Genomic DNA, 82662 nt, shown 5'->3' on the forward strand with positions numbered 1-82662 from the left:
AAACATTCCACCCATATCCGTCACATTATGCGTTTTGAAAGCAGAGAGATCAAGCGAAGTGAGAGCGGTGCAAACATTAAACATTCCTCTCATATTTGTCACATTTCTCGTGTCGAAGTTAGAAAGATCAAGTGAAGTGAGTTTTTGACATTGTGCAAACATAAAACTCATGTCTGTCACATTTCTGGTATCAAACTTAGAGACATCGAGTGAGGTGAGGTTGCTACAACCATAAAACATATAAAGCATATAAGTCACATTCCTGGTATCAAGCTTAGAGACATCGAGTGAGGTGAGGTTGTTACAACCATAAAACATATTAGCCATATTAGTCACATTCCTGGTATCAAAATTAGAGACATTAAGGGAAGTGAGCTTATTACAGGCAATAAACATGTTCGTCATGTCCGTCACATTTTTGTTTTAAAATTAGAAAGATCGAGTGAGGTTAGGCTCAGACAATTACTGAACATGGAGTTCATGTTCGTCACTTTCTCGGTGTTAAGATATTCGAGTCCCTCGATAGTTGTTAAATCTTTGCATGCAAAGAACCATGCATAACAATTCGTTGGACGAGCATTGGCGAAAGAGGGATCGAAGACAACTTTCGTAATGTTGTTTTTATTATACTCGGTACCGTCTCCATCATACCAAGCGGGAAAAGTTTTGTCCTCATTCATTGAGAACGCTCCTGCGGGTTTATTTGCATCGTGTTTGAAGGTCAGCGTTCCTGCTGCATTATCTAACACGGCATACGACTCTGTCGTTTGAGCGAACATGTTGCTACTCCATACGGGTAGACAGACAACAATCGCAAGCAGAAGGCGAGCAATTGGGAGAAGTAAAAGTTTCGTTTTCATAATCGTTTAGTTTTTTAATTAATAGTTTTGTGTTATGCGAAGCTTTTTATACTTGCACCTCACTTGTGTAATAACGTATAGGTTAACATCGCAAAGATAACGTTTTTTTAGGATAATTCAACCTAAAAGTTGCCGGATTTAGAAAGTTTTAGGTTAAATCAACCTAAAACTTGTTAGATTGGATGTGTTTTAGGTTGATTTAACCTAAAACTTTTTCCTTGCCGAAGCATCACTGTGCCAACAAAAGCCGCATAACTCGGATTGACTGACAGTCCGAAGTTATGCGGCAACATTATATTATTCTCATTTTCTCTTCAATTGTCTCAGCATTCCCTTCAATGGCTCGATGAATCTTGCTATTGTGCATATTGCAAGGTACAGTAACAGTATGTAGCTTATACCTTGATGAAAGTACCAACATGTAGCGAGACCCAGAACAGCTATTGCTACGTCAATCATGTATTCGTTATTGCTGTTGCATATCGCATTGCCAAGGACTCTGATGCCATTCTCCTTATATAACCTTCTGGATCGCTTAAATGCTTTAATCGCCCAAACTATCGTGATTATGAGATCGATAAGGCATACTATGAAGAGTTCGAACTCAAGCTCTTCTGGCCAACCGTAAATAATGGGATCAAGAGCCGTGTCTAATGCTATAAATACCAAGAATCCCTTTATGATGATTCTATCTTTAAGACTTAATTCCATGTTCATTTTATTTGCTTTTTTGTTGGTTTTAGGCTGAGTGGTACGGCTTCAAACCGTACCTCCTACGTTAGCCAATACTGTTGATTATCTCTCACGCGTAGCCGATTATATATGCGGCTCCACTGTCTTGCTGAATCTTGTCATGTCGCCGACCTGCTCAGTATGTCTTGTATGCTGCTGCTCCTCCCATACGTCTTCGTAGTCGTCCTTTGAGCAAGAGGTTGTCACGAGTGCTATAGCTGCGAAAATGCAGAATGACAATACATTTAATACTCTGTTCTTTCTCATAATGATCGGTATTTAATTGTTAGTTATTTGTTTTCTCTGCCGCAAAATTAGTTCATCTGCAATGCGCAGCAAAACTTTTGTTGTTTCATGTTGTTTCAAGGATGAAAGATTTATTTTACAAGTGGATAAAACGTTGATAATAAAGCGGATAACACTTGTGGTAGATATGAATGAAAAACAAGCTTTTTGGTGGTGTGTGAAACAAATGTAACAATAGAATGCCGATTAGCTTACGTTTTCACAGCAGCCAAGGTAAACCGTAGGAGGCTATGGCGTCCCGCCGTAGCCCCGCAGCCTTCCATAGCATAATGCTATCTTATACTCGAGTACTGCAAGATTGGTGGTATATAGTATATGTTGCTTTGGTCAGCGCCGTGTCCCGAGGGGACACGTATCCATCAGAAACCCACTGCAAGCTCCGAAGGAGCGCAGCTGTGGGATAATCGTCCGCTCACCCTCTCTTGGTTCCGCAAAGCGGGACCGACTACCATCCTCAACATCATCGGGGATGCGTCAGTCCCCCTCCGGGGAACTATATGGGGTGGAAGTGTCGCACGTACCCACAGCTGCGCTGCTTCGCAGCTTGCAGTGGGTTTCATAATATAGGTCCCGCTTTGCGGAACCAGCAGCTCATACTTGAGATCATGTCCGTGGGTGCGTGGCTACGGCGAGACGCCATAGCCTCCTAAGTTTGTCCTGCAAGCTCATATATTGCTGTAATACGTAACTTTGTACCACCAAGAAAAAGCTTAAAATTCCTGACTCTTCGGCGGTTCTGCTGACACAATATTTGCATTCCTAATGCTCAATACTATGAGTTCAGCGCACAACAAAATCTTCGGTGCGAAATTCTTGAGTTTTGAGCACTTGGGGACAATGCGTTTATACACAGTGAGTTATGCGGTTCTCAGACGTAGCACTATGAAATCAGACTCTCAAAAGAGCCGTTTTTTGTTGCAATAGCGCCACTTTTACACTCCAATAGTGCCACTATTATCATGCAATAGCGCCACTTTTACACTCTAATAGTGGCACTTTCACAGTGTAAAAGTGGCTCTATCGTTAAGTATGGTTGCTGTTTGTACGTCAAAACACCGTAAAAACAGTAATCCGGAACTCTAGAATCAATTTTTATTTTGTAACATGTTTTTACTCTTTAGACGATATTTGCATTTCGGACATGAAGACATGTTTTTTAGACAAGAAGACATGAAGAACATGTTTTTTTTAGTTATGTTTTCCTGTCAAAGGAAAATTATTATCTTTGTAAGCAAACTATAAATCACCGTTACTATGATAAAGACGATTATCCTTATAGCTGTGCTCACCCTGCTGAGTCAGTGGGAAGTGAAGCTGCGAATGAAGAGGGAGGGTGCATCGAAGGAGTATACCGTCCTGCAGCATGTAGTTGACTTCACCGTCATGATGCAGTGGGGAGCCATTCTCTCCGCCATCACCGACCATGACTATCCCTTCTCCACCACCATCCCCTTCTCTGTCCTCGCCATCATAGCCGGCATCTATTCGCTATATTATGGACGTGTAAAGGGGCTGCAGGGCGAAAAGACAAAGATCCTGATGATCTTGGTTGTCGTAATACTGGCGAACCTCAAATGCCTCGTGTTTGATTGACCAGATTATATATCATACCAGCACATTGCCGCGTAAGGCAGGGCTTTGACAAAAACCAGACTCCACAGTCCGTTTGTTATTTTCGAGCCTTCGGCAATTTCTTTATGGTATATATGGTCTTATGAGAACAAGTTCTCACGCCCATATATACCATAAAGAAATGAGAGGCTGTCGCCTCTCTCGAAAATCACAAACGGAAAACCTTTCAAAACACAAGGTATCGGACGGCATCCGCCTTCCTAATTCGGGTGTTGCACACCTGTTTGTGTTTTCTTTGTTTTTTCCGCTTATGGGCGCGTGCTGTGCACAAATAAAAGGCTTTACGTTAGGTTGTCGAGAACTTGTTCTCGTAAGACCTAATGTAAAGCCTTTTGTTTAAACCCGATAGGGTTTGCGCCCATAAGCGGATTGTGGATAAAGGTTTTTGTCAAAGCCCTGCCTTAAATATTACATTCAAAGCACCAATAATCAGAGGATTACATCCTTACGAGGTGCATGACAAGCTTGTCGAACTGTGACGGTATGAATCGGATTACCTTGATTATCATCTTTGTGAAACCCTGCAGCAGGGAAGCATACCACTTCTTGCCGGCACGTTCGTCCATGTTGGAGGACGGAGCGCTCTCGCTGGTAAAGTCGGTGAACGTGGTGATGATATTGCTTTCCACATTCTTCTTCACCGGCTTGATGGCATAACCCATTCCGATGTTGCAACTTGCAACAAGCGTCTGCTCCACGTCAGCCAACAGTCTGCTGTCAGCACTTGCTCTCTGCGGAACCGAGATGGAGGCGAGAGCCATTATGGTGCATAAGATATAGCATACGGATTTCTTCATAGTGGTAGGTTTTGTTATTATGTTTACAAAGATATAACTTTTTGTTTGTATAACAAAATATTTGTACTTTTGTATTCGTATTTTTTATCATTTAAAACCTAACTGAACATTATTATGACACGCATATTACTGGTATTCATCCTCCTTCTTTCGCTTTTTTCGTGTGGTGAAAGCCGTATGGAGAAGACGATGGAGAGGATACGGACCGTTAGCGACTCTGATACGAAGGCGGCAGCGAGGATGATGGACAGCATCTCCGTGGAGGTGAAGTCGGGGACGGAGTATACGAGAATGAGGTATGACCTGCTGAAGATTCGCATCGACGACAAGAACGATGTGAAGCCGATGTCTGACAAGATGATTGCTTACCTCGTGAAATACTTCGAGGAGAACGGCAATAATACAGACCGTCAGGAGGCTTATTTCTATGCCGGCAGCGTCTATCGCGACCTTAACGACACGCCGAGATCCATCGACTACTTCCAGAAATCCATTGACGTTATGGCTGACTCTGATCGTACCGACTCGCTGCTGATGCGCAATGCCTACTCCAATCTTTATTATCTCTTCTACAATGTGCAGGACTATAAGAACGCTTTGGCGATGGCAGAGAAGGAATATGCCTTGTCGCTTGAGCTGCGCAGTCTGTCCGTTACTACGCTGATGCACCTCGGCAATGCGTGTCTTGCGACGGACGACGAGCCGAAAGCGATGAAATGCTTTGACGATGTGCTGCGTCAGGTGAAGCAAAGCGGTGCCTTGCAGCAGGGCGACATTCCTTATGTGCTGCTCTATAGCTATGCCAATTCGGGCAGGAAGGTAAAGGCACGGGAGTGTTTCGGACTGACGGAGAAGGCTTTGCCAAGGCGTAACGACGCGCTTGCATGCAACGCAAGGGGCGAATATTACAGGCTTATGGGGATGACGGACGACGCAATAGCGTGTTATCGGACCATCCTGAAGGAATCGAAAGACGAGTATAACATGTATGATGCGGCTAAGGCTCTCTTCCTTCTGTATACGGAGAAGGGAGATGTGGCGGCTGCCAACTGGTGCGGAAAGGAATTTGTAAGACTCACGGAGAGGCTCGATCTTGCTCAGAACCAGTTGCGTGCTGCCACGGTGAACAACCGCTACCAGTATCATCTCGACCGTGAAAGCGTGCTCAAGACCGAACGGGAGCGTGCGCTGTATATGAATATCGCTGCGTATGCGGCGCTGTTCGCTATGGTGGCGGCGTTCACGTTCGTGGTGGTATATATGCGTAAGAAGAATAAGGCGCTGAAAATGCAACTCGCCCTTAACGACCGTCTCAACTCGATGAAGACCCAACTGTCTGACATCCGAGAGGAGACAAAGCGTAAAGAGCGAATGATAGAGGACGTAAAGGCTGACCTTGCCGACCGCGAAACCAATCTGATGAATGTAGGAGAGGAGTTGCAACGTAATGAGCAACTGCTCGCCGATATGAAGAAGCGCCTCGCTGACAAGATGAGACAGAGCGAGACGCTTATGCAGATGCTGCAACAGGCAGAGATGGAGGATGCCGCCGGTGACGTCGTGGCGGCTGTGCGCAAGTCGGCTGAGGGCAAGAAGAAGCTCTCGGCAGGGGAGTGGCGACAGCTGATTTCTGCCGTTAACAGCCTGCATCCCGACTTCAAGGACCTGCTGCTCCAGCGCAATGAAGGTCTGACGGAGCAGCAGGTGCAGGTGTGCTATCTTATGCGAATAGGACTGACGGGTCCGCAGATAAATAATGTAGTGGACATTTCGCGCACTACAGTATGGCGCTGGACCCAAGCCTACAGATGGATTTACAGTATTGAGGACCCTAATTAGGGTCGCGTCAATACTTTATCTTCCAATCCATGCCTCAGGATTGAGGCGGCTCTGGAGCTTGCGAAGCTGGAACTGAAGGATATGGTCAGATCCTACGGTGCCCAGTCCTTGGCGTGTGGAGACGCGCTGTCCCTTATGTACGCTTACCGAACTGAGGTTGCAGTATACGGAGATGTAGACGCCGTGTCTTACCATTACCACGTACGAACCGCCGTAATTGAAGACTGCACTGACCTCGCCGTCGTAGATGGAGCGTGCCTGACAGCCCGGTTGTCCCATGATGTTGATGCCCTTATTGTCGATGGTTACGCCCGAAAGACCTGCCACGGAGTTCTGTCCGTAGTGGCTTACGATGCGTGCGCTACCCGTGATAGGCATCGGAAGACGACCCTTGTTCTGCTCGAAACCGCCCGACATCATGCGGTCAACTGACGACATGCTTCGGCTTTCCTCCACGTTCTTCTTCGCTTCGGCTATCTCTCTTGTGGAGCGCTGCTCGTCGGCTTTGGCCTTGCGCTCCATAGCCTGACGCTCAGCTTCCGCCTCACGTGCTCTTTGTTCGGCAGCTGCCTTTCTCTCGGCAGCTTCTCTTGCCGCTTCGTTGGCTTGCTGCTGAGCGCGTGCCTTAGCCTCTGCGTCACGCTGGCGCTGTGCTTCGGCTCGTGCGGCAGCCTCTCTTTCCTGTGCAGCACGTGCTTCTGCTTTGGCTCTTGCCTCGGCTTCCCTTGCCTCGCGCAGACGGCGCTCGTTCTCAAGGCGAGCCTTCTCAGCCGCAGCCTTCTTGCGTGCGAGCTCTTCCTCACGACGTTTCTTGGCGGCAGCCTCCGCTGCAGCCTTGCGCTTGGCTTCCTCAGCGGCACGCACACGAGCCTTCTCCACCTCGATGGCAATAAGACGGTCAATCTGTGCGTTTATGGCTGCGGCATCCTTGCGCTGCTTGTCGATGACGGTCTTGATGGTCTTCTGCTGTTTCTGCAGCGATGTCACCACCTGCTGCTGCTCCTGCTGCTTTCCTTCAAGAGCCTTCTGCTCCTGCTTGCCCTTATAGAGCATGTTGTTCTTCTGACCCTTCACCTGCTGTAGCTGCTGGTGCTTGTCGTTCACCTGCGCCTGCTTAGCCTTCACCATCTCGCCCTGAGTCTTCTGCCAAGAGGCATATTCGCGGACAAAGCGCAGACGACGATACATCTGTACGAAGTTCTTTGCAGAGAAGATAAACATGAGACGGTCCTGCAATGTGTGGTTGCGGGTAAGGTAACGCATCGACTTCACGTACCTTGCCTTGCGCTCCTGCAGCTGCTGTTGCAGCGTGTTGAGCTGGGCATTGAGGATGCCGATGTTGCCGTCGATGTGATGAATGTCTTTCTGAATGCCGTCAATGTTCTGCTGATGACGGTCAATCTCGCTGTTTATCACCATCAGATCGCTGAGACGCTGCTTCACGTCAGCCTGGTTGGCACGCAGCGCAGCCTCCTGCTTCTTTATCTCCTTCTGCATGGCAGAGCGCATCGACTGCAGTCCGCGAATCTCCTCGGTGCTGTATTGTGCCTTGGACGACTTCTTTTTTCTTGTATTGGTCTTCTTCTTAGCCGTAGTCTTGCCCTTCTTTGCAGACGCAGCCTTTCCCTTCTGCACAGTCTTTCGCTGTGCCGTCTTATGGGTGGTGGTCTTCTTCTGCGTTGCCTTCTTCGTCGTGGAGGTCTTGCGCTGCTGCTCATTGCCGGCTACGTTGGTGGTGGCCGTAGTCGGGATGCAGAGCATTAATGCTGCTATTATGGTGATAATGAGATGCTTCATGTCTTTGTTTTGTAAGTGTGGTTGTAGCCTTTACTGTATGGAAAGGAGCTTTCCGAGGATGTCTTTCGCCTCTATCTTCTTGTATTTGGCAGACACCTCCGTCTTTGCGTCCCAGTCAGAAGAGGTCTTAGGCGAGCTCATTTTGACGGTAAGCTGTGCCGACTTCTGCTTTGCTCCGCTGCCCATGGTGACGTTAAACTGCTGTGTAAGGGGGAAAGCCTTGCCTCCGACGGTACGGAAATTGTCGTAAGTCCAGTGGAGTGAGGACGTGCCATACTGCTGGCTGCTGTACTTGACGTCCACTGCCTTGATGTTAGCGGTAGCCTTGCTGGCTGTCCAACGGTAGCTGATGTTGCCCTTCTTATACGTCACAGGCACGTCGGTGCTTATTTGTGCCAACTCGCAAGTAAGGCGGTCGAGCAGTCGTTCGCTTATATGGTTCTCGCCAGGGAGGAACAGCTCGTTCCAGAAAAGCGACTGGAGCGAGTAGAAGCTGATGCCGTTGTCGGCAAGAAAGCTGACCTCTTTGTACGAAGCCTTGATGTATTCCTTGTGATAACGGTCGATAAGGAGCACGTATTCGGGCGTGAAGTCGATGCGAGCTATCTCTGTGCGGATGATGGGGAGAAGCAGTTGCAGGCGTATAACCTCGTCGCGGCGCATGCTGATCTTGCCGTCGCAACTGAGATTCTTGCCACCTCCGACAAGGCGGAAGTCTGCGCTTGCCACAATGTTCTTCGTTGTAAGTGCTTGATTGGCAATGCGTCGGAGCATTTCCGTCTGCTCTTTATCTACGTGCTTGGTAGGCTTTGTGCTTGGTTTGGCGGTCTGTGTGGTCGGCGTAACAGTCTGTTCGGTAACAGCCTTCTTGCCCGCACAGGATGCGAACAGGACGACGAACAGTATCGGTAATATTCTCTTCATTTCCTTTATTTATCCTTTTCCTTAATGTCTATACCTTGTTATATATGTATGTTTACATGATGTCAGCCTCCTTTAGGTGAGGCTTAGTTTTTTGCGTCCACGCTCTTTGTCTTTATCTTGCGTGTCAGAACGGCCTTGTCGCCACCGCATTCGATGGCCTTCTGCCACAGTTCAGCGGCGCGTTCCTTCTCGCCCGACTTGCAGTAGATGTCGCCGGCGTGCTCAATGACCACTGCGCTCGGCACGGAATCGGTGTCGTTCTCCAGCGCACGGTCGATGTAAGCCTTTGCCTCGTCATATCTTTCGAGGAGATAAAGAATCCATGCGTAGGTGTCGAGATAAGTGGAATTGGTGGGTTCTGCCTCAATAGTCTTGCGGCTCATCGCCTCCGCTTTCTTCAGATCACCGTTTTTATCGGAGAGATAGTAGGCGTAATTGTTGAGCGCCATGATGTTGTCGTCCTTCCATTGCAGACAACTGTCGTAAGCGGCGAACGCCTTATCAGCCTCTTCAAGCTTCATGTATGAGTCGCCTATCATGGCATACATGTCGCTGATAAGGCCGGAATTGGGGTTTTTGTCAGCCGATGCCACGTTAATGCCAGTCTGCAATGTCTTGATGCTCTCGGGCAGACGGTCTTTCTGGAACTGAGCTATGGCGAGGAAATAGAAGAACGTCGGCTCCTCGGGGTTGTACTGTGTGCCCTGAAGAGCAAGCTTCTCCACCTTGTCCCACTTCATCCACAGGCGCTGAATGAGCTGCGAACGAGCCGTAAAATCGTCGGGAGCCACCTCCAAAGTGTGCATGAAAGCAGCGTTAACCGAGTCGGCTGGCATGCCAATCTTCTCCAGATAAACAGCCTTGATGTTGGAAAGGTCGGCGTCGTGTGGCGCTGCAGCCATCGTGCGGTCAATGATGGCAATCATAGCCGTAGAGTCGAGGTCCGTGCGGTCGCGGTTGTTGAGCACGTAGTCTACAAGCATCTTCGCCCTTGTCTCCGCGTCCGTCTTCGGGCTGAAGAGCATACGCTGCTTGATGCTGTCCGAGGCAGCCGTGTCGCCCGTACCTTTATAATAGTCAGCGAGCGAGTTAAGCGTGAAAGCATTCTCGCTGTCCAGCTTCAAAGCCTTCTGGAAGAAGCCGTAAGCCTCCTTCTTGCGGTCTTTCTGATAGAGCCAGTTGCCGAGCATAACCATATAGTTAGGCTCGAAAGGATGTTCGTCCACAATGCTCTTCAGAGTGCGGTACGAACTCTTCGTGTCGCCTATCAGCTCATAAATGCTCAGACGAGTGATGTCGTTGTCCTCGCTCTTGCCGTCCACCTTGTCCATGCGGTCAAGCGTAGAGAGCGCCTTGTCATAGTCTGTGCCGTGCAGATAGAGAGCAAGGAGAACGTTCAGCAAGTCGCTGCGGTCGCGGTGAGTGGTGTAGAACTTCTCCAAAGCGTGTATGGCTTTGTCGTATTTGCCCTGCTTGATGTAAGTGTTAGCCACGCTCTCGTTGTACGTATCGTTGTCTGGCTGGAGCTTTGAGGCACGCTTCATGTAGATAAAGGCGAGCGAGTCGTTGTCAGCATCAGAATAGATGTTCGACTTAAGGAAATACATCTCCGCCGCATCCTCCTTCGTCTTGGCGCAACTGTCAAGTATCAGTGAAGCCAACGAGTCGTTGCCGGCGTTGCGTTGGCACACCGCTTCGAGGAACATGCGGTCGAAGAGCGATGTGGAAACCAATAGCGAGTCGAGCGAAACCGGCGATATAGTGTCAGAGCACGTCGAGTCAGGGGCGGCAACGGTCTTCGCTGTCGTCTCGTCCTGAAGAATTGTCATGTCTGACAAGCTGCCGTGAAGGGCAGCGATGGCGGGGCATATAGCCATAAGGCAGACAGCCCCGAGAATGAAAATCTTTCTTATTGTCTTGTTCATTGTTGCTGTTTATTCCACGCCGGTGTGACCATATCCACCAGCTCCGCGCTCTGTATCGTCGAGCTCTTCCACTTCTATCAGCTCTGCCTGTTCATGTCTGGCCACCACCATCTGTGCGATACGCTCACCGGCGTTGATCACGAAGGGCGTGTCAGAGAGATTGATAAGCAGGACGCCAATCTCGCCGCGGTAGTCAGAATCGATGGTACCGGGAGAATTGAGCACCGTGATGCCGTGCTTGAGGGCAAGACCTGAGCGCGGGCGAACCTGAGCCTCGTAACCCTCGGGGAGGGCAATGTAGAGACCGGTGGGCACAATGCGACGCTCCAACGGACGCAGAGTGATGGGGTCTTCTATGTTTGCACGCAAGTCCATTCCTGCGCTCTGGGGGGTGGCGTATGCGGGCAGCTGCTGTGAGCCGCGGTTGATAATGCGAATCTTAGTCATGTTGATTGCTTGTCTTCTTTAATATTTAACCACTAAATTACAGTAAAGCCTTGATTTCAGCGTCTATATCCTTTATCTGTGCGTCACGCTTCACCACGTTGCAAGAGCGGTTGAGGAGGAAGAACGTCGGCACCTGCTGCACGTTATACATCTGCAGAACGCTGCTTGTGTTGTCGTCCACACGTGTGCTTATCCAGGGAAGGGCAGCTGTCTGTGTCTTCCAGAAGTGTTCGTCGCCGTCAATGGCCACCTGATAAATCTGGAAGCCCTGAGCGTGATACTTGTTATAAAGCTCGCGGAGCGACATGATGCGCTTCATTGAGTTCTGGTCAGCGAAGAGATGGAAATCGAGGAGCACCACGTTACCCTTAAGTGAAGAGAGGCTACGGGCTGCGCCAGTGTTATCGGTAAGAGTGAAGTCGAGGATGCCGCTGGTGTTCACCTTGCTTGCCTCAATCTCCTCAGCCTGCTGCTGCGAGCGCAGATAGCGCACGTCCTTCATGCCTTCAATGGCGATGTTGTGAAGGTTTTCGCCACGCTTCTCGTTAGGATAGAAGGTGTCCCAACTTGTTGCCACGGCACCGAACACCTTGATGTCCTGCTCCGAAGTGCGCGGATTGAAGAGCAATACGGGCTGTCCACCGGCGTAGATGGTCTGGAAAAGGGCGAAGTAAGACGACGCCTTCATCGGTGCCTTGAAGATATATTCAGTCTTAACACGAGTCTTATATGCCTCCACGATGCGCGAAACGCTGTCAGCGGCAGCCTGCGCGCCAAGCTCCGGATTGCGTGCGATGGCGTTCACCTGAGCCTGAAGTGAGCTTTGCATGAGCGAAAGTTCCTTTATGCGCTGGCAGTCCTCCGAGCCGCTGACCTCATACTGCGTAGCCATCTGCGGGTATTGTGCCTTAATGTTGATGGTCTCGGTGGAGTCGACGGCGATGTTGATGAACTGTCCGGCTATGCGCAGACGATAAAACTCAGGAGCCGTGGGCGCTGTTCCTTCGAAGGCGAACGTTCCGTCCTCGGAAAGCTTGGCGGAATCAATCTTCACGGCGCCGTCAAGTCCCATGTTCTCGAAGTAGAGTGTTGAGTCGGCAGCTCCGGTAATAGTGCCGTCGATGTGGAATTTCTTCTCGTTGCAAGAGGTCACGCCAGCCATGGCAGCAACAGCCAAGGCGAGTGTTATGACCTTGTGGAATAGTCTTGTATTCATTGTTTGTTATATAATATAATGTGTAGACGGGGCGTTTTATAACTCATTCAATATGCAAACTTACTAATTTTTATCCGTATTTGTCTGCTTTTGAATGAAAAAGATGGTTTTCGGTTTCGTTATTATATCCGTTCGGCAAGCCAATAGCCCAATGCCACGGCTATGAGTCCGACGGCAAGGCTTGCTCCGGCATACAGCATGGCGGTAATAGGATGGCCGTTACGGAGGAGTGTGAGGTTCTCGTTGCAGAAGGTGCTGAACGTGGTGAAGCCGCCGCAGAACCCCGTCGTAAGCAGCATCTTGATGTTGTCGCCGCCAATACTGCCGCGCATGGACAGTCCATAGAATACGCCGATCAGCAGACAGCCGACGACGTTGACGGTCATGGTGGGGTAGGGGAAATGCCCCACGGCGTACGTGTCGACAAGACGCGACACAGCCATGCGCAGCGAAGAACCCACTGCGCCGCCAAGGGCAACGATAATCATGGAGCGAATCATTATGATGAATTTTGAGTTTTGAATTTTCGTAAAGCTCACTTTACGCCTTATACTATCGGCAGCGATATGCCCTGAATCTTCTGGTAGATGTCGAGCGCGAAGATGTCCGTCATGCCAGAGATGAAGTCCACCACCGCCATGACGCGCGTACCGAAGTCGTCGCTGTTGATGTCGTACTGACTGCTGAATCGCTTGCGGAGCTGTTCGGAATGGAACTTCTCCGGGCTGACGGCAGCCTCGATGAGCGTCTCGAGCAACGTCTCCATAATCTTATAACCTGATAGTTCCACGTCGAGCACCGGCTTCGAGTTGTATATACGCTCACAGCTCACCCTCGTGCAATGTCGGTAAGCGTCGCGTGTGGACGGCGTGATATGGTCGATGAGCGAACCCTCGAACGTGCCGTTCAGTATGTCTTCCTCCGACTCCACGAAGGCGCGGGCGCACTCGTGTTCCAGTCTGCCAATGGCGCAGGCACGCATATACACCACCTTCTCGTTGTTGTCCGTGATTTCCTCCTCGCTGATGCGGCTGTAGATATGCTCGCGCTCCTTCTCCGAGAAGAATCCTAACAGCAGCTGTGCCGTCTCGTCGAAAGAGAGAATGCGCAACTTGTGAGCGTCCTCGATGTCCATAATCTCGTAGCAGATGTCGTCCGCCGCCTCCACAAGGTAGACAAGCGGATGGCGGACGCAGCGTAGCGGTTCGCCTTCAGCCGACAACTGGCGCAGACCGAGGTCCTCGGCGATGCGGCGATAGTAAGCCTCTTCCGAAGCGAAGAAGCCGAACTTGCCCTTCTTGCCGGCGCAGAAGCTGGAGTGAGGATACTTGACGATGGAGGCAAGCGTGGCGTAAGTCATCACAAAACCGCCCTCACGTCTGCCGTGGAAGCGGTGGGTGAGGAGGCGGAAGGCGTTGGCGTTACCCTCGAAATGCACGAGGTCGTTCCACAGCTCCTCGCTGATTCTGCCACGCAGCTGCTCGCCCTTGCCCTCGCGGAAGAACGCCTGGATGGCTTTCTCGCCGGAATGACCGAACGGCGGATTGCCCATATCGTGCGCCAGGCAAGCTGCACTCACGATGGTGCCGATCTCCTCGAACAGCGTACCCTCCAGTTCGGGATGCTTCACCTTCAGCTCCCTCGCCACGTCCGCGCCCAACGACATGCCCACACTTGCCACCTCCAGTGAGTGAGTCAGGCGGTTGTGTACGAAGATGCTGCCCGGAAGCGGAAACACCTGCGTCTTGTTCTGCATACGGCGGAACGGCGCCGAGAAGATAAGGCGGTCATAGTCGCGCTTGAATTCAGAGCGGTCGTCGTGGCGCATGGGATGGTGATATTCCTGCCCAAGGCGTTTATTGGAAATGAGTTGTTGCCAGTTCATGTGTCCTTTTTGTTTATTTGGGCGCAAAGTTATAAATAATATGTTGTCCGTGAGAGGACTACAGCGCTTTTTTTCGAGCCGCACTTGTGGCATAACCGAAAAGTAGTAACTTTACATTCGAATTTACACATTATTATATACATCATCTATGAACACTCAGGAAATACTCTCTAAGCTTCATATCTCAGAACTCGGACAGATGCAGAAGGACGCATCCGATGCCGTGCTCCATACCGACCGTGACGTCGTGATACTCGCACCCACCGGCAGCGGCAAGACCCTTGCCTATCTTCTGCCCCTCGTGCAGCGCCTTGACGCAGCCATAGAGGAGGTTCAGGCGGTGGTGATTGTGCCCAGTCGTGAGCTTGCCCTACAGTCCAACGACGTGTTCCGCTCGATGGGATGCGGTCTGCGCTCGATGTGTCTCTATGGCGGTCGCCCCACAATGGATGAGCATCGCGCCATACAGAAAGTGCGTCCGCAGGTGATATTCGCCACTCCGGGACGACTGAACGACCACCTCGACAAGCAGAACTTCGCAGCTTCTGACGTCCGCTGGCTCGTCATCGACGAGTTCGACAAGTGTCTGCGCATGGGATTCCGTGCCGAGATGGAGAAAGCAGTGGACGGTCTGCCAACCGTGGAGCGCCGCATATTGCTCTCTGCCACTGACGCTGAGGAAATGCCGCGCTTCGTGCGCATGGGCAGAACGGAGCGCGTCGACTATCTGGACGAGGAAGAAACCACGCCCGAACGCATCGGTCTTTACGTCGTGCATTCGCCCGAAAAGGATAAGCTTAACACCCTCGTCATGCTGCTCCGCGACTTCGGTGCGCAGCAGACCATCGTCTTTCTCAACTATCGTGACGGCGTGGAGCGCACAGCCAAGTTCCTCACCGAGAAAGGCTACGTGGTAAGCGCCTTCCACGGCGGTCTCGACCAGCGTCAGCGAGAGGAGGCCATCTATCGCTTCGCCAACCGTTCCGCCAACATTCTCGTAAGCACAGACCTTGCCTCGCGCGGCCTGGATATCCCTGACGTAGAGAACATTGTGCATTACAACCTGCCCGTAGGAGAGGAGGAATTCGTGCATCGTGTGGGACGTACCGGACGCTGGGATGCCACTGGACGAGCCTTCATGCTGCTTGGTCCTGAAGAACACATGCCCGAATACGTCACCGTGCCCACCGAGGACTACGTCCCTGCCAATCCCACAGCACCCGTCGCCATGCCCGTGATGTCCACATTATATATAGGTAAGGGCAAGAAAGACAAGATTTCGAAGGGAGATATCCTCGGTTTCTTATGCAAGACCTGCTCGTTAAGCTCATCCGACATCGGACGTATAGACGTTTACGAGAGATTCGCATACGTGGCAGTAAGCCGCAAGCTCGCCAAGAAAACAATGGAGAAAGCAAAGGGCGCGAAGATAAAAGGACTAAAGACGGTAGTGGAGCTGGCGTTCTGATTCTTGTTTTGATTCTTAAGAGCGGCGACATGCTTGTGTAAGAGCGGCGTTGCAAAGGACAGTAAACCACTGTTACGGCTGTTTCAAACGACAATAGTAGGGGACTTAAAAGGCTAAACAAGTGTTAAGATAAGTTATAAAACGTCAATTTGCCGTGTGCGTCCCCATATTGTAATTTTATATATTAGGTATTTTAAATAAAAGTTCGTACCTTTGCACCCCGAAAACGGCTTGTTAATTAGCACTTAGCTGTTTTCTTCGAAAACGACAATTGAAAATAAAAATATATAAATTAAAAAAGTAAAACTATGCCTACAATTTCACAGTTGGTAAGAAAAGGCAGAAAGGTGCTTGTAGACAAGAGCAAGTCACCGGCTTTGGATTCATGTCCTCAGCGTCGTGGTGTTTGCGTTCGTGTTTACACAACCACACCTAAGAAGCCTAATTCGGCAATGCGTAAGGTTGCCCGTGTACGTCTGACAAACTCTAAGGAGGTTAACTCTTACATCCCGGGAGAAGGTCACAACCTTCAGGAGCACTCAATCGTGCTGGTTCGCGGTGGTCGTGTAAAGGACCTTCCTGGTGTTCGTTATCACATCGTTCGCGGTACACTCGATACAGCCGGTGTTGCAAATCGTACACAGCGTCGTTCTAAGTACGGTGCTAAGCGTCCTAAGGCAGCTAAGAAGTAATCAGAAGATAATTTAATTGTCGGACGTATTTTTAAAAATCGTTTTGCTGGAGAATTGTTATTAGACAGGTTGAGTAAATGCCCAAGAGAGGGCGTTGAAGAACAGTAAGAGACAACCCCACGCAGACAAATTTTTTTTCAAAACAAAATGAGAAAAGCAAAACCAAAGAAGCGCGTGATCCTTCCGGATCCAGTTTTCAATGACCAGAAGGTCTCTAAGTTTGTAAACCACTTGATGTATGACGGTAAGAAGAATACCTCATACGAAATCTTCTACAAGGCACTCGACACCGTAAAGGAGAAGATGGCTAAGGAAGAGAAGCCCGCTCTCGAGATCTGGAAGCAGGCTCTCGACAACATCACTCCCCAGGTAGAGGTTAAGAGCCGCCGTATCGGTGGTGCCACATTCCAGGTTCCTACAGAAATCCGTCCTGAGCGTAAGGAGAGTATCTCTATGAAGAACCTTATCCTCTTCGCACGCAAGCGTGGTGGTAAGAGCATGGCTGACAAGCTCGCTGCAGAGATTATGGACGCTTACAACAACCAGGGTGGTGCTTACAAGCGTAAGGAAGATATGCACCGCATGGCTGAGGCTAACCGCGCATTCGCTCACTTCAGATTCTAATATAATATAAGGTAAAAGGAAAATGGCAAATCGCGATTTACATTTGACTCGTAACATCGGCATTATGGCTCACATCGATGCCGGTAAGACCACAACTTCTGAGCGTATCCTGTTCTACACAGGTAAGACTCATAAGATTGGTGAGGTTCACGACGGCGCTGCCACAATGGACTGGATGGCACAGGAGCAGGAGCGTGGTATCACTATCACATCTGCTGCTACAACTTGTAACTGGAACTATCTTGGCAAGTCATACAAGATCAACTTGATCGATACTCCGGGACACGTTGACTTTACCGCTGAGGTGGAGCGTTCACTCCGCGTTCTCGACGGCGCAGTTGCAACTTACTCTGCAGCCGACGGTGTTCAGCCGCAGTCTGAGACTGTATGGCGCCAGGCTGACAAGTATAATGTACCCCGTATCGGTTACGTTAACAAGATGGACCGTTCAGGTGCTGACTTCTTCGAGACAGTACAGCAGATGAAGGACATCCTCGGTGCTAATCCTTGTCCTATTCAGATTCCTATCGGAGCTGAGGAGAACTTCAAGGGTGTGGTTGACCTTCTCAAGATGAAGGCTATCCTTTGGCACGACGAGACAATGGGTGCTGAGTACGACGTTGAGGATATTCCCGCTGACCTCGTTGACGAGGCTAACGAGTGGAGAGAGAAGATGGTTGAATCAGCAGCTAACTTCGACGACGCTCTTATGGAGAAGTACCTCGAGGGTCAGGAAATCACTGAAGAGGAGCTTATCGCTGCTATCCGCAAGGGTACAATCTCAATGGAGCTTACTCCTATGCTTCTCGGTTCTTCATACAAGAACAAGGGTGTACAGCCGCTTCTCGACTACGTTTGCGCATTCCTTCCTTCACCGCTCGATACAGCAGCCATCGTAGGTACAAACCCCGATACTGAGGAAGAGGAGGATCGTAAGCCTTCTGAGGATGAGCCGACATCAGCTCTCGCATTCAAGATCGCTACTGACCCGTTCATGGGCCGTCTGGTGTTCTTCCGCGTTTACTCAGGTAAGGTTGAGGCAGGTTCTTACGTTTACAACACACGTTCACGCAAGAAGGAGCGCATCTCACGTCTGTTCCAGATGAACTCAAATAAGGAAATTCCTATGGAATCAATCGACGCTGGTGATATCGGCGCAGGTGTAGGTTTTAAGGATATCCGCACAGGTGATACTCTCTGCGACGAGGCACATCCTATCGTGCTCGAGTCAATGACATTCCCTGATACCGTAATCTCTATCGCAGTTGAGCCGAAGAGCCAGGCTGACATCGCCAAGCTCGACAACGGTCTTGCCAAGCTCGCTGAGGAGGACCCGACATTCACCGTTCGTACCGACGAGCAGAGTGGCCAGACCATTATCTCAGGTATGGGTGAGCTTCACCTCGATATCATTATCGACCGTCTGAAGCGCGAGTTCAAGGTAGAGTGTAACCAGGGTAAGCCTCAGGTTAACTACAAGGAGGCAATCACAAAGCCGGTACAGCTCCGCGAGGTTTACAAGAAGCAGTCTGGTGGTCGTGGTAAGTTCGCTGACATCATCGTTACAATCGGTCCGAAGGACGCAGATTATAAGGAGGGCGACTTCCAGTTCATCAATGAGGTTAAGGGTGGTAACATTCCTAAGGAATTCATCCCCTCTGTACAGAAGGGCTTCGAGAACGCTATGAAGAGTGGCGTACTCGGTGGCTATCCGATGACAGACCTCAAGGTTGTCCTCACCGACGGTTCGTTCCACCCGGTTGACTCTGACCAGCTCTCATTCGAGCTCGCTGCCCTCAACGCTTACAAGAACGCTTGCCCGAAGGCAGGTCCGGTTCTTATGGAGCCTATCATGAAGGTAGAGGTTGTTACTCCGGAGGAGAACATGGGTGACGTTATCGGCGACCTTAACAAGCGTCGTGGTCAGGTAGAGGGTATGGAAGAGGCTCGCTCTGGTGCCCGTATCGTTAAGGCAATGGTGCCGCTGGCAGAAATGTTCGGTTACGTTACAGCACTCCGTACCATCACTTCAGGTCGTGCAACAAGCTCAATGGAGTACGATCATCACTCACCGCTCTCAAGCTCAATCGCTAAGGCTGTACTTGAGGAGGTAAAGGGTCGCGCAGACCTCGTGTAATAATCACGTAATTGCGAAGGGAGTCGTCCGCGACTCCCGACAATATAAAATCTAAAGGGACATGGGGCGTCGCTTAGCGAATGACTCTTAAGCGACGTACCCCACCTCCTTTTTTCGGCTGTTCAGCACTCCAAGTTGAGAACATAAATCACGCTGAATGTGCCATTCAAGAATTGCATTATTAATTTTAAATACAATCATGAGTCAAAAAATTCGTATCAAGCTGAAGAGCTACGACCACAAGCTCGTAGACAAGTCAGCCGAGAAGATCGTAAAGGCAGTAAAGGCAACAGGCGCCATCGTTAGCGGTCCTATTCCATTGCCTACTCACAAGCGCATCTACACTGTAAACCGCAGTACTTTCGTTAACAAGAAATCACGTGAGCAGTTCCAGCTCTCTGACTTCAAGCGTCTTATCGACATCTACAGCTCAACAGCTAAGACTGTAGACGCTCTTATGAAGCTTGAGCTCCCCAGCGGTGTAGAAGTAGAGATCAAAGTATAGTAACATTCATTTTTAATATTCATTGAAATGCCAGGATTAATTGGAAAAAAAATCGGAATGACATCCGTTTTCAGTGCCGACGGTAAGAACGTACCGTGCACTGTTATCGAAGCTGGTCCATGTGTTGTAACACAGGTCAAGACCGTTGAGACAGACGGCTACAAGGCAGTTCAGCTGGGCTTTGGTGAGGCTAAGGAGAAGAACACCACTAAGCCTATGATGGGCACCTTCAAGAAGGCTGGTACAACACCTAAGAAGCACTTGGCCGAGTTCAAGTTCGACGAGGAGTACAACCTCGGTGACGTAATCACCGTTGATCTCTTCGCTGATGTAGAATACGTTGACATTGTAGGCACATCTAAGGGAAAAGGTTTCCAGGGTGTTGTTAAGCGTCATGGATTCGGTGGTGTAGGTCAGAGCACTCACGGTCAGGACGACCGCGCTCGTAAGCCGGGTTCAATCGGCGCCTGCTCTTACCCAGCAAAGGTATTCAAGGGAATGCGCATGGGCGGCCAGATGGGCGGCGACCGCGTAACAACCCAGAATCTCAAAGTGTTAAAGGTTATTCCGGAGCACAACCTTATTCTCGTTAAGGGTTCTGTAGCCGGATGCAATGGTTCAACCGTATTAATCAAGAAATAATGGAAGTTAGCGTATTAAATATCAACGGTCAGGAGACCGGCAGAAAGGTTCAGCTTAACGACGCAATCTTCGGTATCGAGCCTAACGACCACGTTCTCTACCTCGACGTAAAGCAGTATCTCGCTAACCAGCGCCAGGGTACAGCTAAGTCTAAGGAGCGTAGCGAGGTCAGCGGTTCAACACGCAAGCTCGGACGCCAGAAGGGCGGCGGCGGTGCACGCCGTGGTGACATCAACTCACCGGTACTCGTAGGTGGTGGTCGCGTATTCGGCCCGAAGCCCCGCAACTATAGCTTCAAGCTCAACAAGAAGGTTAAGGCTCTCGCACGTAAGTCAGCTCTTTCTTACAAGGCTCAGGAGTCAGCTATCGTAGTTGTTGAAGATTTCACAATGGAGGCTCCCAAGACTAAAGATTTCGTAAATATTACTAAAAATCTTAAAGTTGAGGGCAAAAAGCTCCTTCTTCTTTTGCCGGAAGTAAATAAAAATGTATTTTTGTCGTCACGCAACTTGCAGCGTACAAATGTCATGACAGCAACACAGCTCAACGCCTATAAGGTGCTCAACGCTGACGTGCTTGTTATCACAGAAAACTCGCTCAAGGCTATCGACTCAATCTTAACAAAATAATAGGAGGCAACAGACATGACATTTATCGTAAAACCTTTGGTTACCGAGAAGATGACCAAGCTCACAGACAAGTCCTCTGTAGCCAAGACATACAAGGTTAAGGGTCAGGAGCGCACAAAGAAGGCCGAGACAAAGTACGGCTTCATCGTGCTTCCCGAGGCTAACAAGCTTGAGATAAAGAAGGAGATCGAGACACGCTACAATGTTACCGTGCTTGACGTGAACACAATGGTATACGCTGGCAAGCGCCAGAGCCGTTACACACGCAAGGGTCTCGTTAAGGGACAGAAGAACTCTTTCAAGAAAGCAATCGTCACTCTCAAGGAGGGCGATGAAATCGATTTTTACAGCAATATCTAAAATAAAAAATGGCAGTACGTAAATTTAAACCGGTTACTCCGGGACAAAGACACAAAGTTATTGGCACGTTCGAGGAGATTACTGCATCCGTGCCAGAGAAGTCTCTCGTTTTCGGTAAGCGCTCTACTGGTGGTCGAAACAACACTGGTAAGATGACTGTCCGCTACATGGGCGGCGGCCACAAGAGGAAGTATCGTTTGATCGACTTCAAGCGAGAGAAGGATGGTGTTCCAGCTGTAGTTAAGACAATTGAGTATGATCCGAACCGTTCGGCTCGTATCGCTCTCTTGTTCTACGCAGATGGTGAAAAACGTTACATTATTGCTCCTAACGGACTGGAAGTAGGTGCTACCCTCATGTCCGGCGCTGATGCCGCACCTGAGATCGGTAACGCTCTTCCCCTCGCAAACATTCCCGTTGGTACTGTGATCCACAACATCGAGTTGCGTCCGGGCCAGGGTGCTCTGCTTGTTCGTTCGGCTGGTAATTTCGCTCAGTTGACTTCTCGTGAAGGCAGTTACTGTGTTATTAAGCTCCCTTCTGGCGAAACTCGCCAGGTGTTGAGCGCTTGTAAGGCAACCGTAGGTAGTGTAGGAAACTCTGACCACGCTCTTGAGCAGTCAGGTAAGGCAGGCCGCTCACGCTGGCTTGGACGTCGTCCTCACAACCGTGGTGTAGTTATGAACCCTGTAGATCACCCGATGGGTGGTGGCGAAGGCCGTCAGTCTGGTGGACACCCACGTTCACGCAAGGGCTTGTATGCTAAGGGTCTCAAGACACGTGCACCCAAGAAGCAGTCTAACAAGTATATCATCGAAAGAGCTAACAAATAAAACAAGAGTAAATTATGAGTCGTTCATTAAAAAAAGGTCCATATATCAACGTGTCGCTTGAGAAGAAGGTTCTCGCTATGAACGAGAGCGGCAAGAAGACTGTTGTAAAGACCTGGGCTAGAGCATCAATGATCTCACCTGACTTCGTGGGACATACTGTTGCAGTTCATAACGGAAACAAATTTATCCCTGTTTACATCACTGAGAACATGGTAGGTCACAAGCTCGGCGAATTCTCTCCGACACGTCGCTTCGGTGGTCACTCAGGTAACAGAAAGTAAGCGGGTTTAAACCATTTAAAAAATTAGGAAATAAATAATGGGAGCAAGAAAACATATATCGGCTGAGAAAATCAAAGAAGCCCGTAAGAACTTGTACTTCGCAAAGCTCAACGGCGTTCCTTCCTCACCACGTAAGATGCGCTACGTTGTAGACATGGTTCGTGGAATGGAGGTTAACCGTGCGCTCGGCGTGCTCCGCTTCTCAAAGAAGCAGGCTGCAGCTGACGTAGAGAAGCTTTTGCGTTCGGCTATTGCAAACTGGGAGGCCAAGAATGACCGCAAGGCAGAAGACGGCGAACTCTTCATCACTAAGGTGTTCGTTGACTGTGGTACTACAATGAAGCGCATGCGTCCGGCACCTCAGGGTCGCGGCTACCGCATCCGCAAGCGCAGCAACCACGTGACTCTGTTTGTTGATACCAAAACTAATGACGAAAAATAATAAGTAGAATGGGACAGAAAGTTAATCCAATAAGCAACCGTCTCGGCATCATCCGCGGATGGGATTCCAATTGGTTCGGTGGCAAGAGCTTCGGTGACAACCTCGTTGAGGACAAGAACATCCGTACTTACCTCAACAAGCGACTCGAGAAGGCAAGCGTTTCACGCATCGTTATCGAGCGTACTCTCAAGCTCATCACCATCACAATCTGCACAGCACGTCCGGGTATCGTCATTGGTAAGGGTGGACAGGATGTTGACAAGCTCAAGGAAGAGCTCAAGAAGCTCTACAAGAAGGACATCCAGATCAACATCTTCGAGGTTAAGAAGCCTGAGCTCGACGCCAACATCGTGGGCAACAACATCGCCCGCCAGGTAGAGGGCAAGATCGCTTACCGTCGTGCCATCAAGATGGCTATCCAGAACACTATGCGCGCTGGCGCTGAGGGTGTGAAGATCCAGATTACTGGACGCCTGAACGGTGCCGAAATGGCCCGCAAGGAAATGTTCAAGGAAGGTCGTACACCGCTGCACACATTCCGCGCTGATATCGATTACTGCCAGGCAGAGGCCCTCACAAAGGTAGGTCTCCTCGGCATCAAGGTATGGATCTGCCGTGGCGAGGTTTACGGAGATCGTGACCTCACACCTAACTTCACACAGGAGAAGCAGAACGGTGGCTCAAACAATGGCCGCGGAAGCCGTGGTAATCGCAAGAGAAACAATAACCGTTAAAAGTAAGACACTACAATGTTACAGCCAAAAAGAGTAAAATATAGAAGACCTCAAGACGGACGTGGTAACAAAGGCAACGCCCACAGAGGCACACAGTTGGCTTTCGGCTCGTTCGGCATCAAGACACTTGAGGCAAAATGGATCGACAGCCGTCAGATTGAGGCAGCCCGTGTTGCTGTAAACCGTTACATGCAGCGTCAGGGTCAGGTCTGGATCCGAATCTTCCCCGACAAACCTATCACACGTAAGCCTGCTGACGTACGTATGGGTAAGGGTAAGGGTGATCCCGCAGGATGGGTAGCTCCCGTGACTCCGGGTCGTATCCTTTTCGAGGTTGAGGGTGTAAGCTTCGACATCGCTAAGGAGGCTCTCCGCCTCGCAGCCCAGAAACTGCCGGTTAAGACTAAGTTTGTTGTAAGACGTGATTTCGATAAAAACGCTTAATTTATGAAGATTAAAGAAGTAAGAGAAATGGATGCCAAGACATTGGCAGAGACAAAGGAGAACCTCCAGGAGAAGCTCGCTCAGATGAAGCTCAACCACACCGTTACTCCGCTTGAGAATCCATCACAGATTAAAGCTGTTCGTCGCGACATCGCGCGTCTGAATACCGAAATCCGCCAGAGAGAACTTAACAAATAACAATGGTCCAGATGGAAACAAGAAATTTAAGAAAAACAAGACAGGGTGTCGTAATTAGCAACAAGATGGATAAAACCATTGTTATCGCAGCTAAGTTCAAGGAGAAGCACCCTATTTATGGTAAGTTCGTCCAGAAGACAAAGAAATACCACGCACATGACGAGAAGAACGAGGCCAACATCGGCGATACAGTTCTCATCATGGAGACTCGTCCCTTGAGCAAGACCAAGAGATGGAGATTAGTACAAATCGTAGAAAAAGCTAAGTAAATTATGATACAGTCAGAATCAAGACTTACAGTATGTGATAACAGCGGTGCTCGCGAGGCTCTCTGTATTCGCGTTCTCGGTGGTACAGGCCGCCGTTACGCAAGCGTAGGAGACGTTATCGTAGTAGCCGTAAAGAACGTTATCCCGTCAAGTGATTTGAAGAAGGGTGCGGTATCTAAGGCTTTGATCGTGCGCACAAAGAAGGAAATCCGTCGTGCTGACGGCTCATATATCCGCTTTGACGACAACGCATGCGTACTGCTCAACAACGCAGGTGAGCTCCGCGGTAGCCGTATCTTCGGCCCCGTTGCACGTGAGCTTCGCGCAGTGAATATGAAGGTCGTTTCTTTGGCACCTGAGGTTCTTTAATATTTTAAATCGCTAACAAAGTAATGAGTAAGTTACATATTAAGAAAAATGATACAGTCGTTGTCCTTGCCGGTCAGGATAAGGGCAAGACTGGTAAGGTGCTCAAGGTGCTGGTTGATGAGAACCGCGCACTCGTTGAAGGTGTGAACATGGTTTCGAAGAGCACCAAGCCTTCTGCTAAGAACCCTCAGGGTGGCATCGTAAAGCAGGAAGCTCCGATACATATCTCCAACCTCAGCCTCGTTGATCCCAAGAGCGGCAAGCCCACTCGCGTAGGCATCAAGGTTGCAGAGGATGGCAAGAAAGTACGCATCGCTAAAAAATCAGGGGAGGAAATCAAATAATGGATACAGCACAGTTAAAGAAAGTCTATGCCGAGACCATCGCTCCGGCACTGATGAAGCAGTTCAACTACTCTTCTTCTATGCAGATTCCTGTCCTGAAGAAGATTGTCATCAACCAGGGTCTTGGAGATGCAACACAGGACAAGAAGATCATCGAAGTAGCTATCAATGAGATTTCTACTATCGCAGGTCAGAAGGCTGTAGCCACATACTCTAAGAAGGATATCGCCAACTTCAAGCTTCGTAAGAAGATGCCTATCGGCGTTATGGTAACTCTCCGTCGTGAGCGCATGTATGAGTTCCTCGAGAAGCTCGTTCGCATCGCTCTTCCCCGTATCCGCGACTTCAAGGGTATCGAGAGCAAGTTCGACGGCCGTGGTAACTACACACTCGGTATTCAGGAGCAGATCATCTTCCCTGAGATTAACATCGACCAGATCGACCGTATTCAGGGTATGAACATCACATTCGTGACATCTGCAAACACCGACGAAGAGGGCTACGCTCTCCTCAAGGCATTCGGTCTTCCATTTAAAAACGCTAAAAACGACTAAGCAATATGGCAAAAGAATCAATGAAGGCTCGTGAGGTAAAGCGTGCCAAACTCGTTGCTCGCTATGCTGAGAAGCGTGCTGCTCTGAAGAAGATCATCGCAACTTCTGAGGATCCCTCTGAGGCTTACGAGGCTGCCCGCAAGCTGCAGGCAATCCCTAAGAACGCTAACCCCATCCGCCTGCACAACCGCTGCAAGATCACTGGTCGTCCCAAGGGATATATCCGCCAGTTCGGTCTCAGCCGTATCCAGTTCCGCGAGATGGCTTCACAGGGTCTTATCCCGGGCGTAAAGAAGGCCAGCTGGTAAGCCAGCCTTCTTCCACCAAATAGGTAAATATTTATTTTTAACTTTAATATTGTCGGGGTAGTCCCGATTAATTAAACTTTTTTTTAAAATGACAGATCCAATAGCAGATTTTCTGACAAGACTCAGAAACGCAATCATGGCTCATCACCGTGTTGTAGAGGTACCTGCATCTAACTTGAAGAAAGAGATCACTAAGATCCTCTTCGAGAAGGGTTACATCCTCAACTACAAGTTCGTAGAGGACGGCCCTCAGGGCTCAATCAAGGTCGCACTCAAGTACGACCCCGCCACAAAGACTAACGCTATCACTTCGCTGAAGCGCGTCTCTACTCCTGGCCTCCGTAAGTACGTTGGCTACAAGGATATGCCGAGAGTAATTAACGGATTGGGTATTGCTATCCTCTCTACTTCAAAGGGCGTTATGACAGACAAAGAGGCTGCAGCCCAGAAGATTGGTGGTGAGGTTCTTTGCTATGTTTATTAATTGGAGGATTTAGAATATGTCAAGAATAGGAAAATTACCAATTAGTATCCCTGCTAACGTTACCGTCACTTTCGCTAATGGCGTTGTAAACGTAAAAGGTCCTAAGGGCGAGATGTCACAGAAGATTGACCCGTCTATCATCACCAAGATTGAGGATAACACCATCACTTTCGAGGTAGATGAGAACAGCCCTGTAAACTATAAGCAGAAGTCAGCTTTCCACGGTCTCTACCGCTCACTCGTCCACAACATGGTTGTAGGCGTAAGCGAGGGCTACAAGAAGGTACTTGAGCTTGTCGGAGTCGGTTATCGTGTTTCTAACCAGGGCAACATCATCGAGTTCGCTCTCGGTTACACTCACCCCATCTTCATCGAGCTTCCTTCTGAGGTTAAGGTGGAGACTAAGAGTGAGAGAAACCAGAATCCTATCATCACTCTCGAGACTTGCGACAAGCAGTTGCTCGGTCTCATCTGTGCCAAGATTCGTTCTTTCCGCAAGCCTGAGCCTTACAAGGGCAAGGGTATATTGTTCCAAGGTGAAGTTATTCGCAGAAAGTCTGGTAAGTCTGCTGCAGCTAAGTAACATTCTTAATTTAAGGAAATCATGACAACAAAGAAAATTGAAAGACGAATCAAGATCAAATATAGAGTTCGTAAGCGTGTCAATGGCTCAGCAGAGCGTCCTCGTCTGAGCGTGTTCCGCAGCAACAAGCAGATTTATGCTCAGGTCATCAATGACCTCAACGGCACTACTATCGCTTCTGCTTCATCTCTCGGTCTCGAGAAGATGCCTAAGAAGGAGCAGGCTGCCAAGGTAGGCGAGCTCGTTGCAGCTAACGCTATCGCAGCTGGTGTAACAGCTGTGGTTTTCGACCGTAACGGTTATCTCTATCACGGACGTGTAAAGGAGCTTGCTGATGCAGCTCGTAACGGTGGTCTCAAATTCTAAACGATTATGGCAATGAATAAAGTAAAAAATTATAATGACGCTGATTTGAAGGACCGCCTCGTGGCTATCAACCGTGTAACTAAGGTTACAAAGGGTGGTCGTACATTCACATTCGCTGCTATCGTCGTTGTTGGTGACGGCAAGGGCGTTATCGGCTACGGTCTTGGTAAGGCCGGTGAAGTTACCGCAGCTATCGCCAAGGGTGTAGAGGCTGCTAAGAAGAACCTCGTTAAGGTTCCGGTGCTCAAGGGCACTATTCCTCACGAGGTAGAGGCTCGCTTCGGCGGCGCTCAGGTGTTCATGCGTCCGGCTGCTGCCGGTACCGGTCTTGTTGCCGGTGGTGCTATGCGTGCCGTTCTCGACAGCGTAGGCGTTAAGGACATCCTTGCAAAGTCAAAGGGCTCTTCTAACCCTCACAACCTCGTAAAGGCTACCATCGAGGGCCTTTCACAGTTGCGTGACGCTTACACTATCGCAGGCGTACGTGGTATCAGCATGGATAAGGTGTTTAACGGATAAAGGAGAATCAATACAATGGCAACAATAAAAGTACAGCAGATTAAGAGCAAAATCGGTGCTCCCAAGGACCAGAAGGCTACTCTCGTGGCTCTCGGACTTCGCAAGATCTCTCAGGTTGTTGAAGTTGAGGATACTCCCAGCAACCGTGGCATGATTCGCAAGGTACACCACTTGGTAACTGTAGTTGAATAATAAAATCTTAAAGGAAAGAATTATGAAATTAAATAATTTAAAGCCTGCTGCAGGTTCCACACACTCTCGTCGTCGCATCGGTCGCGGTCCTGGTTCAGGACTCGGCGGAACTTCTACCCGCGGTCACAAGGGTGCCAAGGCTCGTTCTGGTTACAAGAGAAAGATTGGTTTCGAGGGTGGTCAGATGCCTTTGCAGCGCCGCGTTCCGAAGGCTGGTTTCAAGAACATCAACCACAAGGAATATTTCGCAGTGAACCTCTCTACACTGCAGCAGCTCGCTGAGCAGAACAACCTTGCTAAGATTGGAATCGAGGAGCTTAAGGCTGCTCACCTCACTAACGGCAAGGAGCTCGTGAAGGTTCTCGGCAACGGTACTCTCACAGCTAAGGTTGACGTAGAGGCACACGCTTTCTCTAAGTCAGCAGAAGAGGCCATCAAGGCAGTTGGAGGTAACACCACAATTATCTAAAAAAGTAGATGAAAAAGTTTATTGAGACACTAAAGAACTGTTGGAGAATTGAGGACTTGCGTCAGCGACTCCTCATTACTCTCTTGTTTACGGCTATATACCGTTTCGGCTCGTTCGTTGTGCTTCCCGGCATCAACCCGAGCAAGTTGGACCAATTACAGTCGCAAACAGCGGGCGGTCTAATGTCACTGCTTGACATGTTCTCTGGTGGTGCATTTTCCAATGCGTCAATCTTTGCGCTTGGAATTATGCCATACATCTCAGCTTCTATCGTTATGCAGCTTCTGGCAGTGGCAGTGCCTTACTTCCAGAAGATGCAGCGCGAAGGAGAGAGCGGACGCAAGAAGATTAACTGGTATACGAGAATCCTCACAGTGGGCATTCTCCTTCTCCAGGCTCCTTCTTACCTCCTCAACCTCAAGGCTCAGGCAGAGTCTGCTCTCTCTTCCGGCATTTCATGGACATTGTTCATGATTCCTGCCACCATCCTTTTGGCTGCAGGTTCAATGTTCATCCTTTGGCTCGGAGAGCGTATCACTGACAAGGGAGTTGGAAATGGTATCTCAATGATCATCATGATTGGTATCATCGCACGTCTGCCCCAGGCTTTCGTGCAGGAACTGGGCTCACGGTTCACTGCAATTTCCAGTGGCGGACTTGTGATGTTCATCATCGAGATCTTGGTTCTGTACGCAGTGGTCTGCGCTTCAATCATGCTGGTTCAAGGTACCCGCAAAATACCTGTACAGTACGCCAAGCGTCTCGTAGGTAACAAGCAGTATGGTGGCGCACGCCAGTATATACCTCTGAAACTCTTTACCGCCAACGTTATGCCTATCATCTTCGCGCAGGCGTTGATGTTCATTCCGCTGGCGTTCGTACGCTATCAGAGCGACGGTGCCTCATCGTGGGCAACAGCCCTCATGGACAACCGCAGTCTTCCTTATAACTGCATCTATGTCGCACTGATTATCGCCTTCACATTCTTCTACACAGCCATTACGCTCAACCCCACGCAGATGGCAGAGGACATGAAGCGCAACAACGGCTTCATCCCGGGCATCAAGCCTGGTAAGGATACTGCCGATTACATCGACACTATCATGACCAGACTCACAGTTCCTGGATCGCTGTTCATAGCATTCATCGCTGTAATGCCGGCACTTGCCGGTCTGCTCAACGTTCAGCAGGCGTTCTCACAGTTCTTCGGTGGAACATCGTTGCTCATCCTTGTTGGTGTAGTCATTGACACACTCCAGCAGATTGAGAGCCACATGCTCATGCGCCACTATGATGGACTGCTCAATTCAGGACGCACCCGAAACGGCGGCGTAGCTGCATATTAATTTCATCCGAAGAAATGAAGATATTTCTGAAGACTGAAGACGAAATCGAGCTGATGCGCAAGGCTAACCGACTTGTCGGTGCTACTCTTGCTGAATTGGCCAAGCATATCAAACCAGGAGTAACGACCCTTCAACTGGATAGGGTGGCGGAGGAATTTATCCGTGATAACGGAGCCGTTCCAACGTTCAAGAATTTCCCCAATCCATTTGGAGGGCCGTTTCCCGCTAGTATCTGCACATCTGTCAATAATGTCGTAGTGCACGGAATACCCGACGAAAAGACTATTCTCAAGGATGGAGATATTATTTCCATCGATTGTGGCACACTTCTTGCTGGATATAACGGAGACTCTGCCTACACCTTTTGTGTCGGAGATGTCTGCCAGGATGTCAGAGATTTACTGACAGTGACACGACAATCTTTGTACAAAGGTATAGAAATGGCAGTGGCAGGCAACCATGTGGGAGACATTGGTGACGCTATACAGACTTTTTGTGAAAGTCATGGTTATGGAGTCGTACGTGAACTCACTGGACACGGAATCGGACGTGAGATGCATGAAGATCCCTCTGTGCCCAATTATGGGCGGAAAGGTAACGGAGTGCTTCTCAAGGAAGGTATGTGCATAGCAATAGAGCCTATGATAACTATGGGCGACCGAAAGATTTGGCTAATGCCTGACCGATGGGGCATATGCACCCGCGACGGCAAGCCCGCCGCACACTTCGAACATACAATCGCTATCAGGCGAGGAAAAGCGGAGATACTCTCCACGTTTGACGAAATAGAACATTCCTAAATAAAGAAGACGAAAATAATTTATGGCAAAGCAATCCGCTATTGAACAGGACGGCACAATCGTAGAGTCGTTGTCGAATGCTATGTTCAGAGTCGAGCTCGAGAATGGCGTGCAGATAATCGCGCATATCTCTGGCAAGATGAGAATGCACTACATTAAAATCCTGCCCGGCGACAAGGTGAAGGTCGAGATGAGTCCTTATGATCTTACTAAGGGCAGAATAGTTTTCAGATACAAGTAACAATTATTAGATATGAAAACAAGAGCATCATTAAAGAAACGTACACCCGACTGCAAGATCGTTCGTCGTAAGGGTCGTCTGTTCGTTATCAACAAGAAGAACCCTAAGTTCAAGTTGCGTCAGGGTTAAAAAACGAAACTGAGTCATATTGCCCACACTTGCGAAAGTGAGAGTGCGTGATTCGCAAAATCAAAATTTTAATTAATCAATCAATTTTATTAAACAATGGCAATAAGAATTGTTGGAGTAGATTTGCCCCAGAACAAGCGTGGCGAAATCGCATTGACCTACATCTATGGTATAGGTCGAAGTAGTTCAGCAAAGATATTGGACAAAGCCGGCGTTAGCCGCGACCTGAAGGTTTGCGATTGGAACGACGAGCAGGCTGCCAAGATCCGCGAAATTATCGGTGCTGAATTCAAGGTAGAAGGTGATCTCCGTTCAGAGATCCAGATGAATATCAAGCGACTGATGGATATTGGTTGCTATCGTGGAGTTCGTCATCGTAACGGTCTTCCTGTTCGCGGTCAGAGCACAAAGAACAATGCCCGTACTCGTAAGGGAAAGAAGAAGACTGTTGCTAACAAGAAGAAGGCTACTAAGTAAAATTTAGTTGAAAGCAGAGTCCTGGCAGGTCAGTGAATGATCGGCAGACTTTAACTTTTAACTTTTAACTAAAAACAATTATGGCAAAGAAAACAGCAACATCTAAAAAAAGAAATGTAAAGGTTGACGCTATAGGACAGCTTCACGTTCACAGCTCGTTCAACAACATTATTGTATCTTTAGCAAACAGCGAGGGACAGGTAATTTCTTGGTCTTCTGCAGGTAAAATGGGCTTCCGTGGTTCTAAGAAGAACACACCGTACGCAGCTCAGATGGCAGCAGAGGATTGCGGCAAGGTAGCATTCGACCTTGGTCTGCGCAAGGTAAAGGCATACGTTAAGGGTCCGGGTAACGGCCGTGAGTCAGCCATCCGTGGCGTTCACAGCTGCGGTATTGAGGTAATGGAGATTGTAGACGTAACTCCGCTGCCCCACAACGGCTGCCGTCCTCCGAAGAGACGTAAGGTCTAAGCATATTCCCTTTGCAGGGCAGTCTTTCTGCCCCGCATAACATTAAAGATACAAACAATAAAGCATTTTATTTATTATGGCTAGATATATAGGTCCGAAATCTAAAATTGCACGCCGTTTTGGTGAACCCATCTTCGGCGCTGACAAAGTTTTGTCCAAGAGAAACTTCCCTCCTGGACAGCATGGCAACAACCGTCGCAGAAAGCAGTCTGAGTATGCTGTCATGTTGGCAGAGAAGCAGAAGGCTAAGTACACATACGGTGTTCTCGAGCGTCAGTTCCGTAACATGTTCGAGAAGGCAGCCAAGGCTGACGGTATCACTGGTGAGGTGCTCCTTCAGAATCTTGAAAGCCGTTTGGATAACGTAGTATTCCGTTTGGGTATTGCTCCTACACGTGCAGCTGCCCGTCAGCTCGTTGGCCACAAGCACATCGTCGTAGACGGACAGGTTGTAAACATTCCTTCTTATTCAGTTAAGCCGGGTCAGGTTGTAGGCGTTCGCGAGAAGGCAAAGTCTCTCGAGGTAATCGCTGCTGCTCTTGCAGGTTACAACCACAGCAAGTTCCCCTGGATTGAGTGGGACGAGACCACAAAGAGTGGCAAGTTCCTCCACAAGCCGGAGCGTGCTGACATCCCCGAGAACATTAAGGAACAGTTAATCGTTGAGTTGTACTCTAAATAATCATTAAATTAATGGCGATATTAGCATTTCAAAAACCTGACAAAGTTGTAATGTTGGATTCCAATGACAAGTTCGGCAAGTTCGAATTCCGTCCCTTGGAGCCAGGATTCGGTGTCACCATCGGTAACTCCCTGCGCCGCATTCTTCTTTCGTCACTGGAGGGCTATGCCATCAACACCATCAAGATTGGTGGTGTTGAGCACGAGTTCTCTTCAGTACCTGGCGTAAAGGAGGATGTAACTAACATTATCTTGAATTTGAAACAAGTAAGATTCAAGCAAGTAGTAGAAGAATTCGAGAACGAAAAAGTTAGTATCACCGTTGAGAATTCAACTGAGTTCAAGGCTGGTGATATAGGCAAGTATCTGACTGGATTTGAAGTGTTAAACCCTGATTTGGTGATTTGTCATTTAGACGCAAAAGCCTCTATGCAGATTGATCTGACCATCAACAAGGGCCGTGGCTATGTCACAGCCGATGAGAACAGGGAGTTCTGCACTGATGTCAACGTAATTCCAATCGATTCTATCTACACCCCTATCCGTAACGTGAAGTACGCTGTCGAGCCTTATCGTGTCGAGCAGAAGACCGACTACGACAAGCTCGTCATCGAAGTCACAACGGACGGTTCCATTCACCCGAAGGACGCGCTTAAGGAAGCCGCTAAGATCCTTATCCAGCACTTCATGTTGTTCTCTGACGAGAAGATCACCCTTGAGAATCCCGACCATGAGACCAACCAGGAGTTTGATGAGGAGGTACTCCACATGCGTCAGTTGCTTAAGACTAAGCTCGTAGACATGAACCTTTCAGTTCGTGCCCTCAACTGCCTCAAGGCAGCCGATGTCGAGACTCTTGGCGACCTCGTACAGTACAACAAGACGGACCTTCTCAAGTTCCGCAACTTCGGTAAGAAATCGCTTTCAGAGCTTGATGATTTGCTCGAGAGTCTGAATCTGTCGTTTGGTACCGACATTTCTCAATACAAATTAGATAAAGAATAAAACAAAATGAGACACAATAAGAAATTCAACCACCTGGGTCGTACTGCATCTCATCGTAGCGCTATGCTCGCTAACATGGCTGTTTCGCTGATCATGCACAAAAGAATCACTACGACCCTCGCCAAGGCAAAGGCCTTGAAGATGTATGTAGAGCCGCTGATCACACGCTGCAAGGACGACAGCACTAACTCTCGTCGTGTAGTTTTCAGCTACCTCCAGAACAAGTACGCCATTAAGGAGCTTTTCAGCACAGTAGCTGAGAAGGTAGGCGACCGTCCCGGTGGTTACACTCGCGTTATCAAGCTCGGCACTCGTAAGGGTGACGCTGCTCAGATAGCATTCATCGAGCTCGTTGACTTCGACGAGAATATGGCTAAGACTGCTAAGGCTGGCAAGAAGACTCGCCGTAGCCGCAAGTCTACAGCTGCTGAGACTGAGGCACCTGCTGCTGAGGTTGCTGCAACTGAGGAGCCGAAGGCTGAATAATTCGATTTATCGACTTTATCTCAATAGAATGAGGTCTGACGGAACCAAGTGGTTCTGCCAGACCTTTTTCTTTTATATCTCCACCTCCTCAAGGTTACGGTCGAATTGTATATCAGCATAACCATAGCTTTCAAAGAGCTTTTCTATCCATACCTTTTGTTTTTCCGTCAGTCTGCGCTTCCCGTTGAAGTAACGATAGTATCTGCTGTTATTGCCGAAGAATAGTCTCAACTCTTGTCTTATTGCATTCGCGTCAGTCACCTTAATGTTCTCCATTATCTTTCTGAATCCCCATGCGGTACGTATGGTCTTAAATGCCTTGTAATACTTGCATACGCCGTCTTTTTTTACAGCATTAGGGTAAACCGAGCAACCTTCCGTCTGATTCTCAGAGAGTGCTTCGCCCGCCTTGAAGCGGACGCATGAGTAGTGTTGTCTACAAGCTTCGTTGAAGCATCTTGCCCAACCATCCGGTATGATGGTGTTTTCAAATTCATTAATGTCAATTCTTTTGTTTTCCATGGTTTTGTGTTAGTGTTTATTTTAATGTCTATACTTTCTGTTTGCAAAGTTATAGTTTGGCGGAGGCTATGTCAAGGAATTTGTCAAAAAAAATAATCTGGCTACTTTGTTGTATCAAAAAATGACTTACCTTTGCAGTATTCTATTATTAATTCATAAGATTCTACACATTATGGCAAAGAAAATCAAGAAGCATAGCTTTATACTTGAAATGGGTGTTTATATGCTCTTTTTATTTTTATTCTCCATCTTGTTTAACCTCTTTGGTTATAACGAGAACACATACGAGAGTAATTTATCTATTTTAGTCTATTATTTCGTGCTCAATCTTTGCACTATTGTTGCCGTTACCTTAGTTATGGGATTTATAGCCAACCGCAAGAAGGAAAATAACTGACACTTATATTTGTGTTATTTATTTGTATGTTTACGTTTGTTAAAACCGATGTGGCTGTGTTAATGAAATAGAAATATAGGTCACTTTTTGGGTTTGATATTCATCAAAGTATTATATTTGCTATTCATAATTACAAAGGTTACCTGCTTACGATTTTACATTTGAATATTTAAATAGTCATTTCTGATACTTTAATTGGCCGGTGAGGGTCGTTTTGTGTCTAATGGATATGTAAGACTTCTCTTTAACTTATAGTGTCTAAGAATGTCTTTATTATTGTTTATTTGTATTATCCGCAGTCGGTGGACCACATAGGTCAAATTACAACGTAAGGATATGATTGATAAGTCGCATTTGCTGTATGCCGTATATGGCATGGCTGTCATGTTTCACTTCATGATGGCTTGCCTATTCATATACCGTCGCCAGAGTCGTGTGAGGATACTTTTGTGTTCACTCATGGCTTTAATGGGCGTCAATTATTTCAAGGATCTCTTTTTCCTTGCCAATCCTGACAATGTGGAAGGCGTTTTTTCCGTTTACAGCCCCTTCATTGCCTCCATCGACATTACTGCACTACCGCTCTTCGTGTTAGTGCTCATTGAGCTGTGTTTCCCTCGCTTCCTCACTTTCTTTAAAGGTACGGTCATTATAGCTCCGTTCGCTTTATGCGTAGCTCTTTTCCTGAGCACCCTATCTTCACGCATTTATTTCCTGCTGTATGCATTGTCTGTAGTGTATGGAATACTTGCTATAATCCTTGTTTTATGGCGTCTGCCGGTCTATCGTCGTCTGATTCTGCAAGAGTATTCCAATATCAATAAAGTGCATTTCCATTGGACGTATTACATACTTTCCTGCTTCATTGCAATGCTAATCACCTGGATGATCCGTACAGCTACCAAGAACATGTATGCTGATATGCTGTATATCTTTATTTCCATCTTCGGTTGGGCTCTTGTGGCGAATTGTCTTGTTCAGATTGAGACAGTAGTAAAGTCTGTTATTATGAATGGTTTCGATGATATAGATGCTTACCATACCTTCCTTGCGGATAAAGCAAAGGCTTCGCTTTCTCCTTCCCTATCTGGTTTCTCTCAGATCAAAACCACAGATGATGGTAAGGCTGATGATGAAGAACCATCAGAAACCATCATTAATGTTGAGAATAATATGGGGCAGGACAATGCGGACGATGCGGACGATGCGGACAATGCGGACGATGTGGATTCTAAAGGCCTTACAGCTGCTGACCGTACTATGTTCGCAGAGATGTCCGACCTTTTGTCTGCGATTTTCAAGGAAGAGAAGATATATCTCGATCCAGAACTGCGTCTTTCCACTCTCGCTAACCGACTCGGCACCAATCGTACGTACATGAGTATGTTCTTCAATGTATATTGCGGCACTACGTTCTATGACTATGTCAACAAGTACCGTCTGGACTATTCCAAGCACCTCCTGACCGACTCAGACTATACTTATGAGGTGATTGCCTCCATGTCTGGCTTTAATTCGCTCTCAACGTTCCGTAGAGCCTTTCAGCAGATGTGCGGATGCAGTCCGAAGCAGTGGAGAATGGGAGAAATTCCCCCCCAGTGAGAAATTTCTGACCTTCGGTTGGAAATTTTAGTTTGTTGTATGACGCAAAACTCCCCCATCCTTCATCACCTATATTACTTGCGCTCTTATGATAATCTCCCTTATGTGATTATCTGTATCTTCTCCTCGTCTTAATAAGTTTTTAATTCAGAAAAACGTCTTTTCTTTGCTTTGTTGAGAAGTCTTTACATATTTCTATGTTTTATTTATGAATCCTCTTGTGTAAGTATGTGCAATACTTTCTTTGTGTATCAGTTTTTTTGTATTAAATGTTTGAATTATTTGTAAAATTACGTGCTAATTTGTCTATTTTGTATTTGTAAAAATACACAAAGATGCTTTTTAATACTTGTAAATTCGTGAAACTCTACGGTTTTGTATGTCAAAAGTGTCAAATAGTACAAATTTTTGCTATTGATTTTGCAAATCTATCCATTCTTTCCAACTTAGTTTTTTTGGCGATTTTCGCCTTTCTTGTATTTTTGTATGTAACATTTATGTTATGCAAATTTTCCGTTATTTTCCAATTATTTTTTATTTTTTGAACCATAACCCTTCGATTTTTTCTCTAACTTTGCAATCGTCAAAAGGAACAATGCGAAAGCCGTCGGGCTAACGAACCTTCGCCGTGACGGCGCCGTTTCTTCTTGACACGTATGAAAGCCAACACATAAGACTAATTAAATATTCAAAAAAACACAAGCACTAAATGAATATGGTGATATAAAAGAAGAAAGTGTATCTTCCGTCCCATATCACTAGACACAGACTAAAGGGATAATTTCAATCGATTAATAGGTAAAGAATTTAGAAAAAGCAGTTTGTAATTGTTTGATAATCAAGAAAAGATTGACCGCTCGGCAGTGATGTTAGGCGGTCTTTTTTTTGTACGTACGTAGCACGTACATATTATATATTATGTCGTATATATGATTGTTTGTATTGTTTTTACGTATTTATAATAAACAAAAAGCAAGTGGAATGACGTTTAAACCATAAAAATGATATAACTTTGCGGCGTAATTAATAAATAAGCTTTTATTGTCATGAAGAAGCAGACACTTGCTATTGACACCCCATTCCAGAAAGGCGACGCATACGGCGCACTCAGCATGCCGGTATATCATACGCTCGCCTACGAGTTCGACAACGCATCCGTAATGTCCGACGCTTTCTGCGGACGCATTGAGGAGCCCGACTACTCGCGTGTGATGAACCCTACGGTCAATTACCTCGAGCTTAAGATCAAGGCTCTCACCGGTGCCGAGCGCGTTACAGCCATGTCGTCAGGTATGGCAGCAATCTCCGGCGCTCTCTTTTCTCTCGTTGAGCAGGGCAAGAACGTGGTGTCATCGCGCCACATGTTCGGCAATACATACTCGCTCCTCACCAAGACCCTGCCGCGTCTGGGTGTCACTCCTCATCTCTGCGACCTTACCAACCTCGAAGAAGTGGAGGCTGCCGTAGACGAGAACACATGCTGCATCTTCCTTGAGATTATCACCAATCCGCAGCTTGAGGTGGCTGACCTTGCCTCTTTGGCAAGCATTGCCCACAAGCATAACATTCCTCTCGTGGCAGACACCACGGTCATTCCCTTCACAGAGTTCTGCGCACATGAGCTTGGCGTCGACATCGAAGTGGTGTCCACCACCAAGTATCTTTCAGGCGGCGCCACCACTCTCGGCGGCATCGTCATCGATTATGGAGGTCATCCCGAGTTTGCCCGTCGCCTCCATGACGAGATGCTCTTCAATCTCGGTGCTTACATGACTCCCCATGTGGCTTACATGCAGAACCTCGGACTGGAGAACCTCAAGGCACGTTACGAGTATGAGGTGCGCAACACCGTGGCTCTCGTCAATCGTCTCCGCACGCTCCCTGCCATCAAGAGCGTCAACTACGTAGGTCTGCCCGACAATCCCTATTACGAATTAGCGCAGCGCCAGTTCGGCAAGACCGCCGGCTGCATGTTCACCATCGACCTTGAGTCGAAAGAGGCTTGCTTCAAGTTCATCAACAGCCTGAAGCTCATCCGCCGTGCCACCAACCTCTTCGACAACCGCACCCTCGCCATCCATCCTGCCAGCACCATCTTCGGCCCGTTCAACGACGAGCAGCGTGCCGCAATGGACGTGCTCGACACCACCATCCGCATCTCCGTGGGCATGGAGGACGTGGACGATCTCTTCGACGACTTCAAACAAGCATTGGCATGACCGACATCAAACACGCATTAGCATGACAACATACGACTTCGATAAGATTGTGGACCGTTCAGGTTCGTGCGACCTCAAGCATGAGGTGCTTGCCGAACGATACGGACGTTCCGACCTGCTGCCGCTATGGGTGGCAGACATGGACTTTGAGACTCCCCAGTTCATCACCGACGCGCTTCGCCGCCGTCTCGACCACTCGCTCTTCGGCTATACCATCGTGCCACGCGACTTCTGGCCGACCGTCCGCACTTGGATAGCCGACCATCATCAGTGGGAGGTGGAGGAGGAGTGGATGCGCTTCATCCCCGGCATCGTGAAGGGCATCGGCTTCGTCATCAACGTCTTCACGAAGGAGGACGAGAAGGTGATAATCCAGCCGCCCGTCTATCATCCCTTCCGCCTCACTCCCGAAGGCAACCGTCGTGAGGTGGTGATGAATCCGCTCATCGAGAATGCCGACGGCTCTTACTCCATGGACTTCGACAATCTTGCAAAGGTGGCAGACTCTAAGTGCCGCGTGCTCATCCTCTCCAACCCGCACAATCCTGCCGGAATAGTTTGGGACGTGGATACGCTTCGCCGTCTCGCCGATTTCTGCTACGAGCGTGGCATCATCGTCATCAGCGACGAGATACATTGCGACATGGCGCTCTACGGCAACAAGCACCATCCATTTGCATCGGTTTCAGAGAAGGCAGCGCATTGCAGCATCACGTTCATGGCGCCGTCCAAGACGTTCAACATCGCCGGCATTGTCAGCTCTTTCTGCGTGGTGCCCGACGAGAAGCTCCGCTCGAAGTTCTTCTCATGGCTTACCGCCAACGAGCTGGACGAGCCGCATCTCTTCGCGCCCATCGCCACCATCGCCGCCTATCGTGAAGGCGAGGAGTGGCGTCGTCAGATGCTGCGCTATGTGGAGGGCAACGTCGACTTCGTCATCTCATGGTTGAAGGAGAATCTTCCCCAGGTTCGCGCTCTGCGTCCCCAGGCGTCATTCCTCGTATGGCTCGACTGTCGCGGCCTCGGACTCGACCACGACGCCCTCATCGATCTCTTTGTCAACCGTGCCCGTCTTGCGCTCAACGATGGCGAGATGTTCGGAATGGGTGGCAAGGGATTTATGCGAATGAATGTGGCTGCGCCGCGTAGCGTGCTGAAGGAAGCGCTATGCAGACTTTTGAATTAGGCCATGCAAATATCGTACAAAGAGTAAAAACATGTTACAAAATAAAAAATGATTCTAGAGATTTAGATTGCTGTTTTTACGGTGTTTTGCTGTGCAAACAGCACCCATGCTTAACAATAGCGCCACTTTTACAGTCCAATAGTGCCACTATTAGACAGTAAAAGTGGCGCTATTGCATGATAAAAGTGGCACTATTAGGGTGTAAAAGTGGCGCTATTGCAGCAAAAAACGGCTCGTTTGCGAGTCTGATTTCATAACGCTTCGTCATGAAACCTCATAACCTGCTGTGTATAAGCACGTTGGCTCCAAACGCTCAAAACTCGAGAATTTCGCACCAAAGATTTTGTTGTGCGCTCAGCTCATAGTATTGAGCGTTAGAAATGCAAATATTGTGTCGGACGGCAAGGCGTCCGAATTAGAAGTTCTTGCTTAGGCAAGCGGCAGAGCCGAGCGGTGAATTTTGAATTAGGAATTATTCTCGGCTCCGCCTGCGATTTTGAATTATTCAGTTTAGATTTACAGCAGACCGGGCAAACTTAGGAGGCTATGGCGTCTCGCCGTAGCCACGCAGCCTCCCATAGCTGATTATCTATCAGTCCCCCTTCGGGGAACTATATGGGGTGGAAGTATTGCACGTACCCACAGCGGCGCTCCTTCGGAGCTTGCAGTGGGTTTCATGATATAGGTCCCGCTCCGCGGAACCCGCAGCTCATACTCTATTTGCTTGCAGCCTCCCATATCAGAACATCAATCAGCGCCGTGTCCCGAGGGGACACGTATCCCTCAGAAACCCACTGCAAGCTCCGAAGGAGCGCAGCTGTGGGATAAGCATCACCCTCTCCTCCTCTTGGTTCCGCAAAGCGGGACCGACTATCATCCTCAACATCATACGGGATGCGTCTATACGTTACAGCCCTGCCATGTACCATCCTCCTATGTTCGCCAGCATAGTGACGATTATTATTCTGATAATCTTCCATGCTTGCTGCTTTTGTCCGCTTTTGTTGTCATTGTATAGCGTCCAGATGGCTGTAATGAAAGTGGCGGCGGTGAAGATGGCGCTCAGCAGCGACAGACCTTGCGATATTATTATGATGAGAATCGTTGACTGCATCAGCATTGCGGTGAGATTCACCATGCTCCTCGCGTGTATTGTTTGTGCATCTACGTTGCCTTTGCGCAAACGGCGCCTCAGTTCCCATTGGTCCAAGCCAGCCAGTATGGCCAGAATAAGGACCGTCACAAATTCTTTTAATGTCATAACTTATAGGTTTTATTTTTTATATCTGCGTTTCGCATTCTCTTGGTTGCAAAATTACGATATGTTGCTTTTTCGCGAAATAAAACCTTGTTCCACCTTGTTCCAACTCTGGAAAAGACGTAGTAATATGCAGATAATCAACTGTGTCCTTATTCGATTAGCATGAGAACGTACCATGCTATGTGTGTCAGTCCTATAAGCGCCATGCAGGATATGCTGGAGAGAAACTCCAGTGGCGACGCTTCTTTATTGCTTCGCAGAAACAGCATTCCTGAGATGACGGTCAAGATGCACGTGGCTGAAGAATAGACGGTAACGCCGCTATGCTTGCTCATGAACAGAACAGTCGCCCACATCGAAATCTTCTCAATCCCCAATACCTGGTCAGTCAGAAATCTTTTGTTCTTTATATCTTGGAGGTCGATTAGTCGCCTTGCTTTCAGATAGCGTAGCAGTATGGCTGCCACATAAAAGATGGCAATGAAATAATCCGGGTTATTCTTCATGAGTGAGTGTTCTTGACTGTTTTGTTATAACGGGATAATTTGCAAAATTAATGGTTTTCCTGCGAAACCATAGATTAAAACCTTCGTAAAATATGAGTTTCTTGCATTTTCTGCTTACCTTTGTGGTATGTCAGATGAAATTTATTACTTACAGTCACGCACAGACCGATACATGCTTGCTGTCCTTATCGCCCTTGTCCTGATGGTGATATTGGTATATGTCGTTGCGATATATTATATGCGCAGGAAAGAGCGTGCCTTCGTCAGCTCGCAGGCAGAGATGATAAGACGGACCATGCTTCTTGAGGAAACCCAAGGTCAGTTGGAGGAAAAGCGCCGGCAAAGCCAGTCGCTCTTGCAGAAGCTGCGTCATTCCGAGATGCAGGAGAATGCCGATGACGTCATAGCGTGGGTGCGTTTGGCGGCTGATGGCAAGAGGAGGATGGATGAGGCGGACTGGAAGCGTCTGTTCTCTGCCGTTGACAGTGTCTATCCTGACTTCAGCGATATGCTGCTCAGCCGTGTAACTGTCTTGAACAATCAGCAGATGCAGGTGTGCTACCTGATGCGTATCGGTATGTCGAATCCTCAGATAAGGAATATTACGGATTTGCCGCGTACCACTATATGGAGGTGGACGAAGACGTTTAGTTGGATAAAAGAGCTGCTATAGTCGTGTGAAAGCAGCTGTATTGCGCAACTCGCCCCGATGTACATACAGGAGCGCATATCTCTTTGGCGGACTCCATCGTGGACGGCATCTATCGCGACATGACCAGAAATGGGGAGTTAGTTGAATAAAACGGAACTTCCGTGGATTTTTATTCAAGAATGTTTGGATAATTATTCGATTATTTGTACTTTTGTATTCGCAAACGTATAATTATACAAACGTAATAATCCAAACAATAATACTTATGAAACTGAAGAGTGATAGAATAGAGACATTGAAGATGCTTATCTCAAGCAATGAGATGGGCAGTCAGGAAGAGGTGTTGGAAGCTCTGGCAAAGGAAGGTTATCAGGTAACGCAAGCCACGCTGAGTCGCGACTTCAAGCAGCTGAAGGTTGCTAAGGCGGCAAGCATGAACGGCAAGTACGTCTATGTGTTGCCCAACGAGACGATGTATAAGCGTGTAGCCTCGCCACGATCGGCTTCCGAGATGCTTCGCATCCCCGGCTACCGTTCCATCACGTTCTCCGGCAACATGGGTGTTATACGTACGCGTCCCGGTTACGCAAGTGCCATCGCCTACAACATCGACAACAGTAACATTGACGACATCCTCGGCACCATAGCCGGCGACGACACCATCTTCATCGTCCTACGTGAAGGCGTCACGAAGGAACAGCTGATGGCAGACCTCGGCGGCATCATACCTGGAATGGAATAAGAGAATATCCTCATAGCTAAACAGAAATTTATCTAACGAAGTTGAGAGTTGAGAGTTGAAATTTGAGAGTTCTTGCTAAGGCAAGCAGCAAAGCCGAGCGATGATTACCTTATTAAGTATATTATAATCAATATGATTAACTATCATACATATCATAACTCTCAACTCTCCATTCTCAACTCTCAACTAAATAAACTGCAATTTATCGGTGCGTTACACCGAATTTTGAATTAGGAGTTCTTGCTTAGGCAAGCGGCAGAGCCGAGCGGTGAATTTTGAATTATTCTCGGCTTCGCCTGTGATTTTGAATTGTTTAGTTTATAATTACGGCTTACAAGGCAAACATAGGAGGCTATGGCGTCTCGCCGTAGCCCCGCAGCCTCCCATAGCAGGTCATCAGTCCCGCTCCGCGGAACCCGCAGCTCATACTCAATCTGCTCGCATTTGTGGGTGCGTGACTATGGCGAGACGCCATAGTCTCCTAAGTTTGCACTGCAAGCTCATTTATTATCTCACTGCTAAACAGGACTACAGTCCTAATCCCTTCAACGCCTTGTCTGCAGCCTTGTTAACGGCTTCGTTAGCCTTCTTGTTTGCCTCGTTCACCTTTTCGGCAGCTTTCTGACGGTCGGCGTTTCTTTTCTCCTCCAATTTCTTCTTTCCCTCTGCAGCAGCGGCGTTAGCCTTGGCAGCGGCATCGTCTACGGCAGTTTTTGCAGCGTTTTCTGCTGTTGAGGCAGCATTGTTGACAGCTGACTTTGCGGCGTTCTCTGCGGCGTTCTTCACGGATTCAGGAGCGTTCTTCACCATTTCGGCGGCAGCCTTGGCTGTCTCCACGACCGTTTCTCCCTTTGCAATGGCAGGAGAAGCGAGCTTAACCACGTCACTTGTGATGGCAGCCTTTGCGTCCTCAGCAGTTGCGGCAGCAGATGTAGGTAGGTTGATGATGCCGTTTACGAGACTTTCCACCGTGCTGTTGCCGCTGGCGATGGTCTTCAACGACTCAGCATTGTCATTGACAAGCTTCTTGATGGCAGAACCGTAAGCCTTAGCCTCTTCCAACTTGCCTTCCTCAGCGAGGTTCTTATAGATGGTCTGGAGGTTGGCGAGAACCGAAATAGTGGTCTTCGCATCCTTGGCGTCAATCGCCTTCTGTAGCTCGGCTGTGAGGTTGTCGATGGTGGTCTGGTCGTCTGCGCTAAGCTCGGCACCGCCTTCCTCGTTAGCTACTACGGCTGCCGAATCAGCATTGGCTGCTGCGTTCTGTGTCTTGTTGCCGCAGCTTGAGAATGTCAGAGCAAGAGCTGCTGCAAGGATAATTGCTTTTTTCATGTTTCCTTTTTTAAATGTGTTGATATTGACAATATAATCATATAACTCTCTATGATTTTGCAAATGTAAATAATAAAATGGAGATAACAAAAAAAGCGTTTGGAGAATTGGGCGAAATCCCTTAATTCTCCAAACGCTTTCTTTATTGTATTATATTCTTAAATCTCGGTTCTTTTACTTCACCAGCGTACGATGGATGGCAGCGTTGCCTTTCTTCATCATTCTGCGTGCAACGGAGTTGAACTGGCGGCGCGGAACGAGCAGACGAGATACCTGTGCGGGAGCCTCCACAGTTTCGGTGAATGTAGAGATGGGGCTTGCACCTTCCTTCTTGAAGTCGACGAGCAGACGGTGGAGTTCGCCGTCCACACCGGCAGCGTCAGCAGCGAAGTAGAGCAGCGTACATGTGGTCCAGTCTGCCACGAAGTTCTTCTGTGTGGCGCTGAGATAACCACCCTGCAGCACGGCGTTCTTCGTAGACTCGTCCGGGAACATTGTCTCGTCGGTGAAGTCGCCCTTGGCGAGAGCCACAGCCCAGTGAGCAGCGTCGTCGTTAGGCGTAACCACGCTCTGCATATATACGCGTCCCTTCATGTTGGCATACTTCGTCGGGTCCATGTTGTAGAGGTCGTCGCCGTCGTAATAGCGATACTTGATGCTGATGTCAGCGTCTGAAGCACCTGAAGCGCGAGTCGTGAACTTGAGCTTGTATATCTTGCCTGCTGCCGAAGCGTCTTCGTTCATGGCGTATGCGTAGATATAGTAAGAAGTGTTGAGGTCAAGTCCTGACTCCTGCGACTCGATGTTGTCGGTGAACGTAACGCCCTTGACAACCTGAGCTACGGTCATGCCCTTTGACTGTGCATACGACTCGATGTTCTCCTTCACGTCCATAGCAAGAGCCTTGTCGCCGGGATAATCCTTGAACGGAGTGATGCCCATCCAGTAACGTACTGACGGGTCAGACGGCTTGATGATGACGTTGCATCCGTCTGCTGTAAGGTCTGTGTATGAGATGTCGAACGTGCATTCAGCAGGATCGCCGCCAGGCAGCGTGCTGAAGTTCTTTGTTGTCGGCTTGCCGTAGCACTTTCCCTCCTTGTTTACGGGGATGGCGTAGAAGATGAAGTCGGTGCCGGCGGGCAGACCCTTTACGTCGTCAGTGGCAGGACCCTTTGAGAGGATTGCCTCAAGGATGTTCTCCATAGATAGAGTGGGGTAGCTCTGCTGCAGATAAGAGAGGTAGCCCTCAACGACGGAAGCGATTGAACCGTTCGAATCCTCGAGCTGTTCCTTCGTCACGCAGTCATAATAGTAAGCCACGGAGTTGTCCTCCGGTGTGACGGAGAGAGTGACGGAGGTGGATGTCAGTCCTGAATATTCGAGATGGAAGCGCGGTCCTTCGTCTTCGGGAGCGTCAAATACGATGCTGTCTACGTCGGCTATGGTGAAGTCAGATACGTTGCCACCGTTACGATATACGTGGAACGACTGGGCGTTGATGCTCGTCAATGCGGAGATGAGCATGATGGCCAGGATAAGAAACTTGTTGGTTTTCATATTTCAGGAAAATACTGCTTATGTTCTTAATCGGTTTAAAGTTGAATATGGTGTGTTTCAAGCATTCATCTTAGAATGCCAGCATTGAGCGGACACGTATTTCGCTGTTCTTGCGGTAGGCAGCCACGAAGCCGGGCTTGAACTGTGAAGAGTCGAAGCTGAAATAGTAAGCCCATGTGGAAGTGCCGTAAGAGTCCACCTTCTCCGTGCTGGTCCAGTATTCTGAGTCGGGTTCATACAATGGTGTGGCGAGGTTTTCGGTCAGCAATTCAAAAGTGGCTGAAACACAAGAACGTCCCGATCCGTCTTCGTCAAAGTAGACGCGGTCGAAGAGATACTCCATCTGTCCTGCTGCCGGCAGGAACCATCCTGAGCTGCTTTCGGGTGCGGGGCACGTCTGTTCGTATACTGTTGTGGCGTAGTAGGTGGCAGGATAGTTATTGGTTGAACCGTTCAGCTCTCCCTTGTCGCGGATGGCTGTCTCGACGATTGACTGTGTGTTGGTGTAGCCGAGGAAGTCAGCTGTGTTCGTTGAGGCACCAGTACCCGTAAACTTTGAGTCGAAAGCGCTCCACCATACACCTTCGTTGGTGTCGTCCTTCGCTGTGGCGTCACGAAGAGCCACTACGTAACCGTGAAACTCGTCAAACGGTGTCACGCCGTCCTTCTTCGTATAGAAAGCCTCGCGGTCACTCATGTCGCTGGCTATGCCGACGCGGAAGACGATGCCTATAGGTGTGGCGCCTTCCTTGAGCTTTGTGCTCCATGTACCGTCGCTGTAATAGATGTCGCCGATGCGCGGCGCTACCACCTCGGGTTCTTTTTCATTGTCGAAGCTGATGCTGTCCACGTCAGAGCAATGATACTTGACAGTCTTGCCGTCCTTTGTATGTACCGTGAACGATTGTGCCGTGGCTCCCGTGGCTATAGCGAGCGCGGCTATGATGGTGTAAATCTTCTTCATATATATTATATATAATGTGACTTTGGTATAGGTATGCTGGCTTACTTGTTCTTTATCACCTTGTACGACTTGCCGCCTTCCACGCTTACTACGTAAACGCCGTTCTGGCATGATGCGAGGCTTACGACAGCCTTGCCGTTGGCGTCAGCCTTGGTGGCAGTGATGCTCTTACCGGCTACGTCATACAGACGCACGGCTGTAGCGGCACCTATACCCTCCACTTCCACTGTTGTTCCGTCTACGAAAGTCAGGCGGCACTCGCCGTCCTTAACTGCTGCAATGGCTGTGATGTCGCCCTTGTCAAAGACAAACTTGCTGACATCGGCGAGCACATACTCGTCCTTTACGTCTTCAGAGGCCACGTAAAGCGTGCTGGCATCGAACGTTACCTTTGGGCGTGAGGCAAGCACGTAGCTCTGCTTGTGGCCGTCATTGAACAGCAGCGTGAGCAGACTCTGCTCCTCAGCAAGCGCCGGCTGGCACATGCCGCAGATGAGCAACATCGAAGCGATGCCGCGACGCATTGCGCGGCGCATTGGGGTAATGACGTTTTTCTTCATAGAATCTTGTGTTTTTTACGTTTTAGAATTGTCATTGTGTCATACCTCTATGTATGATAATGCAAAAGTAGATATTAAAATTGGTAAATACAAACGAAAAGTAAGGAAAATAAAAGAAACACTAAATATTTATTTTTAGTAAATATAGGGTTAATATTAATATTTAATTAATAATAATTGCATAATTAAATATATAAAAAAGGCAAGTATGTATTCTTCTAAATACCTCATCATATAATCATTGCTATTTTCTTCCTAAAATAAAGGGGAGAGAACGGACTGCTCCGTACCCTCCCCACCGTCTGTTTTTTACTAATCACTCACTTATTCAGTTCTTATTACTAACTTCGTTTTTGTGTTTGGAGCACGCTCGGGAGGGTCTTGGGTGTGCTGTCTTGCTGCTCTTAAACTTATCGTATTTTATTGGAAAATATTATATCGCGACCCCAAGTCGCAAATGAATATAGACCCTCCCGTGGCGCTCTGATTTTCTATTTAGCTATATCTGTTTTCTTTCTTCGCTTACAAAATTAGTGTATAAGTGTGTTTCCCTTTTGTATATTCTTGACAAAAAATGGCCAATTTCGATCATTTCGGTGTTTTTGTGAATTCTTACACGTCATTTTGCAGTTGATTTGTAAATATACACCCCTCTTTTGTATGGCGTTTTGTTCGGTTTACGCTATCTTTGCATCCATAATAACCCTAAACAATTAAGTTTTTATGAAAAAGATTTACACCATTATCACTACGTTGCTGCTTGCCGTACTTACGGCGAACGCGCAGACCGTGCTCATCAATGAGGACTTCTCGGGTCTGACAGCGGGCACGGAGGACAATCCTGACGCCAATATGCTGGTGGACGACATGGGCGACTTCATCAATCCTTCCGCCCTCAAGCCTTATGACAGCAGTCTGTCATATAAGAAGTGGGGAGGCATCGGACTCTATTCGGCAGGAGGATGCATCGCCATCAAGGACGGATGGTTCCTCAACACTCCGGCTGGCGACATGTCGGGCGACGTGACCATCACCTTCCGTGCACGCCTCGCCAAGGGACAGGACGATACGGGCAGAAATGCTCTCGACCTTATCTTCCTCAGCCGCAAGGGACTCGTCGACTTCGGACGCAAGACCTATTCGCTTACAGAAGAATGGCAGTCATTCAGCTTCTCCTCGGATAAGGGCAACTTCGAGACCACCGGTTTCCAGTTCTTTGCCAATACCGAAGCCACCATACTCCTTGACGATATCCGTGTGGAGCGCAAGCAGAAGTCAATCCAGACACCTACTGCGCAGGATGCGGAGAACATTACCGACCATAGCTTCCGTGCTGTGTGGACTCCGACTGGTGCGGAGAGCTATCTGCTCAACGTATATTCCAAGAAGGAATCGGGCAACACCATCACCGTCAGCGAGGGCTTTGAAGCCGTAGACGCTGACAGCGAAGGTCGTCTCAATGCCACAAATCCCAACCTTCCCGAGGGATGGTCGTTTGAATGGAAAGACCTCACGAAGCCTCATGTGGCTATGGGCGAGGGACCAGACGGCAGCACCAAGGCTATAAGACTGGTGGACGAGGGCGACGCTTTCACCACTCCCGTAATGAAGGACGGCGTTACGGCATTCAGCTTCTGGATTAAGGCGCAGCCCGCGCAGACCGAAGTGCCTGACGGCAGCTACATACAGGTGTCGGTGGACACGGAGTACGGACTCTATCCCTGGAAGTACATCGACGTGGCAGACCTTCTTTCTGATGAGGCTCGCGACGGAAAGGTGTTCGACATCACTACAGCCCTTAAGGCTTTCGAGAAGGTTTATGCCATTAAGTTCGAGTATGTGCCGGTGAAGGGCGACAACACCGCTGTGCTTTTCGACAATGTGACGTACGCTTACCCAGAACCTGCCGAACTCACTTACGCTCTTAAGGACCTCAAGGTGGCAGCGCAGAAGAACGCTGACGCCGAAGCCGACATGACCTACGACGTTACAGGACTGGATCCTGAGTTCGACTATTTCTATACCGTAAAGGCTGTTTCTGGCCGTTACGTGTCAGAGCCTTCCAAGGAAATAGAGGTGTTCGCCGTTAGCCAGCCCACCGTTCTTGAGCCTACGGACATCACTTCTGACGGATATACAGCCAACTGGACATGCGGCAACAAGGTGGACGTCTTCCGTGTGGAGCAGGTGCAGCTCAACACCATCGACAAGGATACTGACGATTACACAATACTTTATGAAGACTTCTCGAAGGTGAAGTCGGACAAGACAGAGGCCGACATCGCCAATGGCGACATAGAGCAGGGCGAATACACCAGCGGTTACGGTCCGATTGACGACCTCACACACCTTGCAGGATGGAAGGCTTCGTCGCTGCAATGCGTTGACGGATGGCTCGGAGGTATGGAGTCGAGTGGTGTAAAGGGAGAGATTCCGGGTGCCATCGTAACTCCCGCTATGGACCTCAGCCATAATGAAGGCGAGTGCGACGTTACTGTCCGTGCATGGGGTACGGAGGACGACTGGCTCGTCATACAGGGTGTCAATCCTGCTGCCTACAGCGCCATCCGCTTCCCGGAGGGTGGCTTCGTTGAGGCTACCGTCACCATCCCGACCTGCACAAAGAAGGAGCAGCTGACATTCTACAGCAACAACTACCGTACGTTCCTCATCGACTACATCAAGGTGACGCAGAAGGTGAAGGCTGGCGACAAGGTGGAAGTGGTGACCAGCTCAGTTATTACAGACAACAACACCACAAAGTCGATGTATATGGACCGTCCCAACTTCGGACCAGGCCATGACATCTACTACCGTGTGACGGGTCTGCGCTATTATCATGGCAACCGCAAGGATGCCGTGGCTTCCTCTCCTTCAGACATGATGCTTGTCAAGGCTCCTGCCACAAGCATTCAGACTGTTGGCAAGACCGAGTCAAGCGTGACCACAGTAGCAGGTGGCGTAAGCGTGACAACAGCCGACAACGCCGTGCTTGACGTATTCACCGTAACGGGTCAGAAGGCGCTCACCCGCACTCTCGCCCCCGGCACCACCGACGTAAGCCTCGCTCCCGGCGTATATATTATTAAGGTGGCAGACCAGGCTGTGCGCGTGGTGGTGAGATAAAGGCGCATGTCCGCAATTCCAAATCATCACATTTAGGTATTGTGCGTTAACCGTAAGCTAACTATCTTTGCAACAGAGAAATACGAAGCACGAATCGTATGTATTAACTAATATAAAAGCAAAGAGAAAATGAAGAAAACAGTTATCGTTTACGGCACAAGTACAGGCACATGTGAGGAACTTGCCAACAAGATTGGAGGCAAGCTCGGTGTGGACAATATCATCAACGTTACAGATCTTGACAGCAGCGTCATTGCTGACAATGACAACCTCATCCTCGGCACCTCTACATGGGGTGCCGGTGAGATGCAGGACGACTGGTATGACGGCGTAAAGGTGCTGAAGGGTGCTGACCTCAGCGGAAAGACCGTGGCTCTGTTCGGTTGCGGCGACTCGGAGTCTTACCCCGACACGTTCGTAGGTGGTATGGCTGAGATATATAATGCCGCAAAGGCAGCCGGTGCGGACGTCATCGGAGCCGTATCCACAGACGGTTACACCTTCGACGACTCAGAATCGGTGGTTGACGGCCACTTCGTAGGTCTGGCTCTTGACGAGGTCAACGAGGACGACAAGACCGACGAGCGCATCGAAGCTTGGGTGGCAGAAATCCAGCCCAACCTCTAATCACCTTTTATCCGAACATTCATCCATCTAAAACTGTCAATCATGCAACAACCCAATGTGCTACCCGTAGACATGAAGGTTCTGATGAACCACATCTATGAATACCAGAAGGGTGTGCGCCGTATGGTGCTTTTCACCCTCAACCGAAAATATGAGGAGTTCGCCATACGAAGGCTGGAGAGCCAGAACATCAGCTACATAGTCCAGCCGGTTGGCAGTGACCGCCTCAATCTGTATTTCGGCAGGGAGGAATGTCTCAACGCCATACGGATGATCGTAACGCGACCGCTAAACCTGCTCACTCCTGAAGAGGACTTCATGCTCGGCACAATGCTCGGATACGACATCTGCGCACAATGCGAGCGTTATTGTGAACGCAAGAACAGATGCAACAGACAATGCAACGGTCATTGCGACAACCAATGCAAGAACGCAAGTTAAGCGTGAGCTATAGCTGGTATATATAATAAGAAGATGGCAAGGACATTCCCTGCCATCTTTTTTTTTTGAAGAATTATTGCTTCTGCCACAAATCTTACCGTCTCAAGTTTCGGCATTAACTGTTTTTATATAACATACAAAGGAACACATATTCGCGTTTGGCAAACTCACGTAAAGCCCAAGTCTTTCCCACTTGTCTCGCTCCATTCACAATCAGAGGCTTTCTGTCTTTACGCTCTTTCCATTCTTTAAGTTGCTGCAATACAAGTCTTTCCATAGTGCTGTTTACATTTTTCTGCACATAAAAATGGCCGTTGAATACATTTTTCTGCACATAGTTTATATGCAAAGATACATTTTTCTGCACATAAAGCATCCTGTACTCTACACTTTTCTGCACATATTTCTATAAACTTAACATATCTTCTTGTCAAAAACGTCTTCATGTCCACCATGCAAATATCGTACAAAGAGTAAAAAGTTGTTACAAAATAAAAATCAATTATAGAGAATCAAAACGCTGTTTTTATGGTGTTTTGCTGTGCAAACAGCACCAATGCTTAACGATAGTGCCACTTTTACAGTACAATAGTGCCACTATTAGAGTGTAAAAGTGGCGCTATTGCAACCCTATGAGGCTTGTATTCATTGCACATTTCTTCCTTTGCCTGCATAATCAGCTGTATGTCAATATACTATCGCTGCACGCTCAAAACTCAAGAATTTCGCACCAAAGATTTTGTTGTGCGCTCAACTCATAGTATTGAGCGTTAGAAATGCAAATATTGTCTTCGGCGGAACCGCCGCCGAAGAATTAGGAATTAGGAATTTTGAGTTTTGCTTTCTTGTAAAATTATAAGTCTGCTAATTTAAGATAAAAAATGTTGTCGTTTTTTATCATGGTATTGATAAAATGCCTAACTTTGTTATTGGCAATAGATACATTGCCCTTGAACCATCTAAAAACGTACTATTATGAATAAGTCTGTTTTTACAAGACATTTATTGTCTTTTATGTTATTGTTGTTGTGTAGCCTTACTGCTCAAGCCGCCGACAATCTGATTACAGAGCAAGTAGTGGTGAATGTCAAGAGTGCAGGAACCTTGTCCAGTCTGATAAAGAAAGCAGACAGAACAAGGATAACTAATCTTAAGGTTACTGGTAAGGTTAATTCGCAGGACTTGGAGTGGCTCAGAAGGATGGCATGCTGTCATGACAGCCAGAATAATAAAGAAACCGGAAACCTGCAACATCTCGATCTTCTTGATGCCAAAATTATCGGAGGCGGCAATGTGGTTGTATATGTTCCTCGTCACAATGCTCCTTCAAAGTTAAAGGCGGAGTTAAAGGACGATACTTTCTGCAGTTATCTCTTTACGGAATCGAAGACCCTGAAATCCATAATATTGCCGAAGACGCTGAAGTCAATCGAGTCAAGTGTTTTCTCTTGCTGTGACTCTCTCACCTCTGTTGTCCTTCCGGAAGGACTGACCCACATGGAAGGTGGTGTATTTGCTGGTTGCACCAGTCTTACGTCTGTGACTTTACCTTCAACCTTGAAGAAAATAGATGGCACCAGTACCTTCATGAATTGCACCAGTCTTACCTCTGTGTCTTTACCCGAGGATATGGTTTATTTCTACGGCTATACATTCGAAGGCTGCACCAGCCTTAAATCCATAACTTTGCCAAAGAAGCTTGATTGTATATTGGAATACACCTTTGCAGGCTGTGTCAGCCTTACCTCGTTGTACATTCCTGCAAGCGTGTCCGAAATAGGTCGGGACGCGTTCGATGGATGCTCTGGCATTACTTCTTTTCATGTGGATGAGGCTAATCAGAATTATTCTTCTGAAGGCACGGTATTGTTCAATAAGGACAAGACCAGACTTATTTGTGCCTTGGGCCAGATAGAAGGTGATTATAAAGTGCCTGCCACAGTCCGTGATATAAATGAATGGGCATTCCGCGATCAGTCGCGCGTTCTCTCGGTGTCTTTGCCAGAAGGTCTGACTCAAGTCCAGATTTCTCTGTTCGACGGTTGCACCAGCCTTCAGTCCGTGTCTTTGCCCAAGAGCTTGAAGTCTATTCAGTATGCTGCCTTTAAGGATTGTTCCAGTCTTGCCTCATTGTCTATACCTGCTGCCACGGAAAATATCTCCGAAGGTGCATTCGAAGGATGCACAGGTGTGACATCCTTTAATATGGATGAGGCTAATCCGAACTATTCTTCTGAAGGTACGGTGTTGTTCAACAAGAACAAAAACAAGATTATTTATGCCCTTGGACACATAGAGGACTATAAGGTTCCTGCTTCGGTTGACACTATAGGTGCCTCTTCTTTCCAGGATCAATCAGACCTTATCTATCTTACTTTGCCTGAAGGCTTGAAGATAATAAAAGAAGCTGCGTTTGGCAATAGTGACAAACTAAAGTGTGTATATGCCTATATGCCAGAACCTGCGACACTTGAAGATTTTTCCTTTGCTACTACGGTAACGGGTGATTTTATATATTTATATGTACCACAGGGCTGTTCGGGGAATTATTTCTGTGATCCGTCTTGGTCAAGGTTTTATATCCAGGAATTCGATGTTACGGGGACTGACGTCAAGTCCGCCGTTGCCGGTGATGATGCGAAGGAAGTGGCACGCTACACGGTTAATGGTCAGCGTATCAAATCGCCGACAAGGGGCATCAACATCGTAAAGTATGACGATGGCACCGTGAAGAGGGTGGTGGTAAAGTGATGATGCGGCAAGCGTCTTTCGCTGCTCTTCCGATTTTAAGATTTTTTTATTTTCCGTGTGCTCTAAAAGTCCGTAAAATTGCCGACATCCCGACATATTTGTTGTATATTTGCACTTGCTAAAAATTAATTTATGAAGACAACAAATCTATTGCGATCTACAGCGGTGGCTGTGTTGTTGCTCTTTATGGGCATCATCAATGCAGCTGCTGCTCCAAACCTCACCCAGTATGTCAACCAGTACGTCGGAACAGGTGGACACGGCCATACGTTTATGGGCGCCAATGTGCCCTTCGGACTCGTTCAGCTCGGCCCCACAGAGCCTACACGCGGTTGGGACTGGTGCTCAGGCTATTATTATGACGACAACGAGCTGATAGGCTTCGGCCACATGCACCTCTCAGGCACCGGCATCGGATGTCTCGGCGACGTGGCATTCCTGCCCATCAAGGACAGCAAGCAGACGGCGGCACGCTTCTCGCATGACGACGAGAAGATGCACCCGGGCTATTACTCGCTCCGCCTTCACGAACCCGAAGTGCTCGTGGAGCTGACCGCTACGGAACGTTGCGGCTTCCATCGCTACACATTCCAGAACGGCGCCAAGGCACAGCTCGCACTCGACCTCTCGCAGTGCATAGGATGGGACAAGCTCAATGACTGCCTCCTCACACAGGAGACACCCACCCGCCTCACCGGATTCCGCCGCTCCAACGGATGGGCAGCAGACCGTCGCATCTACTTTGACATCGAGTTTTCGCAGCCCGTAACCGTGCAACGCCTCGACTCGATGGAGCGCGTGATGATCACAGTAAGCGACGCCACGAAGCCGTTGCTCGTGAAGGTGGCGCTCTCGCCTGTCAACATCGACAAGGCTAAAGCCAACATGGCTGCCGAACTGCCCGCATGGGACTTCGACGCTGCCGTTAAAGCAGCTGATGAGGCTTGGAACCGTCAGCTCTCGCGCATCGAGATTCAGACCAACGACCTCACCAAGAAGCGCATCTTCTATACTGCCATGTATCATCTCATGACCTCATGCTCTAAGTTCAACGACGTTGACCTCGAGTATCGTGGCGCAGACGGAAAGGTGCACAAGGCAGACTTCACCAACTACACCACACTCTCGCTCTGGGACACATACCGCGCTTCACACCCGCTAATGAGCTTCCTCTTCCCCGAGATGCAGCGCGACTTTGCCAAGACATTCCTCAACATCTACAAGCAGCAGGGACGCCTCCCCGTATGGCATCTCATGGGATCAGAGACCGACTGCATGGTGGGCAACCCCGGCGCCATCGTACTTGCCGACCTTACCATGAAGGGATTTGTGGAGGACAAGGAACTTGCCTTCGAAGCCCTGAAAGCCACACAGATGAAGGACGACCGTTCGCTCGGTCTGCTCAAGGAGCACGGCTACATTCCCTGGAACCTCGAACCCACCAATGAGACCGTGGCAAAGGCGCTGGAATACTGCGAGGCTGACGACGGCGTGGCTAAGGTGGCCAAGATGCTCGGCAAGACAGCCGATCAGGAATACTTCTACAACCGTTCACGCTCATACAAGAAATACTGGGATCCGAAGACACGCTTCCTCCGTGCCATCAGCACCGACGGCACCTTCCGCGAGCCCTTCAATCCCTTCTTCGCAGAGCACCGCACCAACGACTACACCGAGGGTAACGCTTGGCAGTACACCTTCCTCGTTCCCCACGACGTGCGTGGCCTTATCTCGCTCTTCGGTTCGGACAAGGCATTCATGACCAAGCTCGACTCGCTCTTCTTCGTAGAAGGCTACGCCGGCGACAACGCTTCGCCCGACATGTCAGGCATGACAGGACAGTATGCCCACGGCAATGAGCCCAGCCACCATGTTATATATATGTATAACTACGCCGGACGTCCCGACAAGGCTGCCCCCATGCTCCGCAAGATGATGAATGAGATGTATCGTGACCAGCCAGACGGACTCTCAGGCAATGAGGACGTAGGTCAGATGTCGGCATGGTATATCATCTCTGCCATGGGACTCTATCAGGTGGACCCCGTAGGCGGACGCTTCGTAATCGGATCGCCGCTCTTCGACAAGGCTTCGGTAAACGTCGGTGGCGGCAAGAAGTTCACCGTCGTGGCTAAGAACAATTCGGACCGCAACATCTACGTGCAGAGCGCACGTCTCAACGGCAAGCCTCACAGCAAGTCATACATCGAGTTTGATGACATCCGCCACGGCGGAACGCTGGAGCTGGTGATGGGCCCGAAACCCTCTAAGTGGGGCACAAAGAAGGCTGACAGACCATAAAGCTGGCAGCCGGACAATCAGAGAGAAAAAACAACAGGTCATACACAACTTAATATTTTACTGTTATGAATCTTCATCTAAGTTCACAGATTGTACTTAACAAAGTTCCTGAACAGTACTACCGTCCTCGTACAGCAGTGGAGCGTTCAGAGATTACGCGTTGTGAGAAAATCTTCACCGACATCTTCCCAAGCGTGGAAGAAGGAGCCAAGCTCATTGCTGACAGCGTGGAGAAGGAGATAAAGCGTGCCAAGGAAGCAGGCAGAAAATGCGTGCTCGCCCTCGGTACGGGTCTCTCGCTCACTCCCGTCTATGAGGAACTCGTGCGCCGTCATAAGGAATGCGGACTGAGCTTCGACAATGTCGTAGTGTTCAACGCATACGAATATTTCCCCCTCAACGCCGACAGCAAGCACAGCGCCATCAGCCAGCTCCGCGCACGCTTCCTCGATCACGTGGACGTGAAGGCAGAGAACATTCACACACCCGACGGACACATCGGACAGGAAGACGTCCTCGAGCACTGCCGCGCCTATGAGCAGCTCATTGCAGCCGAAGGCGGACTCGACATCGCCCTCCTCGGCATCGGACGTATGGGCAACATTGCCACCAACGAGCCTGGCTCGAGCCTTGCATCGCAAAGCCGCATCATCCTCATCGACCAGACCTCACGCGACGAGATGACCAACAGCTTCGGCACACAGGAGCAGGTGCCGCCGTGCTCCATCACCATGGGTGTGCACACCCTCCTTTCAGCCCACAAGATGTTCCTTACGGCATGGGGCGAGGAGAAGGCAGAGATGGTGCAGAAGATTGTGGAAGGCCCCGTTACGGACGCCATCCCCGCATCCTTCGTACAGACCCACAACGACGCCAAGTTTGTCTGCGACCTTGCTGCCGCCGCCAAGCTCACGCGTATCGTCCACCCCTGGCTTGTCACCAACTGCGAGTGGACCGAGAAGACCATCCGCGCCGCCGTCGTCTGGCTTTGCCAGCTGCTGGACAAGCCAATCTTGAAGCTCACCAATAAGGACTATAACGAGAACGGACTTTCAGACCTGCTTGCCCGTTTCGGTTCGGCATACAACTGCAACATCAAGATATTCAACGACCTGCAGCACACCATCACAGGATGGCCCGGCGGCAAGCCCAACGCCGACGACACCAATCGCCCGGAACGTGCCATGCCGGCACAGAAGCGCGTGATAGTGTTCTCGCCGCATCCCGATGACGACGTCATCTCAATGGGTGGTACCATCCGCCGCCTCGTTCAGCAGAACCATGACGTGCACGTGGCATACGAGACCTCTGGCAACATCGCCGTGGGCGACGAGGAGGTGACACGCTTCATGCACTTCGTCAACGGATATAACCAGCTGTTCTGCGACAACAAGGACGAGGTGATAAAGAAGATGTATGCTGACATCAAGAACTTCCTTGCACAGAAGCGTCCGTCAGACATCGACACGCCTGAGGTGCGCACCATAAAGGGACTCATCCGTCGCGGTGAGGCACGCACAGCCTGCACCTACAACGGCATCCCCCTCGACCACGTCCACTTCCTCGACCTCCCGTTCTATGAGTCGGGCAAGATAGAGAAGCTCCCGATGACGGAGAAGGACGTCGAGATTGTACGTGCGCTGCTCCAGAAGGTGAAGCCGCATCAGATTTACGTGGCAGGCGACCTCGCCGACCCGCACGGCACACACCGCAAGTGTACGGACGCCGTGCTCGCAGCCGTGGACCTCGAGAAGCAGGCAGGCGCAGCATGGCTTGACGACTGCCGCATCTGGATGTATCGCGGAGCGTGGGCAGAATGGGAAATCGAGAACATCGAGATGTGCGTGCCCATGTCGCCGGAGGAGCTCCGCGGCAAGCGTAACAGCATCCTCAAGCACTCTTCGCAGATGGAGAGCGCACCCTTCCTCGGCAATGACGAGCGTCTCTTCTGGCAGCGTGCCGAAGACCGCAATCATGCTACGGCAGAGCTTTATCATTCGCTCGGCTTGGCATGCTACGAGGCAATGGAGGCTTTCGTGCGCTACAATCCGTAATGCACGCTAAGATGTAAAGACTTTTCTTATAATTTTGTATATCCACATAACGTTTTTCGGGGGCGATTGGACGTGAGTCCGGTCGCCCTTTTTCGTATGCCTACAAATACGTTGATGATATTTGTGTCTAAAATTTTGCTTTTTATTTGGTTCTTTTAAAAAAATCGCTAACTTTGCAAAAAGAACGAATAATATTTTAGATTTTACCTACCACTTGCTGTGATTTGAACCAATGCGCCATAACACGAACAAAAATTCATTTCGCTTGTTTGCCCTTGCCACGGCGTTCATCGTCATGGCATTAGCCTCGGCATGCGGAGGCAAGACAGACCGTGCTGACGGCACCGATACCGTCAGGCTCAAACGTCTCAGCCAAATAGACGACTCAATTGTGAAGCGCGTCCCGAATATGGAGGCTATCGTGCATCAGGGAATGAAAAACGCAAAAGACAGCATCACCTATTACGAATATTATCTCAGACTTGCCCGTATCTACTGGCTCTCCACGGAGCCGGAGAGAGTGGATGCCTGCGTGAGCCGCATTGAGGCTTTCTGCAAGCGCGAGATGCAGACGAAGGAAGGCTGTAAGAATCTGTCCCGACTCAATTCGCTTCTCGCCGGCGCATACAACTGCCTTGCAGCTGTCAATCATAACTTCCATCGTGACCGTGAGGTGAGCGTGCCGATGTATAAGAAAGCGCTCAGCCTGCTAAAGAACAGCGACAGCAAGGAGGAAATGCCGAAGACGTACGCCAATCTTGGCGACGCATACATACAATGCAGCGACATCCCAGAGGCAGCACGCTGTTATCGCCGCGCCCTCTTCTTAGTGGACTCGCTCCGAATGCCTGAACAGGAGAACGTGACGCTATATATGGGACTGGCTCAGATTTATCTGACGCTCGGCGACGAACGTAACGCCCTGAAGTATTATCGCGCCACGGAGAAACACTACTCCGACATGACACCCGCCATGCAGTCATACTATCTCTGCAACTGCGGCAACTTCTATTACTTCACGAAGGATTATCCCTCCGCATTAAAGATGTTCCTCCGTATGAAGCGGCAGCTTGAAGACAATAAGCTGCAGGACCACTTCGACATGTATCTCTGCAAGATAAACCTCGCCGACGTTTATCTTAATATGGACAGCCTCGCACAGTCGAAGCGCATGCTGGACGAGGTGGAGCCGTTCTTCCGTAGGGTAGGGGATGTCACAGCCAACTATTACTGCAACACCATCCGCATCGGACTGGCGGTGAAGGAGCATGACATACAGAAGGTGACAAAGATTCTGGCGTCGGAGAAGCCTAATGATGCCGTGCCTTATATGATGGTGAACATCCGCAACCGATATCTGCGCCTTTACTATGCGTTCAAGGGAGATTACCGTAAGGCTTACACCACGCTGGAGGAAGACGTTGCTTACACGGATTCGCTGGAACACAACAAGTCGAAGATGCGATCAGCCGAAATCATGGCACGATTCCAGTCAGACACCACCCGACTGCATCACGACATTGCCATAGAGCACAAGAACGCCGTCATACAGAAAGCCAATACGCAGGTGTCTATAGCTGTGTCTGTAGTGCTGCTCTTGGTGTTGATTATGGTGGTGTGGCTGATGAGAATGAAGAAGAAACGCGTAGAGTATCAGGTGGATATCCTCAATCTGAAACTCCTCAATATGCGCAACCGCATCTCGCCTCACTTCGTCTTCAACGTCCTGAACAACAAGATAGGTTCGTCAGACGAGAAAGAGGCGTCCGAACTCTTGGCGCTATCGAAGCTGATTAGGGCAAACCTCGACATGTCGCTGATGCCCTGCATTACGCTTGACCGCGAGGTGGACTACCTGCATAAGTATGTCACGCTGGAGCGATATCTGCTTGGCGACGATTTCACGTTCCGTCTGGACATCTGTGAGGGACTGGACATGAGCACCATCAATATGCCTTCGATGTTCCTGCAGATTCTTACCGAGAACGCCATCGTACACGGACTGAAGGGATGGGAAGGACATAAGGAACTCTCCATCAGCATCACACGCCAGCCCGTAAATGACGAGGCACGCGACGGAGCGATGCAGACGGTGGTGACCGTGACCGACAACGGACCGGGATTCAACCATCTCAGACTGAAGAAGAAAACTGGACTTGGGGTTATCACGCAGACCATAGCTGTGACTAACCAGCGAAACCGCAGGAAGATGCGGTTCGACATACATAACATCACCGACAAGGAAGGAAAGGTGAAGGGTTGTCAGGCAACATTAGCTGTGCCTGACGGAATACGTTATTGATACTTTTATTAAACACTTTAAACGGACATAGAGAAAGATGAACATCGCTATTGTAGACGACGACAAGACGGCTGCGAGATTGCTTGCCGATAAACTGAAGGGATTTGAGGAGGCTCATATCTCCGGCATTGCCACTAACGGAATGGACGGACTGGCCCTCGTCATGGACACAAACCCCGACTTGCTGTTCCTCGATATCGAGCTGCCGGACATCTCCGGCATAGAGTTTCTGGAACGCATCGCCGATTCGGCTGCAAGCGATTGTCGCGTGGTGATGTATACGGCACATCAGAAGTTTATGCTTTCCGCCTTCCGCAACCAGGCGTTCGACTATCTGATGAAGCCCATCGACGACCAGGAACTGCGCACCATCATCCGTCGTGTCTGCCTCGATATGCAGATGCCGAAGCCCGTTTCGCCGATGCGTGTGGCTTTGTCAGACAATGCCGCCAATGCAGTGACGATGTATGCCGACGGCATCGGACGCCGCACGGACGGCAAGTTCCTTATCTATACCAATGCCGTGGACTTCCGCCTTGTGGACGTTCGCGACATCGGCATCGTGGCTTATCAGCACGGTTCGAGAGTGTGGGAGATGTACGTCTCAGGACTTGACAAGCCCATACGACTGAAGCGAAACGTGACGAGCGACATGATTGTGGCGCTCGATCCGTCCCTTGTCCGTGTCAGCCAGAAGCATATCATCAATCTCACTTACCTTATGGAGGTGACCGACAATACGTGCCGACTCTTCCCGCCGTTCAACAATCTGACGGATGTGAAGGTGGGCAGATTCTACAGGAAGAAGCTCATCGAGATGTTCAGCGGCTTCTAAGAGGGCTTTGTCTTGGGTCAATCAAATGGCAGTACATATAATATAAATATGTGATAAAGACTTGACTTGGCGGAAAAATGCGTAACTTTGTACCCTTAATGTGTTTTAAAAAAGAAAAAAAGAAAGGATACAAGTAGAATGTTAGATTTACCAAAGGATCCGATGATGCTCTTCAGCGTCATCAATATGCGCTTGCGCGACATTTATCCATCGCTTGATGCGCTTTGTGACGACCTTCATGTCGACAAACAGGAGATAATGGATCGTCTGGCTGCCGCCGGATTTGAGTATAACGCTGAACAAAACAAATTCTGGTAATGAACACAAGACCTACACGCCACCACTACCTTGCGTTGCTCTCCATCGGCATTCCCATCATGATAGGACAGATGGGAATGATAGTGCTCAGCTTCGCCGACACGATGATGGTAGGTCATCACAGCACCACGGAGTTGGGTGCTGCTTCTTTCGTCAACAGTATCGTCAATCTTGTCATCATCGCAGGCACCGGATTCTCTTACGGACTGACCCCGATCGTAGGAGGAGCCTTCGGACGACGCGAATTGGCTCAGGCAGGTTCGGCTCTCCGCTCCGCCCTTGTCGCCAACACGCTGGCTGCCGCTGTCATGGTATTGGCTCTCGGTACGCTTTATCTGTTTGTTGACCGACTCGGACAGCCTGACGAACTGATGCCGTACATACGCCCTTATTACCTGGTGTTGCTTGCGTCGCTGCCCTTCGTGATGCTCTTCAATGCTTTTAAGCAGTTCACGGACAGCATAACGGAGACACGCACGTCGATGTGGATATTGCTCTCCGGCAATGTCCTTAACATCCTCGGCAATTATCTTCTCATCTACGGTAAGGCTGGTTTCCCAGAGCTTGGCGTAGTAGGAGCAGGTGTTTCCACGCTTTTCTCACGAATATATATGGTGGTGATGTTCTGCATCGTCTTCTGGACACGCCGCACCTTCGCCGCTTATCGTGAGGGCTTTGCCGGTTTGGGCTGGTCGCGCTCCGTGGTACGTAGGCTTGTTGCCATCGGTTCGCCCATTGCCCTTGAGATGGGTATGGAGACCGCAGCCTTCTCGCTTACCGTAATAATGGTGGGTTGGATTGGCACCATAGCGCTCGCTTCGCATCAGGTAATGACCACCATATCGCAGTTTACGTTCATGGTTTATTACGGTCTTGGAGCCGCGGTAGCCGTTCGTGTGAGCTATTTCCACGGACAGTCAGACCATCATGGCACACGTCAGACCGTCATAGCCGGGCTACATCTTATGGTGGCTTTAGAGCTGCTTCTGGGTGGCATCATCTTCCTGCTGAGATATGACATAGGATCATGGTTTACTGATTCGGCAGCCGTGACAAGTGGTGTGGTGTCGCTGATGTTGCCGTTCTTCATCTATCAGTTTGGAGACGGCCTTCAGATTACCTACGCCAATGCCCTGCGAGGCATAGCCGACGTCAAGCCCCTCGTCGTCATAGCCTTCATAGCCTTCTTTGTCATCTCCCTGCCCCTGAGCTATGTCTTCGCCTTCCCCTTAGGCTACGGTCTCGTAGGCGTATGGATGGCGTTCCCCTTCGGACTGACAACAGCCGGCGTGATGATGTGGTGGAGGTTCAGAAGTCAGATGAAAGCGCTGGACAAGAGCCCCAAGGCATAGCCCCTGGAAAATTCTCTCCCAATAATTTGGCAGTCTCAAAATTTATTGCGTATTTTGCGAAGTTAAAGGGAGAGAGGCCTTCTTGCTCTTCTAGAATGCCTAGAACCTCTAGAATATCTAGAAGGTCTAGAATCTCTAGAATGTCTAGAGCCTCTATCCCCTAACTCAAAAACAGAAAAGACATGCAATACACAATAAACGTTCGCGGGCGTCTTGTTGACCTCTCCCAGCCAATGGTGATGGGCATCCTCAATGCTACCCCCGACTCCTTTTATTCAGGATCTCGCAAGCAGACAGAAGCCGAGATAGCCGACCGTGCCAATCAGATTATCTCCGAAGGAGGACGTATGATTGACGTCGGCGCGTTCTCAACGCGTCCCGGAGCAATGGAAGTGAGCGAAGACGAAGAGACATCGCGCCTTAAGCATGCCCTTGCCATCGTGAGACGAGAGCAGCCCGACGCCATCGTTTCCGTCGACACCTATCGTCCTCGCGTGGCACGCCGCTGCGTGGAGGAGTTTGGAGCGGACATCATCAACGACGTGTCGGAGGGAGGCATCACTGGCATCGTCGACACCCCGATACACGAGGAAGGCGACATGTTTCAGACTGTCGCACAGCTGCAGGTGCCTTACATCCTCATGTCCGTGCAGCCCACCCTCGAAACGATGATGAAGAACTTCGCTGATGAGGTGCAGCGCCTTCGCGATCTCGGCGCAAAGGACACCATCCTCGACCCGGGATACGGCTTCGGCAAGACCCTCGACCAGAACTATGAGATATTGAGTCATGCGGAGCGCCTCGCCGAACTTGAACTTCCCGTTCTTGTAGGCATATCGCGCAAGAGCATGATATTCAAGAAAGCCGGCGGCGACCCTACTACGTCATTGCCCGGAACCATCGCCCTCAACGCTGTGTCGCTCATGAAGGGAGCCTCCATCCTGCGTGTGCATGACGTTAAGGAAGCCGTGCAGACCGTTGTGTGCTGCGGCGGCTTGAGTGATTGACACTTTCACAATACATATACGCGTATGTTTGAAATATCCATAAAGGACATCATCGACATCTTTCTTGTCGCCCTGATGCTCTTCTATATCTACCGTCTGATGAAGGAGAGCCGTTCTCTCAACGTCTTCATCGGCATCATCGTCTTTGTGGTTATCTGGCTCTTCGTGAGTCAGGTGCTTGAGATGCGCCTCCTCGGTGCCATCATGGACAAGCTTGTCTCCGTGGGTGTGCTGGCGCTTATTGTCCTTTTTCAGGAGGACATACGCCGCTTCCTCTATTCGCTCGGAGCACATCAGCGTTTCCAGACCATAATGCGCTTCTTCTTCAGCAATCGCGACAAGGACAAGAACATCGACAAGGAAACCATCATGCCCATCGTGATGGCGTGTATGGATTTGTCCAGAGGTAAGGTTGGAGCGCTCATAGTTATTGAGCGTGCCATCAGTCTTGACGACATTGTCGACACGGGAGACGTCCTCGACGCACGCATCAATCAGCGGCTCATCGAGAACATCTTCTTTAAGAACTCGCCGCTCCATGACGGTGCGATGGTGATAGTGAACAAGCGCATACGTGCAGCAGGATGCATCCTGCCCGTCAGTCACAACCACGACATACCAAAGGAACTTGGCTTGCGCCACCGTGCCGCTCTCGGCATATCGCAGGACAGCGACTGCATTGCCATCGTTGTAAGCGAGGAGACGGGAGGCATTTCCGTGGCTATAAAGGGAACCTTCCAGTTGAGGCTCTCCGCTGAGAAACTCGAGAACATCCTCTCTAAGGAGATGTCGCTCTGATGAACCATCATCCGATAGCAATATACATATATAAATAGATACTTACAGTAACTGTAAAAAATGGAATTATCCGAACTCTACAAGCTCTTCGAGCAACACCCTACCATCACCACCGACAGCCGTGACTGTCCTGCCGGTTCCATTTTCTTCGCCCTCAAGGGCGCTTCGTTCGACGGCAATAAGTTTGCAGCTGCATCCCTTGAGAAGGGTTGCGCCTACGCTGTCATTGACGAATCGGAGTACGCCGTGGATGGCGACAGCCGCTTCATCATCGTAGATGACTGCCTCCAGACCCTACAGCTCCTCGCCCGTTACCACCGCCGTCAGCTCGGCACACCGGTGATTGGCATTACAGGAACCAACGGAAAGACCACCACAAAGGAACTTGCTTCGGCTGTTCTCGGCGAGAAATACAACGTGCTCTTCACACAGGGCAACTTCAATAACGACATCGGCGTGCCCAAGACATTGCTGCGTCTGCGTCCCGAGCACGACATTGCCGTTGTGGAGATGGGAGCGTCACACCCCGGCGACATCAAGACTCTTGTTGACATTGTAGAGCCTGATTATGCCATTATCACCAACGTGGGACGCGCTCACTTGCAGGGTTTCGGATCGTTCGAGGGCGTCATCCGCACAAAGGGCGAACTTTACGACTTTATGCGTGCCCACATCGTGGAGCCACGTGCTACCGCAGCCAACGCCGGGCATGACAGCTTTGTCGCAGCGCATCCTCGCACCGTCTTCATCGACAACGACAACCAGTATCTTAAGGGCATCTCACACGACCTTCCGCTTACGTCGTACGGACGTGGCGATGAGGCTGGGCTTGCCATTAAAGGACACACTGTCAGCTGTGAGCCGATGCTCAGCTTCCAGTGGAACGACGCCCGTAAGGAGGCTGACCACACCGCTTACGACGTAGAAACACACCTTATCGGCGACTACAATCTCGCCAATATGCTTGCAGCAGTAACCATCGGAACGTATTTCGATGTGGCTCCGTCGCAGATTTGCCATGCCCTTTCCGCCTACGTGCCGAGCAACAACCGCTCACAGTTTGAGAAGACGGAGAGCAACAGTCTTATCGTGGATGCATATAATGCCAACCCTACAAGTATGGCTGCCGCCCTCGCCAACTTCGAAACCATTGAGGCACAGCACAAGATGTGCATCATCGGCGACATGAAAGAGCTTGGAAGCGTCTCGCACGACGAGCATCAGCGCATCGTTGACCAGCTCGCTGGCATGCGATTGGAGCAGGTCTGGCTCGTAGGAGAGGAGTTTGAAAACTGCTCTACACCAGCCATATTCCGCAAGTTCGACAACGTGGCGCAGGTGAAGGAAGCCATCGCAGAGCATAAGCCGCAGGGAATGTATATCCTTGTGAAGGGAAGCAACGGTACACGACTCTTCGAACTGCCGCAATATCTTTAAATCATATTCATTCAATAGTAAAAAAGTGAAACCCACACTACAACTCATTTCGATATTCGTTATCGCGCTTGTCTACTTCATTGGCTACTCAATGGTGCCAGACTACGTAGCTGACGCCTTGCATCTAAAGCAGATAGGACAACCGTCCATTGCTGTAGCAGGAGAGAAGTCGGACGACATTGAGGCAGCGGCGGAGGACGATAATGCTCCGGCAGAGGCTGTGGACACCACCAAGCAGCGTCTGCTGATCTTCGGCGACTCAATGACTCAGCTTCTTGCACTCCGCCTTTCTGACTACGCCAATAAGAACGGACACACGCTGACCTGCGTGACATGGAACGGTTCGGGCACAAAACAATGGTCGGAAACCGACACTCTTGTCCGCTATATGCGCTCCGTCAATCCCACACACGTGTTTATATGTCTGGGCAGCAACGAACTTTATTCAGCAGACCTGAAGAACATCCGTCGTCGTGCAGAGGCCATCATTCAGAAAGTCGGTAAGGTGCCTTACACATGGGTCGGTCCACCAAACTGGGCTGAAGACAAGGGCATTAACACCGTCCTTGAACAGGTGTCAGGCAAGCGCCACTTCTTCCTCTCGAAGGGACTGAAACTCCCGAGACAGAAGGACGGACGTCATCCTACCTATCATGGTGGTGTGATATGGACCGATCATCTGGTTTCATGGCTTAAGAGCGGAAAGGCAGCGCATCCGTTCGCGCTCGAAAAGCCGGAGAAACGCAATGCGCATTATCGCCAGCTGTTTGTAGGCAAGACCCCGAAAACATCCGCACATCGTGCTGACCCGCTGCCCGCACAGGCTGAAGAGGAGCCGTCATTGATTCTTGATGACAACTCTGCAACGCCCGCATCTGACGTGCATACAGCAAAGCCTCAGGCTGAAACACAGCATCATGCCACGGCAGAACATACCGATGGCGCGAAGCCCAATGCCAAGAATCCTGCCAAGACCGACGCTGCGAAGACCTCTGCCAAGACTGACGCAGCCAAGTCTGCTGCTAAAGCTGAGGCTCCTGCAAAGGCTCCAGCCGCAGACAATGCGCAGTAAGCAGTGATGTATGCCAGCCACATAGTGTTCATAATTAAGTTACAGACTGACACCAATCCAATATATGGACTATACAGACATAACCGTGCAGATGGCGCTCGTAGCGTTTCTCGCCGTCTTCACCCTTATAAGACAGAGATCAAAGATAGCGATGATGCTATACGTCATTGCCTTCAACCTCTTCTTTGCCTATAAACTCAACGGTGCGCTGATGTGGCTGTTGCCAGCCACGGCGTGCTTCAACTATGCTCTGACGCAGGAAATGAAGACGCGTGAGGGAGCTGCCCGCAAGGCATTGCTCTCGCTGCTCGTTGTCGTTGACCTCGGAGTGCTCGGCTACTTCAAGTACGCTTCGTTCTTCATGAACGACGTTATAGGAGCGATGCTCTCCACCAACTTCTCCTTTGCCTCGATAGCGTTGCCGGTGGGTATATCGTTCTACACGTTCCAAGCCATCAGTTACGCCGTGGACGTCTATCGTCGCCGCTTCGATGGCGATGCCACGTTGTTGGAGTTTATGTTTTATCTGACGTTCTTCCCGCTGCTTCTTGCCGGACCCATCACCCGCGCCAAGAACCTCATCCCCCGTCTGCGCCGCAATGAGCAGGCGTCCAGCCGTATGGTATGGGTGGGACTGTGGCTCATAATGCTCGGCGTGGTGAAGAAGAACATGCTCGCTGACTATATCGGACAGTTCACCAGTTGGGTGTTCGACGGTCCTCAGGGCTTCTCAGGCTTCGAGTGTGCGGCAGCCCTTGTGGGCTATCCCGTCCAGATTTACCTCGACTTCTCGGGCTATAGCGACCTTAGTATCGGCACGGCAGCCATACTCGGTTTCTGGCTTCCGGACAACTTCTGGTTCCCTTACCGTTCGCTCAGCCTTACCGACTTCTGGCGCCGTTGGCACATATCGCTCTCCACGTGGTTTCGCGACTATCTCTACATACCCCTCGGAGGCAATCGTCGCGGCACCGTCCGCATGTATGTCAACAACATCATCACGATGCTCGTGGCAGGACTCTGGCACGGTGCTTCCTGGATGTTCGTGATATGGGGCGCCCTTCACGGCTTAGGACTTGCCATACACAAGTTCTTCAGCCGCCAGCTCCACTTCTCGTTCCCCTCCACCTTGTGGGGCAACGCCATTAGCTGGACGCTCACCTATGTATATGTATGCTTCGCATGGTCGTTCTTCCGCGCCAAGGACATGGCGCATCTTACCGACCTATACAATAAGATAGCGGCAGACTTCAGCATGGACTATCTCGTGCCGTTCTTCAATGCGCGAACCATGTGGACCGTATCGGTCATCGCTGTCATGCTCACCTACTTCGTGTCGGAGAGACAATACCAGCGTCTTCAGGCGAGATTCGTCACCTTGCCGTGGGCTGTAAAGCTTGTGCTCTTCATCGTCTGCATGCAGATGGCATTGCAGATGGCTACGGAAGATGTCCAGCCGTTCATATACGGTGGTTTCTGACATATATTATATATAAGTTGATACGAAAGTTTGGCTATATCCGAATAAATGCTTACTTTTGCGATGGAAAAACATACATTAAGTAACATAATAAGGATAATATGCTGAATTTGGACAACTTCTATAAGGCACGCTACGTCCTCAGTAAGGTAATACGTAAGACTGCCCTGGTACACGCCCCGAAAATAAACACGGAATGTGACGTTTATCTCAAGCCGGAGTGCTTGCAGCTCACAGGTTCTTTCAAGATACGTGGAGCCTATTATAAGATTTCGCAGCTCTCCGACGAGGAGAAGGCAAAGGGTGTGATTGCGTGCTCAGCAGGCAACCACGCACAGGGCGTGGCGCTTGGAGCTACAGCGATGGGCATCAAGTCGCTCATCTGTCTGCCGGAAGGAGCACCAATCAGCAAGGTGGAAGCCACGAAGCGTCTCGGTGCAGACGTCAATCTTGTGCCGGGCGTATACGACGACGCCTATCAGGAAGCCCTTCGTCTGCGTGACGAGCACGGCTACACCTTCATCCATCCCTTCGATGACGAGAACGTAATCGCAGGACAGGGAACCATAGGCTTGGAACTTCTCGACCAGCTGCCCGACATTGAAGCTGTCGTAGTGCCGGTAGGAGGTGGTGGTCTGCTTTCAGGCATCGCCTTCGCAGTGAAGTCGCTCAATCCTGAGGTGAAGGTATATGGTGTTCAGGCGGCTGGAGCAGCCAGCATGGTGCGCTCAATAAACGATCACAAGCAGGAAGCATTGCCTTCCGTTTCAACCATTGCCGACGGCATCGCTGTAAAGCAGCCGGGCAAGATAACCTTCGAGACATGCTCGAAGTACGTAGACGAGATTGTCACAGTCAGCGAGGACGAAATCTGCGCTGCCATCCTGCAGCTCATCGAGAGCGAGAAGATGGTGGCAGAAGGGGCAGGTGCCGCCAGCGTGGCAGCCGTGATGTTCAATAAGGTGCCGGTGAAAGGCAAGAAGACAGTCTGCGTGGTAAGCGGCGGAAACATTGACGTTACCATCCTCAACCGCGTTATCTATCGTGGACTTGCCAAGAGCGGCCGCACCTGCTCGATGTGCATAGAACTGGAGGACAAGCCCGGTCAGATGCTCGGCGTAAGCAAGGTGTTCGCGGAGCTTGGCGCCAACGTGGTGCGTGTCAATCATGAGCGCAACGCCGACAGCGAAGATGTCAATTCCTGCATCCTGCGTCTTCAGGCAGAAACAAAGAACGAGGAGCATATCCGCCAGATAAAGGACGAGCTGGTAAAGCGCGGCTTCAAACTCGTAGACTACACGCTGTAAGCGTCGGCAGCAATGTCAAGCAAACATAACAGTAGCACATATAAGCTCATAATAAGTAACATATATAAACCCTAAAAATAATATCATTACAACTATGAACAAGCAGATTAGTACAGACAAGGCTCCTGCAGCAATCGGTCCCTATTCACAGGCTATCGAGGCAGGCGGCATGGTATTCGCATCAGGTCAGTTACCCATCGATCCCGCTACGGGCGCATTCGTTGAGGGTGGTGTAAAGGAGCAGACACGTCAGTCGCTCACCAATGCACAGAACATCCTTCGCGAGGCAGGTGTCGACCTTTCTCACGTCGTAAAGACCACAGTGTTCCTCTCAGACATGGCCAACTTCGGCGCTATGAACGAGGTTTACGCTGAGTTCTTCACACAGCCGTTCCCGGCACGCTCAGCCGTTGCCGTGAAGACTCTTCCGAAGGACGCATTGGTAGAGGTGGAATGCATTGCCGTTAAGTAATACAGTACGTCTCTTCACCCCAATAAATCATTGTATGAAAAGATGTATCACATCAGCCCTCCTTGCCATTTCGGTGGCAATGGGGGCTTATTCGGTTACGCCGAAGGCTGCCGCAGAGGACCATTACGTACCCACCGCAGAGAATCTTGAGGCACGCAAGGAATTTCAGGATGCCAAGTTCGGCATCTTCCTTCACTGGGGTCTCTACAGCATGCTCGCCACCGGCGAGTGGACAATGACCAACAAGGACCTCAACTATCGCGAGTATCAGAAACTGGCTGGCGGATTCTATCCGTCACGCTTCAACGCGCATGATTGGGTGGCAGCCATCAAGGCTTCAGGAGCGAAGTATATCTGCTTCACCACCAGACACCACGAGGGCTTCTCGATGTTCCATACCAAGTATTCTGATTATAACATCGTGGACGCCACACCGTTCAAGCGCGACATCGTTAAGGAGCTTGCTGACGAGTGCCACAAGCAGGGCATCGGTCTTCACCTCTATTACTCACACATCGACTGGTGGCGTGAGGATGCTCCGTGGGGCCGTACGGGCAGAGGAACAGGACGTCCCAATCCCAATGGTGACTGGAAGAGCTACTATCAGTTTATGAACAATCAGCTGACAGAGCTGCTCACCAACTACGGCAAGGTGGGAGCCATCTGGTTTGACGGCTGGTGGGATCAGGACCAGAACCCGTCGTTCGACTGGCAGCTGCCCGAGCAGTATGCCCTTATCCATAAGTTGCAGCCCGCCTGCCTTATCGGCAACAACCATCACCAGACACCGTTCGAAGGCGAGGACTTCCAGATGTTCGAGCGCGACCTGCCTGGTGAGAACACAGCCGGACTCTCAGGCCAGCAGATTTCGCGTCTGCCTCTTGAGACTTGCGAGACGATGAACGGCATGTGGGGATATAAGATCACTGACCAGAACTATAAGTCGGACACCACTCTCGTTCATTACCTCGTAGGAGCAGCCGGACGCAACGCCAACCTCCTCATGAACATCGGCCCGCAGCCGGACGGATGCCTTCCTGAAGTGGCTGTGGAGCGACTCAAGAAGATGGGCGAGTGGATGAAGGTGTACGGCGAGACCATCTATGGCACACGCGGAGGCTTCATCGCACCGCATGACTGGGGAGTGACCACGCAGAAGGGCAACCGCCTCTTCGTACACATCCTTAACCTCCAGGACAAGTCGCTCTTCCTGCCGCTTGGCGACAAGAAGGTGCGCAGCGCTGTCGACTTTGTTAGCCGTCGCGCCGTAAAAACACAGAAATGTCAGGGCGGCGTAGTTATCAGCTTCGATAACGTACCGACCGAAATCGACCGTGTCGTTGAACTTCAACTATAATCTTATATAAAAAACGGTGTCTATGCGGAAGTAATCTTCGCGTATAGGCACCGCTTTGCATTTAAATAAATCATTATTTTCACTATCAAATTCATATTACTATGACCAAACGACTACTCCATTTCATCACGCTTCTCTTCGTGATGCTGACTACGATGTCACTCAATGTGGCAGCCGACACTTACTCTGTTGCTCCGTCTCAGCTCCAACCTAAGGTTACAGTCACTCCTTCTGACGAATACGTGAACGTGCCAATCCGACTTACGAACTGGGGTACCAACCCTGTAAGCCAGATTACGTACACGCTTTTCGATCCAGATACCAATGAGACATCCGAACCCATCAACATGGACTTCGAGACACCGTTTGCTGATAACCTGGATGTGAATATCCCCATCAAGCCCGGAACAAAAATCGGTGAGTCGGATGTTACGTTAAACATAACGCATGTGGACGGCCATTTCAACGAGGTGACAATACCGTATACGATGATTACACGCAGCACTGTGCTGCAGGCTCCTAAGAAGCGCGTTGTCTTTGAGGATGTTACTGGTCTGTGGTGTCAGTACTGTCCGCGCGGCATCGCCATCATGGAGTATATGGAGCGCATCCATCCGGATGACTTTATCGGCATCTCCATCCACGACGACGCAATGAGGACAAACGCATATACAGAACTAATGTCTAAATGGACTGGCAGACCGTATATTACGTTTAACCGTTACGAAAAGGTGAACTCTTACACCGGTGAGGGCGAATACTATATGGCTATGAATCAGACTGCCAGCTTCGACATCAACGTAAAGGCAAACTTTGACGAGAGCGGCAATAACATCATCGTCTCAACAGACGTGCTGCCGTGCCTCCCCACTGCCGAGAACGACAAGTACGAGGTGGCTTACGTGCTTACTGCCGACGGACTGAAGAACGACAAGTGGGTACAGAATGTTGCCGCAGGCGAATGGGACGGCATCGAAGGACTGCCGGAGGAATACGCTCCCTTCTTGGGCGGCGTATCACAGGTGAGTGGTCTGACGTTCAATCAGGTTGCCATCGCCAGCAAGGGTGTTGAGTATGGTGTGGAAGGCTCGCTGACAGCTCCTTACACAGTAGGCGAAATGCAGAAGCCCACTGTTACGTTCGAGAACATCTCACAGCACAACCTCATTCAGGACCGTTCCAAGCTGAACGTTTGTGCATTGATAATCTGCAGCACCATCGACCCGAACACCAAGGCCGTAACAAAGACTGTTATCGACAATGCTGCCAAGTGCCGCGTAGGCAATGACAATTCAGAGACCGGCATCAAGGAACTCACCGACAGCGCTGACTCTGCCATCACAGGCTATTACTCGCTCGACGGACGCCGTCTGAACGCACCTGCCAAGGGCGTCACAATCGTGCGTTATGCCAATGGCAAGACCATTAAAATACAGAAATAAATAGATGAAAGGCGAGAATGTGTCACGACACATTCTCGCCTTCATCCGACTAATCCAACTAAAGCAAAAGCATGAAACTATTATCTCTTTATTCTCTTTTCTTGTTGTCTCCGCTGACAACTACCGCACAAACCCAAACGCCCCTTACTTACTGGTTTGACACTCCCGTATCTCTGCGCGGACAGGCCATCTGGTATGGCGGCCATCCCGAAAACTTCACCGGCGGTAAGAAGCCCATCTCTGCCGGCGACACCGCCACCAATCCCGACTCAGACTGGGAGTCGCAGTCGCTGCCTATAGGCAATGGCTCGCTTGGTGCCAATGTTCTCGGCTCCGTTGAGGCTGAGCGCATCACCTTCAATGAGAAGACGCTGTGGCGCGGAGGTCCCAACACCAAGAAGGGAGCCGACTATTACTGGAACGTCAACAAGCAGTCGGCGCATGTCATCGCCGACATCCGCAAGGCGTTTGCCGAGAACGACTGGGAGCGTGCCTCACAACTGACTAAGAAGAACTTTAACAGTGAAGTGCCGTACGAGTCGTACGCTGAGGATCCGTTCCGCTTCGGAAGCTTCACCACAGCCGGCGAATTCTACGTAGAGACCGGGCTTAGCGCAGTCGGAATGACTGGTTATCGCCGTTCTCTCTCGCTCGATTCCGCCCTTGCCGTCGTGCAGTTCAGCAAAGACGGAATTGACTATCGTCGCGAATACTTCATCAGTCGCCCCGCCAATGTCCTTGCCGTACGCTTCAAGGCATCTCAGAAAGGCATGCAGAACCTCACCTTCTCGTATGCCCCCAATCCCGTTTCGGAGGGCAAGCTGACCGCCGTAGGATCTGACGCCCTGCTGTGGGACGCCCGTCTGGACAACAACGACATGCAGTACGCCATCCGCATCAAAGCCATCAACCACGGCGGAACGCTGATCAATGAGGGCGGACGCATCACGGTGAAGGGTGCTGACGAGGTGGTGTTCCTCATCACCGCCGACACGGACTATCGCGCCAACTACGACCCCGACTTCCATGACCCCAAGGCATACGTCGGTGTCAATCCGCTTGCCACCACCGCTACGTGGCTCGATAAGGCTGCGGACAAAGGCTATGACAGTCTGCTCAAGGAGCATTATGCCGACTATCATAACCTCTTCAGTCGCGTAAGCCTTGACCTTATGGGCGACAACACCACCTTCACCGACATGCCCATCAACCGACGCCTTGAGGCTTACCGTCAGGGAGCCAAGGACCCCTACCTTGAGCAGCTCTATTATCAGTTCGGCCGTTACCTCCTCATCTCTTCGTCGCGCCCCGGCGATATGCCAGCCAACCTTCAGGGAGTATGGCATAACAATGTGGACGGACCGTGGCGAGTGGACTATCACAACAACATCAACCTACAGATGAACTACTGGCCGGCTTGTCCGACGGCGCTTTCCGAATGCGAGCAGCCCCTCTTCGACTTCATCCGCACGCTCATCAAGCCCGGAGAAGTGACGGCAAAGTCATACTTCGGTACACGTGGATGGACCACATCCGTGTCGGGCAATATCTTCGGATTCACCACGCCGCTCTCCAGTGAGGACATGTCGTGGAACTTCTCTCCGTTTGCCGGACCGTGGCTCGCCACTCATCTCTGGAACTATTATGACTTTACCCGCGACCGTCGTTTCCTTGCCGAATATTATGACATTCTGAAGGGAAGCGCCGACTTTGCCGCTGACTATCTGTGGCATCGTCCCGACGGAGTATATACAGCCGCACCGTCCACCTCGCCCGAACACGGACCCGTGGATGAGGGAGCCACCTTCGCCCACGCCGTCATCCGTGAGATTCTCCTCGATGCTGTTCAGGCAAACCGCACACTCGGCAAGGACGCCAAGGAGCGCCGCCAGTGGGAGGACGCGCTGAAGCATCTGGCTCCGTATAAGATTGGACGTTACGGACAGCTGATGGAATGGTCGAAGGACATCGACGACCCGAAGGACGAGCATCGCCACGTCAATCATCTCTTCGGACTCCATCCAGGCCATACCGTTTCGCCCGTCACCACACCCGAACTGGCTAAAGCAGCAAAGGTGGTGCTCGAGCATAGAGGCGACGGAGCCACAGGATGGTCAATGGGATGGAAGCTCAATCAGTGGGCACGTCTGCATGACGGCAACCATGCCTACACTCTCTATGGCAACCTGCTGAAGAACGGCACCCTCGACAACCTTTGGGACACGCACGCTCCGTTCCAGATAGACGGCAACTTCGGCGGTACAGCCGGCGTCACTGAGATGTTGCTCCAGAGTCACATGGGCTTCATTCATCTGCTCCCTGCCCTGCCTGACGCATGGGCAAAGGGAAGCGTGACGGGTCTGCGTGCAAGGGGCAACTTCCATGTGGACATCCATTGGGAAGGCGGCAAGCTCCAGAAAGCCGTCATCCGCTCCGGATCAGGCGAGCCGTGTGAGGTGCGTTACGCTGACAAGACGCTTCGCTTCTCCACAAAGGCTGGCAAGACGTACGTCGTAGGGCTGGACACCAACGGAAACATTAAGTTAATGAAGTAAAAACGTATATATAATGTATATAAGGAACACATCACTCAAGATGCTCCTTGGCCTTTGCTGCGCGGTTTGTCTCTGCATGCTTTCCTCATGCGTTGACGAGGACGAGTATGCCGACAATCCGCGTGGCAACTTCGAGGCTCTGTGGAGCGCCGTGGACGAACATTACTGCTTCTTCGACTATAAGAAGAAGGCGTACGGACTGGACTGGGACGAGGTGCATGAGCGTTACTCACGTCAGATTGACGACCGCATGACGTCCGTGCAGCTCTTCGAAGTGCTTGGCAATATGCTCGGCGAGCTGCGTGACGGACACGTCAACATGTATGCGTCGTGGGACGTGGCGCGTTACTGGTCGTGGCACGAGGACTATCCCTCCAACGTCAGCGACACGCTTCTCTCGCGTTATCTCGGCACCGACTATCGCATTGCCTCGGGCTTGCGCTATCGCATCCTCGACGACAACATCGGCTATGTCCGCTGTCCGTCCTTCGCCAATCCGATGGGGGAGGGCAATCTTGACGACGTGATGATGTATCTCGCTACGTGCAACGCCCTTATTGTGGACATCCGCGACAATGGGGGCGGACTTGTGACGAGTGCCGAACAGCTGGCGGCAAGGTTCACCAACGAGGAGACACTCGTCGGATATATGCAGCACAAGACGGGTAAGGGTCGTAACGACTTCTCGAAGATGGCGGAGCAGCGCCTCAAGCCGTCGAAGGGTCTGAGGTGGCAGAAGCGTGTGGCTGTACTTACCAACCGTGCCGTATACAGCGCCGCCAACGAATTTGTGAAGTACATGAAGTGTTTCCCCAATGTCATCGTCGTCGGCGACCGCACGGGTGGCGGTGCCGGCATGCCCTTCTCTTCGGAACTGCCCAACGGATGGAGCGTGCGTTTCTCCGCATGCCCCATGTACGACAAGGACGGAGTGTCCACCGAGTTCGGCATCGACCCCGACTATAACGTCGGTCTCTCGCAGGACGATTTGTTGAAGGGCGAGGACACAATAATAGAGCGTGCCAGACATTTGCTGGCAGAATAGGCAGGGCTTTGACAAAAACCAGACTCCACAATCCGCTTGTGCTTTTCGAGCCTTAGGCAATTCCTTTATGTCCTATATGGTCTTGTGAGAACAAGTTCTCACGACCATATATGCCATAAATGAATGAGAGGCTGTTGCCTCTCTCGAAAAGCACAAGCGGAAAAAACAAAGAAAAACACAAGGTTATAAAATCCTGTGATTAACAAGGCATACAGTAGGAGCTGTGGGCATTCTTGCTTTGTTATTTATTGACTTTTGCTTAAGTTCTTACTTTTGACTTTACTTCCTGTGTAATCTTGTGTTTTTATATGTTTTTCCGCTTGTGGTCGTGGCTGCGTGGCTACGGCGGGACGCCATAGCCTCCTAAGTTAGTATTGTCTGCTTGTCAATTCACGCGCTAAATTCACAAGTGGGGCTATTTTGTTAAGAATTGGCCATTTTTTGTAAGAAATATCCTACTGACTTGAGCGTAAAACCGCTTTCTTTGCAAACGTAAACCACGCCTCTTTCGGGGCATGGCACAACACAAAAACTTGTTTAACATACTAAAACCCACTATTATGAAAAAACTAAACTCACATCAGTATTCGGTGCCAAGGGGGAACACTCCTTTTACCACCATGTGGCTACGGATGTTCTTTCTGTGCATCGTAGCTGTTATGTCGTCCGCGTTAGCACAGGCGCAGACCAAATACTACAACATTGAGGTTGCCGGCGTCGCAGTGTCAAGTGATAACTGCGCCGATCTCAGTGTCATCCCAGGCGTGGAGGGAAAGATAAACTTCGATCCTGAGACCAACACTCTCTACATGAAGAATGTAACCATCAATTCTGAGAAAGACGGTATTGTGGCTTTAAATCAGACTAAAATTAAGATTAAGATTGTTGGTGAAAACAGCATCACTTCTTCACGTACTCCCATACTTCTCAAAAAATCAAAAACAATTATTTATGGTAGTGGAGAGATAAGGCTGAACACTTCAGAATATAGTGCACTGAAAATGTCGAATTCTTCGCTCACTATCGAGAACCTATATCTTTATGCCGAAGGCAAGTGTGGCATAGCAGGAGAAAATAACGACAATGATGTGCTCACCATACGCCGCTCATACGTTGAGGCTACTGGCAGCGAAGGTTCTGTCTGCGGCATCAGTGGGCTCACTCTTGAAGAAAGCTTTATCCAGCAGCCTGAGAACGCTGAGTACAACAAGCAGCGTAAGAGCGTGACGCTCAACGGAGAGACTGTTACCGACAAGGTGGTTGTCGAGCCAACGATAATGTATTACGGCCTCACGATATGTAACGCAGACGTATCGACCCGCAACTATAATGACCTCAGCGTCATTGACGGCGTGAAGGGAAAGTTAAGTTACAATCCTGATACAAAAACACTTACTATGGAGGATTGTACCATCAATTCTGTTTATACTGGAATCTCGATTTCAGATGAAGACATTACGGTTGAGGTGCTTGGCAATAACAGTATTACGACAGAAGGTGTAGGCATACTTGTCAAGCAGCCATATTGTGCTATTAGCGGATCAGGAACTCTAAGTGTTAACAGTCCTATAGAGGGTATCATCATTTTTGATGAGCCTCTCACCATCGAAAACGTCAAGCTGTTTTTTAAAGTAGATACGGGAATAGATGGATACAAGAATGGTTCAGATCTCACCTTGAAAAACGTATACGCTGAGTTTGATGCACGTGTGGCTATGAGCAACATTAATAGCCTCACACTTGACGGCTGTTACATTACACAGCCACAGGGCGCTGCCTTTGACGCTGCTCGTAAATCTGTGATGCTTGATGGAAAGTATGTTGGTAATCTGGTGATTGCACCTCCAGTGGACTATGGCTTCTCAGTGGCCGGCGAAGATGTTACAAGCCTTAACTGCGCTGACCTCAGCTTCATTCCTGGCGTGGAGGGAAAGATGAGCTACAGCCCCAAGACGAATACCCTCACGATGCAGGATGTTACCATCGATAATGTCGATAATGGTATTTTTATTAATAGTAGCAGTGAAGGATTGAACATTGAGGTGCTTGGCGACAACAGTATTACGACAGAAAATGTATGTATTACAGGCTGGAATAAACCTTGCAATATTAGCGGATCAGGAACCCTCAGATTGAAGAGCGCTGAATCTGCAGGAATATATGCCTTCTGTTCGCAGACTGTTATTGAAGGTATCAAGCTGTATACGGAAGGTTTATATGGCATAGGAGGATATGATGGCGAGAGTGGTGAGGAGCTCATAGTGCGCAACGCTTACGTTGAGGCTACTGGCAGCAACGGTTCGATCTGCGACTTCCAGAACGTCGTTCTTGACGGATGCTCCATCACCCAGCCCGCTGGCGCTGCTTTCGAAGCAGGCTTGCATGCTGTGGCGCAGAACGGAGAGAAGGTCACCGACATTGTGATGATTGAGCCTGATAAGTATGGCATCCAAATAGCCGGTGTGGCCGTGACTGGGGATAACCGCAATGACCTGAGCGTTATCAATGGTGTAGAGGGAAATGTGAATTACGACCCTCAGACCAACACTCTTACCCTGGAGGATGCCACAATCAGCAGTGCTGACGATAACGGCATTTTGGTGAATGATTATGTAAAGATATTGATAAAGGGCACAAACACAATAGACTCACATTGGGCAGGTCTGTGTGTGGAAGACTGCTCATCCTCTATCAGCGGAAGCGGCACACTCGTTCTGAAGAGCGATGACCATTGGGCGCTAAGCATTGATAATTCTGACATCACTGTCGAGGACGTTAAGATAAGTGCCGAAGGCATGTGGGGAATAGCCGGAACTGGCAAGTCGACAGCTGCGCTCACCATACGCAACGCCTACGTGGAAGTGACGGGCACCAACGGCTCTGTCACCGACATTACCGATCTCATCCTTGACGGATGCTCCATCAAGCAGCCGGAAGGTGCTGTGTACGACGCAGGGAAGAAAGCCGTTGCGCTCAACGGCGAGGTGGTCACCGCCAAGGTGGTGATTGAGCAAGACGCGAGCGGCATCAACGACATCACAGCAGACGTGCCCGCACGCAAGAAGGGCATCTTCACCGTTCAGGGCGTGAAGCTTACGCAGCAATGGAACGAGCTCCCTGCCGGAGTCTACATCGTGGACGGCGCGAAGCGAGTGAAGAAATGATTAGACATGTTTTTTGGGACAAGAAGACATGAAGACATGTTTTTTGGGAAGGACGGCCATATTCTTCATCGTAAGAGTATTAACCAACGGTTCTCGGTGCATGGGCGGGCTGCTATACTTATAACACATTCTCGTGCGTAAAGCTAATGTCTGCGGCTCCTACAGTTTGCTACCGCGAGAAAAACCTGTCTTCATGTCTTCCTGTCTAAAAAACCTGTCTTCATGTCTAAAACTTCCAAATCAAAATTGGATAACTCACAATCGCAGGCGAAGCCGAGAATAATTCAAAACTCAAAATTCCTAATTCAAGATTCGGGCGATATGACGGCCGAATAGGCAGGGCTTTGACAAAAACCTTTATCCACAGTCCGCTTGTGCTTTTCGAGCCTTCGGCAATTCCTTTATGTCCTATATGGTCTTGTGAGAACAAGTTCTCACGACCATATATGCCATAAATGAATGAGAGGCTGTTGCCTCTCTCGAAAAGCACAAGCGGAAAAAACAAAGAAAAACACAAGGTTATAAAATCCTGTGATTAACAAGGCATACAGTAGGAGCTGCGGGCATTCTTGCTTTGTTATTTATTGGCTTTTGCTTAAGTTCTTACTTTTGACTTTACTTCCTGTGTAATCTTGTGTTTTTATATGTTTTTCCGCTTATGGTCGTGGCTGCGTGGCTACGGCGGGACGCCATAGCCTCCTAAGTTAGCCTTGTCTGCTTGTCAATTCACGCGCTAAATTCACAAGTGGGGCTATTTTGTTAAGAATTGGCCATTTTTTGTTAAGTTTATACAATTGACTTGAGCGTAAAACCGCTTACTTTGCAAACGTAAACCACGCCTCTTTCGGGGCATGGCACAACACAAAAACTTGTTTAACATACTAAACCCAACTGATTATGAAAAAACTAAACACTAACAAACAGTCAATCATCCAACGGCTTCTTGAGAGATCTCCAAGAGGCGGCGCATGGATGCGCATGTTCTTCATGCTTATATTAATGATGATGTCGTCAGCATTAGCGATGGCGCAAGACAGCTATGGCTTTAAGATTGCCGACGTGGAGGTGACGAGTGAAAACAGTGCTGACCTCAGTGTCATTGAGGGAGTGGAGGGAAAGATTAGCTACAATCCCGAGACGAATACCCTCACGATGCTGGATGTTACCATCGATAATGTCGATAATGGTATTTTTATTAATAGTAGCAGTGAAGGATTGAACATTGAGGTGCTTGGCGACAACAGTATTACGACAGAAAATGTATGTATTACTGGCTGGAATAAACCTTGCAATATTAGCGGATCAGGAACCCTCAGATTGAAGAGCGCTGAATCTGCAGGAATATATGGGCTCACCTGAAAAAGTGTGTGGATTAAGCATACAATCTTGTTAGTCTGAAGAGAAAGAATTTCTTGTCAATGATACCCCGAAGTTGTGCTCTGAAATGCTTGACTTTTGCATTGAAAGATTCTGCA

The 82662-nt window shown here is 49.6% G+C and carries 83 protein-coding genes and 2 pseudogenes (1 of these 85 running past the window's edge); 64 read left to right on the forward strand and 21 right to left on the reverse strand.

What is annotated here, in order from left to right:
• The 4 genes from CHL74_RS16070 to CHL74_RS15475 all read right to left on the reverse strand — a co-directional run.
• On the reverse strand, positions 1-405 hold the beginning of the coding sequence (locus tag CHL74_RS16070; RefSeq protein WP_094879318.1) for a BspA family leucine-rich repeat surface protein. Its footprint begins 1257 nt before the window's first position; 405 of the gene's 1662 nt are visible here — the first part of the coding sequence; the start codon lies at positions 403-405; its stop codon lies beyond the left edge, outside the window.
• Between the two features lie 5 nt (positions 406-410).
• Positions 411-860 carry a BspA family leucine-rich repeat surface protein gene (locus tag CHL74_RS01265; protein WP_094879397.1) on the reverse strand — a complete coding sequence of 150 codons (450 nt, stop codon included), beginning with the start codon at positions 858-860 and terminating at the stop codon, positions 411-413.
• Between the two features lie 303 nt (positions 861-1163).
• Positions 1164-1577 (reverse strand): hypothetical protein, encoded by a 414-nt coding sequence (locus tag CHL74_RS01270; RefSeq protein WP_094879319.1) that lies wholly within the window; start codon positions 1575-1577, stop codon positions 1164-1166.
• 99 nt (positions 1578-1676) lie between these two features.
• Entirely contained in the window at positions 1677-1859 is a 183-nt protein-coding gene (locus CHL74_RS15475; protein WP_141241191.1) for a hypothetical protein, read from the reverse strand.
• Positions 1860-3152: 1293 nt separating this feature from the next.
• On the opposite strand from CHL74_RS15475, the gene CHL74_RS01275 reads away from it, so the two are divergent.
• A complete protein-coding gene (locus tag CHL74_RS01275; protein ID WP_094879320.1) occupies positions 3153-3491 on the forward strand; it encodes a hypothetical protein in 339 nt (112 codons plus the stop codon).
• 476 nt (positions 3492-3967) lie between these two features.
• On the opposite strand, the gene CHL74_RS01280 is transcribed toward CHL74_RS01275, so the two are convergent.
• Positions 3968-4327, reverse strand: a complete 360-nt coding sequence (locus tag CHL74_RS01280) for a hypothetical protein (protein WP_094879321.1) — start codon at positions 4325-4327, stop codon at positions 3968-3970.
• A gap of 114 nt (positions 4328-4441) precedes the next feature.
• Here CHL74_RS01280 and CHL74_RS01285 point away from each other — a divergent pair, with 114 nt between their 5' ends.
• Positions 4442-6166: a tetratricopeptide repeat protein gene (locus CHL74_RS01285; protein ID WP_094879322.1), complete on the forward strand. Its 1725-nt coding sequence runs from the start codon at positions 4442-4444 to the stop codon at positions 6164-6166.
• Between the two features lie 15 nt (positions 6167-6181).
• On the opposite strand, the gene CHL74_RS01290 is transcribed toward CHL74_RS01285, so the two are convergent.
• From CHL74_RS01290 to dgt, 7 genes are all read right to left on the reverse strand, one after another.
• Positions 6182-7963 (reverse strand): murein hydrolase activator EnvC family protein, encoded by a 1782-nt coding sequence (locus CHL74_RS01290; protein WP_094879323.1) that lies wholly within the window; start codon positions 7961-7963, stop codon positions 6182-6184.
• 30 nt (positions 7964-7993) lie between these two features.
• A complete protein-coding gene (locus CHL74_RS01295; RefSeq protein ID WP_094879324.1) occupies positions 7994-8887 on the reverse strand; it encodes a DUF4292 domain-containing protein in 894 nt (297 codons plus the stop codon).
• Between the two features lie 83 nt (positions 8888-8970).
• Positions 8971-10812 (reverse strand): tetratricopeptide repeat protein, encoded by a 1842-nt coding sequence (locus CHL74_RS01300; protein WP_094879325.1) that lies wholly within the window; start codon positions 10810-10812, stop codon positions 8971-8973.
• 9 nt (positions 10813-10821) lie between these two features.
• A complete protein-coding gene (gene dut, locus CHL74_RS01305) occupies positions 10822-11259 on the reverse strand; it encodes a dUTP diphosphatase (protein ID WP_094879326.1) in 438 nt (145 codons plus the stop codon).
• Between the two features lie 37 nt (positions 11260-11296).
• Positions 11297-12475 (reverse strand): TlpA disulfide reductase family protein, encoded by a 1179-nt coding sequence (locus CHL74_RS01310; protein ID WP_094879327.1) that lies wholly within the window; start codon positions 12473-12475, stop codon positions 11297-11299.
• Positions 12476-12597: 122 nt separating this feature from the next.
• On the reverse strand, positions 12598-12975 hold the full coding sequence (gene crcB, locus CHL74_RS01315; protein WP_094879328.1) for a fluoride efflux transporter CrcB: 378 nt from the start codon (positions 12973-12975) through the stop codon (positions 12598-12600).
• 47 nt (positions 12976-13022) lie between these two features.
• Positions 13023-14360: a dGTP triphosphohydrolase gene (dgt, locus tag CHL74_RS01320; RefSeq protein ID WP_094879329.1), complete on the reverse strand. Its 1338-nt coding sequence runs from the start codon at positions 14358-14360 to the stop codon at positions 13023-13025.
• Between the two features lie 148 nt (positions 14361-14508).
• Here dgt and CHL74_RS01325 point away from each other — a divergent pair, with 148 nt between their 5' ends.
• The 34 genes from CHL74_RS01325 (at position 14509) to rplQ (ending at position 34441) form a co-directional block, all read left to right on the forward strand.
• On the forward strand, positions 14509-15828 hold the full coding sequence (locus CHL74_RS01325) for a DEAD/DEAH box helicase (protein WP_094879330.1): 1320 nt from the start codon (positions 14509-14511) through the stop codon (positions 15826-15828).
• Between the two features lie 308 nt (positions 15829-16136).
• Positions 16137-16520 carry a 30S ribosomal protein S12 gene (gene rpsL, locus CHL74_RS01330; protein WP_094879331.1) on the forward strand — a complete coding sequence of 128 codons (384 nt, stop codon included), beginning with the start codon at positions 16137-16139 and terminating at the stop codon, positions 16518-16520.
• A 147-nt stretch (positions 16521-16667) separates the two neighbouring features.
• Positions 16668-17144, forward strand: coding sequence for a 30S ribosomal protein S7 (rpsG, locus tag CHL74_RS01335; RefSeq protein WP_094879332.1), 477 nt, complete (start codon positions 16668-16670; stop codon positions 17142-17144).
• A gap of 22 nt (positions 17145-17166) precedes the next feature.
• Complete coding sequence (gene fusA, locus CHL74_RS01340; protein ID WP_094879333.1) at positions 17167-19281, forward strand: elongation factor G; 2115 nt, start codon at positions 17167-17169, stop codon at positions 19279-19281.
• A gap of 199 nt (positions 19282-19480) precedes the next feature.
• Positions 19481-19786 (forward strand): 30S ribosomal protein S10, encoded by a 306-nt coding sequence (gene rpsJ, locus CHL74_RS01345; protein WP_007899799.1) that lies wholly within the window; start codon positions 19481-19483, stop codon positions 19784-19786.
• Between the two features lie 27 nt (positions 19787-19813).
• Complete coding sequence (gene rplC, locus CHL74_RS01350) at positions 19814-20428, forward strand: 50S ribosomal protein L3 (RefSeq protein WP_094879334.1); 615 nt, start codon at positions 19814-19816, stop codon at positions 20426-20428.
• Positions 20428-21057 (forward strand): 50S ribosomal protein L4, encoded by a 630-nt coding sequence (gene rplD / locus CHL74_RS01355; RefSeq protein WP_094879335.1) that lies wholly within the window; start codon positions 20428-20430, stop codon positions 21055-21057. Before rplC ends, rplD begins: the two co-directional genes overlap by 1 nt.
• A gap of 15 nt (positions 21058-21072) precedes the next feature.
• Positions 21073-21417 carry a 50S ribosomal protein L23 gene (gene rplW, locus CHL74_RS01360; RefSeq protein WP_094879336.1) on the forward strand — a complete coding sequence of 115 codons (345 nt, stop codon included), beginning with the start codon at positions 21073-21075 and terminating at the stop codon, positions 21415-21417.
• An 8-nt stretch (positions 21418-21425) separates the two neighbouring features.
• The gene (rplB, locus tag CHL74_RS01365; RefSeq protein ID WP_094879337.1) at positions 21426-22250 is read left to right on the forward strand and encodes a 50S ribosomal protein L2; all 825 of its coding nucleotides are present in this window, start codon (positions 21426-21428) and stop codon (positions 22248-22250) included.
• Positions 22251-22264: 14 nt separating this feature from the next.
• Positions 22265-22531, forward strand: coding sequence for a 30S ribosomal protein S19 (gene rpsS / locus CHL74_RS01370; protein ID WP_094879338.1), 267 nt, complete (start codon positions 22265-22267; stop codon positions 22529-22531).
• A 37-nt stretch (positions 22532-22568) separates the two neighbouring features.
• Positions 22569-22973 carry a 50S ribosomal protein L22 gene (rplV, locus tag CHL74_RS01375; RefSeq protein WP_094879339.1) on the forward strand — a complete coding sequence of 135 codons (405 nt, stop codon included), beginning with the start codon at positions 22569-22571 and terminating at the stop codon, positions 22971-22973.
• An 8-nt stretch (positions 22974-22981) separates the two neighbouring features.
• Positions 22982-23707 (forward strand): 30S ribosomal protein S3, encoded by a 726-nt coding sequence (rpsC, locus tag CHL74_RS01380; RefSeq protein WP_094879340.1) that lies wholly within the window; start codon positions 22982-22984, stop codon positions 23705-23707.
• 15 nt (positions 23708-23722) lie between these two features.
• The gene (rplP, locus tag CHL74_RS01385) at positions 23723-24151 is read left to right on the forward strand and encodes a 50S ribosomal protein L16 (RefSeq protein ID WP_094879341.1); all 429 of its coding nucleotides are present in this window, start codon (positions 23723-23725) and stop codon (positions 24149-24151) included.
• A gap of 3 nt (positions 24152-24154) precedes the next feature.
• Entirely contained in the window at positions 24155-24349 is a 195-nt protein-coding gene (gene rpmC, locus CHL74_RS01390) for a 50S ribosomal protein L29 (RefSeq protein WP_022158817.1), read from the forward strand.
• A gap of 2 nt (positions 24350-24351) precedes the next feature.
• The gene (rpsQ, locus tag CHL74_RS01395) at positions 24352-24618 is read left to right on the forward strand and encodes a 30S ribosomal protein S17 (protein WP_094879342.1); all 267 of its coding nucleotides are present in this window, start codon (positions 24352-24354) and stop codon (positions 24616-24618) included.
• Between the two features lie 3 nt (positions 24619-24621).
• Complete coding sequence (gene rplN, locus CHL74_RS01400) at positions 24622-24987, forward strand: 50S ribosomal protein L14 (protein ID WP_094879343.1); 366 nt, start codon at positions 24622-24624, stop codon at positions 24985-24987.
• Between the two features lie 23 nt (positions 24988-25010).
• Entirely contained in the window at positions 25011-25331 is a 321-nt protein-coding gene (gene rplX / locus CHL74_RS01405; RefSeq protein WP_094879344.1) for a 50S ribosomal protein L24, read from the forward strand.
• Positions 25331-25885, forward strand: coding sequence for a 50S ribosomal protein L5 (gene rplE, locus CHL74_RS01410; RefSeq protein WP_094879345.1), 555 nt, complete (start codon positions 25331-25333; stop codon positions 25883-25885). The genes rplX and rplE overlap by 1 nt, the downstream gene beginning before the upstream one ends.
• Before the next feature lie 5 nt (positions 25886-25890).
• A complete protein-coding gene (gene rpsN, locus CHL74_RS01415) occupies positions 25891-26193 on the forward strand; it encodes a 30S ribosomal protein S14 (RefSeq protein WP_094879346.1) in 303 nt (100 codons plus the stop codon).
• 88 nt (positions 26194-26281) lie between these two features.
• Complete coding sequence (rpsH, locus tag CHL74_RS01420; RefSeq protein WP_094879347.1) at positions 26282-26677, forward strand: 30S ribosomal protein S8; 396 nt, start codon at positions 26282-26284, stop codon at positions 26675-26677.
• Positions 26678-26693: 16 nt separating this feature from the next.
• On the forward strand, positions 26694-27260 hold the full coding sequence (gene rplF / locus CHL74_RS01425; protein WP_094879348.1) for a 50S ribosomal protein L6: 567 nt from the start codon (positions 26694-26696) through the stop codon (positions 27258-27260).
• A 21-nt stretch (positions 27261-27281) separates the two neighbouring features.
• A complete protein-coding gene (gene rplR / locus CHL74_RS01430; RefSeq protein WP_094879349.1) occupies positions 27282-27626 on the forward strand; it encodes a 50S ribosomal protein L18 in 345 nt (114 codons plus the stop codon).
• A 6-nt stretch (positions 27627-27632) separates the two neighbouring features.
• On the forward strand, positions 27633-28145 hold the full coding sequence (gene rpsE, locus CHL74_RS01435; protein WP_094879350.1) for a 30S ribosomal protein S5: 513 nt from the start codon (positions 27633-27635) through the stop codon (positions 28143-28145).
• A 15-nt stretch (positions 28146-28160) separates the two neighbouring features.
• A complete protein-coding gene (gene rpmD, locus CHL74_RS01440) occupies positions 28161-28337 on the forward strand; it encodes a 50S ribosomal protein L30 (protein WP_094879351.1) in 177 nt (58 codons plus the stop codon).
• Between the two features lie 22 nt (positions 28338-28359).
• A complete protein-coding gene (rplO, locus tag CHL74_RS01445) occupies positions 28360-28806 on the forward strand; it encodes a 50S ribosomal protein L15 (protein WP_094879352.1) in 447 nt (148 codons plus the stop codon).
• A gap of 8 nt (positions 28807-28814) precedes the next feature.
• Positions 28815-30152, forward strand: coding sequence for a preprotein translocase subunit SecY (gene secY / locus CHL74_RS01450; RefSeq protein ID WP_094879353.1), 1338 nt, complete (start codon positions 28815-28817; stop codon positions 30150-30152).
• A gap of 14 nt (positions 30153-30166) precedes the next feature.
• Positions 30167-30952: a type I methionyl aminopeptidase gene (gene map, locus CHL74_RS01455; RefSeq protein WP_094879354.1), complete on the forward strand. Its 786-nt coding sequence runs from the start codon at positions 30167-30169 to the stop codon at positions 30950-30952.
• A 22-nt stretch (positions 30953-30974) separates the two neighbouring features.
• Positions 30975-31193: a translation initiation factor IF-1 gene (gene infA, locus CHL74_RS01460; RefSeq protein WP_004341775.1), complete on the forward strand. Its 219-nt coding sequence runs from the start codon at positions 30975-30977 to the stop codon at positions 31191-31193.
• A gap of 12 nt (positions 31194-31205) precedes the next feature.
• Positions 31206-31322 (forward strand): type B 50S ribosomal protein L36, encoded by a 117-nt coding sequence (gene ykgO, locus CHL74_RS01465; RefSeq protein WP_004350205.1) that lies wholly within the window; start codon positions 31206-31208, stop codon positions 31320-31322.
• A gap of 96 nt (positions 31323-31418) precedes the next feature.
• Positions 31419-31799 (forward strand): 30S ribosomal protein S13, encoded by a 381-nt coding sequence (gene rpsM, locus CHL74_RS01470; RefSeq protein ID WP_094879355.1) that lies wholly within the window; start codon positions 31419-31421, stop codon positions 31797-31799.
• A gap of 80 nt (positions 31800-31879) precedes the next feature.
• On the forward strand, positions 31880-32269 hold the full coding sequence (gene rpsK / locus CHL74_RS01475; RefSeq protein ID WP_094879356.1) for a 30S ribosomal protein S11: 390 nt from the start codon (positions 31880-31882) through the stop codon (positions 32267-32269).
• A gap of 76 nt (positions 32270-32345) precedes the next feature.
• Positions 32346-32951, forward strand: a complete 606-nt coding sequence (rpsD, locus tag CHL74_RS01480) for a 30S ribosomal protein S4 (protein ID WP_094879357.1) — start codon at positions 32346-32348, stop codon at positions 32949-32951.
• Positions 32952-32962: 11 nt separating this feature from the next.
• Positions 32963-33955 carry a DNA-directed RNA polymerase subunit alpha gene (locus CHL74_RS01485; RefSeq protein ID WP_094879358.1) on the forward strand — a complete coding sequence of 331 codons (993 nt, stop codon included), beginning with the start codon at positions 32963-32965 and terminating at the stop codon, positions 33953-33955.
• Positions 33956-33961: 6 nt separating this feature from the next.
• Complete coding sequence (rplQ, locus tag CHL74_RS01490) at positions 33962-34441, forward strand: 50S ribosomal protein L17 (protein ID WP_094879359.1); 480 nt, start codon at positions 33962-33964, stop codon at positions 34439-34441.
• A 72-nt stretch (positions 34442-34513) separates the two neighbouring features.
• On the opposite strand, the gene CHL74_RS01495 is transcribed toward rplQ, so the two are convergent.
• Entirely contained in the window at positions 34514-34963 is a 450-nt protein-coding gene (locus CHL74_RS01495; protein WP_094879360.1) for a DUF6078 family protein, read from the reverse strand.
• Between the two features lie 733 nt (positions 34964-35696).
• Here CHL74_RS01495 and CHL74_RS01505 point away from each other — a divergent pair.
• The 3 genes from CHL74_RS01505 (at position 35697) to CHL74_RS01515 (ending at position 40367) form a co-directional block, all read left to right on the forward strand.
• Complete coding sequence (locus CHL74_RS01505) at positions 35697-36962, forward strand: helix-turn-helix domain-containing protein (RefSeq protein WP_094879362.1); 1266 nt, start codon at positions 35697-35699, stop codon at positions 36960-36962.
• Positions 36963-38008: 1046 nt separating this feature from the next.
• A complete protein-coding gene (locus CHL74_RS01510) occupies positions 38009-39181 on the forward strand; it encodes a PLP-dependent transferase (protein ID WP_094879363.1) in 1173 nt (390 codons plus the stop codon).
• A 22-nt stretch (positions 39182-39203) separates the two neighbouring features.
• Complete coding sequence (locus tag CHL74_RS01515; RefSeq protein WP_094879364.1) at positions 39204-40367, forward strand: MalY/PatB family protein; 1164 nt, start codon at positions 39204-39206, stop codon at positions 40365-40367.
• A gap of 907 nt (positions 40368-41274) precedes the next feature.
• On the opposite strand, the gene CHL74_RS01520 is transcribed toward CHL74_RS01515, so the two are convergent.
• Both CHL74_RS01520 and CHL74_RS01525 read right to left on the reverse strand, forming a co-directional pair.
• Complete coding sequence (locus tag CHL74_RS01520; protein WP_094879365.1) at positions 41275-41628, reverse strand: hypothetical protein; 354 nt, start codon at positions 41626-41628, stop codon at positions 41275-41277.
• Between the two features lie 149 nt (positions 41629-41777).
• Positions 41778-42134, reverse strand: a complete 357-nt coding sequence (locus CHL74_RS01525; protein WP_094879366.1) for a hypothetical protein — start codon at positions 42132-42134, stop codon at positions 41778-41780.
• A 127-nt stretch (positions 42135-42261) separates the two neighbouring features.
• Between CHL74_RS01525 and CHL74_RS01530 the strand changes: the two genes are divergently transcribed.
• The gene (locus CHL74_RS01530) at positions 42262-42807 is read left to right on the forward strand and encodes a hypothetical protein (protein ID WP_094879367.1); all 546 of its coding nucleotides are present in this window, start codon (positions 42262-42264) and stop codon (positions 42805-42807) included.
• Positions 42808-43051: 244 nt separating this feature from the next.
• The gene (gene argR, locus CHL74_RS01535; protein WP_094879368.1) at positions 43052-43528 is read left to right on the forward strand and encodes an arginine repressor; all 477 of its coding nucleotides are present in this window, start codon (positions 43052-43054) and stop codon (positions 43526-43528) included.
• A gap of 528 nt (positions 43529-44056) precedes the next feature.
• On the opposite strand, the gene CHL74_RS01540 is transcribed toward argR, so the two are convergent.
• The 4 genes from CHL74_RS01540 to CHL74_RS01555 form a co-directional block, all read right to left on the reverse strand.
• A complete protein-coding gene (locus CHL74_RS01540; protein ID WP_094879369.1) occupies positions 44057-44860 on the reverse strand; it encodes a hypothetical protein in 804 nt (267 codons plus the stop codon).
• A gap of 174 nt (positions 44861-45034) precedes the next feature.
• On the reverse strand, positions 45035-46420 hold the full coding sequence (locus CHL74_RS01545) for a hypothetical protein (protein WP_094879370.1): 1386 nt from the start codon (positions 46418-46420) through the stop codon (positions 45035-45037).
• Between the two features lie 70 nt (positions 46421-46490).
• A complete protein-coding gene (locus tag CHL74_RS01550) occupies positions 46491-47384 on the reverse strand; it encodes a hypothetical protein (RefSeq protein WP_094879371.1) in 894 nt (297 codons plus the stop codon).
• Positions 47385-47425: 41 nt separating this feature from the next.
• The gene (locus CHL74_RS01555) at positions 47426-47944 is read right to left on the reverse strand and encodes a T9SS type A sorting domain-containing protein (protein WP_094879372.1); all 519 of its coding nucleotides are present in this window, start codon (positions 47942-47944) and stop codon (positions 47426-47428) included.
• Positions 47945-48667: 723 nt separating this feature from the next.
• Between CHL74_RS01555 and CHL74_RS01560 the strand changes: the two genes are divergently transcribed.
• From CHL74_RS01560 to CHL74_RS01570, 3 genes are all read left to right on the forward strand, one after another.
• Positions 48668-51070, forward strand: coding sequence for a hypothetical protein (locus CHL74_RS01560; RefSeq protein WP_094879373.1), 2403 nt, complete (start codon positions 48668-48670; stop codon positions 51068-51070).
• 129 nt (positions 51071-51199) lie between these two features.
• The gene (gene fldA, locus CHL74_RS01565) at positions 51200-51697 is read left to right on the forward strand and encodes a flavodoxin FldA (protein WP_094879374.1); all 498 of its coding nucleotides are present in this window, start codon (positions 51200-51202) and stop codon (positions 51695-51697) included.
• 42 nt (positions 51698-51739) lie between these two features.
• Entirely contained in the window at positions 51740-52138 is a 399-nt protein-coding gene (locus CHL74_RS01570; protein WP_094879375.1) for a DUF2023 family protein, read from the forward strand.
• A 148-nt stretch (positions 52139-52286) separates the two neighbouring features.
• Here CHL74_RS01570 and CHL74_RS01575 read toward each other — a convergent pair.
• Positions 52287-52415, reverse strand: a pseudogene (locus CHL74_RS01575) (ATPase); the annotation flags it as partial.
• Positions 52416-53113: 698 nt separating this feature from the next.
• Between CHL74_RS01575 and CHL74_RS01580 the strand changes: the two are divergent.
• The 20 genes from CHL74_RS01580 (at position 53114) to CHL74_RS01675 (ending at position 82546) form a co-directional block, all read left to right on the forward strand.
• On the forward strand, positions 53114-54889 hold the full coding sequence (locus CHL74_RS01580; protein ID WP_094879376.1) for a leucine-rich repeat domain-containing protein: 1776 nt from the start codon (positions 53114-53116) through the stop codon (positions 54887-54889).
• 132 nt (positions 54890-55021) lie between these two features.
• Positions 55022-57190: a GH92 family glycosyl hydrolase gene (locus CHL74_RS01585; RefSeq protein WP_176452140.1), complete on the forward strand. Its 2169-nt coding sequence runs from the start codon at positions 55022-55024 to the stop codon at positions 57188-57190.
• Between the two features lie 65 nt (positions 57191-57255).
• Positions 57256-59244, forward strand: coding sequence for a glucosamine-6-phosphate deaminase (locus CHL74_RS01590; protein WP_094879378.1), 1989 nt, complete (start codon positions 57256-57258; stop codon positions 59242-59244).
• 232 nt (positions 59245-59476) lie between these two features.
• Entirely contained in the window at positions 59477-61546 is a 2070-nt protein-coding gene (locus CHL74_RS01595; protein ID WP_094879379.1) for a tetratricopeptide repeat-containing sensor histidine kinase, read from the forward strand.
• A 37-nt stretch (positions 61547-61583) separates the two neighbouring features.
• Positions 61584-62381, forward strand: coding sequence for a LytR/AlgR family response regulator transcription factor (locus CHL74_RS01600; protein WP_094879380.1), 798 nt, complete (start codon positions 61584-61586; stop codon positions 62379-62381).
• Between the two features lie 138 nt (positions 62382-62519).
• A complete protein-coding gene (locus CHL74_RS01605) occupies positions 62520-62699 on the forward strand; it encodes a DUF4250 domain-containing protein (protein ID WP_094879381.1) in 180 nt (59 codons plus the stop codon).
• A complete protein-coding gene (locus CHL74_RS01610) occupies positions 62699-64051 on the forward strand; it encodes an MATE family efflux transporter (RefSeq protein ID WP_094879382.1) in 1353 nt (450 codons plus the stop codon). The genes CHL74_RS01605 and CHL74_RS01610 overlap by 1 nt, the downstream gene beginning before the upstream one ends.
• 182 nt (positions 64052-64233) lie before the next feature.
• The gene (gene folP / locus CHL74_RS01615; protein WP_094879383.1) at positions 64234-65058 is read left to right on the forward strand and encodes a dihydropteroate synthase; all 825 of its coding nucleotides are present in this window, start codon (positions 64234-64236) and stop codon (positions 65056-65058) included.
• A gap of 24 nt (positions 65059-65082) precedes the next feature.
• A complete protein-coding gene (gene cdaA, locus CHL74_RS01620) occupies positions 65083-65856 on the forward strand; it encodes a diadenylate cyclase CdaA (RefSeq protein WP_094879384.1) in 774 nt (257 codons plus the stop codon).
• 60 nt (positions 65857-65916) lie between these two features.
• A complete protein-coding gene (locus CHL74_RS01625; protein ID WP_094879385.1) occupies positions 65917-67293 on the forward strand; it encodes a UDP-N-acetylmuramoyl-tripeptide--D-alanyl-D-alanine ligase in 1377 nt (458 codons plus the stop codon).
• A gap of 25 nt (positions 67294-67318) precedes the next feature.
• Positions 67319-68365: an SGNH/GDSL hydrolase family protein gene (locus CHL74_RS01630; protein WP_141241192.1), complete on the forward strand. Its 1047-nt coding sequence runs from the start codon at positions 67319-67321 to the stop codon at positions 68363-68365.
• Between the two features lie 64 nt (positions 68366-68429).
• A complete protein-coding gene (locus CHL74_RS01635) occupies positions 68430-69845 on the forward strand; it encodes an MBOAT family O-acyltransferase (RefSeq protein WP_094879387.1) in 1416 nt (471 codons plus the stop codon).
• Between the two features lie 101 nt (positions 69846-69946).
• On the forward strand, positions 69947-71152 hold the full coding sequence (gene ilvA / locus CHL74_RS01640) for a threonine ammonia-lyase (protein ID WP_094879388.1): 1206 nt from the start codon (positions 69947-69949) through the stop codon (positions 71150-71152).
• A 94-nt stretch (positions 71153-71246) separates the two neighbouring features.
• Positions 71247-71624: a RidA family protein gene (locus CHL74_RS01645; protein WP_094879389.1), complete on the forward strand. Its 378-nt coding sequence runs from the start codon at positions 71247-71249 to the stop codon at positions 71622-71624.
• A gap of 79 nt (positions 71625-71703) precedes the next feature.
• On the forward strand, positions 71704-72981 hold the full coding sequence (locus tag CHL74_RS01650) for an alpha-L-fucosidase (protein WP_254923189.1): 1278 nt from the start codon (positions 71704-71706) through the stop codon (positions 72979-72981).
• Positions 72982-73082: 101 nt separating this feature from the next.
• Positions 73083-74423 carry a hypothetical protein gene (locus CHL74_RS01655; RefSeq protein WP_094879391.1) on the forward strand — a complete coding sequence of 447 codons (1341 nt, stop codon included), beginning with the start codon at positions 73083-73085 and terminating at the stop codon, positions 74421-74423.
• 71 nt (positions 74424-74494) lie between these two features.
• Positions 74495-76978 carry a glycoside hydrolase family 95 protein gene (locus CHL74_RS01660; RefSeq protein WP_094879392.1) on the forward strand — a complete coding sequence of 828 codons (2484 nt, stop codon included), beginning with the start codon at positions 74495-74497 and terminating at the stop codon, positions 76976-76978.
• A 40-nt stretch (positions 76979-77018) separates the two neighbouring features.
• On the forward strand, positions 77019-78023 hold the full coding sequence (locus tag CHL74_RS01665) for a S41 family peptidase (RefSeq protein WP_254923190.1): 1005 nt from the start codon (positions 77019-77021) through the stop codon (positions 78021-78023).
• A 560-nt stretch (positions 78024-78583) separates the two neighbouring features.
• On the forward strand, positions 78584-81187 hold the full coding sequence (locus tag CHL74_RS01670; protein WP_141241193.1) for a hypothetical protein: 2604 nt from the start codon (positions 78584-78586) through the stop codon (positions 81185-81187).
• Positions 81188-82084: 897 nt separating this feature from the next.
• The gene (locus CHL74_RS01675; protein WP_094879395.1) at positions 82085-82546 is read left to right on the forward strand and encodes a hypothetical protein; all 462 of its coding nucleotides are present in this window, start codon (positions 82085-82087) and stop codon (positions 82544-82546) included.
• Between the two features lie 13 nt (positions 82547-82559).
• Here CHL74_RS01675 and CHL74_RS16075 read toward each other — a convergent pair.
• A pseudogene (locus CHL74_RS16075) lies at positions 82560-82662 on the reverse strand (ISAon1 family transposase); the annotation flags it as partial.

This window comes from Prevotella sp. 885 (assembly GCF_002265625.1).
GTDB lineage: Bacteria > Bacteroidota > Bacteroidia > Bacteroidales > Bacteroidaceae > Prevotella.

Coding starts and splice junctions, on each gene's coding strand:
- ilvA (WP_094879388.1), top strand. CDS start 69,947: ATGCTGAATTTGGACAACTTCTATAAGGCACGCTACGTCCTCAGTAAG.
- CHL74_RS01270 (WP_094879319.1), bottom strand. CDS start 1,577: ATGAACATGGAATTAAGTCTTAAAGATAGAATCATCATAAAGGGATTC.
- rpsE (WP_094879350.1), top strand. CDS start 27,633: ATGGCAATGAATAAAGTAAAAAATTATAATGACGCTGATTTGAAGGAC.
- CHL74_RS01590 (WP_094879378.1), top strand. CDS start 57,256: ATGAATCTTCATCTAAGTTCACAGATTGTACTTAACAAAGTTCCTGAA.
- rplE (WP_094879345.1), top strand. CDS start 25,331: ATGGATACAGCACAGTTAAAGAAAGTCTATGCCGAGACCATCGCTCCG.
- rplN (WP_094879343.1), top strand. CDS start 24,622: ATGATACAGTCAGAATCAAGACTTACAGTATGTGATAACAGCGGTGCT.
- rplB (WP_094879337.1), top strand. CDS start 21,426: ATGGCAGTACGTAAATTTAAACCGGTTACTCCGGGACAAAGACACAAA.
- CHL74_RS01570 (WP_094879375.1), top strand. CDS start 51,740: ATGCAACAACCCAATGTGCTACCCGTAGACATGAAGGTTCTGATGAAC.
- CHL74_RS01670 (WP_141241193.1), top strand. CDS start 78,584: ATGAAAAAACTAAACTCACATCAGTATTCGGTGCCAAGGGGGAACACT.
- map (WP_094879354.1), top strand. CDS start 30,167: ATGAAGATATTTCTGAAGACTGAAGACGAAATCGAGCTGATGCGCAAG.
- rplP (WP_094879341.1), top strand. CDS start 23,723: ATGTTACAGCCAAAAAGAGTAAAATATAGAAGACCTCAAGACGGACGT.
- CHL74_RS01635 (WP_094879387.1), top strand. CDS start 68,430: ATGGACTATACAGACATAACCGTGCAGATGGCGCTCGTAGCGTTTCTC.
- rpsD (WP_094879357.1), top strand. CDS start 32,346: ATGGCTAGATATATAGGTCCGAAATCTAAAATTGCACGCCGTTTTGGT.
- CHL74_RS01600 (WP_094879380.1), top strand. CDS start 61,584: ATGAACATCGCTATTGTAGACGACGACAAGACGGCTGCGAGATTGCTT.
- rplO (WP_094879352.1), top strand. CDS start 28,360: ATGAAATTAAATAATTTAAAGCCTGCTGCAGGTTCCACACACTCTCGT.
- CHL74_RS01645 (WP_094879389.1), top strand. CDS start 71,247: ATGAACAAGCAGATTAGTACAGACAAGGCTCCTGCAGCAATCGGTCCC.
- fusA (WP_094879333.1), top strand. CDS start 17,167: ATGGCAAATCGCGATTTACATTTGACTCGTAACATCGGCATTATGGCT.
- CHL74_RS01285 (WP_094879322.1), top strand. CDS start 4,442: ATGACACGCATATTACTGGTATTCATCCTCCTTCTTTCGCTTTTTTCG.
- rplF (WP_094879348.1), top strand. CDS start 26,694: ATGTCAAGAATAGGAAAATTACCAATTAGTATCCCTGCTAACGTTACC.
- rplR (WP_094879349.1), top strand. CDS start 27,282: ATGACAACAAAGAAAATTGAAAGACGAATCAAGATCAAATATAGAGTT.
- rpsJ (WP_007899799.1), top strand. CDS start 19,481: ATGAGTCAAAAAATTCGTATCAAGCTGAAGAGCTACGACCACAAGCTC.
- CHL74_RS01525 (WP_094879366.1), bottom strand. CDS start 42,134: ATGAAGAATAACCCGGATTATTTCATTGCCATCTTTTATGTGGCAGCC.
- ykgO (WP_004350205.1), top strand. CDS start 31,206: ATGAAAACAAGAGCATCATTAAAGAAACGTACACCCGACTGCAAGATC.
- CHL74_RS01485 (WP_094879358.1), top strand. CDS start 32,963: ATGGCGATATTAGCATTTCAAAAACCTGACAAAGTTGTAATGTTGGAT.
- CHL74_RS01290 (WP_094879323.1), bottom strand. CDS start 7,963: ATGAAGCATCTCATTATCACCATAATAGCAGCATTAATGCTCTGCATC.
- rpsN (WP_094879346.1), top strand. CDS start 25,891: ATGGCAAAAGAATCAATGAAGGCTCGTGAGGTAAAGCGTGCCAAACTC.
- CHL74_RS01265 (WP_094879397.1), bottom strand. CDS start 860: ATGAAAACGAAACTTTTACTTCTCCCAATTGCTCGCCTTCTGCTTGCG.
- CHL74_RS01585 (WP_176452140.1), top strand. CDS start 55,022: ATGAAGACAACAAATCTATTGCGATCTACAGCGGTGGCTGTGTTGTTG.
- CHL74_RS01540 (WP_094879369.1), bottom strand. CDS start 44,860: ATGAAAAAAGCAATTATCCTTGCAGCAGCTCTTGCTCTGACATTCTCA.
- rplD (WP_094879335.1), top strand. CDS start 20,428: ATGGAAGTTAGCGTATTAAATATCAACGGTCAGGAGACCGGCAGAAAG.
- CHL74_RS01650 (WP_254923189.1), top strand. CDS start 71,704: ATGGGGGCTTATTCGGTTACGCCGAAGGCTGCCGCAGAGGACCATTAC.
- rpsS (WP_094879338.1), top strand. CDS start 22,265: ATGAGTCGTTCATTAAAAAAAGGTCCATATATCAACGTGTCGCTTGAG.
- CHL74_RS01295 (WP_094879324.1), bottom strand. CDS start 8,887: ATGAAGAGAATATTACCGATACTGTTCGTCGTCCTGTTCGCATCCTGT.
- CHL74_RS15475 (WP_141241191.1), bottom strand. CDS start 1,859: ATGAGAAAGAACAGAGTATTAAATGTATTGTCATTCTGCATTTTCGCA.
- CHL74_RS01510 (WP_094879363.1), top strand. CDS start 38,009: ATGAAGAAGCAGACACTTGCTATTGACACCCCATTCCAGAAAGGCGAC.
- rplW (WP_094879336.1), top strand. CDS start 21,073: ATGACATTTATCGTAAAACCTTTGGTTACCGAGAAGATGACCAAGCTC.
- CHL74_RS01580 (WP_094879376.1), top strand. CDS start 53,114: ATGAATAAGTCTGTTTTTACAAGACATTTATTGTCTTTTATGTTATTG.
- CHL74_RS01560 (WP_094879373.1), top strand. CDS start 48,668: ATGAAAAAGATTTACACCATTATCACTACGTTGCTGCTTGCCGTACTT.
- CHL74_RS01310 (WP_094879327.1), bottom strand. CDS start 12,475: ATGAATACAAGACTATTCCACAAGGTCATAACACTCGCCTTGGCTGTT.
- CHL74_RS01665 (WP_254923190.1), top strand. CDS start 77,019: ATGCTCCTTGGCCTTTGCTGCGCGGTTTGTCTCTGCATGCTTTCCTCA.
- rplX (WP_094879344.1), top strand. CDS start 25,011: ATGAGTAAGTTACATATTAAGAAAAATGATACAGTCGTTGTCCTTGCC.
- cdaA (WP_094879384.1), top strand. CDS start 65,083: ATGTTTGAAATATCCATAAAGGACATCATCGACATCTTTCTTGTCGCC.
- CHL74_RS01505 (WP_094879362.1), top strand. CDS start 35,697: ATGATTGATAAGTCGCATTTGCTGTATGCCGTATATGGCATGGCTGTC.
- CHL74_RS01660 (WP_094879392.1), top strand. CDS start 74,495: ATGAAACTATTATCTCTTTATTCTCTTTTCTTGTTGTCTCCGCTGACA.
- CHL74_RS01605 (WP_094879381.1), top strand. CDS start 62,520: ATGTTAGATTTACCAAAGGATCCGATGATGCTCTTCAGCGTCATCAAT.
- CHL74_RS01280 (WP_094879321.1), bottom strand. CDS start 4,327: ATGAAGAAATCCGTATGCTATATCTTATGCACCATAATGGCTCTCGCC.
- rpsC (WP_094879340.1), top strand. CDS start 22,982: ATGGGACAGAAAGTTAATCCAATAAGCAACCGTCTCGGCATCATCCGC.
- rpsG (WP_094879332.1), top strand. CDS start 16,668: ATGAGAAAAGCAAAACCAAAGAAGCGCGTGATCCTTCCGGATCCAGTT.
- CHL74_RS01300 (WP_094879325.1), bottom strand. CDS start 10,812: ATGAACAAGACAATAAGAAAGATTTTCATTCTCGGGGCTGTCTGCCTT.
- rpmC (WP_022158817.1), top strand. CDS start 24,155: ATGAAGATTAAAGAAGTAAGAGAAATGGATGCCAAGACATTGGCAGAG.
- CHL74_RS01555 (WP_094879372.1), bottom strand. CDS start 47,944: ATGAAGAAAAACGTCATTACCCCAATGCGCCGCGCAATGCGTCGCGGC.
- rpsL (WP_094879331.1), top strand. CDS start 16,137: ATGCCTACAATTTCACAGTTGGTAAGAAAAGGCAGAAAGGTGCTTGTA.
- CHL74_RS01625 (WP_094879385.1), top strand. CDS start 65,917: ATGGAATTATCCGAACTCTACAAGCTCTTCGAGCAACACCCTACCATC.
- CHL74_RS01325 (WP_094879330.1), top strand. CDS start 14,509: ATGAACACTCAGGAAATACTCTCTAAGCTTCATATCTCAGAACTCGGA.
- crcB (WP_094879328.1), bottom strand. CDS start 12,975: ATGATTCGCTCCATGATTATCGTTGCCCTTGGCGGCGCAGTGGGTTCT.
- CHL74_RS01530 (WP_094879367.1), top strand. CDS start 42,262: ATGTCAGATGAAATTTATTACTTACAGTCACGCACAGACCGATACATG.
- CHL74_RS01595 (WP_094879379.1), top strand. CDS start 59,477: ATGCGCCATAACACGAACAAAAATTCATTTCGCTTGTTTGCCCTTGCC.
- rpsH (WP_094879347.1), top strand. CDS start 26,282: ATGACAGATCCAATAGCAGATTTTCTGACAAGACTCAGAAACGCAATC.
- fldA (WP_094879374.1), top strand. CDS start 51,200: ATGAAGAAAACAGTTATCGTTTACGGCACAAGTACAGGCACATGTGAG.
- CHL74_RS01655 (WP_094879391.1), top strand. CDS start 73,083: ATGACCAAACGACTACTCCATTTCATCACGCTTCTCTTCGTGATGCTG.
- CHL74_RS01675 (WP_094879395.1), top strand. CDS start 82,085: ATGAAAAAACTAAACACTAACAAACAGTCAATCATCCAACGGCTTCTT.
- CHL74_RS01520 (WP_094879365.1), bottom strand. CDS start 41,628: ATGACATTAAAAGAATTTGTGACGGTCCTTATTCTGGCCATACTGGCT.
- CHL74_RS01610 (WP_094879382.1), top strand. CDS start 62,699: ATGAACACAAGACCTACACGCCACCACTACCTTGCGTTGCTCTCCATC.
- secY (WP_094879353.1), top strand. CDS start 28,815: ATGAAAAAGTTTATTGAGACACTAAAGAACTGTTGGAGAATTGAGGAC.
- rpsK (WP_094879356.1), top strand. CDS start 31,880: ATGGCAAAGAAAACAGCAACATCTAAAAAAAGAAATGTAAAGGTTGAC.
- CHL74_RS01495 (WP_094879360.1), bottom strand. CDS start 34,963: ATGGAAAACAAAAGAATTGACATTAATGAATTTGAAAACACCATCATA.
- rplV (WP_094879339.1), top strand. CDS start 22,569: ATGGGAGCAAGAAAACATATATCGGCTGAGAAAATCAAAGAAGCCCGT.
- rplC (WP_094879334.1), top strand. CDS start 19,814: ATGCCAGGATTAATTGGAAAAAAAATCGGAATGACATCCGTTTTCAGT.
- argR (WP_094879368.1), top strand. CDS start 43,052: ATGAAACTGAAGAGTGATAGAATAGAGACATTGAAGATGCTTATCTCA.
- rpsQ (WP_094879342.1), top strand. CDS start 24,352: ATGGTCCAGATGGAAACAAGAAATTTAAGAAAAACAAGACAGGGTGTC.
- CHL74_RS01550 (WP_094879371.1), bottom strand. CDS start 47,384: ATGAAGAAGATTTACACCATCATAGCCGCGCTCGCTATAGCCACGGGA.
- CHL74_RS01545 (WP_094879370.1), bottom strand. CDS start 46,420: ATGAAAACCAACAAGTTTCTTATCCTGGCCATCATGCTCATCTCCGCA.
- rpmD (WP_094879351.1), top strand. CDS start 28,161: ATGGCAACAATAAAAGTACAGCAGATTAAGAGCAAAATCGGTGCTCCC.
- dgt (WP_094879329.1), bottom strand. CDS start 14,360: ATGAACTGGCAACAACTCATTTCCAATAAACGCCTTGGGCAGGAATAT.
- infA (WP_004341775.1), top strand. CDS start 30,975: ATGGCAAAGCAATCCGCTATTGAACAGGACGGCACAATCGTAGAGTCG.
- CHL74_RS01275 (WP_094879320.1), top strand. CDS start 3,153: ATGATAAAGACGATTATCCTTATAGCTGTGCTCACCCTGCTGAGTCAG.
- rplQ (WP_094879359.1), top strand. CDS start 33,962: ATGAGACACAATAAGAAATTCAACCACCTGGGTCGTACTGCATCTCAT.
- dut (WP_094879326.1), bottom strand. CDS start 11,259: ATGACTAAGATTCGCATTATCAACCGCGGCTCACAGCAGCTGCCCGCA.
- rpsM (WP_094879355.1), top strand. CDS start 31,419: ATGGCAATAAGAATTGTTGGAGTAGATTTGCCCCAGAACAAGCGTGGC.
- folP (WP_094879383.1), top strand. CDS start 64,234: ATGCAATACACAATAAACGTTCGCGGGCGTCTTGTTGACCTCTCCCAG.
- CHL74_RS01515 (WP_094879364.1), top strand. CDS start 39,204: ATGACAACATACGACTTCGATAAGATTGTGGACCGTTCAGGTTCGTGC.